Genomic DNA, 113818 nt, shown 5'->3' on the forward strand with positions numbered 1-113818 from the left:
GAATACAGCAGGTCGCGGCCGCGCGAGCGTGGCGGCAGCGCGGTGCCCACGTCCACCGTGGCCAGCTCGGCGGGCAAGTCCACCAGCTCGGGCGCATCGGGCAGGCGGCCGTCCAGGCTGTAGCGGGGCAGGCCGGCGGGCACCTCGCTCAGCATGGGGGCGGTCTTGGCCGTGGCGATCACCAGCTGGGCGCTGCAGTCCTGCACGATGTAGGCCACCTCGGCCGCCGTCAGGTGCGTGCTGATGGGCGTGAAATACAGGCCGGCCAGCTCGGCGCCCAGCGCCAGGGCGATCAGCTCGTTGCGGTTTTCGACGACCAGCGCCACGCTGGCGCCGTCGGCCAGCCCTTTGGCCAGGAACCAGCGCGCCATCCGCTGGGCGTCGGCGTCGAGTTCACGCGCCGTCAGGCTGGCGCCGCTCTCGGCCTGGATCAGCACCGCTTTCTCGGGCTGCTTCTGGGCCCAGGTGTGGAAGTCGCTCATGGCATGTCTCCGTGTCAGGTTCTTGTGCAGGCCGTCCGCACGGACAGTCCTGGCTGTGGGTGGCAAGACGGCTGCGCCAAGCTGTGAAACTTTGGTACAGTAGTCTCATTAAATGCAATTTATGGACTGATTTTAATCATAGGATGTCTCGAAATCTAGGGTAAACCAGCGTGAGTTCATGTGGTTTGCCGCAGCGCCAGCGCTGCAGCGGCCCGTTAGAACACGCGGGCGCCCAGCGCGCAACACGTGCCCGGTCCTCGGACCTGTTCGCCGCTTCGCCTTGGAGGGCGAGCGCAGATGCAGGCCAGCCTATCCCGCCAGCGACCGCGCTGGCTCGGTGCTTGCGGGATCATCGGGCTCGGCTGCGCGATGGACCACAGCGCGTGTCGCGGGTGGTCAGGTTGTCCGCGTGGCGGGTTGCCGCGCTGGCGATGAGTCATGTGAATGTATCGGGGTATCATGCCAATTTCGTTCAAGGGTGAATGGAAGCCGTGGGATACTCCGTGGAATTGAAAGTGTGGGCCGTGCGTTGCAGGGGCGAGCGCCAACGCTGCGCGACGGCGCGCAGTCCGGGGTATCGCCTGCGGGCGCGGTATGTTTTGAGGAGTGGTGGATGCAGTGGAATGCCAGCAAGTCGGCCGCGATGACCGGCGGCGCCTCGGGTCTGGCCGTGGCCCAGGCCTTGCGCGGCGTCAGCGTGCGCATCGGGGCCGCGCGCGACCCCGTTCATCCGCCGGTCCACCATCGCCCCCGACCGGTTCCACACATCCAGCTTGGCCAGACGGCCCGAGAACGAGCACCCCATGCTCAAGGGCGACACCATCGGCGTCGATGGCGCCATCCGCATGCAGCCATGCTGATGTCGGTGACCCAGTATGCATGGATTACCGTTGGCACTTTGACGGCCATGCCATGATACTGGTGCTGATCAGCCTGATCTGTGAACCCACTGGCCGCCTGCGGCCAGCCCGAACCCCCGTTTTGTTCCACTGAGATTGCAACAGGAGACCCTCTCATGACCGCACCCGTGCTCGTCGAGATCAAGGACAACGTCCAGATCATCACCCTCAACCGCCCCGAGGCCAAGAACGCCGCCACGGCCGAAATGGCCGAGCTGATGGTCCAGGCCATCGACCAGCTGGAATCGCGTGACGACCTCAGCGTGGGCATCATCACCGGCGCTGGCGGCACCTTCTGCGCCGGCATGGACCTGAAGGACTTCCTCAAGGGCCGCCGTCCCAGCATCCCGGGCCGTGGCTTCCTGGGCCTGTCCGAGCGCGCACCGCGCAAGGTCATGATCGCGGCCGTCGAGGGCTACGCCCTGGCCGGCGGCTTCGAGACCGTGCTGGCCTGTGACCTGATCGTGGCGTCCAGCGCCGCCAAGTTCGGCCTGCCCGAAGTCAAGCGTGGCCTGGTGGCCGCCGCCGGCGGCGTGATGCGCCTGCCGCGTCGCATGCCCTACCACCTGGCGATGGAGTACATCCTGACCGGCGACTTCATCTCGGCCGACGTGGCCAAGGCCAATGGCCTGGTCAACCGCATGACCGAGCCGGGCAAGGCGCTGGAAGAAGCCTTGAAGCTGGCCGAAGCCGTGGCCGCCAACGGCCCGCTGGCCCTGGCCGCCAGCAAGCGCGTGGTGTACGAATCGTCGGGCTGGACGCTGGATGAGATGTTCGCCAAGCAAGGCGAGATCATCGCGCCGGTGTTCGGGTCGGCCGATGCCAAGGAAGGTGCCGCCGCCTTCGCCGAGAAGCGCAAGCCCGTCTGGCAAGGCAAGTGAAGCGCAGCCCCTGACGGGCTGCGCAACCGGCGCGGGGCTGATCGCCAGCCCACGCGCCACCCTCAAGGGGCCTCGATCGAGGCCCCTTTGTCATGGGCGCGCATGCTGGCAAGGGGGGCGGGCACATGCGGCTGCGTCGGCGGGCGACCGTCGTGGAGCGTGCCCGGCGCCAGCCGGCTCGCTGTGGCCCGGGATTGACGGGAAGGGCGCAGGCCTGTTGTTCAGTCGGCCGGGTCGGGGTCGGAGGCGGGGGCATCCGCCGCGCCCGCCAGGCCCCGCAGCAGGGTGTCTCGGCACACGCGGAGGATTTCGTTGGCCAGCGGGGCTTCATCGGGGCAGGCCCGCGACAGCACCAGTGCGCCGACCGCATGGGCGAGGGTGTCGATGGCCAGGGCGCGAGCCTGTGCCTGCTCGGCCGGGGTGTCTCCGGGTGGCGTCAACTGGGTCAGCAGCCGTTCCACGCCTTCGGCGAACTCGGCGCGGATGGGGTCGGGCTGGCGTGCGGCGTCGCCGCACAGCGCGGCCAGCGTGCAGCCTTCGCCACGGCCGTCGCGGTGGTCGCGGCAGACGTAGGCCTGCACGAACGCGGCCAGGTCGATGGGGTGGGCGGCCTCCAGCTTGGCGAAGCCGCTGGCCGCGGTTTCGGCCATGAGGTCGGCCTTGGACGGGAAGTGCTTGTAGAAGCCGCCATGGGTGAAGCCCGCGGCGCCCATGAGCTCGGCCACGCCGACGCCGTCATACCCCCGCTCGCGGAACAGCGTGGCGGCCGCCTCGACGATGCGGGCGCGGTTGGCTTGGGCCTGTGCTTTGCTGACTTTCATGGTGTGCTCCAGGGTCTAATGTACATTGGATGTCAATCGACATCAAAACTTGACTTCATGGATGATGATCGTCATCATTGTGCGCTTGGGTGCCTGGCGCACCGTTTTTTGAGAAAGCACATCGACATGAGCACGCCTTCCTTGTTTGAGTCCTACGACCTCGGCCCCTTGACGCTGGCCAACCGCGTCGTCATGGCACCGTTGACGCGCAACCGGGCCGGTGCGGGGCTGGTGCCCAGCGCCCATGCCGCCACCTACTACGCCCAGCGTGCGTCGGCCGGCCTGCTGATCGCCGAGGCCACCCAGGTCTCGCCGCAGGCCCAGGGCTACCAGGACACCCCGGGGCTCTACACCCAGGCCCAGATCGACGGCTGGCGCCAGGTGACCGATGCCGTGCATGCCCAGCAGGGCCGCATCTTCGTGCAGCTGTGGCACGTGGGCCGTGTCTCGCACGTGGACCTGCAGCCGGGTGGCGCCGCGCCGGTGGCGCCCTCGGCCATCCGCGCCAAGACCAAGGTGTTCGTCAACAACGCCTTCAACGACGTCTCGGAGCCCCGCGCCCTGGCGCTGGACGAGTTGCCCGGCATCGTCAACGACTTCCGTCAGGCGGCCGCGAATGCGATCGCGGCCGGCTTCGACGGGGTCGAGATCCATGGCGCCAACGGGTATCTGCTCGAGCAGTTCGTGAAGGACGGCGCCAACGTGCGCACGGACGCCTATGGCGGCTCCGTCGAGAACCGCGCCCGCTTGCTGCTGGAGGTGGTGTCGGCCGTGGCCGACGAGATCGGGGCCGACCGCACGGGCGTGCGCATTTCGCCGGTGTCGCCAGCCAACGGCATCACTTGCAGCGACCCTCAGGCACAGTATGCGTACATCGTCGACGAACTGGACAAGCTGGGCGTGGTTTACCTGCACGTGATCGAAGGCGCGACCGGTGGCGCGCGCGATGTGGCGCCGTTCGATTTCGCGGCCTTGCGCGGCCGCTTCTCGCGCACCTACATCGCCAACAACGGCTACGACCTGGCGCTGGCCGAGGCACAGCTGAAGGCCGGGAACGCCGACCTCGTGGCCTTTGGCCGGCCCTTCATCGCCAACCCCGACCTGGTGGCCCGGCTGCAGCACGGCGCGCCGCTGGCTGCGTTGAACCAGGCCACGCTCTATGGCGGCGGCGCCGAAGGCTACACCGACTACCCCAGCCTGGCCGAAGCCGCGGTTTGACGGCCGCGCGTCCCTCAAGCCTGACACGGCGCCCAGTGGGCGCCGTTTTTTGTGCGCTGACTGACTGGCCCCTGCGCACCATGCCCGCGGGTGCGGCGTGAAGCGCCAGAACGCCTCGGACGAGAGGCCGAGGCGTTGCTGGGATGGGCGAGCCGCGGTCGGTGACTGCCTGGGGACTGTCTCAGGTTCCGCACATTGTCCATGGTCAGCTGAACAGGCGGCATGGCCGCGGTCGGTCGGCCGCGCCGGTGCGAAACGGTGCATGCACCGCCGCCGTGCACAGCGCCGGTGCACCCACGCACGTCTGAAGGTGCCCGGCGGGCGTGCGGCATGCGTCAGAAGTCGCGCTCTACAGGGCTGACCGCGCATTCAAAAAGTTGGCATACAGATTGCTTAATGGTTGGCATTCATCTTGTGTACAAGCAAGTATTCAAGATGCTTTCTATTCTGCACTGCCACTTTGCGAGGAAATGCCATGCGCACGCGTCGACTCCTGATTGCTTCTTTGACCGCTTCGGCCCTGGCCTGTTCGCTGGCGCTGCCGGCCCATGCCGCAGACACGGTGATCAAGGTGGGTACCTTGAAGCTGATCCACGGCATCACGCCATACTTCTACGACAAGTTCACGCCGGCCGGCTACAAGATCGAGGTCGTGCCGTTCGAGACACCCACGGACGCCAAGAACGCCGTGGTCACCAAGTCGGTCGACTTCGGCATGCACGGCCTGGCGGCCGGCATCCTGGGGGCGGCGGCGGGTGAGCCGGTGGTCGTGCTCGCGCCCATGAGCAACGGCGGCATGGCCATCGTCGTGGGCGCCAAGTCGGGCATTGCCGATTTCAAGGGCCTCAAGGGCAAGCGCGTGGGCCTGCTGCCGGGCTCGACGCAAGAGGCCGTGTTCCTCGAGCGCATGAAGGCCGAGGGCATGACCATCAAGGACGTGAAGTCGGTGCGCGTGTCCTTCAGCGAGATGGCCGGTGCGCTGGAGCGCGGCGACATCGACGCCTACGTGGGCGCCGAGCCGGGCCCGTCGATCAGCGTGACGCGCGGCGTGGGCAAGGTGCTCGAGCACCCTTACAGCACGCCGGTGGGGTCGGTGAACATGGTCACCACCACGCACGCCGACACCGTCAAGGGCAAGCCCGAGCTGGTCAAGGTCTTCCTGGACATCCACCGCAAGGCGTCGGAGTACGCCATGGCCAACCGCAAGGAGCTGCTGGCCATGGCCAACGCCAAGCTGGGCCTGCCGGCCGAGGTGGCCGACCTGGCGGCCGACAACGTGAAGCTGGTCTGGAAGGTGGACGAGGACTGGCTGCAGCGATGCAAGAACTACGGTTCGCTGATGCTGGAGCGCAAGCAGATCCGCCGCCTGCCCGACTACGGCAGCTTCTTCGCCACCCACCTCGGCCCGAAGTGAGCCTGGGTATCACTGACTTCTCGTTGACTGAATGAGGTCAGCGGCGGAATACCGGGTGGCGTGATCGCGTTGCCCGCCGCCATGCCCCGAGCACCACCGCCTTGCCAGGAACTGCCATGACCACCTTGAATGCCGCCGCGCCGCCCGGCGCGGCCCAACCCGGCGCAACGCGCACGCCTGCGCGTGCCGCATCCGCCACGTCTGCCGCGGCGCCCGCCGTGGCGGCGGATCCGGCGCTGGACCTGTTGCCCCCGGCGCCCAGCCAGCTGAAAGCCTGGCTGGTGCGCTGGATCGTTCCCGCGCTGCTGCCGCTGGCGCTGCTGCTGGCCTGGGACCTGGCCGTGCGCCTGAGCGGCACGATGCTGGTGCCGTCCCCCAAAGAAGTGGCGGTGATGCTCAAGGACTTCACCGTGGGCGGCGTTTACGACGACGCCTTCAGCGAAACCCTGGGCACGCACTGGCTCAAGTCCATGTCGCGCGTCTATGGCGCCTTTGCACTGGCGGCCTTGCTGGCGGTGCCGCTGGGCCTGCTGATCGGCAAGAACGCCCTGATCCGGCGCTTCATCGATCCCACGCTGCAGCTGCTGCGGCCGGTGCCGGTGACGGCCTGGCTGCCGCTGTCGATGATCTTTTTCGGCGTCGGCCCGAACGCGGCCATCTTCCTGGTCTGCCTGGGGGCGTTCTTCCCCATCGTCATCAACACGGCCTTCGGCGTGAAGTCGGTCGAGCCGCGCTTGTTCGAGGCAGCGGCCATGCTGGGCTGCAAAGGCACGTCCATGTTCCGCCAGGTGGTGTTGCCGGCGGCCATGCCATCCATCTTCAACGGCTTGCGGCTGGGCCACGGCATCGCCTGGTTCCTGATCGTGGTGGGCGAGATGACCGGCGTGCCCGAAGGGCTGGGCGCAGCCATCATGGACGGCCGCATGCTCTCGCGCACCGATGTCGTGATCGCCGGCATGGTGGTCATCGGCCTCACCGGTTTCGTCACCGACCGCCTGCTGGTGGTCCTCAACAACCGCCTGCTCAAGTGGAGCCCGCAACACAATGCCTGACATCCTCACCCCCGTCGCCACGCCCGCAGCACCCCGCAAGGCGGCCCCCATCCTGGACATCGCGGGCGTCAGCAAGGTGTTCAGCCTGAACGGCCGCCCCATCCACGCCCTGAAGGACGTGAACCTGCAGATCGAGAAGGGCGAATTCATCTGCCTGATCGGCGCCTCGGGCTGCGGCAAGTCCACGCTGCTGCGCATCATGGGCGGGTTCGAGCCGGTGTCTTCGGGCACGGCGCGGCTCTACCACGCGCCCATCACCGAGCCCGGCCCCGAGCGCGGCATGGTGTTCCAGGACTATGGCCTGTTCCCCTGGCTCACCGTGCGCCAGAACATCGCCTTTGGCCCCAAGCAGCGCGGTCTGCCCGAGGCCAGGCTGCGCGAGATCGGCGACCATTTCCTGAACATGGTGGGCTTGACCAAGTTTGCCGACCACTTCCCCAGCCAGCTCTCGGGCGGCATGAAGCAGCGGGTGTCGATCGCGCGCGCCTTGGCCAACGACTGCGAGGTGCTGCTGATGGACGAGCCTTTCGGCGCGCTGGATGCGCTCACGCGCGAGGTTCTGCAGCAGGAGTTGCTCGACATCTGGGCCAAGACCAAGCTCACCGTGGTGTTCGTCACGCACGCGGTGGAAGAAGCCGTGCTGATGGCCGACCGCGTGGTGGTCATGACGGCCGGACCGGGCCGGGTGGAGACCGATTTCCGCATCCCGCTGGAGCGCCCGCGCTGCATCACCGCGCCCGAGTTCAACCGCGTGCGCCAGCAGCTCACCGAGATGCTGACCAGCCACGTCAGCCACGCCAAGGCCGCATGAGCGAGGCCCCCGGCACCGGGTCGCGGTCGCGCGCACCCACCGGCACCCATGGCCTGACCGGTGCGCACGCCGCCGGCGGGTTTGCCGCGGCCCAGCCCGCGCAGCCGGGGCAGCCGGGACAGGAGAGGGCGGGCCACGTTCTCGTGCCTCTGGCCGAGTTCGCGGCCTGGCCGCAGCAGGCGCGCGATGCCGCCTACGACAACACCGCCGCCGTGGCCACCAGCGCGCAGCAGCTGGCCGCGCTGGAGGTGGCGAGCGCCGAGCTGGTGCAGCGCGCACCCTGCCAGCTCGACCTGGCGTACGGTCCCGGCGAGCGTCAGCGGTTCGATGTTTTCGCTGGCCCCCCGGGCAGCGCCACGCTGGTCTTCATCCATGGCGGCTACTGGCAGATGCGGCACAAGAACACCTTCCGCGCCGTGGTCGCCGGGGCGCTGGCGCAGGGCCTCGGCGCGGCGCTGGTCGGCTACACGCTGGCGCCGCAGGCCAGCCTGACCCGCATCGTGGGCGAGGTGCGCGAGGCGGTGCGTGCGGTGCGGGCCCACGCCCAAGCGCAAGGCGCCAGCGGGCGCCTGCTGGTCAGCGGCTGGTCGGCCGGCGCGCACCTGGCCGCGCTGTGCCTGGACGAGGACGGCGTGGCGGCGGGCCTGGGCGTCAGTGGCATTTACGACCTGGCGCCGATTCGCCTGACCTACCTGAACACCGCGCTGCAGCTCAGCGATGCCGAGGTGGCCGGCCTCAGCCCCCTGCATCGGCCGCTGTCCTCGCGGCCCTTCGTCGTCGCCCACGGCTTGGCCGAGCTGCCGGCGCTGCAGGCGCAGAGTCGGACCTTTGCCGCGCAACGGCGCGCGATGCCGGGCGGGATGGTGGCCGCGCCGGGGGCCGACCACTTCAGCGTGCTGCAGGCCCTGGCGCAACCGCAGGGCCAGGCCTTGCAAGCGGTGCTGGCCTTGCTTTAGACAACCAGGGGTATGGTTGCTTTGTCGTTTTCATTGAAACGGAGGCAGGGTCATACTGCTTCATGTGGTTTGAGCCTCGGCGGGTGAATCCGGCGTGGCCGTCGTCCAGTGTGCGCGGCCTGGCGAGCTGAACGCCAGCACCCGACTTGCGAGCCCCGGCCGCGGTCAGGACGTGCGGTCCACCGCCCAGGTGACGGGTTGAAGTGCGGGGGGCGTCGGGTCCGGCCGCACCATCCTTGAGCCCCGCGTCACGGGGCAGTCGGTTCGCAGAGGAACACGCAAAGGTCGGTTTCCGGCGGCGCCACGTCCACCTCGAAGAACATCTGGCTGACCCAGCCGCGGTGGTAGGTCTTGTGGTTGACGATGTGCAGGAACATCTCGCCCCGCGTCATGGTGCCGGGCTGGCCCGTGACGAACTGGAAGGCCAGGCGCTCGTTCAGGCTGTCGGGCGTTTGTTGCCGGCCCAGTCCAGGTACCACTGGTTGAGCGCCGTCTGGGCAGCGACCAGCTCGGTGAACTGCGGGTAGAGCACATCGCGCCGCGTCGAAAAGCCGTGTGTCTGGCCCAGCAGGTGGGCGCGCCAGATCAGGTCAACCACGTGGTTGTGGTTGAGGGTGCCGATCATGGACTGGAACAGCGTCTGGCGCGGCTGCGCGATGGCGCCGGCCGGCAGTGCCGCCATGGCGCTGAACAGCGTCTGATCCGCCCAGTCGCTGTAGCGGGCCAGCATCACGGCGGTGTCGGTCGTCATCATGGGGGGTGTCCCGGGTGGGGCTGGGCATCGGCCTCAGGCGACGTGGGCCTGCGACAGGCGCTGGCGCCGCGCGGCCTGCAGCGCGTGCACGGTGATTTTTTGCACCTCGTCGCGGCTGACGGCGATGTGCGTCTGCAGCAGGGTGCGCGCCTGTGCCGCGTCGCGCGCCAGCAGGGCCTGCAGGATGCGGGCGTGTTCGGCATAGGTGGTGCCGATGCGGTCTTCGCGCGTGAATTCCAGGCGGCGGACCACGCGGATGCGGTCGGTCAGGTCGCGGTGGATGCGCGCCATCTCCAGGTTGCCGGCGGCCTGCACCAGGTCCAGGTGAAAGGCCTCGTCCAGCAGCGACACGCGCGCGTGTTCGCGCAGGCGCTCGGCGTCGGGCACGCACCAGATGGCCGTCAGGGCCTGCAGGCGTTCGGCGGTGTCGGTGCAGGCGCACAGCAGGTCGGCCGCGGCGCATTCGAGCACGGCGCGCACGTCGTACAGCTGGGCGAAGACCTCGAAGTCGATGGCGTTGACCACCCAGCCCAGCTTGGGCAGCACCGAGATGTAGCCCTCGCGCTGCAGCCGCACCAGCGCTTCGCGCACCGGGGTGCGGCTCATGCCCAGGCGGCCGCTGACCTCGTTCTCGCTGAAGCGGTCGCCCGGCGCGTAGTGGAAGGTGTCGAGCTCGAGCTTGATCTGTTGGTAGGCGGTGGCCGCCAGGCTGGCTGTGGACATGCAGGCTCCTTGGGCGCGGGTCAGGTCAGGCTGGCACAGTATGCGCGCCAGCCGCCATGGGCGGTGACATCCAGGGCCTGCTCCAGCGCATGGCCTTCGCAGATGAAACCCTTGACGACTTCGCCCGAGGCCAGCTCCACGTTGCCGATGCCCAGCGGCGCGGGCACCCGGGCGACGAAGGCGCCCAGGTTGTCCACGGGCATGTCCCACACCTCCAGCACGATGGGCTGGCCGCTGTGCGCACGGGCCAGGCCGGGCTTGGGGGGCGTGGTGCCGGGCAGTGCGTACAGCCGGTAGCTGGGTGCGCTCTGGGTTTCCTGCACAAAGCGTGCGCCACAGGCGAGCAGTTCGTGGTTGAGCGGCATGCCGCGCAAATGGGCGCCCACCACGGCCAGCCGCACCGAGTCCCCGGCGGCGGGCACGTGCCACTGCGGCAGCGGCTCGGCCTTGGGCAACCGGCCCGTGGTGCCGGCGGGCAGGCGCACCTGCTGTTCGAGCTGCTGGGCCCAGGCGACGAGCTGGGGCTCGCGCCAGCCGGGGGCGATCAGCGTGATGCCGAAAGGCAGGCCGTCGGGCAGTCGGGCGGCTGGAATGGCGATGGCCGACCAGCCCAGCAGGTTGACGAAGTTGGTGTACAGGCCGAGTTCGGCATTCACCGCGATGGGGTCGGCCTGCACCTCGTCGATGCGCGGGTGGCGCGGGGCGGTGGGCACGCACAGCACGTCCCACTGCTGCCACAGGGCGTCGGCCTGGCGCTGCAGGGCCTGCAGGCGGTACTGGGCCGCAAACGTGTCGGCTGCCGAAAAGCGCTGGGCCACGTCGAGCACCTCGCGGATCACGGGCAGCATCTGGTCGGCCTGGTGGCGGTAGATGGCATCGGCTGCCACGACGCGCTCGGCCACCCACGGGCCCTGGTAGAGCAGGGCGGCGACGTCGAACAAGGGGCCGAAATCCAGCGTCTGCAGCTGGGCCACCTGCGGGCGCAGGGCCTGCTCGAAGGCCTGAAAGGCGGTGTCGTAATCCGGCGCCAGCGGGCGCTGCACCGGGGTGGCCACGCGCAGCGTCGCCAAAGGCGGGACGGGCGACAGCCGGGGCCGTGGCCGGCCGTAGACGTCGGCCGGGTCGGTGCCTTCCATCAGGGCCAGCACGCGGGCGCTGTCGGCCACCGACTGGGCCAGCACCCCGATGCAGTCCAGTGTGCGGCAGGCGGGCACCAGGCCGGTGCCGCTCACGGCGCCGGGCGTGGGCTTGAGGCCGACGATCTGGTTGAACCCGGCGGGGATGCGGCCGGAGCCGGCCGTGTCGGTGGACAGGGCAAACGGCACCAGGCCGCGCGCGACGACGGACGCCGAGCCCGAGCTGGAGCCGCCCGACACGCGCGCCGGATCAAAGGTGTTGGGCACCACGCCATACGGCGAGCGCGTGCCCACCAGGCCGGTGGCGAACTGGTCGAGGTTGGTCTTGCCCAGCACGATGGCGCCGGCCCGGCGCAGCCGCTGAACGGCCACGGCATCGGCGCTGGCCTCGCGCGCAAAGGCTTCGCAGGCGGCGGTGGTGGTGAAGCCGGCGACGTCGATGTTGTCCTTGACGGCAAAGGGCACGCCATACAGGGGCAGGGCGGCCCGGCCGTGTTCGGCCTCAAGGGTGCGCAGGGCATGCAGCTGCTGGCGCAGTTGCTCGGCGCTGGCCACGCTGATCCAGGCCGGGTCGTCGCCCAGGCAGGCCTGGCGTTGGGTGTCCAGCAGGTGTTCGGGGTCGGCGCCGTGGGCATAAGCCTGTTGCCAGTCGGTCAGAGAGCCTGTCAGCATGATGAATACTCAGTTGTATACAAGATGCCTGGGTTAAGCAGGTTGCGTGCCAGTTGTGGCGCTCTGTGGTCGGCCTGCTGTCGGGCGAGCGCAGGCCACGCCGAGGAACGTGGTCTCGGGCGAGGTGCACCAAGTTGGTTGGCGGCCGTGCGCATTTGGTGCGCGCAGGCCACACGGACCGTGCACGGACCGGGGCGGTTGCCGGCGGGCGCGCACGGTGATCTCTCCGCAGGCGCCGCTCAAGGGGTTGCACGGCTGCACCCCGTGTCCATCGGTGGTGCCGGGTTAGCCCGCCGTGGGGTGTTGCGCACCCGGTGGCGGGTGGCCAAAGCTTCTGGCGTCGGGCGAGCTGCACGAGCAGGCGCACCCCGGAGGGGCCAAGGCCGGCCAGCGCTCTGTTGCGCGCGGTGTTTCAGCGCCTGGAGCGCGCTCAGCGCGAAGGCGTGCCTCGGGCTCTAGCCGCAAAGGTTCGCAGCCCATGGCGGCGCATGGCGCGTCCCGGGCGATGGCCCAGGCGCGAGATCGCAAGATCGCAAGATTTAAAGCAGTATGGGGTGATAGCCGTTTGTTTTCAAACGGCTATCACCCCATACTGGTGAAACATCTAGGCTGAGCCGCAGCCGCCGCTCAGCCGCGCGGCATCAGCGCCAGACCTGGCCCTTGGCGGCCACGGCGGCCAGCACGTCCTGGGTGTGCGCGCCATCGGCGCAGATGGGGCCGGGCGCGTAGGCGGCATCGCCAAAGCGCGGGGCCGGCGCGGCCTGGAACTGGCCTTCGTGCGTGAGGTAAACGCCGCGCGCCTTCATGTGCGGGTGCTCGGCCGATTCCAGTGGGCTTTGCACCACGCCAAAGCACACGTCCGTGCCTTCGAGCAGGGCCTGCCAGTGCGTGGCGGGCTGGCTCTTGAACAGCGCGATCAGGCGCTCGCGGCGCTTGGGCCAGGCGGCCTTGTCCCACTGGTCGGTGCCGAAGTCGGGGTCCTGCTTCAGGTTCAGCTTGTCGAGCAGCAGGGCGTAGAACTGCGGCTCGATGGCGCCCAGGGTCACGAAACGGCCGTCGCCGGCGACGTAGGTGTCGTAGAAGGGCGAGCTGTCGTACATGCTGTCGCCGCGCTTGTCGGCCACGATGCCCTTTTTGCGGGCCGACAGCATGAGGTTCATGGCGTGGGCCGAGCCATCGACGATGGCCGCGTCCACCACTTGACCCTGGCCGGTTTCACGCGCGCTCAGCACGCCCGAGACGATGCCGATGGCCAGGTACAGGGCGCCGCCCATGATGTCCCCGGCCAGCGTGAACGGGGTGACGGGACGGGCTTCAGCCGGGCTGGAGCCCCAGAGCGCGCCCGAGACCGAGACGTAGTTGGTGTCGTGGCCGGCCGCCGGGGCGAGGGGGCCGGTCTGGCCCCAGCCCGTCATGCGCGCGTAGACGAGCTTGGGGTTCTTCGCCTGGCATTCCTTGGGGCCCAGGCCCAGGCGTTCCATCACGCCAGGGCGCATGCCTTCGATGAGGACGTCGGCCGTTTCGCACAGGCTCAGCACCAGCGCCTTGCCCTCGGGGGTCTTCAGGTCGGCAAAGACCGACCGCTTGCCGCGGTTGAGCACCGGGCCGGTGATCGGCGGCGTGCCGCCGGGCTGGCGCACGACGGAGATCACGTCGGCGCCCAGGTCGGCCAGGTGCATGGCGCAGAACGGGCCGGGACCGATGCCGCCGATTTCAAGGACTTTGACGGAGGAGAGGACTTTCATGGCAGATGAGGGGGTTGGGGGCGGGTTGAACAATCCGCGCAAACCGCGCGCAGGTGAAGAAAGGGCGGCAGGGCACTGCCGAACCGGGGGACTCGGGTCAGCTGTTGCCCAGCGAGGATTCGACGTTGTGCACCAGCGTGATCAGGCGCGGACCGACCTCGGTGTCCAGGTCCTTGAGGTGAGGGCTGAACACCGGCATGGAGGCGGTGAACAGCCAGAGTTCGCCGTCGCGCGTGGCCTGCATGGGCACGCAGATGGACTGCACCTCGCGGTGCAGGTCGGCGTGGCTGCGCGTGAAGCCGTGCTGGGTCAGGTCCTGGCGCGCCTCGTCGAGCCGGCGCCGCAGGAAGCTGGCCTTCTCGGGCTCGCGCTCGGCGAGCTGGCTGAGGTAGGCTTCGCGCTGGTCCTCGGGCAGGCTGAGCAGGAAGGCGCGGCCCGACGCGGTGCGCGACATGGACACGTGCGTGCCCACCTCGGGGCGGTAGACCTTGCTGCCGCGGCCCTGCACCACGTCCACGTAGGTGAGCCGCATCTGGCTGGCCACGATGAGCTGCAACTGGGCCTCGATGTGATCGGCCAGCTCCTGCATGGCCGGGCGCGCGAACTGGCGCACCGACATGCGGGCCAGCACCGGCGCCGAGAGGTTCAGCAGCGTGAGGCCGGGAACGTACTTGGACACGCGCTCCGAATAACGCAGGGCCCCGATCTCGCACAGGGTGTCGACCAGGCGAAACAGCGTCGGCTTGGGCAGGCCGGTCAGGTCCATCAACTCCTTGGCCGAAAGCTCCAGGCGTTGGGTGTCGAAACACTGGAGAATGGACATGCCACGCACCAGGGCACTGACGAGTCGGTTGTCGTTGTCAGTTTCGGGGGTCATTACATTGCTTGTGGCAAAGATTATCGAGACGAGAGTCTCGCATACTCACATGCTTCAGATCGAATTTCGACTCGCCTAGGCGACTGTTTCGGGAAATCCCCCATGGCTGATTCTTTTGTGCCGGACGACGGGCACTACATGGGCCTGGCGTTGGCGCAGGCCCGCGCCGCCGCCGAGGCGGGCGAGGTGCCGGTCGGCGCCGTGCTGGTCCACCAGGGCCGCGTGATCGCGGCGGCGCACAACGCGCCGCGCGGCCTGTGCGACCCCACGGCCCATGCCGAGATGCGTGTGCTGCGCGAGGGCGCGCAGGCGCTGGGCAACTACCGTTTGACCGACTGCACGCTGTACGTCACGGCCGAGCCCTGCACCATGTGCGCCGGGGCCATCCTGCACGCGCGCCTGCCGCGCGTGGTCTACGCCACGGCAGAGCCGCGCATGGGCGCCGCCGGCTCGCAGCTGAACGTGTTCGCCGTGCGCGCGCTGAACCCGCACACCCAGGTGCAGGGCGGCGTGGGGGCCGAGGCGGCCCAGGCGCTCATGCGCACCTTTTTTGCCCAGCGGCGGGCGCAGCAGACGCGTGAACAGCCGCCCCGCCTGCGCGAGGATGCGCTGCGCCTGCCGCAGGCCGCGCAAGCGGGGTTGCTGGCGGCGCTGGATTGGGCGGCCCTGGGATTCGAGCCGCGCGCGCAGGCCATTGCGTTGACTGGCCTGCACGTCGATGCGGCGACGCCGCGCCACACCGGCACGCGGCCCACGCAGGCGGCGGATACAGCGGCGACGCTGGCCGCCGACGCCATGCCGTCCGCGGCCACCCGCTACCCCGGCGCACCGGTGGCCGGCGGGCACGGCCGCAGCGACCTGGGCTGGCGCATGTGGGGCGTGGTGTCGGCGCCAAATCCGGGCGCGGCAGCGGCAGATGCCCGTGCCGAGGGCCGCACGAGTCGGCCGCCGGGCAGCGTCGCCCTGGTGCACGGCTGGGCTGACCACGGCGGCGTCTGGCGGGACTGGGCGCAGGCCCTGGCCACGCAGGGCTGGCGCGTGCTGGTGCCGGATCTGCTGGGCCACGGCCTGAGCGACAAGCCGCGCCGCGCGGGTGGGCTGACGGCCGAGCAGGTCGGGCAGGCGTTGGCGCAGTGGCTGTGGGCGCAGGGCTGGGCCGGCGAGGGGGACGCCGCTCATCCGCAGCCGGGCGTGGCCGCGGGTCAGCCCCGCGCGGCGGATGCGCCCAGGGCCGCGCCTGCGGGCCCCTGCGTGCTGATCGCCGATCGTTCGGTGGCCGGCGCGGTGCACGCGGCGTGGCGGGCGCTGGCACAGCGGGCGCAAGGCAGCGGGCAAGCCGATGCGTGGCGCCGCGTGGCGCGGTTGCGCTGGGTTTCGCGGCCCACGCTGCGCGAGGCCCTGGCGATGGGCGCAGACGCCGGTGCAGGCGCCGAGCGCGCTGCGGTCGACCGCCGGCTGACCGACGCGTTCCCGGCCACGCCGGCCACGTTGGCGCGCCTGCTGGCGTTGCTCGAAGGGCACGGACTGCGGTCAGGCCCTGAAAGCCGACATGAATGGCAGTATGGGTGCAATGCCGTTGATCAAGAAACGACGATGGCGCCATACCCCGATGCCGGTCATTTGGTGAGGTGCCGTGACTGGGTGCGCCGCCTGCGTGCGGGAGGCGATGCGGTGGCGATGGGGCGGGACGCCGAAGCGCTCCTTGAGCGGATGGCTCTGGACGAGGCGGCGGGAGGCGTGGCCAGCCTGCCCGTTCCAGCGCCGCGCAAGGTGCTGGATGTGCCGCTGTTCGGCCCGCGCTGGCCCTGGACAGACCCGGTGCAAGCGGCGATGGCGCGACTGCGCGACGGGGGGTGACGCGACGTCGCGCTGGGCATGATCACGCCGCCCATGGGCCAGGCGCCCGTGGCATGCGGCGCGTGGCGCTCGGCCGCCCCCTGGCGATGTGCGTCCTGCCGCAGCAGGGCGGCGATAAGATCGGGCGATGGCGCACATTTACATTTACTCGCCCTCTGGTGCAGTGCGAGACAAGGCCGCTTTTCGGCGGGGTATCCAGCGGTTGAAGGTGCTGGGGCACGAGGTGGAGGTCGATCCTGCGGCCCTGGCCAGTGTTCAGCGGTTCGCCGGCGACGACGCCGAGCGGGTGGCGGCCATCGCCCGGGCGGCGGCCAGCGGGGCCGATGTGAGCCTGATTTCGCGCGGCGGCTATGGGCTGACACGCATCCTGCCCGACATCGACTTCGCCGCCGTGGCCCAGGCCGCGAAGGCGGGCATGCGCTGGGTGGGCTTCAGCGATTTCACGGCCCTGCAGCTGGGCGCGCTGGCCAAGACCGGCGCCACCACCTGGTCGGGGCCGGCATTGATCGCCGACATCGGGGCGCCCGACGAGCCGGACGACATCACCCTGGACTGCCTGGACGATGTCATCCACGGCCACGCTGAGGGCACGGGCTGGGTCATGGGCAAGAAGCAGGCCGAGCAGCTGCACCAGGACCTGCAACGCCTGGGCCTGAGGCCTGAGGGGGGCGAATCCGTGCGGGTGGCCGAGCACGCCACGCTGTGGGGGGGCAATCTGGCGGTGGTGGCGGCGCTGCTGGGCACGCCGTACTTCCCGCAGGTGGAGGGCGGCGTGCTCTACCTGGAAGACGTGGGGGAACCCGTGTATCGCATCGAGCGGCTGCTGACGCAGCTGCAGCTGGCCGGTGTGCTGACGCGTCAGAAGGCCGTGGTGCTGGGGGGGTTCACCGAGATGGCGACCACCGCGCACGACAAGGGCTTCAGCATGAAGACCGTGGTGGCCCGACTGGCGCAGCAGTTGCCGGTGCCTGTGATTCCGGCCTTGCCGTTTGGCCATGTGCCGACCAAGGTGTGCCTGCCCACGGGCGCCTGCGTGAGTCTGAGCGTGCACGGGCGCGAGGTCATGATGCTGTGGGACGACCACGACCACGACCACGACCACGACCACCACGGTCACTGAGCGCTGCTGCCGGCCCAGGCGGCCGTGGCCGATTCGGCATGCCCGCAACACCCGCGCTTGCACAAGGCAAAACAGGGCCGTCCATGGGCGCTGTGGCTTGCTTTGGGCACAATCGCCCTCATTGACAGCACAAACCCCTTGCCGCTAACTCCATGAACCTGTCCCTGTCGAGCCGACGACTGGCCCTCCTGCCGCAACGCATTCGCGGCATGTTCAATTTGAACGACCCGCGTTGGGGACGCGATGACGAGCCGAGTTCCGGCGAATCGACCCCGCCGCCTCCGCCACCGCCCGCTTATCCGCCCAGCCAACCGCCGGCCCAGCCGCGGCCGCAGGTGCAGCGTCCCGGCAACCCCGGGCCCGACTTGGATGAAATGGGGCGTGAGTTCATGCGCAAGCTCGGTGGCATGTGGGGCGGCAACGGCAATGGCGGCGGTTCGTCCAACCGCAGCGGTGGCCCGGGCGTGCAGCCGGGCTCGATTGCCGTGATCGTCGCGGGCCTGGCCCTGGCGGCCTGGGTGGCCAGCGGGGTGTACGTGGTCAACGAAGGCGAGCAGGCGGTGATCACGCAGTTCGGCAAGTACCACGAGACCACCGATGCCGGCCTGCACATGCGCCTGCCGTTCCCGATCCAGAACCACACCAAGCTGAAGGTGACGCAGCCGCGTGTCATCGACATCGGCAGCGACAACATCGTCAAGGCCACGGGCCTGCGCAACTCGGCCATGCTGACCGAGGACGAGAACATCGTCGAGATCAAGTTCTCGGTGCAGTACCGCCTCAGCGATTCGCGTGCCTACCTGTTTGAAAGCGCGCGTCCCGATGACGCCGTGCGCCAGGTCGCCGAAACCGCCGTGCGCGAGGTCGTCGGGCAGATGAGCCTGGACGAGGCCCTGGCCACCGAGCGTGACCAGATCGCGCCGCGTGTGCGCGAGCTGATGCAGACCATGCTCGACCGCTACAACCTGGGCGTGAACGTGTCCGAGGTCAACTTGCTGGAGGGCGGCGTGCGTCCGCCCGAACAGCTGAAGGTGGCGTTCGACGACGTGCTCAAGGCCGAGCAGGAGCGCGAGCGCGTCAAGAACCAGGCCCTGGCCTATGCGGCCAACGTGGTGCCCCGCGCCGAAGGCACGGCGGCCCGCCTGAACGAAGAGGCGCAGGGCTACAAGACCCGCGTGGTGGAGCAGGCCAAGGGTGACACCGAGCGCTTTGCCGCCATCCTGCCTGAGTACCGCAAGTCGCCGCAGGCGGTGCGTGACCGCATGTACACCGATGCCATGCAGCAGATGTACAGCAACGTCAGCAAGATCGTGGTGGACAGCAAGGCCGGCGGCAACCTGCTGTACCTGCCGCTGGACAAGCTGATCAGCCACAGCGGCGAGGCGGGAGCTGCCGCGCCCGCCGCCGCACCGGCGGCCCCGGCTCGCGAAGCGGCCGCGGCCCCGAGCGCGCCCGCCCCGGCCGTGGTGGACCCGCGTTCGCGCAACAACGAGCGCAGCCGCTCGCGTGAACTCGATGCCCGCTGACCTCCGCCCCCTGAATCCAAACTTTTCGCACTCCATTCATCCATGAACAAGCTTGGTTCCCTTGCCGCGGTGGTCGTCCTCGCCCTGGTCGTGTTCCTGACCTCGGCCTTCGTGGTCGATCAACGCCAATTCGGCCTGGTCTACCAGTTCGGGCAGATCCAGAAAGTCATCAGCTCGCCGGGCCTGCACTGGAAGGTGCCGTTCGTGCAGAGCGTCAGCCACCTGGACAAGCGCCTGCTGACGCTGGAGAGCCAGGACACCGAAGCGCCCATGCTCACGGCCGAGAAGCAGCGCATCGTCATCGACTGGTATGTGCGCTGGCGCATCACCGACCCGCGTGCCTACGTGCAGAACGTGGGCCGCACCATCGTCGACGGCGAGCTGCAGCTCACGCGCACGGTGCGCAACGCCTTCCAGGAGGAGATCAACCGCCACACGGTGAAGGAGCTGATCTCGACCAAGCGCGACCAGGTGATGGCCGACGTCAAGCGCGCCGTGAACGCCGCCATCTCGCAGGGCCAGAAGCCCTGGGGCGTGGAGGTGGTGGACGTGCGCATGACGCGTGCGGACTACGCCGAATCCATCATCGACTCGGTGTACCAGCGCATGGCGACCGACCGTGAGCGCGTGGCCAATGCCCTGCGTTCGGCCGGTGCCGCCGAAGGCGAGAAGATCCGCGCCGACGCCGATCGCCAGCGTGAGGTGCTGCTGGCCAACGCCTACCGCGATGCGCAGAAGATCAAGGGTGAAGGCGATGCCGCGGCCAACAGCGTCTATGCCGAGGTGTTCGGCCAGGACCCGCAGTTCGCCCAGTTCTACCGCAACCTGCGCGCCTACACCGAGTCCTTCGACAAGAAGAGCGATGTGATGGTCATCGACCCGCAGAGCAACGAGTTCTTCAAGGCCATGCGCTCGGGCATGGCGCCCCGCTGAGGGCGTGCGCCCGGCCGCGCCGCGGTCCCGCCTTCACAAGCCCGGCAGCTGCCGGGCTTTTTTTATGGTGAAGGGGTATGCGGTGGTTTCCGATCGTGGTTGATCGGCTGTCGATTGATACTCTGCGCATGTGCGTGTGCGTGTTCGCCTGGGCGGCCTCAAGCGAAGCACTTGTTGGCGACCGTTGACCAAGTCAGCAGATGGGTGCGGCGATGCACGCCACGCGTCGCCCGCAGCGCGCGCTCAATGCCGCAGGCCGCGCGCCCATGCGGCGGATGGCTCGGTGGCGGTCAACCAACCATGGCGCATCGCGTCCGCCTGCACAAGGGAGGGGCCGATCCATCTCAGGGCTGGCATGTGGCCATCAAGGTCGGCATGCGCGGCATGCGGCTGGATCTCGGGCGCGCTGTGACCGGCGCGATTCGAGGCCTCATCCCGAGCCGGTAGAATCACGGTTTTAACAGCCTGCCATTTGCTGCCATGTCTGCCTGGCTTTTGCCGGATTCCATCGCCGACGTGCTTCCTTCCGAAGCCAGGCACATCGAAGAGCTGCGCCGCCATCTGCTGGACACGGCCTGCAGCTATGGCTATGAACTCGTCATGCCGCCGCTGCTGGAGCATCTGGACTCCCTGCTGACCGGCACCGGCGAGGCGCTCGACCTCCAAACCTTCAAGCTCGTCGACCAGCTGTCCGGCCGGTCGCTGGGCTTGCGCGCCGACACCACGCCTCAGGTGGCCCGCATCGATGCCCACCTGCTGGGCCGCACGGGCGTCGCCCGGCTGTGCTACTGCGGGCCAGTGGCACACACCCGGCCCGACCGTGCGTTAGGCACCCGCGAGCCCTTGCAGCTCGGGGCCGAGCTGTTCGGCCACGCGGGCGCCGAGGCCGATCTCGAAATCATGCAGCTGGCGCTGGACTGCCTGCAGGTGGCCGAGCTGCCGCCCGCGCTGGTCGACATGGCCGACGTGCGCATCGTGCGGGCGCTGATGGCGGGGCTGCCCGTGGAAGCCAGCGTGCTCCAGGCCGTGCACACCGCCCTGGCCATCAAGGACGTGGCCAGCTTGCGCGAGTTGACGGCGAACTTCCCCAAGGCGGCGCGCGACGGCCTGCTGGCACTGCCGCAGCTGTATGGCGACGTGGCCGTGCTCGACGAGGCCGCCAAGGCCTTGCCCGACCTGACCGCGATCCGCCAGTCGCTGGATCACCTGCGCTGGCTCGCCCAACGCCTGAACGTCGGCCGCATCGGCTTTGACCTGGCCGACCTGCGAGGCTATGCCTACTACAGCGGCGTGCGCTTTGCCGCTTACGTCGAAGGCGCCAGCGACGCCGTGGTGCGGGGCGGCCGGTACGACGGCGTAGGGGCCGTGTTTGCCCATGACAGCGACCGCGATCGTCCCGCGGTGGGCTTCAGCCTCGACCTGAAGGCCCTGGTGCGCGTGGCTGCGCCGCGTGCGCTCAAGCCCGCCATCCGTGCCCCCTGGGGCGACGAGCCCGCGCTGGCCGAAGCGGTGGCCGGCCTGCGGCGCGCGGGCGAAACCGTGATCCGCGTGCTGCCCGGGCACGACAGCGAGATCGATGAATTTGCCTGCGACCGCCAGTTGGTGAAAGTGGGCGAGCACTGGCAAGTGCAGGCGGTGGCGGCCTGAGCGGTCGGCGCGCAATCCTTTTTCTTACCTGAGATTCCAAAGCAATGAACATCACCAAAGGCCGCAACGTGGTCGTGGTCGGCTCGCAGTGGGGCGACGAAGGCAAGGGCAAGCTGGTGGACTGGCTGACTGAAAGTGCCCAGGGCGTGGTGCGCTTCCAGGGCGGTCACAACGCCGGTCACACCCTGGTCATCAACGGCGTGAAGACCGCGCTGCACCTGATTCCCAGCGGCATCATGCGCGCTGGCGTGACCTGCTACATCGGCAACGGCGTGGTGCTGTCGTGCGCCAAGCTGTTCGAGGAAATCGAAGGCCTGGAAAAGGCCGGCGTGGAAGTGCGCTCGCGCCTGCGCGTGTCGGAAGCCTGCCCGCTGATCCTGCCATTCCACGCCATCCTGGATGTGGCCCGCGAGGCGGCGCGCGAAAAGGGCGGCATCGAGAAGATCGGCACCACCGGGCGCGGCATCGGCCCCGCCTACGAAGACAAGATCGCCCGCCGCGCGCTGCGCGTGCAGGACCTGCGCCACCCCGAGCGCTTCGCCCAGAAGCTGCAGGAACTGCTGGCCATCTACAACCTGGTGCTCACGCAAGGCCTGGGCTCGGCCGACCTGGCGTTTGCCGACACCCTGACGCCGTACCTGAAGAACGGCGAGGTGCAGTTCGACCCGATCTACACCGAGGCCATGCAGCACGCCAAGCTGCTCGAGCCCATGATCGCCGACGTCTCGCGCGAGCTCAACGACGCCAACAAGACCGGGTCCAACCTGCTGTTCGAGGGTGCCCAGGGCACGCTGCTGGACGTGGACCATGGCACCTACCCCTACGTGACCTCGTCGAACTGCGTGGCGGGCAACGCCGCCGCCGGCGCAGGTGTCGGTCCGGGCCTGCTGCACTACATCCTGGGCATCACCAAGGCCTACTGCACGCGCGTGGGGGGCGGCCCGTTCCCGACCGAGCTGGATTGGGAAAAGGAAGGCACACCGGGCTGGCACATGAGCACCGTGGGCGCCGAAAAAGGCGTGACCACCGGCCGCAGCCGCCGCTGCGGCTGGTTCGACGCGGCCTTGCTCAAGCGTTCGGCCCAGGTCAACGGCCTGTCGGGCCTGTGCATCACCAAGCTCGACGTGCTCGACGGCCTGTCCGAGCTCAAGCTCTGCGTGGGCTACATGCTCGATGGCGAGGAGATCGACATCCTGCCGGCCGGCGCCGACGACATCGCGCGTTGCGAGCCCATCTACGAAACGCTGGAAGGCTGGAGCGACAGCACCGTGGGCGTGACGCAGTACGACAAGCTGCCGATCAACGCCCGCCTGTACCTGCAACGCATCGAGCAGGTCACCGGCGTGCCCATCCACATCATCTCGACCAGTCCGGATCGCGACCACACCATCATGGTGCGCCACCCGTTCCTGGCGCCCTGATGGAACGGGAACGGATTCCGTCATGACACGCGCATCCGTTTCCCCCGCTTCTGAAGGGTTGCATGCAGCCCTGCGCGTGTTCGCAGGGCTGACGGCGTTGCTGGGCGCCTGGCTGCTGGGCACGCTGTTGCCTGTCGCCGACAAGCTGTTCACCGGACGGCTGGCCCCCAGCGACCCTTTGCCTTTTGATGCCGTGGTGCCGTCCGCCCGACACGGGATGCATGGCCTGCTGCGGCGCCTTGCCCATCGCGGGCTCGGCGCTGGGTGTCCGGGTCGCCATGCGGCGCACGCCTTGACGCCTTTTTCATCCTTTTTCTGGAGCCTTTCCCCATGCTGACCGAAGACGGCAAACACCTGTACGTGAGCTACGACGAGTACCACAACCTCGTCGAGAAGCTCGCGATCAAAGTGCATCAATCGGGTTGGGCGTTCGACAACATCCTGTGCCTGGCGCGCGGCGGCATGCGCCCCGGCGACATCCTCTCGCGCATCTTCAACAAGCCGCTGGCCATCATGTCCACCAGCAGCTATCGCGCCGATGCGGGCACCAAGCAAGGGCATCTGGACATCGCGCACTACATCACCACGCCCAAGGGCGAGATCGCCGGCCGGGTGCTGCTGGTGGACGACCTGGCCGACACCGGCCACACACTGAACGCCGTCATCGAGCAGCTGCGCACCAACTACCAGCCCATCACCGAGCTGCGCACCGCGGTGATCTGGACCAAGGGCAGCTCGACCTTCACGCCGGAATACTCGGTGCAGGACCTGCCCACCAACCCCTGGATTCACCAGCCCTTCGAAGGCTACGACACCATGACGCCCGAGAGGCTCATGGCCAAGTGGAAGATCTGAACCCCGCGCATCGCACCTGATCTGCAGTATGGGGCTGTTGGCGTTTTATTGAAAACGGCAGCAGCCCCATACTGCATTTGGCTGTGAACGCTTCAAGGCGTCGGACGTGAGGGCCAGGCCGCGGGCGACGACGCGCTCGACCGGGTCGGGCCGGCTGATCAGTACCGACTGGATGCCTGCGTCGGCGCGCCGTGTCGGCCACGCCGATGGCAGCGAGCGAGGCCACCGAGGCCGGCGAGGCCTGGCGCGCCGATCCGGATGCGCACCTGGCGGTGGCTGGCGTGTCATCGCGCCGTCATGCGTGCTGCCCACAATCGCGGCCTTGTTTCACACCAGGGCGGCTGAAGCGGCTTGGTCATGTCCTTCGTCGCGGGTGCGCCGCCAGGCGGGCGAGGCCTCTTCGCCGTGGCGGCTGACCCGCGAAGCCATGTGCCATGGCCGTCACGATGCGTCGCATCACGGTGCCGCCCCGAGCCTGACCGCCATGCCCGAGTCGACCTCTCTCCCTGTGCTGGCCCTCGAGGACGTCGGTTTGATCTGTGGCTGGCGTTTCGCCTGCGGCGACAGCGAGCCGGCCGCGGCCCTGTCGGCCGCAGATGCGGCCGACTGGCTCGCCCGCGATGCGGCCGAGCACCCGCACAGCGGCGACTTCCTGTGGCTGCATTTCAACCTGGCGAATGCCCAATCGCTGCGGTGGCTGCAGCGCCACGCGGCCTTGCCCGAGGTGTTCTATGCCGCGCTGCGCGAGGGCCTGGCCTCGACGCGGCTGGAGCGGGCGGAAGGCTCGCTGGTGGCCGTGCTCAACGACGTCAACTTCGAGTTCGATTTCGAGTCGGCCGACATCGCCACCTTGTGGATCTGCCTGGACGAGCGCCTGGTCATCACCGCGCGCACGCAGCCGCTGCGCTCGGTCGATGCGCTGCGTGCGGCCGTGCGCAGTGGCGACAGCCCGGCCAGCACCACCGAACTGCTGGAGCATCTGATGCGCACGCAGGCCGATGTGCTGGTCAAGGTGGTGCGCGAGACCACCGCGCGCGTGGACGAGATCGAGGACGTGATCCTGGCGCGCCGTGACAGCCGACCCCGCGCCCACCTGGGCCGGTTGCGGCGCCTGCTGGTGCGGCTGCAGCGGCTGCTGGCGCCTGAGCCCGCGGCGCTGTTCCGGCTGTTGCAGCAGCCGCCCGGCTGGATGAGCGAGCGCGATCGCCAGGGCTTGGCCGCCGCCAGCGAAGAGTTTTCGTTGATGCTGCGCGACATGCAGACCCTGCAGGACCGCATCCGGCTGTTGCAGGAGGAGGTGGCGGCCATCGTGAACGAGGACAACAACCGCAGCCTGTTCGTGCTGACCATGGTGACCGTGCTGGCGCTGCCCATCAACATCCTGGCGGGCCTGTTCGGCATGAACGTGGGGGGCATTCCGCTGGCCGAGCACCCCGACGGTTTCTGGATCGTGGTGTCCATCGTGGTGGCCTTCACGGCCGTGGCCGCCTGGCTGGCGCATCGGCACAAGCAGCGCCAGGTTTGAGCGTCCGATGCCCGTCAAAAATGGGGTATGGGCTGATTGCCGATTGTCTTTGATCGGACAGGCAGGTGTACTGCCAGACATTGAACCTGGCTGGCCCTGTGCTCATGACGGGGCTTGGTCCGCAGGGGGCTGGTCCGCGCCTGGCGTGCCGGTCGCCGGCGCAATGCCGTGCAGAAACCAGGCTGTGGCCTCGCGCAGCTGCTCACGCCGTTCGTCGTTCAGGCCGGGGGGCTCCAGGCCCTGCATCGCGCGAAGAAAGGGCGGCGACATCGTGCAGTTCATGTAGTGGTGCGCCAGCTTCATGGCCTCGTGCGGGTCCAGGCCGGGCAGCCAGGCCTGCAGCAGCGATGCCACCTGCTGGGCCGCTGCGCTCACCGGCGATTCGAACACCTTGCGCGCCAGCTCGGGAAAGCGCTGTGACTCGGCCACGGCCACGCGGTACAAGCCCAGCACATCCGGCTGCAGCGTCCAGGCCAGCAGCCGGCCGCCCAGCTCGCGCAGCTGTGCTTCCAGGCCTTTGCTCAGCAGCGGGGGGCCGTCGGGACGCAGGTTGCGGTCCACGTAGCCTGTGACCACGACGTCGAACACCTCGGCCTTGTCGGCAAAGCGCGCGTAAAAGGTCTTTTTGGAGATGCCGGCCAATCGGACGATGTGATCGACGCTGGTTGCGGCATACCCCTGGGTGACGAACAGATCGGTGGCGATGGCCACGATGCGTTCGGTGAGTTCGGCAGCGGCATCCCGCGACGGCCGGCCCGTCTTGCGTTCGGTGACGGCGGCATGGCGCGGGCGGGCCTTGGGTGCGGGGCGAGGGCGGTTGACGGGATTGGTGGGGGCGGCGGTCACGGCGTGCATGCGGGAAAGCGCGAACTGGGCGCGAGGGTAGCATGCCCCCACAAACGGAACCACATCGTTCCTTTCATGGGGCCCTTGCATGGGAGATGCTGTGCACCCCGATCCGACAGCCCGCCGCCGACACGTCCCCCGCGAGCCCAGGCGCAGCCTGTTGCGTTGCAAGCAGCAGCCATCGCTGGGCGCCTTGGACCGGCTCATCGCCAAGCTGCAGGGCGGCGCCATGCACGGGTGCACGCTGCGCCCACGAGCTGGTGCAGGGGCTGTCGCTGGTTCAAACGACAGCTTGAGGGGGTATCCGGCTCTTGCGATGTTCTTTTCATCGGTCGTGACTGATACCCCAAGCGATTTCATCGCTTCGCATACTGCTGCTGGCCGAACAGGATGTCGCGGGCGGTATCCGAGGTAATCGGCTTGCGGCGGTCGGCCAGCACGGCCACGCCGCGCTGAACGGCAGGGCGCGCGGCGATGCGGTCGAACCAGGCCTTCAGGGCCGGGTAGTCGGACCAGTCCACGCCCTGGTTTTCGGCGCTGCGCAGCCACGGGAAGATGGCGATGTCGGCAATCGTGTAGGTGTCGCCCGCGATGTAGGCGTGCTGGCTGACCTGTTGGTCCATCACGCCGTACAGGCGCTTGGCCTCGTTGGTGTAGCGGTTGATGCCGTACGCGATCTTCTCGGGGGCGTACAGGCGAAAGTGATGCGCCTGACCCAGCATGGGGCCGACCCCGCCCATCTGGAACATCAGCCACTGCAGCGTGGCGTGGCGCGCGTGGGGTTCGGTGGGCAGGAACTGGCCGGTCTTCTCGGCCAGGTAGACCAGGATGGCGCCGGACTCGAACAGGGAAATGGGCCGTCCCGCCGGGCCGTCGGGGTCCACGATGGCGGGAATCTTGTTGTTGGGGCTGATGGCCAGGAAGTCGGGCTTGAACTGGTCCCCTGCGCCGATGTCGACGGCGTGCGCCTGGTAGGGCAGGCCGCATTCCTCCAGCAGGATGTGGACCTTGTGCCCGTTGGGCGTGGGCCAGGAATAGACGTCGATCATGGGGGTCTCCAAACGAAGGCGAGGCAGAGCGGCAGGCGCCAGATGCTGCAGGCCGGCACGCCGAGGAACGCCGGGCATCTTGCCACGCCGGGATCGTCCGTGATGCGGCATCTCGGTCTCGCGCAACGGTACCTCGCGAAACGGTGATCTGCGAAACGGCGTGTTGCGTAACCAATCGTATGTGGACGAGAAGTAGTTCCGCGAGTGTCGTGCGTCCTACGCCGACGGCTGCGCGACGCCACTACAGTTGGCGCGTTGTTCAACCACGAGGACATTCACATGACACACACCTCTTTGAATCGCAAGCTGCTGTCGGGCGCCACGGTGCTGGCCGTGACCGCGTCACTGGTGCTGACGGGTTGCGCCGGCATGTCGCCCACGGCGCGCAACACGGCCATCGGCGCGGGTGCGGGTGCCGCGGCAGGCGGGCTGATCGGTGACGGCAAGGGCGCTGCGATCGGGGCTGGCCTGGGCGCCCTGGGCGGCTACATCTGGTCGCAGCACATGGAAAACAAAAAGCGCGAGATGGAGCGGGTGACCGCCGGCACCGGCGTGCAGGTCGAGCAAACGGCCGACAACCAGCTGCGGCTCAACATCCCGAATGACATCTCGTTCGACACCAACAGCGCCGTCATCAAGCCGCACCTGCAGCCCATCCTCGACCAGTTCGCCCAAGGCCTGGGCAGCCAGCCGAACACCGAGGTGCTGATCGTTGGGCACACCGACTCGACCGGCAACGACGCGATCAACGACCCGCTGTCGCTGCGCCGCGCCAACAGCGCCCGCGATTACCTTGCCGCACGCGGCGCCAACAGCAGCCTCATCCGCACCGAAGGCCGTGGGTCGCGTCAGCCCATCGCCGACAACGGATCCGAAGCCGGCCGCGCGAAGAACCGCCGCATCGAGATCTTCCTGGCCGAACGCGCACCGGCGCAGGGGGCCCAGCAGCCCATGCAACCGCCGGCCATGAACCAGCCCATCGGCCAGCCGATTCAGCGCTGACGGTCGGGCGCACCGCTTGCATCCCGTGGCTGGCTGGGCAGCCGCGGATCTCACCGCCTGCGCCGGTCGATTCCCCATGAACGGCGAGCCGCTCGGGCCAGCTTCAGACGACCTGTCTTGCCAGGGACTGAACCCAGCCCAGGCGCTGGCCACAATGGCTGCATGCACCGCCGTCTGTCCGGTGGACAAGGAGAAGCATGAGTACCCAGTCGCAGGCCTTCATTGCCGGAGCGTTCGAGCACCCAACCCGCTTTGCGCCGGATAAATCGGTGGCCCAGCTGCATGCCGAGTGCGCGCGGGGCGCGCTGGCGGATGCCGGCTTGTCCATCCGCGATGTGGATGGCTACTTCTGTGCCGGCGACGCACCCGATGGCAACGGGCCCGCCATGGTGGATTACCTGAACCTGCGCCTCAAGCACATGGATGCGACCGAGGAAGGCGGCTGCTCCTACATCTCGCACGTGGGCAAGGCGGCGCAGGCGATCGCGGCCGGCAAGTGTTCGGTTGCCCTGATCACGCTGGCGGGCAAGCCGCGCAGCAACAAGCAGGCCACGGGCACGGCCTACCGCTGGACGGGATCCGAGCGCCCGCACACGGTGTGGGAAGGGCTGTACGCGCCGACCATCACGGCGTTCTACGGCATGCTCACCCGCCGCTTCATGCACGAACGCGGGGCCACGCTGGAGCAGATGGCCTGGGTCAAGCATTCGGCCTCGCTGCACGCGCAGCACAACCCGCACGCCTTGCTGCAGAAGGTGATCTCGATCGACGAGATCATGGCCTCGCCCATGGTGGCCGAGCCCATGCGGCGCATGGACTGCTGCGTGATCACCGATGGCGGCGGCGCGCTCGTCGTCACCAAGCCCGAGATCGCCAAGTCGCTGAAACGCCCGCTGGTGGGCGTGAAGGGCTATGGCGACACCATCCAGATCCAGGGCGGCAACTGGAACCCCTTTGTCGAGTCGGGGGCCAAGTACTCCGGGCGCGACGCCTTCGCCATGGCGGGCGTGACACCGGCCGACATCCAATACGCTTCCATCTACGACAACTTCACCGTCAACGTGCTGATGCAGCTGGAGGACCTCGGTCTGTGCGGATACGGCCAAGCCGGCCAGTTCGCGGCCGAGGGCAATCTGATCGCCGGGCAAGGCAGGCTGCCCTGGAACACCGATGGCGGTGGTCTGTGCAGCAACCACCCGCAAAACCGCGGCGGCATCACCAAGGTGATCGAGGCCGTGCGCCAGCTGCGCGGCGAGGCGAACGCCCCCGTCCAGGTCAAGGATTGCGAGCTGGCCATTGCCAGCGGCCCGGGCCTGGTGATGGGTTTCGGCCATGCCCATGCCACCGTCATCTTGGAGCGCCTGTGATGAACGCGACCGAACTCGAGCTGGTGCAGGCCGGCATTGCCAACTTTCCCGAAAACCAGCCGTTCTGGGACAAGGCGCGCCAGGGGCAGTTCAGCTTGCCGCGTTGCCGCGCCTGCGGCAAGCAGCACTGGTTTCCTCGCGCCTTTTGCCCACTGTGTTTTTCGGACGATGTGGTGTGGGAGGACAGCGCCGGCCAGGGCACGGTGTTCAGCTACTCGCGCCTGAACGGCCCGGCGGGCGAGCGCGTGATCGCCTACGTGCAGCTGCAGGATGGCCCGCTGATGCTGACCGAACTGGTCGACACGGATGCGTCGCTCGCCATCGGTCAGCCCGTGGTCGTGACCCTGGTCGAGGTAGCGCCCGATTTGCGCATTCCCAAGTTCAAGCCGGCTTGATATGGCGCGGCCGCCTCGGGTGCCGGGCGCCGCTGCAGTGAGCTCGACGTTGATGCCGTCGACGCGGCGGGCGATGTGGCCGCCCAGGGCCAGGGCGGCTGAGAAGCGTCACCCGACTGGCAGCGTCACTCTGCGGGCGGCGTTGATGAGGCGGGGCACAGCTCGATGGCCTTGCAGCGAGACGCCACAGGTTGCCGCAGTGAGCCCAGGAATCCACAGGGCTTCAGCCTGGTCGAAGGTTCTGCCATCGGACTAGGCGAATCGCGTTCATGTCGCCGAGTCTTGAGGGGTGAACGGCGTATGGGTGAATTGCCGTTTAATTACAAACGGAAATCAACCCATACTCCATGCATGAGTTTGCGCTTCAACATTGCCTTTCAGAGGCCTTCTTCGATGGGTTCCACCGTGACGGCCACGTCCAGGCTGTGCTCGGCGGCGCCAAAGAGGATGCCGCGCACCGGCGACACATCGGAAAAATCGCGCCCCACGGCCACACGCACGTAGTCCTCGCCAGGGGTGCCCCAGCCATGGCGTGCGTTCGTGGGGCACAGGTCGTACCAGGCGCCCAGGCGGGCCACGGTGTGCGTGGTCTTGTGGTCGGCCTCGGCCTCGCGCGCCGTCACGAACAGGGTGTCGGCAAAGCCTTCGGGGTAGCGCAGGTCGGGCAGGTAGACCTGCACCCAGGCATGGCTGGCATCGGCCCCGATCAGGCGGGGTTGCCCGGGTGGGGGCTGGGTCAGCAGGTAGCCGCTCACGTAGCGCGCCGCCAGCCCCAGGCTGCGCAGGCAGGCGATCAGGACGTGGGCGAAATCCTGGCACACGCCCTCGCGGCGGGCCAGCGACTCGCGCGCGGGGGTGTCGATGCTGGTGCTGGCGCTGCGGTAGCGGAAATCGCCGTGCATGCGCTGCATGAGGTCGCACGCCGCGGCGATGAGTGGCCGGCCTGGACGGAACGAGGGCTGGGCGTAGGCGACGAAATCGGCGTGGCAGGCGATGTGGGGCGAGGGGAACACCATGCCGGCCGCGTCGTCGTAGGTGGCGCCGGCCCGGTAGGTGAGGCTGTCGCGTGCGGCCTCCCAGCCGATGGTGCTGGGCGCGGGCTGTGGCGGCAGGGTGCGCACCTGGGCCTGGGCGCTGACGCTGAAATGCCGGTGCGGCGTTTGCAGCGCCAACCATTCCTGGTGGTTGCCGAAGGCGTCGATGCGCTCGGCATGGCTGTCGGGCGGCGGGTCGAACACCAGCTGGTGCGACAGCACCTGCTGCCAGGGCGTGCGCGGCGGCTTGAGGTGCACGATGTGCTGCGCGCCCTCGATGGCTTGCGCGTAGCGGTAGCGGGTGTCGTGGGCGATGCGCAGCAGCATGGCGAATGGGGGTTGGGGCGGTTCAGGACCAGACCGCGTGGCGCGCTTCGTGGTAGTGGGTGAAGTGGCGCAGGCTGATCTGGTCACTCACCTGGTTGGCCGCGTGGCTGCAGGCATCGAGCAGGGTCTGCAGGTGGTGAAAGTTGCCCACGTCGTCGGCGGCACACAGCAGCGCCAGCGGCGCGTCGGCCGGTGCCGGCAGCAGCTGGCTGAGGTCGGGCGCCCCGTCGGGCGCGTGGCGCTGCAGCGTGGCCAGCACGTCGGCCAGGGCCTGCGTCACGCAGCCGAGTGAGCGCGGGTTTTCGCGGCTTTGCACCAGCAGGTCCAGCAGCGAGGCCAGATTCTGGCTTTGCTGGTAGAGCGCGTGGAACGAAATGGTGCTGTCGAACAGGGCCAGTACGGCCTCGTAACCTTCGAAGTCGTGAACGGCATTGGCGTAGAAGGCCTGGCTCAGGGCCTGGCTGTAGAAGTCCAGCCGCTCGACGTAGCGCCCCAGGGTCAGCATGCGCCAGCCATCGTCGCGCGTCATGTGGTCCATCTGCGCCCCGACGATGGCGCTGATGCGTTCGCGCAGGGCGGTCAGCACGCGCGTGACGCCCTCGTGCGAGCCGGCCTGCAGCAGGCTGTGCATGGCTTGTGCGAATTCGCGCTCGGCCTGGCTGATGGCGCGCCAGTGGTCGAGCGCCATGCGGTGCCGCACCTGGGCGGCCGCGGCGCGCAGGGCCTGAAGCGCGTGGCCCACGCTGTGGGCGCTGCCGGGTGCCAGGTTGCGCACCAGGGTCTGGGCAAATTCGGCCGGCGTGAACACCAGGGGTTCGGCCTCGTCCGGCACCATGCCCATCTTGCGGCACAGCAGGTCGATCCAGGCGAAGAAGGGCACCGAGGGCTGCTCTTCGCCGTGCAGCGCATCGAGGCTGAGCTGGGCCAGGCGCGCCTGGTTCTCCACCCGCTCGGTGTAGCGCCCAAGCCAGAACAGGTTTTCCGCGGCCCGGCTGGTGACCACGCGCACCCGGCGGGCCACGTCCAGGCCCGGGGTGACGGCGCGGGGCAGCAGGTCGGCAGCGGTCGGCGTCATGCGCACGCCGGGTTGCGAGGCCGCTGGTTGCGGGTCGCTGGCCGTTGCCCCCACGACCCAGACATCGGCGCTGGTGCCCCCCAGGCGAATCGAGGACAGGGCGTGCGGGCCGACCGGCAGGCGGGCCATGCCGCCCGGCAGCACCTGCCACTGACCTGGCCCGTTCGAGAGGGCGAACAGACGCAGCACCACGGGGCGATCGGTCAGCCGGCCGCCGTCGGGCTGCCACTGCCACACGGCCTGGTGCGCGGCGGGCAGGTGCGCCTGCACGGTGAGGTCGTCGCTGTGCACGGCCAGGCGTTGCGCCCAGTCCGCGCGCTCGGCAGGGCTCAACCAGCGCGTGAGCACGGGGTCGAAATGCGCGCGGGCTGCCGCACCGGGGTAGGGGGCGGGGTAAGTGGGTTTGATGACGCAGTCATCCAGCATGGCCAGGGCCTGGTCGCGCACCGCGGCTTCTCCGCACCACCAGGTGGGCGCCGCCGGCAATTCCAGGTCCTCGCCCAGCAGGTGGCGCGCCAGTGCCGGCAAAAAGGCGAGGATGGCGCTGGACTCCATGAAGCCCGCGCCGGGCCAGTTCGCCATCAGCACATTGCCGGCGCGCAAGGCCTGCATCAGGCCCGGCACCCCCAGCTGCGAATCGGGGCGCAGCTCCAGGGGGTCCAGGTACTGGTCGTCCATGCGCTTGATGACGGCGTGCACCGGGCTCAGGCCGTGCATGGTCTTGAGGAACAGCCGTTGGTCGCGCACCGTCAGGTCCGCGCCCTCCACCAGCGTGATGCCGAGGTAGCGGGCCAGGTAGGCGTGCTCGAAATACGTTTCGTTGTACTGGCCCGGCGTCAGCAGTGCGATGTGGCTGTCGGCCCCGGCCGGGCTGTGGGCGCGCAGGCTGTCGACCAGGGCGCGGTAGCTGCCGGCCAGGCGGCGCACACGCAGGGCTTCGAACTCCTGCGGCAACTGGTGCAGCACGGCATGGCGGTTCTCGAGCAGGTAGCCCATGCCCGAAGGCGCCTGCAGGCGTTGCGACAGCAGGCACCAGGCGCCGGTTTCGGTGCGGATGAGGTCGAAGGCGCACAGGTGCAGGTGGGTGCCGTGGGGCGGCCGCACCCCGTCCATGCAGGGCAGGAAGTCGGGATGCCCCTGCACCAGAGCGGGTGGCAGCAGGCCCGAGCGCAGCAGCTTGCGCTCGCCATAGAGGTCGGCCAGCATGGCGTTCAGCACGCGCACGCGCTGCAGGATGCCGCGCTCCAGCATCTGCCAGTCCTGTGGCTCGATGAGCACCGGCAGCAGCTCCACGTCCCACTGGCGCTGCAACTGGCCATCGCCAGCGTAGACGTTGTAGGTGACTTCGTCGTCCTGCAGCTGGCGCTGCAGGTCCAGCCACCGCTGATCCAGGTAACGGGCCGCGTCGGGGCCATGTGCACGCGCCTGGGCCCAGAAGCGCTGCCAGGCAGGGCTGCCGTCGCCCGGGTCGAACCGAGGGGGGAAGGGGTCGGAAGGAAGGGGGTGGTTCACGGGCCGCGGTGCCAGGTGGAGGGACATGCTGACGTGGCAGATGGCCTGCGCCTTGAATGCCGCGCGAAAATTACCACAGGCCGGGCCGAATGGTCGGCGCGGCTTCAGAGCGAAAGAGTTTCACCCGATGTCCAGTTCCTGTTTCATGCCGTTTTCGACACCCGTTCGCGCCCTGCGGCGGCTGCGCGCCGCCGCCCTGGGGCTTGCCGCCTGCGCCGGTTTGGCGGTGCAGGCCGAGACCATCGGTTCGGTCGACACCGTGTTCAAGGTCATCGGGCCGGATCACAAGATCGTGGTGGATGCCTACGACGACCCGCTGGTGCAAGGGGTGACCTGCTACGTCTCGCGGGCCAAGACGGGTGGCATCAAAGGTGGCCTGGGGCTGGCCGAAGACCGTTCCGAGGCGTCGTTGAGCTGCCATGCCACCGGCCCGATCGCGTTCAAGGCCCCGATCAAGCCGCAGGACGAGGTGTTCAGCGAGCGCATTTCGCTGCTGTTCAAGCGCCTGCGCGTGGTGCGCATGGTGGACAGCCAGCGCAACACCCTGGTCTACATGACGTATGCCGACCGCGTGATCGAGGGCTCGCCCCAGAACAGCGTGACCGCCGTGCCCGTGCCGGCGGGCACGCCGATTCCTGTCAAGCGTTGATGTTGCGGGAGTATGGCCTGATTGCCGATGATTTTTAATTGAGATCAGGCGCATACTGCCTTGCGATGAATGTGGCTACCGCCATCCATGGCCAGACCAGCGTGATCGCTGGGGCAAGGCCGGTTTGCGATCGAGGTCGATCCCTCTCAGGAGCCGGACAGCGGCCCGAGCCGTGGCATGTCAATCAGCGGGCCCGGCGCGGCTGGGATGACAAGCAGGCCGGCCAGGTTTGCCGAAACGGTGCGCGTCACGTCCGCGCCAGGCATCAGCTCAGCTGGTGAAGCCGTGCATACAGGCCGTTGGCTGCGGTCAGCTCGGCATGTGTGCCTTGTTCGGCGATGCGGCCCCGGTCCAGCACCACGATGCGGTCGGCGCGCTCCACCGTCGACAGGCGGTGGGCGATGGTGATGCAGGTGCGGCCTTCCATCAGCCGCTCCAGCGCCTGTTGCACCAGGCGTTCGCTGGCCGTGTCCAACGCCGAGGTGGCTTCGTCCAGCAGCAGGATGGGGGCGTCGCGGTACAGCGCACGCGCGATGGCCAGGCGCTGCCGCTGTCCACCGGACAGCTGGGCCGCGTTGTGGCCGACCACGGTGTCCACGCCCTGGGGCAGTGCGTCCACGAAGTCGGCCAGGTTGGCCGCCTGCAGGCTGCGCAAGGCGCGCTCGCGGTCAGGCGTCTCGTCGCCCAGCGCCACGTTGTCCAACACGCTGACGTTGAGCATCACCACGTCCTGGCTCACCAGGGCGAACTGGCGGCGCAGCGCGCGCAGATCCCAGTCCTGCAGGGGCACGTCGTCCAGCAGCACCGTGCCCGACGTTGGCTGCACGAAACGCGGCAGCAGGTTGACCAAGGTGGTCTTGCCGGCGCCCGACGCGCCGACCAGGGCCACGTTTTCGCCGGGCTGCACGGTCAGGCTGATGCCAGTCAGCGCCGGCGCACCGTCAGCCGAGAACTGCACGCTGACGTGGTCAAAGCGCAGCTGGCCAGCCGCACGGGGCTTGGCGAACGTGCCACCTTGTTCGGCCTGCACATGGTCCATGAGGTCCAGCCCGCGTTCGAGCGCGGCCAGGCCCCGGGTGATGGGGTTGGCCAGGTCGGCCAGGCGGCGGATGGGGGCGATCAGCATCAGCATGGCGCTGATGAAGGCCACGAACGAGCCCACGGTCACGCTGTCGCCGGCCGCTCGGCCCTGCGCCAGCGCGATGACGATGACGACCGACAGGGCGACGGCGGCAAACAGCTGGGTCAGCGGGGTCATGGCGGCCGAAGCGATGGTGGCCTTGATCGCAAGGCGCCGCAGGCTCTGGCTCAGCGTGTTGAAGCGGCTGTCCTGCGTCGCCTGCGCGCCATGCAGGCGGATCATGCGGTGCGCGAGCACGTTTTCTTCGACCACATAGGCCAGCTCGTCGGTGGCGTTCTGGCTCGTCTTGGTTACCCGGTAGAGTCGCCTGGACAGCGTTTTCATGATCCAGCCCACGCCCGGCACCATGACGAGCACGATGGCCGTGAGTGTCCAGTTCAGGTAGAGCAGGTAGATGAGCAGCGCGATGACGGTGAACCCGTCGCGCGAGACCGAGAGCAGCGCCTGCACCAGCTGCAGCGAGCCGGTCTGCACCTCGTAGACCAGCGTGTTCGAGAGCTTGCTGGCCGATTGCTTGGAGAACAGCCCCATGTCGGCCGACAGCAGGCGCTCGAACATCTGCTTGCGCAGCACCACCATGCCCTGGTTGGTGATGCTGGCCAGCGCATACTGCACGGCAAACTGCGCCACGCCGCGGATGGCAAACAGGCCGATGATGGCCACAGGCGCCATCCACAGCTGCAGCGAGCCTTCGGTGAAGCCATCGTCCAGCAGGGGCTTGAGCAGCGCGGGAATCATGGGCTCGGTGGAGGCGCTGATCAGGGTCGCGATCAGGGCGATGCACCATCCGAGTCGATGCTGGCTGAAGTAGCGTGACAGGCGCTTCAGGCGGGGCCAGAGCGCGCGCTCCGGCGCAGGGGAGTCCGCCTGGGTGGCAGTGAGGGTAGGGTCTGACATTCGGCCAAGCATTGTATCGGCCGATGTCGGGTGCCCTTGTCTGGCGTCCAGGCGCGGCTCTGGGGCCGGCCAAGGCCCGCGGCTTGCCGGGGCCGTGGGCGATTGCCGGCTCGGTGGACCGGCGGTGGGCACAATGCCGCCAGAACTTTTTCCGACGATCGAAGTCTGCTCACCGTCACGTCACAGCTTGTGACGCTGGGTGCGGCATGGTGTGTACCATTGCCGGGCTCGGATTTCTCCCTTTCACGACTCCTCTGGCCCTCGAGGCTGCACCTTTGCTGCATGACCGGACATCCAACCACCTTCAAGCTCGTTCGCCGCACTGTTCTGGGATCCCTGGCTGCCGTTCCGGCCCTGCCGGTCCTGGCTCAATTCAAGGTCGAGGTCACGGGCGTGGGGGGCACCCAGATTCCCGTGGCAGTCGCGAATTTCCGCGGTGAAGACGCCTCCCCACAGAAAATCGCCAGCATCGTGCGCGCCGACCTGGAGCGCAGCGGCGTGCTGCGCATCGTCGATGCCAGCGGTCAGGCCATGGACGAAAACACCCGGCCCGACGTGGCGCTGTGGCGTCAGAAAGGCGCCGACGCGCTGGCGGGCGGCAGCGTGACCCGCCAGGGCGATGGCCGCTACGACGTGCGGTTTCGCCTGTGGGACGTGATCAAGGGCCAGGAGTATGGCGGCCAGAGCTATGTGGTGCCGCAGGCCGACCTGCGCCTGACCGCGCACAAAATCGCCGACTACATCTACGAAAAGCTCACGGGCGAACGCGGGGTGTTTTCTTCGCGCCTGGCCTACGTGAGCAAGGCGGGGCGCCGCTACACCCTGTGGGTGGCCGATTCCGACGGCGAGAACGCCCAGGCGGCCTTGACCAGCGGCGAGCCCATCATTTCGCCGACTTGGTCGCCCGATGGCCGCCAACTGGCCTACGTGTCGTTCGAGGCGCGCAAACCCGTGGTCTATGTGCACGACGTGGCCAGTGGTCGTCGCCGCCTGCTGGCCAACTTCAAGGGATCCAACAGCGCCCCGGCCTGGTCGCCCGATGGCCGCAGCATTGCCCTGACGCTGAGCCGTGATGGGGGCTCGCAGCTCTATGTGATGGGGGTGAACGGTGGCGAGCCGCGTCGGCTGATGCAAAGCAGCGCCATCGACACCGAGCCCGTGTACTCGCCCGACGGCAGCAGCATCTACTTCGTCTCGGATCGCGGCGGCTCGCCCCAGATCTACCGCGTGGCCGCCTCGGGTGGCAGCCCTCAGCGTGTGACCTTCAACGGCAGCTACAACATTTCGCCCACCGTGAGCCCCGATGGCAAGTGGTTGGCCTACATCACCCGCAATGGGGGCGGCTACAAACTGCAGGCGATGGAGTTGGGCAATGGTGCGGTGCTGTCGCTGACCGACACCGCAGCGGATGAAAGCCCGAGCTTCGCCCCGAACGGCAAGTTGATCGTCTACGCCACGCGCCAAGGGGGCACCGATGCCCTCATGACAACGACGCTGGACGGCAAGATCAAGGCCCGTCTGGCCGGCAAGGGCGGCGACATCCGCGAGCCGGCCTGGGCGCCGTTTCCGCGTTGATGCGCGCGCATTGGTTTCAGTCACCAGCACTTAGGAGTAAGGGAAACATGTTCAAACAGTCCGTATTGATTCTCGCCGTGGCTTTGACGCTGGGCGCATGCAGCAGCAAGAAGCTCGACCCGGCACCGGTGGTCGATGACCGCACCAGCGGTTCCCAAACCGGAGGCGACGCTGCAGGGGCAGGCCAGAGCTCGGTCACCGGCGTCGATGCATCGAACGCCAATGCCAACGCGGCCGGCCCTCAAGGCGTGAGCAACGTGGTCTATTTCGACTTCGACAGCTTCGTGGTGCGCTCGAACGACCAACAGGTCGTGGAGGCCCATGCCCGCTTCCTGCAGGCCAACAAGGCCCGCCGCGTGACGCTGGAAGGCAACACCGACGAGCGCGGTGGCCGCGAGTACAACCTGGCCCTGGGTCAAAAGCGCGCCGAAGCCGTTCGCCGCTCGCTGAACCTGCTGGGCGTGGGTGATGCGCAGATCGAAGCCATCAGCTATGGCGAGGAGAAGCCGGCCGCCATGGGCGCCTCGGAAGACGCCTACTCGCAAAACCGTCGCGTTGAGTTCAAGTACCAGTGAGCCGGCTGATGCTTTCCCACATGGGCTCGCGCCTGGCGCGGGCTGGCATGCTGGCCCTGGCGCTGGGCGTGCCGCTGCAGGCCCACGCCTTGTTTGGCGATGACGAGGCACGCGCGGCCATCCTGGATTTGCGCAAGCGATTCGATGCCGCCAATGCCTCGCAGTCCCAGCTGATCCAGGACAACGCGCAGCTGCGGCGCAGCGTGCTCGACCTGCAGGCGCAGATCGAAACGCTGCGTGGCGAGCTGGCGAACATGAAAGGCGTGGAGGAGCAGCTCACACGCGACATCGCCGAGCTGCAACGCCGGCAGCGCGACATGAGTCAGAACCTGGAAGACCGCCTCAGCGCCCTGACGGCCCCTGAAGGCGGCGCTTCTGCGGCAGCAGCCGACACGGCGGCCAGCGCGCCCTCGTCGGCGGCAGCACCCGCCGTCAATCCCCAAAAGGATTTCGACGCGGCCATGGCCGTGTTCCGTGCCGGCAATTTCAGCGGTGCACAAAAGTCGTTCGCCGCCTTTCTGAAGCAGCACCCCAAGAGCCCGCAGTACCCTGCGGCGCTGTTCTGGCTGGGTAATGCCCAGTACGCCACGCGGAACTACAAGGAAGCGGTCAACAACTTCCGCTCGAGTTTGAGCATGGAGCCGTCCGGCCCGCGCTCGGCCGAAGCGATGCTGGCCATTGCCAACTGCCAGATCGAGCTCAAGGACAGCACAGCGGCGCGTAAAACCTTGGACGACCTGATCAAGCGCTTTCCCAAGAGCGAAGCGGCACAGGCGGCCAAAGACCGTTTGGCGCGCCTGCGCTGACCCGTTCATTTGATGGAACCCCGGCCGGCGTCATTGACGTCGGCTTTTTTTCCGCTTTTCTCCGCGCAGACCATGAACAGTGAGCCGCATGACCTTGATCGCCGCTTTGGCGGCCTGGAACGCCTGTACGGCGTGGAGGCCGCCCGGGCCATCCGCGCCGCGCACGTCGGGGTCGTGGGCATCGGTGGCGTCGGATCCTGGGTGGCCGAGGCCTTGGCGCGCAGCGGCGTGGGGCGGCTCAGCCTCGTCGATCTCGACCACGTGGCCGAGTCCAACATCAACCGGCAGGTTCACGCCAACACCGAGACCCTGGGCCAGTCCAAGGTGGAGGCCATGGCGGCGCGCATCGCCGGCATTCACCCCGGGTGCCAGGTGCAGGCCATCGATGAGTTCGTCGAAGCCGACACCTGGCCCATGCTGGAGCCTCTGCTGAGCGGCTTGGATGTGTTGATTGACGCCTGCGATTCGCAGGCCGCCAAGCGCCTGATGGCCCACTGGAGCCGCCGCAGCAAGGTGCGGTTGGTGGTCTGTGGCGCCGCCGGCGGCAAACGGCAGGCTCAGTTGGTCGAGGTGGGCGATCTGGCCCAGGTCACGCACGACCCCCTGTTGGCCAAGTTGCGCTACCAGTTGCGCAAAGACGGCTTTGCGCGCACGGGCAAGATGCAACTGCCCTGCGTGTTCAGCCGCGAGCCGGTCGCCCCGCCGCATGCATCGTGCGCGATCGAAGGCGACGGCTCACTCAATTGTCACGGGTTTGGCTCCAGCGTGACCGTGACCGCCAGCTTCGGCATGGTCGCGGCGTCCTGGGCCCTGGATGTGCTCGCGCGTGCGGCCAGAACTTGAAGAGCAATTTGGAATAGGGGTATGGCTTGGATGCCGTTGATTTGATATCGGCATTTCGGTCATACTCACATTGCTTTAGAGGCTTTGACCCTTCACGCGTGGCATCCGCAGTTGCCGATGCGCATGGTGGCCACATGGGGTTTGCACCTCGCAGCCTGATCCTGAATGCTTTGCTGGCCTGCTTCGGCTCGCGCGATCGGATGAGGCAAGAAAAAAGCCCCAGCGCACGCGCAGGGGCTTGATTCAGGTGTTTGTGGTGGGTCGTGCGCGACTCGAACGCGCGACCATCGGATTAAAAGTCCGGTGCTCTACCAACTGAGCTAACGACCCACACAGCAGCTTGAAATCAACTTCTTCTCAAACTGCTGCAGTAAGCCTAAGAGTATACCCTGTTTTGCTCGACATCGACAAACGCCCCGGGAAAAGTTTGAGCCTTCTCTTCTGCGCACGCTCTGACATCCCTGATGGTGACAGGGTTGTGCTCAAAGCTTGTCTGCACAGGGGCGTGCGGCGATAAGATTTTCGATGGTCAGGGTTTCACCCGACACCGCGTTTGGCCGGAACAGGAAGCGGCGCCACAGCCGTCACAGGGAATTCAGAACAATGCATGCATGGACAGCAGGTCAAGTGCTTGAGGCACCGCGCGGCCGCAAGCTTTTCATCACCGATGTGATTCCGTTCAGCCAACTGAACGAGCCGGACGCCAACCCGGAGGGCTTCCTCATCAAGTTCGTCTTCAACGAAGCCGAGGTCCACGACCAGCGGGCCATGAAGTACGAGCTGGATGACTTCATGTTTGAGCAGATGTGCCAAGCGGAAGGCTTTGGGGACTGACAGCACGGTGCTGCAAGCGTTCTGTGGCACGTGCAAGGCCCAGGCAGCTTGACTGCAGGCTCCCGGCCGGCGGGTTGCCTGCAAGGGGCGGGGGCAAGCGAGTCCCGCGCTCACGCGGCCAGGCTTCCAAGCGCATGAGCCCCATGCGCCTGACACGCAAAAAACACTTGCCCCTTTCCACCGGCGGCAGCCCGCTGAAACCCATGAGCGCGGGCTGAGCCAGTTCGTCATGCGAGCTCACCTGGAAAGAGCATGGACTGTGGAAGTATGCGTGCCTGTTCATTAATTCTTCAACGAAATCGATTGCATACTACGCATGAAAAAGAGCTGGCCATGGGCCAGCTCTCGTGGTGTCGCAATCCGGGCGGGGCCCGGCATGCGGATCAGTCCTGCGCCAGGGATTGCCAGGTGGCGATCACGGTGTCGGGGTTCAGCGAGATGGAGCTGATGCCCTTGTCGGCCAGCCATTTGGCGAAATCCGGGTGGTCGCTGGGCCCCTGGCCGCAGATGCCGATGTATTTGTTCTGGCTCAGGCAGGCGGTGATGGCGCGCTCGATCAAGGCGGTCACGGCTGGGTCGCGCTCGTCGAAGTCCTGGGCCAGCAGTTCCAGGCCGGAATCGCGGTCCAGACCCAGCGAGAGCTGCGTCAGGTCGTTCGAGCCGATGGAGAAGCCGTCGAAGTACTCGAGGAACTGGTCGGCCAGCACGGCGTTGCTGGGCACTTCGCACATCATGATGAGCTTGAGCTCGTTCTCGCCGCGCTGAAGCCCGTTGTCGGCCAGCAGCTCGGTCACGCGCTTGGCCTGGCCTAGGGTGCGCACGAAGGGCACCATGATCTGGACGTTGGTCAGGCCCATGTCGTTGCGCACGCGCTTGAGGGCTTCGCACTCCATCTTGAAGGCTTCGCCGAACTCGGTCGAGATGTAGCGCGCGGCGCCGCGGAAGCCCAGCATGGGGTTTTCTTCCTCGGGTTCGTAGCGGCTGCCGCCAATGAGCTTGCGGTACTCGTTGGACTTGAAGTCCGACAGGCGCACGATCACGGGCTTGGGGTAGAAGGCGGCGGCAATCGTGGCCACGCCTTCGGCCACCTTGTCAACGTAAAAGGCGCGCGGGCTGGCATGGCCGCGGGCCACCGATTCGACGGCCTTCTTCAGGTCGGCGTCGACGGCGGGGTAGTCCAGGATGGCCTTGGGGTGCACGCCGATGTTGTTGTTGATGATGAACTCCAGGCGCGCCAGGCCCACGCCGCCGTTGGGCAGCTGGGCGAAGTCGAAGGCGAGCTGGGGGTTGCCCACGTTCATCATGATCTTGGTGGAGATCTCGGGCATGGTGCCGCGCTCGACCTCGGTCACCTCGGTCTCCAGCAGGCCGTCGTAGATCCGGCCGGTGTCGCCCTCGGCGCAGCTCACGGTCACCAGCGTGTCGCTCTTCAGGCGGTCGGTGGCGTCGCCGCAGCCCACCACGGCGGGGATGCCGAGTTCACGCGCGATGATGGCGGCGTGGCAAGTGCGGCCGCCGCGGTTGGTCACGATGGCCGAGGCCTTCTTCATCACCGGCTCCCAGTTGGGGTCGGTCATGTCGGTCACCAGCACGTCGCCGGCCTGCACCTGGTCCATCTGCGAGATGTCGGACACCAGGCGCACCGGGCCGGTGCCGATTTTCTGGCCAATGGCGCGGCCTTCGGCCAGCACGGCCGAACTGCCCTTGAGCTTGTAGCGCAGTTCGGCCTGGCCAGCGGACTGGCTCTTCACCGTTTCGGGGCGCGCTTGCAGGATGTAGAGCTGGCCGTCGATGCCGTCCTTGCCCCATTCGATGTCCATGGGGCGGCCATAGTGCTGCTCGATCACCAGCGCATAGCGCGCCAGTTCTTCCACGTCGGCATCGGTCAGCGAGTAGCGGTTGCGCAGCTCGGCCGGCACGTCCGTGGTCTGCACCAGCTTGCCGCTGGCCGCCTTCTCTTCGGCGGTCGAGAACACCATCTGGATCAGCTTGGAGCCCAGGTTGCGGCGGATCACGGCCTTTTTGCCCGCTTGCAGCGTGGGCTTGTGCACGTAGAACTCGTCGGGGTTCACGGCGCCTTGCACCACGGTTTCACCCAGGCCGTAGCTGGCGGTGATGAACACCACCTGGTCAAAACCCGACTCGGTGTCGATGGTGAACATCACGCCGGCCGCGCCCTTGTCCGAGCGGACCATGCGCTGCACGCCGGCCGACAGGGCCACCACGTCGTGCGCAAAGCCCTTGTGCACGCGGTAGCTGATGGCGCGGTCGTTGTAGAGCGAGGCAAACACCTCTTTCATCTTGTGCAACACGTCGTCGATGCCGACCACGTTCAGGAAGGTCTCCTGCTGGCCTGCGAACGACGCGTCGGGCAGGTCTTCGGCCGTGGCCGACGAGCGCACGGCGAACGAAGCCTCGGCCACGCCGCCTTGCAGGGTGACGAAGGCCTCGCGGATGGCGGCTTCCAAGTCGGCCGGGAAGGGCTGGCTTTCGACCATGGCGCGGATTTCGGCGCCGGTGCTGGCCAGAGCGCGCACGTCATCGACGTTCAGGGCGGCCAGCTTGGCGCTGATCTTGTCGGCCAGGCCGTCGTGGGCCAGGAACTGGCGGAAGGCATGCGCCGTGGTGGCGAAGCCGGTGGGCACGCGCACGCCCTGGGGCAGCTGCGAGATCATTTCACCCAGGCTGGCGTTCTTGCCGCCGACCGATTCGACATCGGTCATGCGCAATTTTTCGAACGGCACCACCAGGGCGGTCGCGTCGAACAGGTTGGACATGGAAGGGCTCCAGAGTTTAAAAATCGGTGCAGGATCCAAGGCCGCGCAGCGGGCCCTGCGTCCAAGCAGCAGGCGGCATGCGTCCTGGCGCCGACCGTGGCGCGGGCACGCAGAACCTGCTGGGGAAATTTGGATAATCCCGTATTCTAGGCCGGGGCGATGGCGTTGCACGCCGCAACAACCACACGCATCCGGCCGGTGCGCCCACCAGGCGCACCGCAACCTTCCAACCGCTGCCCGAAGGCCGCTTTTTCGCATGTTCAACCGCACCGCTTTCTACGTTTCCGATGGCACGGGCATCACGGCCGAAACCTTTGGCCATGCCATGCTGGCCCAGTTCGACATCAAGGTGCGCAATGTGCGCTTGCCATTCGTCGATACCGTGGACAAGGCCCACCAGGCCGTGCGGCAGATCAACCACGTGGGCGAGCTGGAGGGCTACCGGCCCATCGTCTTCACCACCATCGTCGACATGGATGTGCTGCGCGTGCTGCACGAGAACTGCAAGGGCATGCTGCTGGACATGTTCGGCACCTTTGTGCGCCCGCTGGAGCAGGAGCTGGGCATGAAGTCGCACCACCGCGTGGGGCGGTTCTCCGACATCAGCAAGAGCAAGGAATACAACGACCGCATCGAGGCCATCAACTACAGCCTGCAGCACGACGACGGGCAGTCCAACGTGCAGCTGGCCGACGCCGACGTCATCCTGGTTGGGGTGAGCCGCAGCGGCAAGACGCCGACCAGCATCTACCTGGCCATGCAATATGGCCTGAAGGTGGCGAACTACCCGCTGATTCCCGAAGACTTTGACCGCCAGCAACTGCCCCCCGATGTGGCCAAGCACATCAAAAAGGTGTTCGGGCTGACGATTTCGGCCGAGCGCTTGTCTGAAATCCGGTCCGAGCGCCGGCCGAATTCGCGCTACGCCAGCATCGAGAACTGCCGCCACGAGATCTCGCAGGCCGAGGCCATGATGCGCCGCTCGGGCGTGCGCTGGCTGTCGACCACGACCAAGAGCATCGAAGAGATCGCCACCACCATCCTGCAGGAAATCCACCCGGACCGGCTGTCCTATTGAGGTTGTATCACTTCATGCTCATTGGTGGGCAAACGGACATGGGGGTGTACTGGTGTCATTGATGTGAACCACAAGCCGGCCGCGGTGATTGGCCAACCCGCCCGATATCGCCGGTGACCGATGGCCGTGCGGTGTCGCGCCAACTGGCCGCGCGCGGGTGATGGGCTTTCTGGCCCGTGTGGTGAAGGCGCAGGCCCTGAAAAGGTGCACAGCCCGCTTAGGCGGGCGGTGGGGTGAAGGGCACAGCGCTGCGAGAGGGCCTGGCTTCGCACCGCTGCATGGCGCCACCCTGGGGCAGCCAGCATTTGAGCCTGGCTGGCGTGCGTCACGCGACACTCACCACCCGCGACAACACGCTGACCTGATCCACGACGGCTGAGGTGAGCAAGATTGCTGCCTTGGGCAGGTATGGGCATGCTGCCGTTCAATTTTCATCGGGATTGGCAGCATACCCCTGTATTCGGATGCTCAGGCGGCAACCTGGGCGATCAGCTCGATTTCGACGCAGGCGCCCAGGGGCAGCTGCGCGGTGCCAAAGGCGCTGCGCGCATGGGCGCCCTTGTCGCCGAACACGCTGGCCAGCAACTCCGAGCAGCCGTTGGTCACCAGGTGCTGTTCGGTGAAGCTCGGGGCCGAGTGCACCAGGCTGGTGACCTTGACGATGCGCTGCACGCGGTTGAGGTCGCCCACGGCGGCGTGCAGGGTGCCCAGCAGGTCGATGGCGATGGCGCGGGCGGCATCCTGGCCCACGGGGGTGTCCATGTCGTCGCCCAGACGGCCCGTCCACACCCGGCCCGACCGGCGCGCGATGTGGCCCGACAGGAAGACCAGGTTGCCGCTGATGACGAAGGGCACATAGGCGGCGGCGGGCACGGCCACCGGCGGCAGTTCAATGCCCAGTTGCTTCAGTTTGTCGTAAACGTCCATGGGGTTCTCCTGTGAAAGTCATGGTGTGCCAGACGCCCGGACGGGCTCTGGGCATCTGCGGGGATTTTGCCGCAGCAGGGGCGCGTGTCGTCAGGGGAGGCTGCGGGCGCGACAGCGCGTCGCATTGCGCGCCAGGGCACGCCGCCGCATGTGGACGGCGACCGTAACCGCCCCGTGCGCGACTGCCGCACCGCCAAGGCTTGCCCACAATCCGTGTCACGCGGGGACGGGCTGCAGACCTCATGCAGCCGCCCGACACCACATGGAGACAGCATGAGCGGCATTCTGGATGGGATCAAGGTCCTGGATCTGTCGCGCGTCATCGCCGGGCCGATGACGACGCAGAACCTGGCGGACATGGGCGCCACCGTCATCAAGGTCGAGCGCCCCGGCGAGGGCGACGACACGCGCCGCATCGGCCCGTTTTACCGGGTCCGCGACGCGGCCGGCAACGAGGTCGAGGCCGACGATTCGTCGGGCTTTCTGGCCTACAACCGCGGCAAAAAGTCCATCACGCTCGACATCTCGCGGCCCGAGGGGCAGGAGATGGTGCGCCAGCTGGCCGACCAGTGCGACGTGGTGATGGAGAACTACAAGGTCGGCACCATGGCGCGCTACGGCTTGGACTACGACACCCTGTCCAAGCGCAACCCGCGGCTGGTGTACTGCTCGATCTCGGGTTTTGGCCAGACAGGGCCGCTGGCCAAGCGGGCGGCCTACGACTTCATCCTGCAGGGCTACACCGGCATGATGAGCACCTGCGGCCATGCCGATGGTGAGCCGGGCGGCGGCCCCATGCGCACCGCCGTGGCCTTGACCGATGTGGTGACCGGCCTTTATGCCACCACGGCCATCGTGTCGGCGCTGTACCACCGGCTGAACACGGGCGAGGGCCAGTACATCGACATGGCCCTGATGGACGGCGCCATGGCCACCAACGGCCACCTGGCCATCGGCTACCTGGTGGGCGGCGTGCCGCAGCCGCGCGCCGGCAACGGCAACCCCACCGGCGCGCCGTCGGGGGTGTTCCCGGCCAAGGATGGCTCCCTCATCGTGGCGGCGGGCAACAACGGCCAGTTTCAGCTGCTGTGCAAGGCGCTGGGCCTGGATGACATGGCAAGCGATCCGCGCTACACCAACAACACCGAGCGCTGCCTGAACCGCGACACCCTGCATGCCCGCATCACCGAGTCCCTGCGGGACCTGACGGTGGAAGAGGCGGTCAACCGCATCGGCGCCGCCGGTGTGCCCTGCGGCCCGGTGCACACGCTGGATCAGGCGTTTGCGCAAGAACAGATCCAGCACCGCGGCCTGGCCCTGCAGCTGCCGCACAGCCGCGGCTTCGACGTGCCCAGCCTGCGCAGCCCCTTGCGGTTTTCCAAGACGCCGGTCGAGCACAAGGCGCCGCCCATGCTGGGCGAACACACCGACGAGGTGCTGGGCGAGATGCTGGGCCTGTCCCCTGAGCAGATCCGCGCGCTCGAAAGCCAGGGGCTGGTGTGAGGGGGTAACAGGGATTTACCGATTCATTGCTGAACGGTGTGGCTGGATACCCCATGGAACACCTGGGACGAACAGCTGTGCCGCCGGGATGCGCTGGGTGAATCGGTGGTCCGCGTGACGCGTCGATGGCGACCGGCCAATCGCTGTTGGCCGACCTCGTGCAGTTTCGGCCGCGCGAAGCTGGCCGAGTACCCCCGGTGAGGCCGAACCCATTGCCGACGGCGCGTTGCCATGGCATTGGCGGTCGGGGTCAGCATCACCGCCAGCGCCGCCGCCGGCTTGCCATTCAAGCGCGAGTTGACTGGGATGTTCCGCGCACTGGGTCGGCCTGCCTTGATCGCTGCCACAGGCAACGATGTCAGCGCAGCCCCGGTCCAGCACCTGCTCGCCGCGTGAAGCCTTCGTTGACGACGCAGACCGGCGCAGGGACCTCTTGGCGGCTTGTTCACGGCACGGGCGGGCGGGTCGCTCACGCGCATCCGCCCCGCCATCGCTCAGGCCGCGCAGTCGGGCTGCCGGGCCCAGGCATCACCCAGCAGCCGCGGTGACCATCAGCCCTGTGCGGGCACGTCACCGGCCAACGGCAGGGCCTGTGCGCAGGCGTGGGCCGACGCCCAGGCCCATTGGAAGTTGTAGCCGCCCAGCCAGCCCGTGATGTCCACGACCTCGCCGATGAAGAACAGGCCCGGGCGGGACTTGGCCTCGAGCGTTTGCTGCGACAGCTCGCGCGTGTCCACGCCACCCAGCGTGACTTCGGCCTTGCGGTAGCCCTCGGTGCCCGAGGGCGTGAGCTGCCACCGCTGCAGGCTGGCGGCCAACTGCTGCAAGGCCTTGTCGGGCACCTGGTCAATGGCGCGCTGCCAGACCGGATCGCGGGCGCACCAGGCGTCGGCCAGGCGGGCGGGCAGCCAGCGCGCCAGCTCGTTGGCCACCCGCTTGCGCGAGCTGGCCTTGGCCCGCAGCAGCTCGTCGGCCAGGTCCACCTCGGGCAGCAGGTTCAGCGTGAGGGGCGTGCCCGGCTGCCAGTAGCTCGAGATCTGCAGCACGGCGGGGCCGGACAGGCCGCGGTGGGTGAACAGCAGGTCTTCGTCGAACGACACGGGGCCGGCGCGTTTGGCGGCCGCGCCCTTGCCGTCCTGGCCCGCCTTGCCCGGTCGTGTGCCGGCCTGGGCCGACGCGGCCGGGTTCGTTGCGGGGGCGGCGTCCGATGCCGGCGCCGGGACCGTGCTGATGCGCACGGGCAGGGCCACGCCCGCCAGGGGCACGAAGGGCGCCCAGTCCTGCGCGTCGAACGTCAGCGGCACCAACCCCGGCCGCGTGGGCAACACCCGCAGGCCGAACTGCTGCGCGAGCCGCAGGCCGAAGTCGCTGGCGCCGATCTTGGGGATGGACAGGCCGCCCGTGGCCACGACCACGCTGGTGGCCAGCACGCTGCCACGCTCGGTGGTCACGCGGTAGCGGGCAGGGTGGATGCCAGTATCTGCCGTTTCTCGTTCACTGGATGAAGAAGAAGGCGGGATACTGGTTGAAGACGAAGTCTCTGTGCGCGAGGCGTTCAGCGCCTGCACCGCGGTGACCCGGCACGGCTGCCAGCGGCTGACCTGGCCGGGCCCGCGCCCACACAGCGCCAGCAGCATGTCGATGAGGTCCTGGGCCGAGTGGTCGCAGAACAGCTGGCCTTTGTGTTTTTCATGGTGCGCGATGCCGTGCGCGTCGACCAGCGCGATGAAATCCTGCGGTGTGAACCGCGACAGGGCAGAGCGGCAAAACGCCGGGTTGTCGCCCACGAAGTGCTTGTGCGGCGCGCGCACGTCCAGCCACTGGTTGGTGAAGTTGGCGCGGCCGCCGCCCGAGATGCGCACTTTTTCGGCCACGGCGCTGGCATGGTCGATGAGCAGCACCGTGGCGCCGCGTGCGCTGGCCTGGGCGGCGCAGAACAGGCCAGCGGCCCCGGCGCCGATGACGACGGCATCGACATGGGCCGCGTCTGGCGGCAAGGCGGAAGAGGGATGGGTGTGGGTCAAGGCGATGCGGCGCCGGGCTGGGCCGGCAGGCAGAGGAAGGAGAGTGCGATTGTCGGGCCTGGCCGGCATCTCGGGCCTGATCCGTGGGCGCGGGGCTTGCAGGCTGCGCCACAGCACGCGTCCGCACGGCTACGGCCGGAGTTGCCAAGCGCGCGATGGTCGGGGCATGCTGTGTCTGCTTGAGCATGCACGGACAGGGTGGGCGGACTGACCCGCGAACGCATCAGGCATGGCGGCCTGCATGCGAAGCCCGCGAGGGGCAGCGTCTGGCATTCCGGCCTGGCCTCTGAGGCCAGACCTCAAAAGGTGATGCGCACCGAACCCGCGCTGCGCGTGGCCTGGCCGTGGTAGACCGCTTCGATGTTGTTGCCATCCGGGTCCAGCACAAAGGCGGCGTAGTAGCCGGGGTGATAGGCGCGCTCACCCGGTGGGCCGTTGTCCTGGCCGCCATGCGCCAGAGCCGCCTGGTGGAAGGCTTGGACCATGGCCACGTCCTGGGCTTGAAAGGCCAGGTGGTGGCGGCCCGTGAGCTGGCCCAGGGCGGCCGGGCTGTCCGCCGCAGAGACGAAGAGCTCGTCGGCCCAGAAATAGCCGTCGCCTGTGCCGCCCAGGGGCACGTTCAGCGAGGCCAGCACCGCCGTGTAAAAGGCCTGGCTGGCGGGCAGGTCGCGCACGACCAGCTGGATGTGGTCAAACAGGCGGCCACGATGCAGTTCCTGGGTGTCCATGGGAGTCCTTTCGAGCGATGGGCGAAGGCGGGATCGCCATCATGCCTGCACCGGCTCGCGCAAGGCTTCCATGTCGCGGATCAGCTCGCTGATGCTGATGGCATCGAGTTCCGACCAGTTGCGCTTGTCCTCGTCGCGCTGTTCGCCCCAGGGGCCGGGCAGGCCGTAGGTCACCGCATGCAGGGTTTGCTCGGGCTCTTCGTCCACCATGCCGACGGTGATGCCGGGCTCGAAGGTGAACTCGATCAGGTGGCCGTTGCCCAGCGGCTTGGCGTAGTACCAGATGCCGCCGCCATCCTGCGCATCGCCGCGCCGCCAGGCCTTGTGGGTCAAGCCCAGGATGCGGCCCGTGGGCACGACAGCGCCTTCCCAGCGCTTGAGTTCCTTGGTGGCCAGCTCGGCCTCGGTCAGCGCATAGGTGTCGCGACCGACTTGCGGGAAAGGCTGCAGCAGCTCGTAGTCGGCGAACAGCTGGCCAAAGGCCTGGGCGTCTTCGGGCCGGATCTGCAGCGCGTGCGGCACGCCGATGCGCAGCGCGCAGCCCTGCGGCGCGTCGGTGGGCAGCGCAAACGGCTCGTCGTCGGCGGTGGTGAAGCTGCCGTCCTCGGCCAGGCGGAAGCAGCTCAGCAGCTCGCCTCCAAAGTTGGGGTATTCGACTTCGCCGTCATTGTCTTGGCCGGCCACGGCATATACCCCCCAAATCAGGCGCTGCGCGATGTGGCGCACCAGCGGATGCGTGGCGATGAAGTCGCGGAAGTTCTCAGCCGTCCAGCGGCGTTGCTGGCACATGGCGGTTTCCAGCCGCTGGATCTGCTGCGCGGCGATGGTCTTGGCGTCTTTCTTGAGCAGCTTGTAGCGCTCGGTCGCGTCCTTGGCCAGGGCCTCGTCGTCGGTTTTGTTGGGCTTGGGCAGGTCTTTCAGGCGGGCACCGTCCACGCCACCCGTGAAGTCGCGCACCCAGGGCTTGAGGGCTTCGTCAAAGCCGACCTTGAACTGGCGCGGCCCGAAGTCCAGCACCAGCGAACCGCGCTCGTCCAGGCCCAGGTCGGGCGCCAGGCGGTCTTCCAGCTCTTCGGTCGAGAGGCCGCGCGCCTCGGCGATGGCGGCGATTTTTTCGCGGGCCTTGTCCTGCAGGCCTTTGAACTTGACCTTTTGCGCGATGCCGTTGAGCAGCATGAGCGCCGTGTCGGTGCCGATGCCTTCGAGCACATCCAGCCCGGCCACGGCGCGCGCATGGGCGGCCTCGCCGGGCCAGGCGCGGATCAGCGGCGTGAGGCGGCGCGCCACCTCGTCGTTGCCCAGCAGGCCCAGCGACGAGAACATCCAGTTGTCCTTGGCGGGCGCGCCGGCGGCCAGCCAGGCGCTGAACATCTCCCAGCCGAATTCGGCCAGCGACTCGCGCGTGCAGGCCCGCAGCACCTGCGTCAGGCCTTCGTACACACCGTCACCGCGTGGGAAGGTCAGCATCTGGCCGAAGGCGGCCATGGCCTCGTCACCCAGCGCATCGCCGGCTGCGTCGCCGTCGGCGGCCTTCAGCAGGGGGCGGGCCCAGCTTTGCGGCTGCCACAGCTCGGGCAGCGCGCCCACTTTGCTGGGGTGCAGGTCCAGCGGGTCCTCGTCCAGCACGGCTTGCACGGCCTGGGTGACCCGGGGGTCGCCGTAGCGCGCGGCCACGGTGAACAGCAGCTCGCGGTGGCCCTGGGCGGCCAGCCAGCGCAGGGCTTTCGCGGCCACGTCCTTGGCCTCGCCCGACTTGCCCAGCGCCGGGGCGATCAGGCCGCACAGCGCGTGTTCGGGCCAGGCTTGCAGCCATTTCAGACCGGCCTTGCGCAGGGTCTTGAGCTTGAAGGCCGCGCGGGCCGCCACCGGGGCGATGTCGACCGAGCCATAGCGCTGAGCCTGGTCGAACAGGGAGCCTGGATTGGCCCGCAGCAAACGCATGAAGCCCGGCAGGGCCCGCAGGCCCCAGTGGTGCAGCACCAGGTTTTCGTCGCGCGTGTCCACCGCACCGGCGCGGGCGTTCCACAGGGCCAGGCCCAGGTCGTCGGGCAGGGCAATGCAGTTCAAGCCCCTCAGGTAGGGGTAGAAGTAGCTGTTGCGGTGGCGTTCGCGTTCGGCTTGCAGGTCCTCATCCCAGGCTTGCACCAGCGCCTCGGCGTCGCGCTGCCGAATGGCTTTGGCCAGGTTCTCGGCCGAGGTGAGCTTGTTGTTGCGGTAGTGGTTGGCGCGCAGGGTTTGCGCCATGGCCAGGACATCGGTCTTGGAGCGGGCCAGAGCCTCGTTCAGCCAGTGCTGGGCCCAGTTGGGCAGCGGGCTGGCGGAGGCGTCTTGGGCCTGCACATCGGCCAGTGCCAGCGGCTCCAGCGCCATGGCCTTGGTGGCGCTGCGCGTTTTGGCCCGCAGCCACGGCACCTCGCGCAGCACCGGCGGCAGGTCGTCGGTGGGGGCGAAACGGCTTTGCACGGCCTGCTGCTTGGCGAGCAAGTCGCTCACAAGCTGGCTGGCCGCGGGCGACAGCCAGGGCTGGGCCAGCGTCAGCGCCGGACCGAGCTGGGCCATGAGCTGGCGCAGCAGGGGCAGCAGCAAGGGCGTGTCCTTGCCGCCCTGGGCGCATTGCCGCGCCAGGCCGATGGCGCCGGCGAGCGGCCAGCGCGCCAGGGCCAGCTTCAGGCGGGCCTGTGCGTCCTTGCCGGACGACGCCTGCCTGGCCAGCGCCTGGATGGCCTCGGGCTCGTTGGTCTGGGCCAGCAGGTTGGCGATGGCGGGGTAGGCCACGCCGTTGGCCAGGAAGGCCAGGGCGTCGTCGCCCAGCTTGTCCAGCAGCGGGCTCAGCAGTTCGGGGTGGGTGTAGAGGCTGTCCTCGTCGACTTCAGGCTTGAGGGCCATGAGCCGGCGGGCGTCGTCGCCCGGGGGCAGCGACACCAGCAGCCACTGGGCCGACTTCGGCAGGCTGCGGCCGGCGAAGCTGGCCATGGCAGCCTGCGCCACCTCGGGCGATTCTGCGAACAGCGGGCCCAGCCAGCCGCGCTCGTCCTCGCGCAAGCTGGGCAGCACCTCGATGGCGGCGGCCACGGCGGCCTGCCACTCGGCGTCGTCGGCCGCCAGCAGCCAGCGGCGCACCAGGTGCAGCAGGTTGTCGGTGGGCGCGCGCAGCACCGTCAGGGCGTAGCTGCCGGTGCGCGGCTGCAGGCCCCAGCGTCGGCCCGCGCTGTAGTTGTAGTCCGCCGTCACCTGGGCGGATTCGGCCAGCATGCGGATCACCTGCGCCAGGCCGTGCGCCTGCACCAGGTAGGCGACGATGTGGCTGAGGTTGCTGCGCACGCTGCCTTCGTGGGTCACGTGCACGCACAGATTGAGCAGGATCTGGTCGCTGGCCAGGTCGGGCTCGGCCGTGGCTTCGTTCGCCAGTCGGCGGTGGAAGGCGTCGATGGCGTCGCGGTAGTCGGCATGCGACTGCGCGGCCGACAGGAAGCCGAGCTTGCCCGAGCGCAGCAGGAACCAGGCCTCTTTGGCGGTGCGCTCGCTGGGCTTGGCATACACACGGGCGCCGCGCAGGGGCCAGGGCTTCACGCTGGCCTCGCTCAGCCCCAGCCGCTGCCCGAAGCGCGCGGGCCAGGGGGCGCCGGGTTCGGTGGCGGCCAGCGGCGCCCACACGGCGGCGCGCACCGCGTGCAGCTGGGTGCGCACGCTGTCGGCCGAGGCCTGGGCCTGGGCGAGCACCTCGGCGGCTTTGCTGGCCGAGCTGCCGTCAACATAGGACAGCCCGGCCAGGCCGTAGCCGCGCAGCACCTTGGACTGGGCGAACAAGGCGTCGATGTGGTGCATCACCAGGTCGTCGGCCCCGATGGCGCGCTGCAGCTTGGTCGGCGTCAGGCTGACGCGCGACTTGCCTTTGGCTTCGTCGATGAGGAACTGCAGGGCGCGCGGCCAGGCCTCGGCCCCTTGCTCGTCCAGCCCCGGGGTCTCGCGCTGCTGGGCCAGCCAGGCATCGATGGCTTCGCGTGGGGCCTGCTGACCGGCCGCGAGCGGCGATGTGGCGGGGCCTGCTGCAGCGGCCATCGGGCTGGATGGGGCGGGTGTTGCCGCGGATGGGGCGGCACCATCCGATGGAACGGGGGCAGCGGGGGCACTTGAGGTGGACGCCGCTTTGGCCGGGGTGTGCTGGCGGCTCGCGGCGGCCTTGGCGGCTGGGGAAGCAGCGGCTGCCGCAGCAGCGGTTGTGGCGTCTGCGGTCGCGCCCGCGTCGGTCGTTGCTCTGGCGGGGCTGGGCGCTGGCGCCTTCGCCTTGGGCGTGGCACCCGCGGCCATGGGGGCATCGCCAGTCGCCACATAGCCCTTGCCGGTCTTTTCCTTGATCAGCTTGTCTCGGGCGGCTTCGGCCTTGGCTGCACTGTCGAACGCCTTCACCTGGCTTTGGCCGTTGGTGCCGATCTTGCCCCAGCTGATGTGCAGCTCGCTGCCCTGTCGTTCGATCTGCCAGAACTTGTTCGAGCTGCCATCGCTGAGTTCGTAGCGCTGCATGAAGCCTCCCTGTGTGTTGACGAGTATGCGTTCACTCCCGTTCTATCTATAACGGGAATTGGCTGATACTGCATGATTGCATCGCGGTGTGTGCCACACTTGGCCGCATGCCGATGAGGCAGCATGGTAGCGCCTGATCGCGTCATTTCTCGGGGCTGGCGAACGACGCGCGCGAGCCGCGTTACGTCAAGAAGTCTGGGCGCAGGGGCGTGTCCGCGCGCTGAGAGGTGCAGGGGGCTGGGGGGCCGACTCAACGCGGATGCACGGGGCTCCCGTCCCCGGACCTGGGCTGAGGGCGCCCACCATGACACAGGCCAGATGGCGCTGGGAGCAGCGCCATCTGGCCCGTGTCAGAAGGTCCGGGGCAGGGGCCCGCGTGTGCAGCCGGCCCGAACACCGGCCAGCCGGCCCGAACACCGGCTGCGAGGCCGCCCGAATCAGGCGAGTTCGCGTTCGCGTTGCTCGACCTTGGCGCCGCCCAGCACGTTCAGGCGCTTCAGCCACTCGGCCTTGCCGGCCTCGTACTCGCGGGCCAGGCGTGCGACCAGGTCGCGTGCGCGCGGCACCTCGGTCACGGCGCCAATGCCCTGGCCGCAGCCCCAGATGTCCTTCCAGGCCTTGGGCTTCTGGCGGTTCGAGCTGAAGTCCATCTTGCTCGGGTCGCTGGTGGCCAGGTTGTCGGGGTCCATGCCCGCATTGCGGATGGAGGGCTTGAGGTAGTTGCCGTGCACGCCGGTGATGAGGTTGGTGTGCACGATGTCCTTGGCCGAGCACTCGACGATCATGGCCTTGTGCGGCTCGACGGCATTGGCTTCCTGCGTGGCGATGAAGGCCGAGCCGATGTAGGCCATGTCGGCCCCCATGGCTTGGGCGGCCAGCACGTTGCGGCCGTGCGCGATGGCGCCCGACAGCAGCAGTGGGCCGTCGAACCACTCGCGGATTTCCTGGATCAGCGCCAGCGGCGACTGGAAGCCGGCATGGCCACCGGCCCCGGCGGCCACGGCGATCAGGCCGTCGGCGCCTTTTTCAATCGCCTTCTTGGCGAAGGTGTTGTCGATCACGTCGTGCAGCACGATGCCGCCCCAGCCGTGCACGGCGTCGTTGATCTCGGTGCGTGCGCCCAGCGAGGTGATGACGATTGGCACCTTGAACTTGGCGCACACGTCCATGTCGTGCTGCAGGCGGTCGTTGCTCTTGTGCACGATCTGGTTCACGGCGAACGGGGCCGAAGGCTGGTCGGGGTGTGCGGCATCCCATTCGGCCAGCTCGCGCGTGATGCGCTCGAGCCAGACTTCAAGCTGCTCGGCCGGACGGGCGTTCAGCGCCGGGAAGGAGCCGACGATGCCGGCCTTGCATTGTTCGATGACCAGGTCGGGGCCGGAGATGATGAACAGCGGCGAAGCCATCACAGGCAGACGCAGGCGCTCGGTGAGGATGGGAGGCAGGCTCATGGCAGGTCCTTGTCGAAATGAGGGGGAGACAACGAAACAGCGCGGGAGACCGATACATCGCCTGAAGGGCGACATAACTAATCACTGTTCAGTTTGTGCGAGATTACCAGCCCGTGACAGCCTGCGCAAGAGGGAGTGTCCCGCAGGTGAACCGCACTCGACGGGAGTCGCCAGCCGGCCCTTCAGCGCGTGGGAACGGGCTGATCCGGGCCGGTGGTGGCGTCGGCGGGGTCGACCGCCAGGCCTTGAATCGCCAGCAGGCAAAAGCGCACCAGGGCTTCGCCCATCTGCTTGGCGTTCTGCTGGGGGCCGGTGCGGATGGGCGCACCCAGGCGGTTCAGGCGCAGCATGGCCAGACCGTGCACGCTGGCCCAGACGATGCCGGCCAGTTCGTCGTCACTCAGCACATCGGCCCGGGCGCTGGGCAACACGGCCAGCACCGCCTGGCGCAGCATGGTGAACGACACCTTGCCGGCCTCTTCAAGCTCGGGGTAGTCCCAGGACCGCGCCAGCTGCGGCCCATACATGAGGTGAAAGCGCGCCGGGTGGGCGCGGGCGAATTCGAGGTGGCCCAGCAGCAGCGCGCGCAGCCGCCCGGGCGCGTCGTCTGCGGCCACATCGTCCAGGCGCTGCTGGCGCAGGGCGACCATGTCGCGAAAGCCCTGGGCGGCGATGGCGGCCAGCAGGCCGTTCTTGTCGCCGAAGTGGTGGGCCGGTGCACCCGGCGACACGCCGGCCATCTTGGCGATGGCCCGCAGGCTCAGGGCCTCGCTGCCCTCGCTGTCCAGCACCTGGGTGCCGAGCTGGATCAGGGCCTCGCGCAGGTTGCCGTGCCGCCACTGGCCTTCGGGCTTGACGGCAGAACGGGGCTTGCGCGGGATGGGGCTCGGGGTCATGAATGGGTATGCAAGGGGAGGAACACAGCGGTGAACGGGGCCGAGTGTATACAGCCCCGCCCCACCGGCTGAGCCCAAGCGACAGGGCGCAGGTGGCGCAGCGGGGCGCGGGGACGAGGATCGCCCGGTCCTTGAGATTCGACATCACGGTGTGCGGTCATCGCCACCCCAGCCAGGCGGCCCGTCATCCCCTGCACCGTCCATTGACAGCGGGTGACGCTGAAGCGGGCGCGGCATCCTCGTGCGTTGTCGCGAAGGGCATCGGTGGCAATCACCGCACCGGCCAGGGTGACTCAGCGTTGGGACATTCGCCGGCGTGGAAGGCGCCTGAGCCCGGAGCCCGGAGCCGCTCGCAGCCGCTCGGCACGGGCGCCACAGCGAGGGTCACTGGTAGCTGCGCGCGTCTTCGATGACCTTGCCGTCGTTGGGCAGGCTGCCCGGCGCCTGCAGCGCGATGTCGGCGCGCAGCTTGGTCACCTCGCGCACCGCATCGGCCATCTGTTGCGCCAGCGCGGGCGAGGGCTCGTGGCATTCGGCGATGAGCTGCATCTGGTCGTTCGCCATTTCGCCGCTCACCACCAGCCGCGCCCGGACGACCTGCGGGAAGCGCCGCACGACCTCGGCCACCTGCTTGGGGTGCACGAACATGCCGCGCACCTTGGTCGTCTGGTCGGCGCGCCCCATCCAGCCCTTGATGCGCGCGTTGGTGCGGCCGGTGGGGCAGGGGCCCGGCAGGACGGCCGAGAGGTCTCCCGTGCCGAACCGGATCAGCGGGTAATCCGGGTTCAGCGTGGTGATGACCAGCTCGCCCACTTCGCCTTCGGGCACCGGGTCGCCCGTGCCGGGGCGCACGATTTCGACGATGACGTGCTCGTCGAGCACCAGGCCTTCGCGCGCTTCGGTTTCGTAGGCGATGAGGCCGAGGTCGGCGGTGGCATAGCACTGGTAGGCGGCCACGCCGCGCTCGCCCAGCCAGTCGCGCAGCGATGGCGGAAAGGCCTCGCCCGACACCAGGGCCTTGGTGAGCGAGGGCAGGGGCACGCCCATCTCGGCGGCTTTTTCCATGAGGATGCGCAGGAAGCTGGGCGTGCCGATGTAGCCGGCCGGCCGCAACTCGGCCATGGCCTGCACCTGCTGCTCGGTTTGCCCGGTGCCGCCAGCGAACACGGTGCAGCCCACGGCGTGAGCGCCCGATTCCATCATCGAGCCCGCGGGCACGAAGTGGTAGGAAAAGCAGTTGTGCGCCAGCTCGCCGCTGCGAAAGCCGGCGGCATGCAGCGCGCGCGCCATGCGCCAGTAGTCGGGGCGCCGGCTTTCGGGCTCGTAGATGGGTCCGGGGCTGGAGAACAGGCGCGGCATGTCGGGCCCCAGGCCGATGGCGTTGAAGCCCCCGAAGATCTGCTGTGGCCGGTGCGCGGCCTGGCGTTCGAGCAGCTCGGACTTGCGCGTGACCGGCAGCTGTGCCAGCGCGGCCCGCGAATCGATCTGGCGCGCGTCGATGCCGCGCAGCAGCTCGCCAAAGGCCTGCGTGCGCTGTTGCGCCAGCGCGATCTGGGCGGGCAGGCGGGCCAGGTGATCGGCCTCGCGCTGGGCGGGCGAGCGGGTTTCCAGGGCGTCGTAATGCGTGCTCATGCCGAGTCTCCAGGCCGAATGCAAGGGGTATGGTGTGATTCCCGTTTTGTTGTGAACGGGAATGTGTGGATACTGCGATCGAGGATGTGAATTCGTCAGGCCAGCCAGCGCTTGCGGCGCTTGTAGCTCTTGACGTCGCGGAAGCTCTTGCGTTCGCCGCCCCCCACGCCCAGGTAGAACTCCTTCACGTCCTCGTTGCTGGCGAGGTCGTCGGCCTTGCCGTCCATGACGATGCGGCCGCTTTCCATGATGTAGCCGTAGTCGGCGTAGCGCAGGGCCATGTTGGTGTTCTGCTCGGCCAGCAGAAAAGTCACCTGTTCCTTGGCGTTCAGGTCTTTGACGATGTGGAACACCTCGTCGACGATTTGCGGCGCCAGGCCCATCGAGGGCTCGTCGAGCAAGACCATGCGCGGGTTGGCCATGAGCGCGCGACCAATGGCGCACATCTGCTGCTCGCCGCCCGACGTGTAGGCCGCCTGGCTGGTGCGGCGTGTCTTCAGGCGCGGGAAGTAGGTGTAGACCTTGTCGAGGTTGGCGGCGATCTCGCCTTTGTCGCTGCGCGTGTAGCTGCCGGTCAGCAGGTTTTCCTCGATCGTGAGGTGGGCGAAGCAGTGGCGGCCCTCCATCACCTGCACCACACCGCGCTGCACCAGGTCGGATGGCGAGAGGTTTTCGATGCGTTCGCCGGCGAGCGTGATCGTGCCCTTGGTGACCTCGCCGCGCTCGCCCTTGAGCAGGTTGGAGATGGCGCGCAGCGTCGTCGTCTTGCCGGCGCCGTTGCCGCCCAGCAAGGCCACGATGGCGCGCGGCGGCACCTGCAGCGACACGCCCTTGAGCACCAGGATGACGTGGTTGTAGATGACCTCGATGCCGTTGACTTCGACCAGCGGCGTGCTGGCGCCGGGGTCCGCTGAGGCCAGCGCGGGGCTGGGGGATTCGGTCATGCCTTCACCTGCGACAAAAAACTGTGAAACCGTGGGGACCCCGATCCAGGCGGCGCTGCGGGGGGCGCGCCCGGGGCCGGATCGGGGTGAACGGGGCCGCATGCGGCCCCGGCGGGAGAGGCTCGCGTCAGCTGCAGGTGCGCGGCTTGACGTTCTTCTCCTTGGCGTACTTCTCGGCGTACTCCTTCACCAGGGGCTCGACCAGGGATTTGTCGGCCTGGTACCAATCCGAGGTGACGACGAACTTGCTGCCATCCCAGGTGGCGATGCGCGCCCAGTCGGTGCCCAGGTGGTTGTCGCAGCTGGTCTTGATGGGGCGAATGATCTTGCCGAAGCCCAGCTCGTTCAGGCGCTCTTGCGTGAGGTTCAGGTTCTCCATGCCCCAGCGCACCTGCTCGGGCGTCATGACCTTGCCCTTGCCGAACTTCTCCTGCGCGGTGCGGATGGCCTCGACCTGCAGCATGGAGATCACCATGCCGCGCGTGTGCGCCATCTGCCCCAGCTCCTTGGGGTCCTTGGCCGTGCCCTGGCCCTTGTCGTAGAGCTGGGCCTTGACCTCGTCGTGCACCTTGTCGCGGTCGGCGGTGTTGTGGATGGTGACGGTGTTGTAGCCCTTGGCGCCGGCGCCGATGTCCTTCACGTCGTGGTCGGAGCCCGCCCACCACACGGCATACACCTTCTCACGCGGGTAGCCCGTGGCCTGCGCCTCGCGCACGGCGGTGGGCGTCATGACGCCGGCCGACCACAGCAGCACGTAGTCGGGGCGCTGCTGGCGAATCTGCAGCCAGGTGGACTTCTGCTCGACGCCCGGCGCCGTCACCGGCAGCAGCGTCAGCTCGAAGCCTTCCTTGGCGGCGCGCTTTTGCAGCAGCGGAATGGGTTCCTTGCCATAAGGCGAGTCGTGGTAGACCAGCGCGATCTTCTTGCCCTTGAGGCTGCCTTTTTCCTTCTTCAGGATGTCCTGCACGATGGAATCGGCGGCCGTCCAGTAGTTGCCCAGCATGGGGAAGTTCCACTCGAACACCTTGCCGTCGGCCGACTGCGACAGGCCATAGCCCACGGTGATGATGGGCATCTTGTCGCCGGGGGCCTTGTCGGTCACGGCGAAGGTGATGCCCGTGGACTGGGTGTCGAAGCCGGCGGCGCCGCCGTTCTTGTTCTTCAGGCGCTCGTAGCACTCCACGCCCTTGGCCGTGTCGTAGGCGGTTTCGCACTCTTCAAAGCTGATCTTCACGCCGTTGATGCCGCCCTTGGCGTTGACCAGCTTGAGGTAGTCCTGTTTGCCGTCGGCCCAGGGGATGCCCAGCGGCGCGAACTGCCCGGTGCGGTAGACGAGCAGCGGCACGAACTGGTCGGCCGCATGGGCCGCCGGCACGAACAGCGCACCGGCCAGCGCAGCCGCGGCCAGGGCCAGCGGCGCGAGTTTTGCTTTCTTGAACGTCATGACCTCGTCTCCTTCACATGTTGGGGGATCACCCCGGTTGCTTGGTCGCTTGAAAAACAACTGCCGATAACTGCAATGGCCCCAGACATCAGTGCGGGAAGGGCCAGACCCGAAGCTTTTGCCGCGCCGTGGACCAGAGCTTGGCCAGGCCGTGCGGCTCGACGATGAGGAAGAACACGATGAGCGCGCCGAAGATCATGTGTTCCAGGTAGGTGGCGGTGGCGGTCGAGATCGGCAGCCCCAGCCAGTGCGGGATCTGGTTGAGCAGCAGCGGCAGCAGCACGAAGAAGGCCGCGCCGAACAGGCTGCCGACGACGGAGCCCAGGCCACCGATGATGATCATGAACAGCAGCTGCAGCGAGCGGTCCAGGCTGAAGGCCGCGGGCTCCCAGGCGCCCAGGTGCACAAACCCCCACAGCGCGCCCGCGATGCCGACGATGAAGCTGCTGACGGCAAAGGCCGTGAGCTTGGCGTACATCGGGCGGATGCCGATCACGCTGGCGGCGACGTCCATGTCGCGCATGGCCATCCACTCGCGGCCGATGGCGCTGCGCACCAGGTTCTTGGCCGCCAGGGCCAGCACGCACAGGATGGCCAGGCACAGCAGGTACTTCTCCATCGGCGTGTCGATCTGCCAGCCCAGGATGGCCAGCGGTTTGGCGCTGACCGAGCCCGAGGACGAGTGGTTCGTGACCCAGGCGGCGCGCGTGGTCAGCCAGTCGACGAAGAACTGCGCCGCCAGCGTGGCCACGGCCAGGTACAGGCCGCGGATGCGCAGGCTGGGCAGGCCGAAGACCACGCCGAACACCATGGCGACCAGCCCCCCGCCGATCAGGGCCAGCAGCAGCGGCATGCCGTCGATGCGGGCCTGCAGGTTGTAGGCCGCGTAGGCGCCCACGGCCATGAAGGCCGCCGTGCCCAGCGAAATCTGGCCGCAGTAGCCGACCAGGATGTTCAGCCCCAGCGCGCCCAGCGCCATGATGAGGAAGGGGATGAGGACCGCCTGGAAGGTGTAGTCGCTGGCCACGAAGGGCACGACCAGGAAGGCCAGGGCGACGATCAGCCAGATGGCGTAGCGGTCCTGCGCCACGGCGAAGATCTGCTGATCGGCGGCGTAGCTCGACTTGAACTGGCCGTTTTCACGATAGAACATCGGGGTGTCTCCTCGGCCTCAGCGTTGCGGTGGCAGCGGGCTCGGTGCTGCCTGTGTTTGTTGGAGTATGGTGCGGTTGCCGTTTGATGAGAAAACGACAGAGGCTGATACTGGGCAATGGGTGTGCTTCATGCCTGGCCTCACACGCGGTCGATGATCTTGTCGCCGAACAGGCCTTGCGGGCGCACCAGCAAAAAGCACAGGGCCAGCGCGTAGGCGAACCAGGTTTCGATGCCGCCGCCGATCACCGGGCCCAGGTAGACCTCGGACAGCTTCTCGCCCACGCCGATGATCAGGCCGCCCACGATGGCGCCCGGCAGCGAGGTGAGGCCGCCCAGGATCACCACCGGCAGCGCCTTCAGCGCCACCAGCGACAGCGAGTACTGCACCCCGAGCTTGGAGCCCCAGATGATGCCCACGACCAGGGCCACGGCGCCGGCCACCGACCAGACGATGACCCAGATGCGCGACAGCGGGATGCCGATGGACTGCGCCGCTTGGTGGTCGTCGGCCACGGCGCGCAGCGCGCGGCCGGTCTTGGTCTTCTGGAAGAACAGGCTCAGGGCCACCACCAGCAGCGCGGCAATGCCGGCCGCGTACAGGTCCTCCAGGCTGATCATCAGGCCACCCTGGAAGGTGTTCTCGAGGATGAAGACCGGGTCCTTGGGCATGCCCACGTTGATGCTGTAGACCTGGCTGCCGAAGATCAGCGGGCCGAGGCCGTCGAGCAGGTAGGCGATGCCCAGGGTGGCCATGAGCAGGGCGATGGGTTCCTGGTTCACGAGGTGGCGCAGCGCCAGGCGTTCGATGATCCAGGCCACCACGACCATGAGAGCCAGCGTGACCACGATGGCCAGCAGGTTGCCGACCAGCCCAGGCTCCATGCCCAGCCAGCCCGGAATCCAGGTGGAAAAGCGCGCCATCGCCAGGGCCGAGAACAGCACCATGGCGCCCTGGGCGAAGTTGAACACGCCCGAGGCCTTGAAGATGAGCACAAAGCCAATGGCGATGAGCGCGTAGAGCGTGCCCACCATGAGGCCGCCGATCAGGGTTTCGAGGAAGGGTCCCATTGCGTGGCTCCGGTCAGTGGGCGGCGCCCAGGTAGGCGCGAATGACGTCGTCGTTGTTGCGCACCTCGTCGGGTGCGCCATCGCCGATCTTCTTGCCGTAGTCCAGCACCACGACGCGGTCGCTGATGTCCATCACCACGCCCATGTCGTGTTCGATGAGCACGATGGTGGTGCCGAATTCGTCGTTCACGTCGAGGATGAAGCGGCACATGTCCTGCTTTTCTTCGACGTTCATGCCGGCCATGGGCTCGTCCAGCAGCAGCACCTGCGGCTCCATGGCCAGCGCCCGTCCCAGGTCCACGCGCTTTTGCAGGCCGTAGGGCAGCTGGCCCACCGGCGTTTTGCGCCAGGCCTGGATTTCCAGGAAGTCGATGATGTGTTCGACGAATTCGCGGTGGCGGATTTCCTCGCGCTGCGCCGGGCCGATGCGCAGGGCTTGCAGCAGGATGTTGCTTTTGATCTTGAGGTTGCGCCCGGTCATGATGTTGTCGATCACGCTCATGCCCTTGAACAGCGCCAGGTTCTGGAAGGTGCGGGCCACGCCCATCTCGGCGACCTGCCGGCTGTTCATGTGGCTGAAGGTCTGGCCGCGGAAGGTGATCGAGCCCTCCTGCGGCTTGTAGACGCCGTTGATGCAATTGAGCATGGAGCTCTTGCCCGCGCCGTTGGGGCCGATGATGGCGCGGATCTCGTGCTCGCGGACGTTGAACGAGATGTCGGTCAGCGCTTTCACGCCGCCAAAGCGCAGGCTGATGTTCTGGATGTCCAGGATCACGTCGCCGATGGGTCTGCTGGCCATGAGGGTCCTTGGGTGTATCAGGCCGCAGCCTTCAGGGCTTGAACGCCAGCGGGGTGGATCTGTGCATCGAGGATGGCCAGCGTGGCGCTGACCGAGCCCGTGCGGCCGTCTTCGAACTTGACCTGGGTTTCGATGAACTGTTCGGTCCGTCCGCCATACAGCGCGTCGACCAGCACGGCGTACTTGTCGGCGATGAAGTTGCGCCGCACCTTGCGCGTGCGGGTGAGCTCGTCGTCGTCGGGGTCCAGCTCTTTGTGCAACACCAGGAAACGCGCGATCTGGGTGTCGGCCATGCCGGGCTCGGCCGCCAGGTCGGCATTCACCTGGGCGATGCAGTCGGCGATCAGGTCCAGCACCTTGGGCTTGCCGGCCAGGTCGACGTAGCCGCCATAGGGCAGACCCTGGCGCTCGGCCCAGTTGCCCACGGCCTCGTAGTCGATGTTGATGAAGGCGCAGACCTGGTCGCGCTCGTGGCCGAAGCACACGGCTTCTTTGATGTGCGGGAAGAACTTGAGCTTGTTCTCGATGTAGTTGGGCGCGAACATGGCGCCGCGGCTGGTCTTGCCCACGTCCTTGGCGCGGTCGATCACCCGCAGCTGGCCCGAGGCGTCGATCACCCCGGCATCGCCGGTGTGGAAGTAGCCCTGCGCGTCGATGACTTCGGCCGTGGCGTCGGGGCGCTTGTAGTACGACTGCAGCACCGACACGCCCTTGACCAGCACCTCGCCGTTGTCGGCGATCTTGAGCTCGATGCCCGGGGCGGCGGGGCCCACGCTGGCCAGTTCCACCGCGCCGTCGCGCTGGATGCAGACGTAGGCGCAGGTCTCGGTCTGGCCGTAGAGCTGCTTGAGGTTGATGCCGATGGAGCGGAAGAAGCGGAACAGCTCGGGGCCGATGGCCGCGCCGGCCGTGTAGGCCACGCGAATGCGCGACAGCCCCAGCGCGTTGCGCAGCGGGCCGTAGATGAACAGGTCGCCCAGCGTGTACTTGAGCCGGTCCAGCGCGCCCACGGGTTTGCCGTCCAGCACGTCGCTGCCGACGCGGCGCGCCACCGCCATGGATTGCGCATACAGCCATTGCTTGAAGGGCGCCGCGTCCTCCATGCGGATGGACACCGAGGTCAGCATGCCTTCGAAAATGCGCGGGGGCGCAAAGTAGTAGCTCGGGCCGATCTCGCGCAGGTCGATAGACACCGTGCTGGCCGACTCGGGGCAGTTGATGGTGAAGCCCGCCACCATCCACTGCGCGAACGAAAACAGGTGGTCGCCCACCCAGGCCGGCGGCAGGTAGCAGATCACGTTGTCGGTCGGGCCCAGGCGATCGGTCTGCACGCCCCCCAGGGCGGACTCGCCAAAGCTGCGGTGCGTCTGGCACACGCCCTTGGGCTTGCCGGTGGTGCCCGAGGTGTACAGGATCACGGACACGTCGTCGGGCGACAGCGCGTCCAGCATGGCCTGCCAGGCGCCGGGGTGCTGGGCGTCCCATTCCTGGCCCAGCTGCATCAGCGCCTCGGTGCTGATCAGGCCGGGCTGGTCGTAGTGGCGCAGGCCGCGGGGGTCGTCGTAAACGATGTGGCCGATGCTGGGCAGGGTCTCGCGCACCTCCAGCAGCTTGTCGACCTGTTCCTGGTTCTCGGCAAACGCCATCTGGATGCCCGCGTCTTCGATGACGAAGCGCATCTCGGCCGCGACGGCGTCCTGGTACAGCGGAATCGGCACCGCGCCCAGCGCCTGAACGGCCAGGAACCCCAGGTAGACGTGGGGGCGGTTGTCGCTGATGAAGGTAAGGTTCTGACCGCGCGTGAGGCCCAGCGCGGCCAGGCCACAGGCCAGGTGACGCACGGTTTGCTCGGCCTCGCGCCAGGTCCAGGTCTGCCAGATCCCGAATTCTTTTTCGCGCAGGGCGGGGGCGTCTGGGCGCTCGCTGGCGTGTTTGCACAGCCAATGCGGAAATGTCGTGCTCATGCCGATCCTTGTCTTGATTCAGTCCTGATGGCGACATTCACGCCATCGGGTGCTGAGGAGATGGTGGCATCCTAGGCAATCATTTGACGCCTTGATGTCCGTGGAACGACAATTACAGGGAAACCCATCATCGGGAAAACGCGCGGAGCCATGCTTCAGGACACCGGAATACTTCAGCGCCGCCGCGCACCGACCAGAGACGAGCTGAGCAACATCCCCTGGCTGAGCGCCTTGCAGGATGGGCAGCGTGACCGCATCGTGCCGCTGCTCGTCGTGGGCGACGCGCGGCCCGGCGACTACGTCTGCCGCACCGGCCGGCCTTCGACCTACTGGTTTGGCGTGGTGGACGGTCTGCTCAAAATGACCACCGATCATGAGGATGGGCGACAAACCACCCTGGCCGGTTTGCCGCCCGGTGGCTGGTTCGGCGAGGGCACGGCCCTCAAGCGCGAGCCGTATCGGTACAACGTGCAGGCCATCCGCAAGAGCGTGGTGGCGGGCCTGCCGATCGACACCTTCCATTGGCTGCTGGACCACTCGATCGGCTTCAACCGCTTTGTGATGATGCAGCTCAACGAACGCCTGGGTCAGTTCATCGCCGCGCGCGAGGCGGATCGGCTGACCAACCCCGACCAGCGTGTGGCCCGCAGCCTGGCAGCCTTGTTCAACCCCTGGCTGTACCCCGGTGTGGGCGAGGTGTTGCGCATCACCCAGCAAGAGCTGGCCAACCTCGTGGGGCTGTCACGCCAGCGGGTGAACGAGGCCTTGGCGGTGTTGCAGCGCGAGAAAGCCATTCAGGTGGAGTACGGGGGACTTCGCGTTTTGAATCTGGACGCACTGAGGCATAACTCCTTCAATGGAGCGTGATCTGGCGTGAGGGATGTCTGACGATGCCGGCACGAGGCGTTGTCGACGTCGATCGGCTCGCCATCGGCTCGCCATCGGGGCGTCGTCGCTCGCGCAGCCGGGCATCGCGTTGTGGGGCTGCCCGCTGGCGCGCTGAGGGCGCGCTCAGGTCCCGAAGCAGCCGGGGTGGCTGGAGATGCCTTGCCCGTGGCATGGCCCCACACCCACCACCGACGATGCTGGCATGCCAGTCGCCCGCCAGCGGTTTCGGTCTGTGGGTGGTAGGCATGCAGTATGCAGTCGCCTCCGTTTTTTTACGAACGGCAGCATGGCCATACTACCCAGTGTTGCTGACGGCGCGGGTCGTCAGATGCCGGCCGCGTGCACCTGGCGTTGCCAGAACGGCGGCATGAGGTCAAACACCGCGGTGGGGTCGCGCACGAGCTGGGGCTGGTTCAGCGCGGACGCCAAGCGCGGCAGCGACTGCCGGGTGTCCACGTACGCCACCTGCTGCATCCAGACGAGGTTGACCCGCCCGCCGGGCGCCGGGCGCGAGAAGATCAACTCCAGCATGGACTTGGCTGGCGCATGCCCGAGTTGGGCGGCTTGTTGGTACAGGCGAATGGCTTCGGTGTAGTTGGCCGGTCCGCCCTGGCCGCGATGCAGGCGCTGCGCCTTGTTGAACAGGGCCTGCGCACGCGAGGCGTCGGCCGGGGGCTGTTGCGCTTCGCGCTGCACAAGGTCGCCCACGCGCTGCAAGTTGATGTCAGCGGCGCGCGACCCCGAAGCACCGCGGAACCAGCGCTGAGCGTCGGCATAGCGCTGCTGCGTGGCCGCGCGGATGCCCAGCTCGACGCGGGCCTGCGCGTCGCCTTCGCGCGCCGCAGCCTGTAACAGGCGGTCGTTCGAGGCGGGGGCAGCGTGGCGGGTGGCGCCGGGCTGGGCGATGGTGACAGGCGCTTGTTGCTCGGCCAGCAGCCATTGCAGGTAGTCGGCGCGGCCGCGTGACACGGGACGCAAGGCCTGGATGGCCGCGCGGGCGCGGTCTGGATTCGGGGGGTGGTGCAGCCCTGCAGGTGGCACCAGGCCAGGCCGGCCTGTGCCTGCGCGGCGCCCGATTGCGCGGCCCGCTCGAACCACGATTGCGCCTGCACCGGATCGACTGGAACGCCAGCCCCGTGCAGGTGCACCAGGCCCAGCTGCCAGGCGGCCTGCGCGCCTTCGCGGCTCGGTGCGTTGGCCTGCTGGGTCAGGCGGGCCAGCGACTGCTGCACCTCGGCGGTACCGGCCTGCTTGATCTGCAGCGTCTCGCGCGACGGTGGCACGGCCTCCAGGTCAGGGAGGTGAATCGGGCCGGCTTCGATGACCTCGGTGGCTTGCGGCGGCAGCACGATGGTGCTGGACGTCGGGCCGACCGGGTCGATCGCCGCGCCTGGCAGGGCGCGTGGTTGTGCCCAGGCACATGCTGCAAAGCCCACGATGAGCAGCACCACGATCGCGACCACCCAGCCGAGCAGGCGATCCACGATCCAATGCCAGCTGGGCTTGTGCATGTCGGGCGGGGGCAGGGTGAGGCTGATCGACATGGACCGCACTCCCTCAGCGCCGCGACGGGGAACGGGCAGGCTGCCGTGAGGCGGCAGGGCTCGCTGGCGCAGGGGGCGGCGCTTGCAGCTCGGCGGTGCTGGGCGTGCGGCGGGGCAGCACCTGCCACTGCACCGATTGCATGGCGAACGGCTGGCCATCGTTGGCGCGGGCAAACTCGGCTTGCACGCCGGCCAGTCCGTTGACGTCCTGCACCAGGGTCAAGGCCGGCACGGCCACCACGTTGGGCAAGCGGCCCAGCATGTCCTCCTCGGTGGCAAGGCAGCCCACCGCTTCGGTGCCGGGCACGCCGGTGTCGAGCACGAAACCTGGGTTGGGCGCCATCCAGTCAGGAATGCGCACCGAGTTGCCAGCCGAGATCAGGGCGTTGGGGTTGGCCGAGTTCGGCAGCAGGCGGATGACGTTGCCTTGGCCGTCCGACATGAAGCAGTAGAAGTAGGCGGCGCGGTTCACCCGGGCCGAGATGAACACCTGGGTGCCGCTCTCGAAGCGTGTGCGGTCGGGCACGGGGTTTTCCACCTGCATGTCGATGCGCAGCGGCGCATTCGAGGCCACTTGCAGATCGCCGCCTTTGGGCCCCCAGCCGACCTGGGTGATCTTGCCCGTCTCATCGAGGGTGACGTAGTGGCGCAGCGCACGTTCGTAGGTGACGAAGTCCAGCGCGCCGGTCACCACCATGTTGTTGTCGGCCTGGAAGCGGCCGATGGCCGAGCGCCATTGCGGGGCGTTGACGGGCAGGGCCGGCGCGTCACCCGGCAGGTAGCCCTGGTTCGTCAGCGAACGCTGCACCAGCTTCTGCCGCGATGCCGGCGAACCTTGCTCGTACCAGTCGCGCAGCACACGCTGGAAATCGGGATGGGTCTGGTCCAGCGTCAGGCATTGCCAATAAGGTACGCGCGCCCACTTGCCCAGCAGCTCGATCATGGCCAGGTCCACCAGGGTGCGCGTGGCTGCACCCGTGCCCTGGGTGTAGTCGCGCCCCACGTTGAAGTGCACGCCGTAGGTGCCGATGCGACCGGCCAGGTCGAGACCTTGGCCGCCAGTGCCAAAGATCACTTCGTTGGCCGAATCCAGCCCCGGGATCAGCGTGCGCGTGCGGAAATCGCCCAGGTGCATCTCCAGGCCCAGCAGCGTGGCATTGCGGTTGGTGCTGTAGCCGGCCTCTATGCGCGAGCCCGACAGGCCGGCATCCCACCGGTTGTTCAGCACGTTCTGGTCGACGTAGGAAATGGCGCCCGACACATACAAGGCGGGGCGTTGCAGCTGCATCTGGTTGTTGTTGAGCAGCAGCGTGGTCAGGTTCTGCACCGTGTCCTGACGGGCGATGTCGACCTCGAAGTCGACATAGCGGAAGGCGTTGCTCAGGCGGGACATCTGCGAGATGGCCGTGATGATCATGTCCTTGGAGGCGACCGCGACCTTGGCGGAGTAGTCCGGGATCTGCTTGCTGGTGATGAGCGTGGTCGGCAGGTCCGCGTCGCGCAGCAGCTGGTCCATGCAGGCCAGGGAATCGGTGAAGCTGGAGATGGAGCGCAGGGGGCGCACCACGGGACGCGCCGCGGCGGAGGCATGCGACTGCAGTTCGACGTCACGCCGTGGATCCAGCGGCGTGGTGCACGCGCCCAAGAGCAGGCTGCCCAGCGCTGCCCCGAATGCCCAGGAAATCCGAGTCATGGTGCCCTCCGCATGCCCGCGCGCGGGCCAATCCCGACAACAGACGGTCAGCGACAGACGTTGACCAGATCACCGCGCAGCACAACGACCTGTGTGTTGTTGTTGGCCTGGCGGACTTGAGAGGCGGTGCCTGGCCGCAGCATGGTGGTCGAGCTGCCCACCTCCTGGACACAGGTTTTCCGGGTGCCCGCCGAGCGGGTGGTGTTGACGATGTCGCTGTCGGTGGCGATGCCGTTCGGGTTGCTGGTGAAGGACTGCGCTTCGTAACGCGACACCTTGGCACGCAGCCATGCCGGCAGATCGTCGGCCGGGTCCAGCGCGCCCGAGCGGGCTTCTGCCGCCGTCGGGAAGGCCTGGTAGCTGACGTTGCCGCCCAGCAGCACCGGGTCTTCGCCAGGCGCGCCTTGTGACCAGGCGACAGAGCCCGTGCCGGTCAAAGCCAGACACAGCAGCAGGCGGTAAAGCCGGGTGTGATCAGACATGGTGGCCCCCAGTGCAAATGAAACAAGGGCTGCGATCGGCCAACGGCCAATCGCAGCGGCTCTGACTCAGCGCGGCGTCATTCGCACTTGAAGCAGGCGTTGTTGGACGACAGACCCTGCACGGCCTTGGTCTGGTTGCCCTTCGCCAGGTTGCTCACGTACATGCCCTTCAGGGCCACCACTTGCAGCGAGTTGCCATTCACCACCACGTCACCCACGTTGCTGGCCAGGGTTTGCATGGCGTAGGTCTGGTTGTCCTGGGCCCGGTTGCTGACGGACGAATGCTTGCCCACCACAGCCTGGACCGAGGTGCCGTTCACCGTCACATGGCCGGCGTTGCTGGCCAGGAACTGGTTGGCTTCGGTCTGGTTGTCCGCCGAGGTGTTGCGGATGGAGCCGTACGCCATGGCCGTGGCCTGGATGGACGTGCCGTTGATGATGATCTGAGGCGCAGCGGTGCTGCCCCCACCGCCGCCGCCACCGCCGTGACCGCCACCAGGACCACCGGCGAATGCCGCCGTGGATGCAAGAACCAACGCAAGGGCAAAAGGCTTGAACATGATGTGTCTCCAAACGAGGCTGGTTGAGGTGTGTGCCACCCGGTTCAGACAGGCCCTGGTGCATCGTCGATGTCCGTCGGGGTCGTCTGGGAATGGAGTGTCCGTGTGACCAGCGCCCCCTTGCATCCCGTGAAATTGATCACGCTTTTGGTGCAACTGTTTACCAAAAGCCTGCAACCAAACGCAAAAATTCGGCCTGAAACAACAGCTTGCCAAAGCACCTTTGTGCTGCATGGCGGCGCGCATTGTTGGGTAACGGGGTGTGTTTTCGGTAATAGTTAATAGATGTAATTCGTTACGAGCAAAATCCATTCAAATCCAAACTCTGGGGGCGCGGGCACATGCAGGGAGCGTGTGGAGGTCGATCGCACCACTTGAGCCTTAAACCAACAATGACTGGAGATCCCCATGCCCCCCAACGCCACCCATGGACCTGAGCCGCTTCGAGGAGGGCAACAGGCGTTGTCCGGGCCGGGACCGGACCGGTTCCGGGATCAGCAATGGCCCATGTTCCTCATGGGCCAGGTGGATCGACCGATCCGCGTGGCGCTGGTCACGCAGGACGCGCACCTGCGGCTGGCCGTGACGCAGGAGTTGCTCGCCGATGGCCGCACCGACCTGATCGGCCATGCGACCGGTGTGCGGGAAGGCCGCCGCCTCATCAATTCGCGCGACATCGACGTCCTGATGGTCGATCTGCACCTGAGCGATGGCACGGGGTTTCAGGTGCTCGAGTACATCAAGCAGACCCGCCCGATGATGGAGGTCATCGTGGTGTCCAGCTGCGACGACGAAGACCACGTCCTGCGAGCCTTTCGCAGCGGCGCCAACGGCTTCCTGCTCAAGAGCTCGTGGTTTGGCAGCCACGTCGAGGCGGTGTTGCAGGTCGTGAATGGTGGCGCCGTCGTCACGCCCAGCCTGCTGCGTCGGCTGGTGCGCCGGCTGCGTGCCTCGGCCGGCACCGAGGCCTTCGCGAACAGCGAGCTGCCGGCTGAGCGCGACACCTTGTCCGAGCGCGAGAAAGACGTGTTGCGCATGCTCGCCAAAGGCATGACCAGTGCGCAGGTCGCCATCCAGCTGTCGATTGGCGAACAGACCGTGAACAGCCACGTGCGCAGCATCTACCGCAAACTCAAGGTGCACACGCGGGCGCAGGCGGTGGTCATGGCCTCGAATTTCGGGGTGCTTTGATGCCCGGTTGAGGCCAGGCGGTGTGGCAAACTTGCCCGCTTTTCGCACTGGCCCACGCCCGTTGGTGGGCATCACGACATGCACAGCATCACCGCGCAGATCGCACAGGAACTCAAGGTCAGGGAAGAGCAGGTGCAAGCCGCTGTGGGCTTGCTCGATGGCGGGGCGACCGTGCCCTTCGTGGCGCGTTACCGCAAAGAAGTCACCGGCGGCCTGGACGATGTGCAGCTGCGCGAACTCGACGCCCGCCTGGCCTACCTGCGTGAGTTGGCCGACCGCCGGGCTGCCGTGCTCAAGAGCATCGACGAGCAGGGCAAGCTGACACCCGCGTTGCGCGCGGCGATCGAGCGCGCCGCCACCAAGCAGGACGTGGAAGACCTGTACCTGCCCTACAAGCCCAAGCGCCGCACCAAAGGCCAGATCGCGCGCGAGTTCGGCATCGAGCCCCTGGCCGATGCGCTGCTGGCCGACCCCTCACAGGACCCGCAGACCGCTGCCGTGCCGTTCGTGAAGGCCGAGAAAGGCGAAGGCGGCGAAGATTTCACCACCGTGGCCGCCGTGCTCGATGGCGTGCGCGACATCCTGGCCGAGCGTTGGGCCGAGGACGCGCAGCTCGTGCAGACGCTGCGCGAATGGCTGTGGCAAGAAGGCCTGCTGGTGTCCAAACTGGCGGCGGGCAAGGACGAGCACAACCCCGAAGTCGCCAAGTTCCGCGATTACTTCGACTACGACGAGCCCATTGGGCGCGTGCCTTCACACCGCGCGCTGGCTGTTTTCCGCGGTCGCGCGCAAGAGATCCTGGATGCCAAGCTCACGCTGCCTGAGGCCGCCGAAGCCCCGGGCGGCGCGAGCGAGCGCGGCGCCCTCAACCTGGCGGAAGGGCGCATCGCCCTGCATGTGGGCTGGCGCCACCAGGGCCGCGCGGCCGACGACCTGCTGAAAAAAGCCGTGAGCTGGACCTGGCGCGTCAAGCTCAGCCTGTCGACCGAGCGCGACCTGTTTGCGCGTCTGCGTGACGCGGCCGAAACGGTGGCGATCAAGGTGTTCGCCGACAACCTGCGCGATTTGTTGCTGGCCGCGCCGGCCGGCCAGCGCACCGTGCTGGGGCTGGACCCCGGCATCCGCACCGGGGTGAAGGTGGCCGTGTGCGACGCGACCGGCAAGCTGGTCGACACCACCACGGTGTACCCGCACGAGCCGCGCCGCGACTGGGAGGGCAGCGTGCACACGCTGGCCAAGCTGTGCGTCAAGCACGGGGTGCAGCTGATCGCGATCGGCAACGGCACCGCCAGCCGCGAGACGGACAAGCTGGCCGGCGACGTGATCAAGCTGGTCGAAAAAATGATGCCCCCACGCCCCCTGGCTGCGCCTGGTCCGCTGCCCCCAGAGGGAGCAGCGTTTGGCCTTGGGGGCGGCCCTGCGGCCAAACTGGCCGGTGATTCGTTTGTCAAGATCGAGAAGATCGTGGTCAGCGAAGCGGGCGCTTCGGTCTACAGCGCCAGCGAGTACGCGTCGCAGGAGCTGCCCGATGTGGACGTGAGCCTGCGTGGCGCCGCCAGCATCGCGCGCCGCCTGCAGGACCCGCTGGCCGAGCTGGTCAAGATCGACCCCAAGAGCATTGGCGTGGGGCAGTACCAGCACGACGTCAACCAGAGCGAGCTGGCGCGGACGCTGGACGCCGTGGTGGAAGACTGCGTGAACGGCGTCGGGGTGGACCTGAACACCGCCAGCGTGCCCTTGCTCACGCGCGTGTCCGGCCTGTCGGGCAGCGTGGCCAAGGCGGTGGTGCGCTGGCGCGAGGCCAACGGCGCCTTCCGAAGCCGCCAGCAGTTGCTGGAGGTGAGCGGCCTGGGCGCCAAGACCTTCGAGCAGAGCGCCGGCTTCCTGCGCATCCGCGGCGGCGACAACCCGCTGGACATGACCGCGGTGCACCCGGAAAGCTACGCCGTGGTCGACCGCATCCTGGCGCAGGCGGGCAAGCCCGTCGACCAGGTGATGGGGCGCAGCGACGTGCTCAAGGCCCTGCGCCCCGAGCTGTTCGCCAACGACACCGTGGGCGTCATCACCGTCCAGGACATCCTGGCCGAGCTGGACAAGCCTGGGCGCGACCCACGGCCCGACTTCCAGGTGGCGCGCTTCAACGACGGGGTCGAAGACATCGCGGACCTGCAGCCCGGCATGGTGCTGGAAGGCACCGTGAGCAACGTGGCCGCCTTTGGCGCCTTCGTGGACCTGGGCGTGCACCAGGACGGCCTGGTGCACGTGAGCCAACTGGCCAACAAGTTCGTCGAGGATGCGCGCGAAATCGTCAAGACCGGCCAGATCGTCAAGGTCAAGGTGCTCGAAGTCGACGCGGCGCGCAAGCGCATCAGCCTGACGATGAAGCTGGACGCGCAGGCGCCGCGGCGCGATGGCCCGCGCGAGAACCGGTTTGAAAGCGCCGGCCGCGGCCAGCGTGCGGGGCAGGCTCGGCGCGATGCGCCGCAAGCCACGGCCATGGCCTCGGCCTTCAGCAAGCTGCAGGGCTTGAAGCGTTGATGGGGTATGGGCTTGCTGCCGATATGTTTTGAACGGGAACCGATCCATACTGCTTCCCTTTGTGGGTGAGAACCTGCACCACCGCTGCGCAGCGCGCCCATGGAGCCATGAACCGACCGTTTGTCCTGCTCGACGATCACCTGGCGACGGCCGAGGCGCCGTGCAGCCGGCTTTACACCGGCTTGCAGCAGCAGTGGGTGTTTGCCGATGCGCCGGCCCTGCAGGCCGGCTGGCCTGCGGTGCAGGCGGCCTGGCGCGCCGGTCTGCACGCCGTGCTGTTCATCGATTACGGCTGGAACCGGCAGGCCGCGGGTCTGGGTGGCCCGGCTGGGCCCGCCCAGACGGCCAGCGCCCGCAGTGACTTGCGGGTGCTGGTGTTCGACACGCTCACCCGCCTGAGTGCCGATCAGGTCGAGGCCCAGCTGGCCGCGTGGGACACCGCGGGGCAGCCACAGGCGCCGGCCCCCGCCATGCTGTGGCAGCCGCAGGCCTCGTGCCAGGCCGCCCAGCACGCCGAGGCGGTCGCGCGCATCCAGGACGGCATTCGCGCCGGGGCGTTCTACCAGGTCAACCACACCCTGCGCCTGCGGGGCCGGTTGCTAGGGACGCCCGTGGCGCTGTACCGGCGGCTGCGGCGTGCGCAGCCCGTGCGCCACGGCGTGCTGGCGCGTCTGCCCCACGACGCGCCCGACGCCTGGGTGCTGTCGTGCTCACCCGAATTGTTCGTCGAATCGCCCGATGGCCGGCAGCTCACGGCGCGTCCCATGAAAGGCACGGCCCCGCGCGCCGCCGAGGCCCAGGCCGATGCGGCGCAGGCACGCTGGCTGGCCGAGGACGTGAAAAACCGGGCCGAGAACGTGATGATCGTGGACCTGCTGCGCAACGACTTCGGGCGCGTGGCCGTGCCAGGCAGCGTGCGGGTGCCCGCGCTGTTTGCCGTGGAAACCCACGCCAGCTTGCACGCCATGACATCGACCATCACCGCGCAGCTGCGGCCCGACGTCGATGGGCCCACGCTGCTGGCGGCGGTCTTCCCGTGTGGCTCGATCACCGGGGCGCCCAAGCGCGCGGCCATGGCCGCCATCGATGCGCTGGAAGGCACGCCGCGCGGCCTGTACACGGGCGCGATCGGCTGGATCGAGCCGCCCGCGGCCGGCCAGGCTTGCGGGCCGCTGTCGCTGTCGGTCGCGATCCGCACGCTGACCGTGGCGCGCACGGTGCCGCCAGAAGGTGATGCGCACGTCACCCGCCCGCCTGATGCGCAAGGCGATGCCGAGCGGCCCGTGGACGCGGGTGCGCCGCGGACGCAACCGTCAGTCGCTCAGCGAGTGGGGCCAGCCGATCAATTGGCCCGCCAGCAAGCCCTTCGGCGAGCCCACCGGCAAGCCAGTTGGCAAATCGATCCACAAACCGATGGGCAGCCGAATCAGTCATCCGCGTGGCCAGCGGGCCGGCAAGCCCCTTCAGCCCGCCGACCCGCTGATGCGGGCGGCGAGCCTTTGCAGGCTGGCGTGAGCGGGCTCGACGAGGCCGGCCCGGACCTGCCCTGGGTGACGTTGGGCGTGGGCGGAGGCATCGTGCTCGATTCCGACCCGGCTTCGGAGTGGATCGAGGCGCTGCTCAAGGCCCGCTTCGTCACCGCGCTGGACCCTGGATTCACCCTGTTCGAGACGCTGCTGTGGCGTCCCGTCGCGGGCTTTGTGCAGCCCGCCCGGCACCTGGCGCGCCTGATGGCGAGTGCCAGGGCGCTGGGGTTTCGCTGCGACGAGGCGGCGTGGCGAACGCTGGTGGCGACGCAGCATGCGCAGTGGGCGGGCGAGCTGATGCCTCGCCGCGTGCGCATCGACCTGGCGCACGACGGGCACCTGCGGTTGTCAGCGGCGCCCTTGCCGCCCTTGCCACGCGATCAGCCTCTGGCACTGGTCCTGGCCGAAGCGACCCTGCCGCCCGATGAAGCCGCCGTGGCGGGCCACAAGACCTCGTTGCGCCCCACCTACGACGCGGCCATGCAGGCCGCCGTGGCCCAGGGCGCGTTCGATGCCCTGTTTTTCAACGCCCGGGGCGAGCTCACCGAAGGCGCGCGCAGCACCGTCTATGTGCAGCTCGATGGCCGGTGGTGGACGCCCCCGCTGGCTTGCGGGGTGCTGCCGGGTACGGCACGCGCGCGGCTGCTGGCGCGCTGCCCGCAGGTGGGCGAACGCGTGATCTGCCGCGACGACCTGGTGCGCGCCACCGGCTGGGCCGTCAGCAACGCGCTGCGCGGCGTGCGGCGGGCCGCGCTGTGCGAACCGGCTTGACGGCATCGGCGACGCAGTTTCAGCTGCCCATCGCGCAGGCCCTTTCACGATCCGCCAGGGGCAGGGCCGAGCGCCTGGGTTCGCAAAGGCCGAGGCAAGGTAAAGGTAAAGGCCGGGGACTGCGTTGCGGCTTCGTGCTCGGTAAAGCGACAGGGGCTCCGCGATGCCGAGCGCGGCCTCCATCACTCCTCGCCTGATTCACGAGGGGGTATGGTTCACGCATCGATGATCATGAAACGCGCATGGCCTGGTACTGTCTGACGTTGAGGCGCCACGCCGACTGGCGTCAACGCGTTTCGCCTGTGGCCCTGCCGCAGACGCGTCATCCTCATGCCTGCACCGCCAGGTGTGAGGCCGTCACGCGCGGGGCTCGGTCAGGGGCGCTCCCACCAGGCCAGGCGATTCAGGCTGCGCAGCAGTTCGCTGCGGGCAATGGGGCTGAGGTGGCGCCAATGGGCCGGCACGGGCTCGCCATCCGGTTCGCTGGCGTGGGGCACGTGGCCGTGCAGGCCCAGGTGCTGAATCGTTTGCCCTTCGCTGGTGTCGATGCCACCGGCCACGAACCAGCCGGGCTCGAAGCTCAACGTGACCCCGAGCTGGCCGGGCAGGGCCAGGTGAACCGCATCCACCATGCCGCCATCGCCCACCTGGCGCTGCCAGCCTTGGGACACCAGGCCCATGATGGAGCCCGTGCCGAGCTGCCGGCCGTCCCAGGTGGGCAGCACGCGGGTGTCCAGCAGGGCTTCCGGCAGGTGGGCGACCTCGCGGCCCAGCTGCTCAAACGGCTGCAGCAGCTCGTAATCGGCCAGCTGGCTGGCAAAGGCCTGACCCTGCACCGCGCCGTCGGCCATGGCGGCCAGGGCCAGCGGGTGCACCATGCCGATGCAGGCGCTGTCGGCGTCCGTCAGGGCCGCCAGGTCGTCCCAGGACACGGGATCGTCCTGGGCATTGGCCGGCGTGCCGTCTTCGGCCACGCGAAACAGTGCGATGGGGGTAACGACGGATTCCGATGAGGCTACGGACGAAGCAGCAGGATACACCCCGAAAATCAAACGCTGGGTGAGCACGCGGGCCAGGGGATGCTCGACCAGGTTGGCGCGAAAGCTCGCCAGGGTCCAGCGGCGTTCCTGGCACATGGCCGCTTCCATGCGCTGCAGCTGGCGTCGGCTCAGGGCCTTGAGCTGGGTTTGCACGTCCTTGAGCTGGCGCTTGGCCTGGGCGGCCAGGTCGGCGTCGTCGGTGAGGCGGGGCTTGGGCAGCGTCTTCAGCCACTGGCCGGCCTTGGCCCGACTGGCCTTGGTCGGCTGCGCCGCGCCAACGGGTGGGGCGCATTCGCGCAGCCGGATCTGCAGCTGCTCGTCGAGCAGCACCTCGAACTGGCGTGGGCCGAAATCCAGCCGCTGGCGGCTCTGGCTGTCGAAGCCGAGGTCGGGCAGGGTGCAATCGGCCAGCTCTTCCATGCTCATGCCGCGCGACTCGGCCGCGGCTTGCAGGGCTTCGCTTGCGCGCGAGCGCAGGTCGTCGTAGCGCTTTTGATCGGCCAGGGCCGCAAGCCAGGTCAGCGCGGCCTTGCCGCCCATGCGCGACAGGGCCTGGATGCCTTCGTAGGCGCGCACACGGTCCAGCCGGGCGCGCCAGGCCACGACGCCCTTGTGCAGCCGCGTGGCCGTGACGTCGTCGCCCAGCCAGCCCTGGGCATGCAGCAGAAAGCGGCCTTTGGCGGGCATGCCGTCGGCGGCCCAGAGGTCGAACAGGTCGCGTGCCCAGATGGCGAGCGACTCAGGCGTGCAAGCGGCCTGCAGCTGCGCAAGGCCGGCGTAGGGCGCCTCGGCAGTGCCCAGCATCAGCACCATCAAGGCATCGCGGGTGGCCTCGGGCGGCAGAACCAGGCGCTCGCCTTGGGGGCCGGTTTGGCGCAACACCAAGGGCGCGGTGCTGGCCGCCAGGGTTTGGTCGAGCGCCTTGGGCAGCTTGGGCAACGGCGTGGGCAGCCACCGGCTGGGGTCGGCGGTCAGCCGGTTCAGCGCGGCGTCCCAGGCGGCTTGCACCTCGGCCTCGGGCTGGGCCGCCAGGCCTTGGCGCAGGCTGCGCTGCAGCGTGGCCGTGTGACCGTGCTCATGCAGCAGCCGCAGCCCCTGCCATGCCACGGCGTGGTGGGGGTCATCGGGCGTGAGGGCCGGTTCCCACAAGCCCAGGGCGGCCGTCTGCGGAAAGCTCAGCAACCAGCTCTGCGCCAGCACCTGGCGCCAGCGCACGCCGGCCAGGCCGTTGGCCACCCAGGGCACCAGGGCCGTCCACTCGATCCCGTGTGCCAGCACCAGGGCATCGCGGCTGGCCATGCGCTGGGTTTGCAGCAGCGTGTGGATGATGGGCTCGCCGCCCAGCCGGAGGGCGTCGATCCGCTCGTCCAGTCCGGGCAGCTGATCCGGCTGGGCTTGCCAGCGCCCCAGCGCCAGCCGCGGGGGCAGGCTGGCCGTCAGCTTGCGCAGGTCATAGCTGTCCAGGGCTTCAGGCGGGGGGCCGAAATCCTCGGGTTGGGTGAGGTCCAGGCTGGCGACCCGCTCCAGCTGATCCGCCGGCACGCCGCACAGCCACAACACCTGATGCAAGGCGGGCCACTGGCTCCAGCCCTCGGGGCGTTCGATGCGGGCGAGGGTGTATTCGATGCCCGAATCGGTCAGGACAGCGGCCGCGCGCTGCGCCCAGTCCGGGAGGCGGTCCGGTTTCTTCAGGAACTGCCAGGTGCTGCTGTAAACGTGGAAGTGGCCCGTCTGCTTCTCGGCTTGCGCCTTGGCCCTGGTCCAGTGCCAGGCAGGCGGCGTGGGTTCAAGCCGCCAGGCCAGCGCCGGCACGGGGGGCAGGGCCTGCTTGTCACGCCACGGCGGGGCCTGGAGCAGGAGGGGCCAAAGGTCACGGGGAGCGGGCAGATCGGACATGCGGATGCGTGCGAGGGTGAAGCCCGAATTGTAACCGAATGTCAGTGTGATTCGGCGGCCGTTGGCGGGTGTCTCGCGAACGGCACAATCGCCGCATGAGTGATTTTCAGGAACCTGTGGCCGCTGAAGTGGATGCACGCGGCATGAACTGTCCGTTGCCCATACTCAAGGCCAAAAAAGCCCTGGCGGGCCTGAACAGCGGCGAGCTGGTGCGCGTGCTGGCGACGGACCCCAGTGCCGCGCGGGACTTTCAGGCCTTTGCCGCGCAAACGGGCAATGCGCTCGTCGACCAGCGCGAAGCCGAGGGCGTGATCGTGACCGTGCTACGGCGACGGTGACGTGCGCAAAGGCTGGCACCGCGGTGTCGGTCGCGCCTGACACCGACGTTCTCGGCCCCGCCGCTCGCGCCGCTGCGCAGGCGGTCCGATGGTGCGCAATGGAAATGGCGCACCTGATGCACCACCGGCAGCTGAAAAGCTGCCGGTGGTGCATGGGCGCGGGTCATTTGGTCAAGATCAGTTTGCCCAGGCGCGTCGCGTAAAGCCGGTACACGGCGCCGTTGTGGTTGATCTCGATCGTGCGGTTGCCCTGGAGCAGCTCGCTGCTGCTCAGCTGGCGGGCCGGCGGGGTTTCGGTCTTGGGCTGAACGGACAACAGGGGTTGACGCAGGCTGAGGGTGGTCATGTCATCTCCAGGGGGCGGTCGGTCACAGGGCCGGTTTCGGGTCGGTGATGAAGCCGATCTTCTTCAGACCGGCCTGTTGTGCAGCGGCCATGGCCTGGGCCACGCGCTCGTAGCGCACATCCTTGTCACCGCGGATGTGCAGATCGGGAATCTTGGGCAGGGCCGCGGCGGCTTGCATCTTGGCCTCCAGCTCGGCGTCGGTCACCGGCTGGTCGTCCCAGACGTAGGAGCCGTCCTGCTTGACCGACAGCTGAATCGTCTCGGGCTTGGTCTCGGCCTGTTCATTGGCCGCCTTGGGCAGCTCGACGCTGACCGCGTGTTTCATCACCGGCACGGTGATGATGAACACGATCAACAGCACCAGCATGATGTCGATGAACGGGATCATGTTGATCTCGCTCATGACCTCCTCGTGGTCTTCGCTTGTGATGCCGGCCATGACGATCAGCCCTTCTTGATGTGCAGCACGTTGGAGTCGTTGGCGGGCGACACGCGGGCACCCGTGACGAACAGCGCATGCAGGTCGTTGCCGAAGCGGTTCAGCAGGCCCAGCACACCCTTGTTGCCGCGCACCAGGGCGTTGTAGCCCAGCACGGCGGGGATGGCGACGGCCAGGCCCAGTGCGGTCATGATCAGCGCCTCGCCAATGGGGCCGGCCACTTTGTCGATGGAGGCTTCACCGGCCGAGGAAATGCCCATCAGCGCGTGGTAGATGCCCCAGACGGTGCCGAACAGGCCCACGAACGGGGCCGTGGAGCCGACCGAGGCCAGCACGGCCAGGCCGGCCTGCAGGCGGGCGGTGGCGACGTCGAAGCTGTTGCGCAGTGCCCGCGAAATCCAGTCGCTCACGTCCAGGCTGTCGTGCAGCTGGGCGCGCGTGGCGCGGTGGTGGGCCGCTGCTTCGCGGCCCTCGATCACCATGGCGCGGAAGGGGTTGCGCTCATCGCCATGGAGTTGCTGCAGCCCGTCGGCCATGTCGGCCGCATGCCAGAAGCTCTCGATCTGCCTGGATTGCCGCTTGTAGCGCAGCAGGTCGAGCGACTTGAGGACGATGACCACCCAGCTGACGAGCGACATCAGGATGAGGGCGCAGAACACCACGCGGGTGACCGTGTCGCCCTGGGTCCAAACGTGTGAGAGACCGAACTCTGGGTTCATGATGTTTATCTTTCCAAATTGAAAACAATGGGCAGGTCGAACCACGCGCTGTAGGGCTCACCGTTGCGTGTGCCAGGTCTGAAACGCCACTTGCGCACCGCGCGCAGGGCCGATTGGTCCAGGCGGTCGTAGCCGCTGGAGCGCTTGACCTCGACCTGTTCGGCACGGCCGTCGGCCGACACCAGTACGCGCAGCAGCGTCGTGCCTTCCTCGCCCATTTCGCGGCTGGCGCGGGGGTACTCGGGCTTGGGGTTGTTCAGGTGCGATGCGGCCGTGGGCGGCGTCGGCGGCTGGGGCGGCGGAGCCGGTGGCACGGGCGGTGCGGGCGGAGCCGGGGGCGCTGGCGGCGGCTCGGGCGGGGCGGGAGGCGAAGGCGCCGGTACGGCCGGTGCGGACTCCTCGGCATTGCGAGAGGCCAGGGGCTGCGGTGCGGGCTTGGGCTGCACGCGCGGCTTGGGGGGCGGTGGCGCGGGGCGCGGCTTGGGCTTTTCGACCGGTGGCGGGGGGGCCACGGGCATGGGCTTGGGCAGCTCGATGGGTTCGGGTGGCGGCGGCACGATGAGCTCGGCCAGGATGGGCTCGGGCGGCTTCACCTCAGCTTGCACGCGCTGGATCAGGCCGGAGTTCAGGGCCCAGAGCGCGGCGACGTGAAAACACGCCACGGTGCCAAAGACCAGGGCAACGCGGCCCTTGGCGGATGGTGCGGCGGTGGAGGCAGGGGAAGGACTCATACAGCGCGAGCGACGACTGGCGGATGACCAGCCCCCGTCGGATAAATAGGCGAAAGCGAAAAGCCGCCGGGGGATCAGGGGCTGTTCAACGTTTGAGGATCCAGACGGTGCACACCAGCACGATCAAGACCGAACCCCCAATGGCGAGCCAGGCTTGTGTCGATGCCAACATGGTGTCTCTCGTTCAACGGTGGATTTGAATGGCGCTCACCGTGGTGGTGGGGTGCCCGGTGGCGGCGCCAGCGCAATGCAGCGCCGCATGCGCACCGCTGACCGAGCACTGCTGCACGATGTCCCGGGCGCACTGCTCGCAGCACCCACACTGGGTGGCCACGCCCAACTCCAGCTGGATGTCGTCAAAGCTCATGCCCGCATGCACATGCTTGGCAATTTCTCGATCCGACACTTTGCTGCAAACACAAACGATCATGGCTGGAGCCTCTGAGGCAATGAACGATCCATGATTCGCATTATAAATGCGAATCACTATCATTGACAAATTCTATGCCAACATCATGGACTTGAGGGGAACCCCTTGGTGTCGCGGAGCGGGTTCACCGGCGCGCAGACTGCCTGGCCAGAGGGCAAGCCATCGCGAAGCCCGGCAGGGTGACGGATGGAACCGACCCTGTCAATTCGCCGCAAACAAGCCCGCGCCAGTCGTTGGTCAATGGCCGTGGACGCCGAGGTGCCGTGATCCGCTGGCGGCAGGGCTGTTCGCATGGTCATGGCCATCTGGTGCGCGGGAAAAGACTTGACGCAGTTCAACATTGGCCACGGTCCCCCAGGCCAGTGGTGCTTCGCATGCCCGAGGCCAGCGTGCGACGCTGTCAGTCGGGGCGGACAGGCCAAACGCCCTCAGCACACGCCATGTCCAATCAACCGCCTGGGGGTCTGCTCCCGAACCAGGGCCCTGCACACGCTTTCAAACTTGGGCCGAATCGAGGGCCGGGGCCGCCCAAGGGCAGCGGGCCGCCTGGACCGGCCGCGAGGCGGTGCGGGCCATGGCCTCACGTACACTCGGCGCCTGGCGCATCGGGCAGGCCGCAAGGGCTGGTCCGCGCACCGCGTCAGCCAAGGAACAGCGACCCCAGCGGGCCGACATTTGCATGATCATCGACAGCCTGCTCGACACCGACCTGTATAAATTCACCATGATGCAGGTGGTGCTGCACCAGTTCCCCGGGGCGCAGGCCGAGTACAAGTTCCGTTGCCGCAACCCCGGCATTGACCTGGCCCGGCATGTGGACGAGATCCGGGCCGAGGTGCATGCGCTGTGCCAGCTGCGGTTCACCGTCGACGAGTTGGACTACCTGCGTTCGCTGCGCTTCATCAAAAGCGACTTCGTCGATTTCCTCGAGCTGTTTCACCTGAGCGAGCACAGCATCGCCATCGAGCCGTTGTCCGACGGCCAGCTCGACATCCGCGTGCAGGGGCCTTGGCTGCACACCATCTTGTTCGAGGTGCCGCTGTTGTCCATCGTCAACGAGGTGTATTTCCGGCATTTGATGCCCGTGCCCGACGAGGCCGAAGGCCTGCGCCGGCTCGACGCCAAGGTGGCCGCGCTGCAGGCGCCCGGCCTGGAGGGTGTTCGCCTGGCCGATTACGGCGGCCGCCGCCGCTTCTCGCGGGCCTGGCACGAGCGCGTGATCACCCGCCTGCAGCAGACGCTGGGGCAGGGCCGCCAGCCCCAGTTCGTGGGCACCAGCAATGTGCTGCTCGCAAAGCGCCTGGGCGTGCGGCCCATGGGCACCATGGCGCACGAGTACCTGCAGGCCTGCCAGGCCATCGGGCCCAAGCTGCGCGACAGCCAGCGCTTCGGCTTCGAGAGCTGGGCGCGCGAATACCGGGGCGACCTGGGCATCGCGCTGTCCGACGTCTATGGCATGAGCGCGTTCCTGCGCGACTTCGACCTTTATTTCTGCAAGCTGTTCGACGGCACGCGCCACGACAGCGGCGACCCCTTCGATTGGGGCGAGCGCATGATCGCCCACTACCAGAGCCTGCGCATCGACCCGCGCACCAAGACGCTGATCTTCAGCGACGGCCTGACCATCCCGCGCGTGATCGAGCTGTACCAGCGCTTTGCCGGCCGCGCGCAGCTGGCCTTTGGCGTGGGCACCAACCTGACGAACGACCTGGGGCCCGAGCCGCTGCAGGTCGTCATGAAGATGGTGCGCTGCAACGGCCAGCCCGTGGCCAAGCTCTCGGACACGCCAGGCAAAGGCATGTGCGACGACGAGAAGTACCTGGCCTACCTGCGGCAAGTGTTCGGCATCGAAGCCGCAACGGTTTGAAGGCAAGCACGGCTGCCGGGGCAGGGCGCGGTGGTCGCCTGTTGAATGAATGAGGGGGTATGGTGCTGTTGCCGTTTTGTTTTGAACGGGAATGGCTGCATACCCATGAAGGAGTGCCGCAATGACAACGCATGCAACCACCACGCCGACGGGGCGCGGCCGGCCCTGGGGCGGGCTGGACCGAGCCGACCACCGGGACACGCCAAGCCGGGCCACCGGGGCTCGTGCTGCGCTTGCTCGCGCCATGTTCGATCAGGCTGCGTTCGGTCGGGCCGCACTCGGCTGGGCTGCCCTCGGTCGGGCCGCGCTGGCCCTGGTGGCGCTGGGCCTGTCGGCCACGGCGCACGCGGCCGAGCTGGACGGCGCGCAGCTCTCGGCACTGTGGGGCGTGCCGTTCGCGGGCGTGCTGCTGTCGATTGCGCTGTGTCCCCTGCTGACGCCGCAGTTCTGGCACCACCACTTCGGCAAGGTGACCGCGGCCTGGGCCCTGGCCTTCCTGCTGCCGTTCGCGGCCCTGTTTGGCGTGCACGCGGCCGGCGTCAGCCTGGTGCATGCGCTGGTGGCCGAGTACATCCCCTTCATCGTGCTGCTGACGGCGCTCTACACCGTCTCGGGCGGCATCTACATCAAGGGCAACCTGCACGGCACGCCGGCCCTCAACGTCAGCCTGCTGGCCATTGGCGCGGTGCTGGCCAGCTTCATGGGCACCACCGGGGCGTCCATGCTGCTGATCCGGCCGCTCATCCGCGCCAACGACAACCGCAAGAGTTGCGCGCACGTGGTGGTGTTCTTCATCTTCGTGGTCTCCAACATCGGGGGCTCGCTCACGCCGCTGGGCGACCCGCCGCTGTTCCTGGGCTTTCTGAAGGGCGTGGACTTCATGTGGACGGCGCAGCACATCTGGATGGAGACGCTGTTCCTCACCGTTGCGCTGCTGGCCCTGCTGTACGTCATCGACAGCTGGCTGTACCGGCGCGAGGGCGTGCTGCCGCAAGATCCCACACCCGATTCGCCGCCCGAGCGCCTGGGCTTTGACGGCGGCATCAACGGCGTGCTGCTGGCCGCCGTGGTCGGCCTGGTGCTGATGAGCGGCACCTGGCAGTCCGGCGTGGCGTTTCAGGTGGCCGGTGCCGAGTTCACGCTGCAGGGCCTGTTGCGCGATGTGGGCCTGGTGGTGGTCACGCTGCTGTCGCTGCTGCTCACGCCCAAGGGCGTGCACGCGGCGAACCAGTTCGGCTGGGGCCCCATGCAAGAGGTCGCCAAGCTGTTCGCCGGCATTTTCCTGACCATCATCCCGGTCATCGCCATGCTCAAGGCGGGTGTGAACGGCCCGTTTGGCGGCGTGGTGTCGCTGGTCACGCGGCCCGACGGCAGCCCCGACCCGGTGATGTACTTTTGGGTGACAGGGGCACTCAGTTCGTTCCTCGACAATGCCCCGACCTACCTGGTGTTTTTCAACACGGCGGGCGGCGATGTGCAGCAGCTCATGGGCGCGCTGGCGCCGGTGCTGGCGGCCATCTCGGCCGGCGCCGTGTTCATGGGGGCCAACACTTACATCGGCAATGCGCCCAACCTCATGGTCAAGGCCATCGCCGAGGAGCGCGGTGTGAAGATGCCCAGCTTCTTTGGCTACATGGCCTGGTCGTTCGGCATCCTGATCCCGCTGTTTGTGATCGTCACGCTCGTCTGGGTGCGTTGACGCCGAGTGCCCTGCAGGCGGTGCTGGAGTATCAAGCTGTTTCCATTCCAAAACAAACGGAAATCGGCGCATACTCACCTCATGAGGCGGGGCGAAACCAAGGCATGGAAGGAGTTTGCCTGTGAGTGACAAGATCAAGGTCGTGGTCAGCCGCGCCATTTTTGACGACACCATCGCCCAGCTGGCGCAGCATTTCGAGGTGGTGAGCAACCAGGAGGACGTGCTGTGGTCGCGCGAGACCTTCATCGCCAAGCTGGAGGGCGCGCAAGGCGTGTTCACCACCGCGGCCGAGCGCATCGACGACGAGCTGCTGGCGGCCTGCCCCCAGCTGCGCATCTGCGCCAACATGGGCGTGGGCTACAACAACTTCGACGTCGCGGCCATGACCGCGCGCGGCGTGCTGGGCACCAACGCCCCCGGCGTGCTGACCGAGACCACGGCCGATCTGGGCTTTGCGCTGCTCATGGCCACGGCGCGTCGCATCACCGAGAGCGAGCGCTTTCTGCGTGAAGGCCGTTGGAAGGCCTGGCGCTACGACATGTTCGCCGGCCAGGACGTGCACGGCAGCACGCTGGGCATCCTGGGCATGGGGCGCATCGGCCAGGGCATTGCCAGGCGCGGCGCCCACGGCTTCGGCATGCAGGTCATCTACCACAACCGCTCGCGCCTGGCGCCCGACCTGGAAGCCGCCTGCAACGCCCGTTACGTGAGCAAGGACGAGCTGCTGGCCCAGGCCGATCACCTGGTGCTGGTGCTGCCGTACTCGCCGGCCGCGCACCACACCATCGGCGCCGCCGAACTCAAGCAGATGAAGCCCACGGCCACGCTGATCAACATCGCCCGCGGCGGCCTGGTGGACGACGCCGCGCTGGCCCGAGCGCTGGCCGACGGCACCATCGCCGCGGCCGGGCTGGACGTGTTCGAGGGCGAGCCCAAGGTGCACCCCGGCCTGCTCAGCGTGCCCAACGTGGTGCTCACCACCCACATCGGCAGCGCCAGCGTGCCCACGCGGCGCGCCATGGCCACGCTGGCGGCCGACAACCTCATCGCCTACCTGACGCAGGGCAAGGCGCTCACGCCGGTCAACCTCGAGGTGCTCGCGAACTGATGCCGACCGAGTTCTGGTTGGTCTCGGGGTTGCTCGCACTGCTGGGGCTGGCGTGCCTGGGCCTGCTGGTGGCCGTGCTGGTGCGCAGGCCCACCGAGGGCGTCACGCCGCAGGAGCTGGTCCAGCAGCTGGCGGCCGCCAGCGCCGGGCTGCAGCGCGAGCTGACCGCCACCGCCGGCACGCAATCGCTGCAGCTGCGGCGCGAAATGCTGCACCTGCTGGGCACCTTCCAGCAGACGCTGAGCGCCCAGAGCGCCGAAGACACCCGCACGCAGAACGCCCAGCTCGATGCCATGGCGCAGCAGCTCGCCAGCCTGAACAAGGGCGTCAGCGACACGCTGGCGCAGCAGCTCACGCAGCTGGGCGAGGCCAACGCGCGGCGCCTGGCTGAAATCCGCCAGACGCTGGACGCGCAGCTGGTGCAGCTGCAGCAGGACAACGCGGCCAAGCTGGACGAGATGCGCCAGGTCGTCGACGAGAAGCTGCAGGCCACGCTCGAGGCCCGCCTGGGCGAGAGCTTCAAGCAGGTGGCCGAACGCCTGGAGCAGGTGCACCGCGGCCTGGGCGAGATGCAGACCCTGGCGCAAGGCGTGGGCGACCTGCGCCACCTGTTGACCAACGTGAAAACGCGCGGCCTGTTTGGCGAGGCGCAGCTGGGCGCCTTGCTCGAGCAGGCGCTGGCGCCCGACCAGTTCGCGGCCCAGGTGGCCACGCGCCCCGGCAGCCGCGAAACCGTGGACTTCGCCGTGCGCCTGCCCGGCAAGGGGCCCGGCGATGCGCCCGTGTGGCTGCCCATCGACGCGAAGTTTCCGGCCGAGGATTACGAGCGCCTGCTGGACGCCCAGCAGCGCGCCGATGCGCAGGGCGTGCAGGTCTTCGGCAAGGCGCTGGAGCAGCGCGTGCGCGCTCAGGCGCGCTCGATCGCCGACAAGTACCTGCAACCCCCGCTCACGACCGAGTTCGGCATCCTGTTCTTGCCGAGCGAGGGCCTCTACGCCGAGGTGCTGCGCCGGCCCGGCCTGGTCGAGGCGCTGCAGCGCGACCTGCGCATCACCATCGCGGGCCCGACCACGCTGATGGCCATGCTCAACGCCCTGCACATGGGCTTTCGCACGCTGGCGCTGGAAAAGCGCAGCAGCGAGGTGTGGCAGGTGCTGGGCGCGGTCAAGACCGAGTTCGACAAGTTCGGCGGGGTGCTCGCCAAGCTGCGCCGGCAGACGCAGACCGTGCTCAACACGCTGGAGACCGCCCACACGCGCAGCAACGTGCTGGGCCGGCATTTGCGCCAGGTCGAGTCGCTGCCGCCCGAGCACGCCCAGGCGCTGTTGCCTGAGCTGGCGCAGTTCGAGCTGGACGTCGGCCCGCCGGATGGGGCCAGCCCCGTGCGCGACACACCCGCTGCCGTTTCTGCCGAAAATGGCAGTATGCATGAGCTGACGTTTTCGATCGGACGGCAACCAGGCGATACCCCGTGACGGGCGCAGAGCTGCTGCGCCTGGTCATTGCCCAGGTCTGCATCCACGCGACCATGGCCGGCCTGCGCCTGGCCACCCCGCTGCTGGCGCTGCAAGAGGGCTACCAGCCCGGCGCCGTGGGCACGCTGGTGGCCTTGTTCGCCGTCAGCCAGGTGTTTCTCGCCGTGCCGGCCGGCAAGTTTGCCGACCGCCACGGCATCCGGCTGCCCCTGGGCATGGCCTGCGTGGCCGCCGCCGTGCCGCTGGTGGCGGGGGCGGCGTTTCCCATCATGCCGGTGCTGTGCGTGGGCGCCTTGCTGACCGGCGGGGCGGCTGGCGCCACCATCATCACCCTGCAGCGCCACATCGGGCGCGCCGCGCAGTCGCCGCAGGAGCGCACCAAGTTCTTCAGCTGGCTGGCCATTGCGCCGGCGGCCGCCAACTTCGTCGGGCCGTTTGGCGCCGGCCTGCTGATCGACTACGCCGGTCACCAGCGCGCCGACGAGCTGGCGTTTCGCATCTGCCTGGGGGCGCTGGCCTGCCTGCCCGTGATCGCCTGGCTGCTGGTCATGCGGGCGCGCGAGCTGCCGCGCGAGCCTGCGCACGCCCATGCCGGCAAGACCCACGCCTGGGACCTGCTGCGCGAGGTGAGCTTCCGCCGCATCCTGTTCGTCAATTGGCTGCAGGCCGCCAGCTGGGACATCCACGCCTTCATCGTGCCCATCCTGGGGCACGACCGCGGGCTGTCGGCCTCGGCCATCGGCGGCATCCTGGGGGCGTTCGCCATCTCGGCCGCCGCCATCCGCGTGGTGCTGCCCGCCATCGCCCGGCGCGTGACGCCCAAGCAGCTCATCTTCGTGGCCACCTGCGTCACGGCCTGCCTGTTCTCGGTCTACCCGTTCACGCACCATGCCTGGCAGATGACGGTGTGCGCCATGTGCCTGGGCGTGTCGCTGGGCTGTGTGCAGCCCATGATCATGTCGCTGATGCACCAGACCACGCCGCCGCACCGGCAGGGCGAGGCCCTGGGCCTGCGCCTCATGGCCATCAACGCGTCCAGCGTGGTCATGCCCATGGTCGCGGGGTCGCTGGGCTCGCTGATCGGCGCCGGCGCCGTGTTCTGGGTCGTCGCCGTGGTGGTGGGCAGCGGCACCTCGGTGATCCGCAAGCTGGATTTCAGTCAGGGCCAGGGCGACTGAGGGCGGCGAGCTGTCGTGCGGGGCGTGGACCTTGCAGCGGAAGAACCTGGGTCGGATGGCGGGCGGTCCACCTCACGGCCTGCACGGCCTGGATGGCGAGGTGGGACGATGCGCCTCCAGGCACCGGCTGCAGGCTGCCAGCCTCACATGCTCAACCCCTGCACGACATCGCAGCGTGCCTGGGCGAGCGATCTGGCGTGTGGCTTGTGCCGTGTGCGGAAGCGGCGCCGCTCGCAGACCGCTCGCAGCGGGCCTCGGCGTCCTGCACGCGCCGCCGGCGCACATCCTCACGCCAGGGCGGCGCCCTGCAGCAGCGCCAGCTGCGCGCGCAGCTCGGCGTTCTCGGCCTCCAGCTCGCGCACGCGGGCGCGCAGGCTGTCCACGGTGTCTTCGGCGCCATCCGAGGCGTCGGCGGCATCGGTCTGGGACTCGTCGCCTGTGTCGGACTCGGGCTTGGGCTTGCGCTTGGCCTCGCGCACGCGTTTGGCGGCCTGGCGCAACTCTTTGGCACCACCCTGGGCGGCTTGCACCTGTTCGTCGGCCGGCAGGCTGGCGACCACGGCGGCCGTGCTGAGCGTGATGTCCCCGGACTTGACCGCGGCGACCACTTCGGGCGCGGCCTGGCTTTGAATCGCCTCGATCATGCGCACCTGGCTGCTGCTGATGCGCGCGGCCTTGGCCAGGGCTTCGCGGCTGGTCAGCAGGCGCGTGTCGACGGGGGCGACCGTGGGTGCAGCGGCCTCGGCTGGTGCGGCGCCGGATCTGTCGGGGCCGTCCATGTCGAACGGGGGATCGCCGGCCACCGGTGCGTCGTCGCCGTGATCGGCAGGGTCTGTGGCCTGGGAAGGCGCCGGTGCAGCGGCCTGTGTCTGCGCGGCCTTCAGGCGCGACTCCAGGATGTCGCGCTTGCGCAGCGCGAGCACGCCGCGCTGGAAGTCGGAAATGCTGCGCCGGCCCAGGTGCTGGTCGATCATCCACAGGTGCACGTCTTCCAGGGTCTGGAACTGCGTGGCCTGCACGGTGGAAAAGGGCAGGCCGTGTTTCTGGCAGATGCCGTAGCGGTTGTGGCCGTCGACCAGCAGGTCGCCCCACAGCACCAGCGCATCGCGGCAGCCTTCGGCCAGGATGCTGCGCTCGAGCGCGGCGTGTTCGTCGGGGGTCAGGGGGTCGATGTAGGCCTTGAGGTCTTCGTTGACAACGATGTCCATGGCAAGCAATGCAGGGCGCGCGCGAAGGCGGGCCGAAAGAAGCGAAAGGGCGCGATTCTACGCGGGGCCGCAGCGGCCCGGGCGACGCCAGCCTCGCGTGCGGCTGGCCGCTGAAGGAGGCTGGGGCGGGCCGGCTTGGCGGCCTGCCTGGTCAATCCGTTGGGCGCAGAACATCAGAGTATTGGGTGACTGCCGTTATCTCATAAACGATTAGTTGCCCATACTCCAGATCAATGAGATGAGGATCTGGTCAAACAGCACGATGCACGCATGGCCGCACGGTGACGTGCCCGGACGGGGTTGCACCGAGCACGCCGGAGGTCATCCACATCGCCCGGCGGCAGACCGGTCGGAGCGCCGGCCGATGTGAGTGGTGCGCGCTCCCGACGGCCGTCAGACGCGAACGACTGCGCTTGATGCGAGAGTCGCCAGCAGCCCGCTCACCCCAGGTCGGGGGGCGTGCCCATGGGGATGTCGGTGCAGCCCAGCGCGGTGGAGATCTCTTTGGCCGTGGTGATGAGGTGGGGAATCCAGGCGTCTTCCAGGCGCTCGGTGGGCGCGGAGATGGACAGCCCGGCCACCAGCCGCGACTGGTCGTCGAAGATGCCGGCGGCGATGCAGCGGACGCCGCGCTCGAGCTCTTCGTTGTCGCGCGCATAGCCTTGCTGGCGGGCGCGCAGCAGCTCTCGCTCCAGGTCGGGCAGCTTGGTGATGGAGTTGGCCGTCTGGCCCGACAGGCCGGTGCGCATGGCGTAGGCGCGCAGGCGCTGGGCGTCGTCCATGCACAGGAACAGCTTGCCGGTGGAGGTGAGGTGCAGCGGGGCGTGGCCGCCAATGGCGCGCACGACCTGCATGCCCGAGCGCTCGGCGGTGTAGGCGCGGTCGATGTAGACGATCTCGTCGCCCTGGCGCACGCTGAGGTTGACGGGCTGCTGCGTGAGGCGGTGCAGGGCGTTCATGGGCAGCTGCGCCACGTCGCGCACGCTGATGCGGGCCTTGACCAGGTTGCCCAGCTCGAGGAAGCGCATGCCCAGGCGGTAGGTGCCGGACTCGGGACGCTCGATGAAGCGGCCGACGGCCAGATCGTTGAGGATGCGGTGGGCGGTGGAGCTGTGCAGGCCGGTTTTCTCTGCGATCTCCTTGAGCGACATGTCTTCCCGCTTGGACGCGAGCACGTCGATGATGGCAAACATCCGCTCGATCACCTGGACGGTGGGCGCGGGCAGCGGCGGTGGGCTGGAGGGTCTCATTGGTGCGAGATTCTAGAGACGCCGGGAAGCCGGCTTGCCGCTGGGCCGCGTCGCGCGTTCGTGCGGGGGCAGCGTGCGGGCGCGGCAGCGCAGGCAGGGGCGTGGAGGTGAGCTGGCAGGGTCGGGCGCGAAAGCCGCTGTCTGACGATCGGGGAGGCGGGCGCCGCATGCGGGTGAATCGAGGTCCGCCATCGCGTTCGTCGAGCACATCCGTCATCAAACGGCCGCCTTGGCATACCCCCACGAGAACCGATGAGAGAAAGAGCAACGGGAAGCTGTGGATACTCTTCACGCGCAACACGCGGCTTGTCGCTCGTCCACCGTTACGTCTAGAGCGGGCGGTGCGTCGCCACCCGCCTGGCATCACTCAGCAGGGCGCTGCCACTGGCCGTCCACGCGCAGCTCGTGCGGGTGGAACTGGCGCTTGTAGGCCATCTTGCGGCTGTCGGCGATCCAGTAGCCCAGGTAGACGTGGGGCAGGCCCAGCTTGCGGGCCTGATCCACCAGCCACAGCACGCCATAGGTGCCGTAGCTGGCCTGGGGCTCGGGGTCGTAGTAGGTGTAGACGGCAGACAGGCCGTCGCCCAGCATGTCCAGGATGCTGACCATGCGCAGCTGGCCGACCTCGCCGTGCGCCTCCTGTTCGGGCGTGACTGGGTCGCGGAACTCGACCAGGCGCGAGTTGACCCGGCTTTGCAGCAGGAATTGCGTGTACTGGTCGATGCTGTCGTGGTCCATGCCGCCACCGGCGTGGCGAGCCATCTGGTAGCGCAGGTAGAGCTGGTAGTGCTCGGGGCTGTAGGCCAGGCGCAGCACGCGGGACTGCAGCTGGCCGTGGGCGGCCTGGGCGCGGCGCTGGCTGCGGCTGGGGCGGAATTCGTCGGCGCAGATGCGCAGCGGCACGCAGGCGTTGCAGCCGTCGCAATGGGGGCGGTAGGTGAACATGCCGCTGCGGCGAAACCCCATGGCCACGAGTTCGGTGTAGACCTCGGTGTGGATGAGGTGGCTGGGCGTGGCCACCTGCGAGCGGGCCTGCCGCCCCGGCAGGTAGCTGCAGCCATAGGGGGCCGTGGCGTAGAACTGCAGCCGCTGCAGCGGCAAGTCGTTGAGTTGCGTCACCGGAGTCAGGTCGTCAGCACAAGGTCGTGTGAAGCCCAGTGCGTGCCGCGGACCGCGTTCAGTCGGCAGACTGGAGCGCCTGCCAGTATAGGGCGTGGAATTGCCAGCTCGGTGCCGGGTGTGTCATGGCCTTGCGCACGAGTTGTGCAAATGCCGCACGCGGCATTTCGCGGGCGCCCATGAAGGCCAGGTGGGGCGTGTTCTGCTGGCAATCGACGTGGGTGATGCCCTGCGACCGGCAAAACGCCACGAGGGCGGCCAGCGCGATCTTGGAGCCATCGGTCTGGCGCGTGAACATGGACTCGCCAAAGAAGGCCCGCCCCAGGTTCACGCCGTACAGGCCGCCGGCCAGTTCGCCGTCGACCCAGGCCTCGACGCTGTGCACGTCGCCCGCCGCATGCCAGGCCTCGTAGGCCTGGACCATGGGCGGCACGATCCAGGTGCCGTCCTGCCCTTCACGCGACTGGTGCGCGCAGGCGCGGATGACCGCCGCAAAGTCGTGGTCCATGCGGATGACCAGACGCCCCATGCGGACCAGCTGGGCGATCTTCTTGCGCAGCGAGCGGTGCAGGCGGAACTGGCCCACGTCCAGCACCATGCGCGGGTCGGGGCTCCACCACAGCACGGGCTGCCCCTCGCTGAACCAGGGAAAGGTGCACTGCGCATAGGCCTGGCGCAGGCGCGCCACGCTGAGGTCGTCGCCCGCGGCCAGCAGACCGGGGGCTTCCGACCCGCGGGGCCAGGCCTGCTCCATGGGGGGCAGCGGGGTGTTCACGTCGATCCAGGGCAGGGCGAAAGAAACGTGTCGCATGGGAACGGATTGTGCTGGGCGGCGGCAGGGGATGGCCCCATTCCAGCCGGTGGGTGGCGTGTTGCGGCAGCGTCATCAAAACGCATGCGGGGTTTGCGTACACTTGCGCGCTATTTTCTGGCGCATTGCATCGCCTTTCGTTTGCCGGCACTTCAGGAGTGGCCCCATGAAATTCCGTTTTCCCATCGTCATCATCGATGAGGACTTTCGTTCGGAAAACACGTCCGGTCTGGGCATCCGTGCCTTGGCCGAAGCGATTCAGACCGAGGGCTTCGAGGTGCTGGGCGCCACCAGCTACGGCGACCTGAGTCAGTTCGCGCAGCAGCAAAGCCGCGCCAGCGCCTTCATCTTGTCGATCGACGACGAGGAAATCACCGGCGGGCCGGACCTGGACCCGGCCATTGTGAACCTGCGCAACTTCATCGAGGAAGTGCGTCGCAAGAACGCCGACGTGCCGATCTACGTGTATGGCGAGACGCGCACCAGCCAGCACCTGCCCAACGACGTGTTGCGCGAGCTGCATGGCTTCATCCACATGTTCGAGGACACGCCCGAATTCGTGGCGCGCCACATCATCCGCGAGGCCAAGAGCTACCTCGAAGGCATCCAGCCGCCGTTCTTCAAGGCCTTGCTGGACTACGCCGAAGATGGCTCGTACAGCTGGCACTGCCCGGGCCACAGCGGGGGCGTGGCCTTCCTGAAGAGCCCGATCGGCCAGATGTACCACCAGTTCTACGGTGAAAACATGCTGCGCGCCGACGTGTGCAACGCCGTGGAAGAGCTGGGCCAGCTGCTGGACCACAACGGCGCCATCGGGGCCAGCGAACGTCAGGCGGCGCGCATCTTCAATTCGGACTACTGCTTCTTCGTCACCAACGGCACGTCGACGTCCAACAAGATCGTGTGGCACCACACGGTGGCGCCCGGCGACGTGGTGGTGGTGGACCGCAACTGCCACAAGTCCAACCTGCACGCCATCATCATGACGGGCGCGATTCCGGTGTTCCTCAAGCCCACGCGCAACCATTTCGGCATCATCGGCCCGATCCCGCAATCGGAGTTCGAGCCCGAGGCCATCAGGGCCAAGATCCGCGCCAACCCATTGCTCAAGGGCGTGGATGCCGACACCGTCAAGCCGCGCATCCTGACCCTGACTCAGTCGACTTACGACGGCGTGCTCTACAACACGCAGACCATCAAGAGCCTGGTCGACGGCTACGTCGACAACCTGCATTTCGACGAGGCGTGGCTGCCCCATGCAGCCTTCCACCCGTTCTACGGCGCCTACCACGCCATGGGCAAGAAGCGCCCACGTCCCAAGGAGACCATGGTCTATTCGACCCAGTCCATCCACAAGCTGCTGGCCGGCATCTCGCAGGCCTCGCACGTGCTGGTGCAGGACTCGATGACCACCAAGCTGGACCAGCCGCTGTTCAACGAGGCGTACCTCATGCACACCTCGACCAGCCCGCAGTACTCCATCATCGCGAGCTGCGACGTGGCGGCGGCCATGATGGAGCCGCCCGGCGGCACGGCCATGGTCGAAGAGAGCATCAGCGAAGCGCTGGACTTCCGCCGTGCCATGCGCAAGGTCGAGGCCGACTACGGCGCGGACGACTGGTGGTTCAAGGTCTGGGGGCCGGACTACCTGGTGCAGGAGGGCATTGGCCGTTCGGACGATTGGATCTTCCACGAAGATCCCAGCGTGGGGCGCGACGACAGCCGCTGGCACGGCTTTGGCGAGCTGGCCGACAGCTTCAACATGCTGGACCCGATCAAGGCCACCGTGGTCACGCCGGGCCTGAAGCTCGACGGCACCTTCGATGCGGAAGGCATTCCCGCCTCCATCGTGACCAAGTTCCTGGCCGAGCACGGGGTGGTGGTCGAGAAGACCGGCCTGTATTCGTTCTTCATCATGTTCACCATCGGCATCACCAAGGGCCGCTGGAACACGCTGGTGACTGCCTTGCAGCAGTTCAAGGACGACTACGACCGCAACCAGCCGCTGGCGCGCATCATGCCGGAGTTCTGCCAGCACCACCCGGTCTACGAGCGCATGGGGCTGCGCGACCTCTGCCAGCACGTGCACGAGATGTACGCCAGCCACGACATCGCACGCCTGACCACCGACATGTACCTGTCGGAGCTGGCGCCGGCCATGACGCCGGCCGAGGCCTATGCCCACATCGCACGCCGCCGCACCGAGCGCGTGCCGATCGACGAGCTGGAAGGCCGTGTGACGGTGGGCCTGCTGACCCCGTATCCGCCCGGCATCCCGCTGCTGATTCCGGGCGAGGTGTTCAACCGCAAGATCGTGGATTACCTGCGGTTCTCGCGCGACTTCGCGCTGCGGTGCCCGGGCTTCGAAACCGACATCCACGGCCTGGTCGAGGAGATCGGCGAAGACGGCAAGCCGCACTTTTTCGCAGATTGCGTGAAGGGAGATTGACCGGCGGCAATTGGCACGGGCAGACGGGGGTGGCAAGATGAATTCCCCCTCAACCCCGAGCAAGGATGTCGACGTGTTCCCTGAATACCGTGAGCTCATCAGCCGCCTGAAGGCCGAAAACCCGCGCTTTGCCAGCCAGTTTGAGAAACACAACGTGTTGGATCAGAAGATCATCAACATGGAAAAAGGCGTCGAGCCGACCAGCCACGACGCCATCGAGCGCCTCAAGCGTGAGAAACTGGCCATCAAGGATGAGCTCTATGCCATGCTCAAAAGCGCCAGCGCCTGACCCGAAGCCAGGCTGCTGCAGCCTGTGAGCCAGCCATCGGCCCTTTTGGGGCCGATTTTTTGGGGTGAGTATGCATTGATCGCCGTTTTCCATTCAACGGCATGCGGTCGATACTCCTGTGAAACTCACGCACCCTGGATCAGGCTAGGCGGTATGCAGCCGGCGCATGGCGGCGAGGGCGCGCTCGGCCATGGTCAGGCCTTGTGTCCGCTGGATGCCGGGGCCGGCATGTTCAGTGCCCCCGCCGTCAGCGCGGCAGCTCGCGCAGGTCGGTGCGAACCCGCACAAAACGGGTGAAGCGGGGCAGGCCTTTGGCCGTCACGCCCTGATGGGCGTAGCTGACGATGCTGCCCAGTGCCGGCGGGGCGCTGCGTTCGGCATCGGTGAAGCCGGTGCCGATGCGAAATTCCTGGCCGGCTGCATTGCGCACGACCAGGGCCCCCAGGCGCCCCGTGTGCTTGCCCTGGCCCGGCACGTGGCCGATGACCACGGCCTCGGCGTCGTCCAGCGGCTTGAACTTGATCAAGGCTGGGCTGCGTCCCACCACGTGCAGCGCCTGGTCGTCGTGCAGCATCAGGCCTTCGGCCCCGTGGTCGTGCACCTGCCGCAGTTTGGCCTGCAGGCTGGTGAAGCTGGCCTCGCGCCACTGGGGCACGGGCGCCCAGGTCGGGGTGGTCGGGCCTGCAGCGGCGGGGCGGCCGGCCAGCGCTTGCAGCTGGGCCAGCCGGGCCTGGAACGGGCCCGCCTGTTCGGGCAGGTCGAACACCATGAACCGCAGGCCGCGCCAGGCATCGTCGCCAGGCTGCAGGCTTTGGACGGTGGCGCTGCTGACCTCGAAGCGGCCGCGGCCGGCCCACAGCTCGCCGTCCATGGCGACGCGCGGCCAGCCGGCCGTGAACCAGTCGGGTGCGGCGATGCGGTGACCCTGGCGCGTGCGCAGGGTGTGGCCGTCCCACCAGGCGCGCACGCCGTCGTACTTCTCGCTGACCCAGTAGCGGGTGACGGGCAGCGGCAAGGCGTCCCGCGTGGTGGCCGTGGCCTGGGCCAGCATCATGGGCGGCGCCTGGCCGGGCGGCAGCGGGCGCGCCGGCTGCAGGGTCGCGCGTGGGATGGTCGAGCGCGCCGTGTCGCGATTCGGTTGTGCTTGCGCGGTGGCTTCGGCCGCCAAGCCGAGCAGGCTCAGGCACGCGGCAAGCACCCCGGCGCAGAGCTTGAGGCCACCTGTGGCCATGGCTGCGGCCGGCGGGGATGGCGATGGCGGGTGTGAACGCATGCGTGAGACTCCGACAGGTTTGCGGGCAGCGCAGGGTGCCAAGTCGGCGTGTACCCCGGAGTCGTGCCCTGCATCCCTTGGCTTGCGCCGATGATGGCCAGCGGCGAGCTGGCCCGGCAAGCGGGCAAGCCCCAAGGCGTCGTGCTTGTCAGGGCTCGGGGGCACCCGGTCGCCCCATTGCGCTGACAGCGAATGGTGTTTCGGCCAGCGCTGCCCTGGCGACCGAGTCCTGGCAGCCTTGCCCCGTCACGATGCCGAGGGCGATCACCTGCAGCAGTCAGGCGCCTGCACTGCGCAAGGCCTGCGGCCCATCAACGAACCGGCTGGCCGTTTGCTTGCTTCGGTGGCCAGTCTCTCGTGGATAAGAGGTTCGCAATTGCACCGCTGCTGGATCTGTGCTGCGTGTCTGGTCGTTGCGCTTCGGCGTTGCCTGTGAATCGATCTGCCAATCGGCGCGCCAATCGGCACGTCAACAGCTTGCCAACCGCCGCGCTCGGCGGCCCGAACGAAGTCGAACATTCGCCTCGGTGACTGATGACCCCGCAGGGCGCGGCCAAAGCGTGCAACCATGGCGGGCTTTCATCCGGATGAACCCTTCATGACCCAGACCCCCAACCCTGTGCGACAGCACCCCTTGCCACCCCAGGTCGAGGTGGCCGCCAATGGCGTGGCCACGGTGACCATCACGGCCGGTGGTCCCCTCAACCTGTATTCCACGCCGGTGATCGCGGGCGCGCGCGAGGCCCTGCACCAGCTGGCCAAGGACAACGGCGTGCGTGTGCTGGTGCTGCGCGGCCAGGGCGAACGGGCCTTTTGCGCCGGTGCCCACATTTCGGAGATGGGCACGCTGAACGTGAACTCGGCCAGCGTCTTCATCGATGGCCTGCGCACGCTGATCGATGCGGCACGCCTGTTTCCGGCCCCCGTCATCGCCCGCGTGCCCGGCTACTGCTTTGGCGGCGGGCTCGAGCTGGTGGCGGCGTGCGACATCCGCATCGGCGCCCAGAACGCCGTGTTCGCCATGCCCGAGGTGGAGATCGGCATCCCGTCCATCATCCAGGCTGCGCTGCTGCCGCGCCTGATCGGTCAGGCCCGCGCAAGCTGGCTGCTGCTGACCGGTGAGCGCATCGACGCGGCCACGGCGCTGCAGTGGGGCCTGATCGACGAGCTGGCGGAAGTGGCCCGCCTGGACGAGGTGGTGGCCGCCCGCGCCAACCGCATGGCCACGTTTGGCCCGCAGGCCTTGCGCCAGCAAAAGCGGCTCTTGCGCGAATGGCAGACCCAGCCGGTGGAACAAGCCATCGTCAACGGCGTGCGCGAGTTTGCCGCGGCCTTCCTGACCGGCGAGCCTCAGCAGCACATGGCGCGTTTCGTCAGAAAGTGAATTGGATAAGCAGTATCAGGCTGTTGTCGTTGATGATGGATCGACAGGCCATGGATACTGGCAAGAGGGTTGGCGTGCTGAGCGACACTGTTCAAGCCGCTATGGGGCTTGCCCTGTGCGCTGGATGACGCGGTTCGGGTGTCGCGTCGCGAACGGGGTGCAAGCTCGCGCTGTGCACCAGCGCGCCTGGGTTCCGAGCCTTGCGCATGCCGCCCTGCCTGCTGCTGGGCCCGACTCACCCGCGACAGACTGGGTGCGGGCGCACAAGGACCGATGCGGCCTGAGACGCTGCGCGCACTGAGCCCATCGCCCATCGCCCTGAGCCCACACGCCGCCGTCCACGCAGGCTGTCGCCGCGCTGGCGGCTGGGCAAGCTGTAGCAGGCGGCGATGCCGCCTGACGGGGCCTCAGATGCGCGCTTCGATGAGGAAGGGGCCGTTCTCGGCCAGACCCGCCTTGAGCGCGTCGACAAACGCTTCTACCGTGTCCACGCGGCGCGAGGGCACGCCCATGGCCTGGGCCAGCTGCGACCAGTTCAGCGAGGGCTGGTCCAGGTCCAGCATGCGGCGGGCGTTGTCGCCCGGCTCTTGCGTGCCCACGGCCTGCATCTCGCCGTGCAGGATGGCGTAGGTGTCGTTGGCATAGACGATGGTCAGCACCTTGAGCTTCTCGCGCGCCTGCGTCCACAGCCCCTGGCAGGTGTACATGCCGCTGCCGTCCGCCTGCATGGACACGACCTGGCGCGTGGGACAGGCCACGCTGGCGCCCACGGCCGTGGGGATGCCTTGGCCGATGGCGCCGCCCGTGGTGGACAGCCAGTCGTGCGGCGCCGCGCCCATGTTGAGCTGGGCGATTTCGCGGCCCGAGGTCACCGATTCGTCGACCACGATGGCGCCTTCGGGCAAGGCCTTGAGCACCAGGCGGTTGACGGCGGCCGAGGTCAGCTTGCCGTTGCTGGGCGCGCTCAGGTCGATGCTGGGGGCGGCTCCCACGCTGGCGCCGTGGGCCGGCACGCCCAGGGCTTCGGCCAAGGCCTGCAGCGCATGCAGCGCGTCTTCGTCGTTGCGCGACAGGCGGCGGACTTCGCAGCTGGCGGGGGCGATTTCGCTGGCCTTGCCTGGGTAGGCGAAGAAGGCCACGGGCGCATTCACGCCGACCAGGATGAGCTCGGCGCAATCGGCCAGGGCCTTGGTGCCCAGGTCGACCACGTAGGGCAGGCGGGCGATGTCGACCGCGCCCTGGCCGCGTTGCATGCGGCGGAAGGCCGTGGGCGTCATCAACTGCACGCCGGTGGCCTGGGCGATGCGACCGGCGACCTGCGCGGCCTCGCCTTCGATGGCTTGCGGGCCCATGAACAGGACCACGCGCTTGCCGGCCTTGCGCGCTGCAGCCATGTGGCGGGCGACGGTCTTGACGTGGTCGCTGTCGGTCAAGGCGGCGGCCAGCGGTGCGACCTTGCGGGCCTGGGTTCCCTCGGGCAGGTCGGTCCAGGCGCAGTCGGCCGGCAGGATCAGCGTGCTGATCTGCCCGGGCTGGCGGCGGGCCTGGGCGATGGCTTCGCCGGCGTCTTCACCCACGCCTTCGGGCGAGCCGATGCGGCGCACCCAATGCGACATGGGCCGGGCAATGGATTCGATGTCCGAGGTCAGCGGCGCGTCGTGCTGCAGGTGGTGGCGGGCGTGGTCGCCCACCACGTTGACCATGGGCGTGCGCGCCCGCTTGGCGTTGTGCAGGTTGGCCAGCGCGTTGCCCAGGCCGGGGCCCAGGTGCAGCAGCGTGGCGGCGGGCTTTTTGGCCATGCGCGCATAGCCGTCGGCAGCGCCCGACACCACGCCTTCGAACAAGCCCAGCACGCAGCGCATCTGGGGCTTGCGATCGAGCGCGGCCACAAAGTGCATTTCGGACGTGCCGGGGTTGGCGAAACACACGTCCACGTCATTGGCCAGCAAGGTGTCACACAGCAGGTCGGCGCCGTTCATGTCGGGGGTACTCCTCGGAGAAAAGGTGGAAGGGATGCGAAGGGACGGAATCCGTGGGCGTGTGCGCACGGGTGAGAAGGTGGGCAATGTCCGGGTCGTTGGAGCCGGTCAGCGGCGCCGTGATCGTGCGGCCAAGGGCAGCGGTTCATTGTGCGTCCATCGCCTGTGCGGCATGTCCCGCATGGGGCAGCGGCCGTGTCGGGCAGGTGGCGCGGTAGAGGCGGCTGAGGGTGGCCAGCTCGTGCGCCGTGCCCAGTCGAATCGCGCCATGGCGCTTGCCGAGGCCAGGGCCTCGCGCAGCGCGGGGCTGTGCGCCGGGGTGCACCGGGTGATGCCCGCCACCAAGTTCTGCAGTGCCGTATTGGGGCGCTGCGGCACTGCGGTCGGGTACATGTCGGGCATGGCCTGGGAAAACAGGCTGCGGATGGCATCGGGGCGAACGCATGCGACGGTCATGGCGATGGGAGAGATGGTGCTGCTCGCCTGCGGCCGCGGGCGGATGGCGGTGCGGGGCAGCCGGATTGTCGAAGCGGTCCGGTCCGGGCGCAAACGACATTTCGGACCCATGTCATGCGCATGGGGAATGACCTGGACAACGGACTCATGCGCCACCGTTGAATGGTGGGCAGCAAGTCGATCGGCTTTCTTGGCCTGTTTCCGCACTCGCATGAGCCCGGACTGCCCGCGTGACCGTCGCCCAAGCCTGCTGTGAGTGTTCGAGGAGGTGGAGTGCTTGAATGACAACTGAAGTAGGAGTATGCATCCATTGTCGTTTTGTGAATAACGGCAATGGCTGGATACTCATTCAGGATGTCATGGCTGTCTGTGAGCGCTCGGGGTGGGCGCTGCGGCGTCGGTCGATGGCGGTTCGGGCGGTGGGCCATCGCCTGCAGGAGTGTCTGCTGCTGCTTGCTCGTCAGCCTGCCTGCGCAACCGCCGCTTGCGCGCCGGCGTGCCGAGGATGTACAGCACGATGGCCAGCGGACATACCCCCCAACCGATGAACGTCATCAGGGCACCGAGCACGGTGCCGTTGGGCGCCATGGCCTCGGCAATGGCAGCCATGGCCACCACGTAAATCCAACCTATCGCAACCACGTACATGGGTCCGCCAGAACTGTCGATTTGTTCGCGTATATTGTCGCTGTAGACATGCCTCATATGCGCAGGGTGTTTGAGGCGAAGGAGGCAACATGAGCAAGCACGGTGATGCATTCGATTGGGCTCAGCAAGCAGCCAAGTTTCAGGAAACGGCTGTACAGAACTGGCGCAATGCCATGCAGGCATTCGGCCAGGGTGAGGTTCAGGGCAACCCGCTGGGTGCCCCGCTGCCGCAGGTCAAGTTCGTGCCCCAGAAGCTCATGGAGTTGCAGAAGCAGTACCTGGCCGAGGCCAGCACGCTCTGGAACCAGGGCGTCAGCGGCAAGCTGGACCTGAAAGACAAGCGCTTCGCCAACGACGCCTGGAAGACCAACCCCCTGGCGGCCATGATGGCGGCGAGCTACCTGCTCAACGCGCGCACGCTGCTGTCCATGGTCGAGGCGGTCGACGCCGACGTCAAAACCAAGAACCGCCTGCGCTTCTCGGTGGAGCAATGGGCCGCCGCTGCGGCGCCGACGAACTTCCTGGCCCTGAATGCGGAAGCGCAGCAGAAGGCCGTGGACACGCAGGGCGCCAGCATCGCCCAGGGCGTGGCCAATTTGCTCAAGGACATCCAGCAGGGCCATGTGTCCATGACGGACGAGAGCAAGTTCGAGGTGGGCAAGAACGTGGCCACCACCGAAGGCGCGGTGGTCTTCGAGAACGAGTTCTTCCAGCTCATCGAGTACAAGCCGCTGACGGCCAAGGTCTACGAACGGCCATTCCTGATGGTGCCACCCTGCATCAACAAGTTCTACATCCTGGACCTGCAGCCGGCCAATTCGCTGATCCGCTACGCCGTGTCCGAAGGACACCGCACCTTCGTCGTCAGCTGGCGCAATCCGGATCAGAGCATGGCCGACAAGACCTGGGACGACTACATCGAGCAGGCCGTCATCCGCGCCATCACCGCGGTGCAGGACATCACCGGTGCGCCTCAGATCAATGCCCTGGGCTTCTGCGTGGGCGGCACCATGCTGACGACGGCGCTGGGCGTGTTGCGTGCCCGCGGCGAAGACCCCGTGGCCAGCGCCACCTTGCTGACCACGCTGGTCGACTTCAGCGACACCGGCATCCTGGATGTCTTCATCGACGAAGGCGTGGTGCGCTACCGCGAGATGGAGATGGGCCGTGGCGGACTGATGGCCGGCAACGCCCTGGCCAGCACCTTCAGCTTCCTGCGTCCGACCGATCTGGTCTGGAACTATGTGGCTGGCAACTACCTCAAGGGTGAAACGCCGCCGCCGTTCGACCTGCTGTACTGGAACTCCGATTCGACCAACCTGCCTGGCCCGTATTACGCCTGGTACCTGCGCCACACCTACCTGCAGAACGACTTGATCAAACCCGGCAAGGCCGAGGTCTGCGGCGTCAAGCTGGACCTGGGCAAGGTCGACATGCCGATTTACATGTATGGCTCGCGTGAAGACCACATCGTGCCCATTGGCGGCGCTTACGGCAGCACGCAGGTGTTTCCCGGCGACAAGCGTTTTGTGATGGGGGCCTCGGGCCACATCGCGGGGGTGATCAACCCGCCAGCCGCCAAAAAGCGCACGCATTGGATCGGGCCGGAAGGGGAGTTCCCGGCATCTGTCGATGACTGGATCGAAACGGCAACAGAATACCCCGGCAGCTGGTGGCCGGATTGGTCGAACTGGCTGCAAGGGCATGCCGGCAAGCAGATTGCCGCCCCCAAGGCTTATGGCAAGGGCGCCAAGTACAAGGCCATCGAGCCCGCACCGGGTCGGTACGTGAAAGCCAAGGCCTGATCCCCACCGTGTGAGGCGCTGCCATCACACGGTCATTCCCCCGTTTGTTCGCCGCGCTGACGATGCCAGTGCGCGGCTGGTTGCACCTCAAGGAGTCATGACATGGAAGACGTGGTCATTGTGTCGGCAGTGCGCACTGCCATCGGCAAGTTCGGCGGCAGCCTGGCCAAGGTGCCGGCAACGGCGCTGGGCGCCACGGTGATCAAGGCCGCCCTGGAGCGCGCCCAGCTCAAGCCCGAGCAGGTGAGCGAGGTCATCATGGGCCAGGTGCTGGCGGCAGGTGTGGGGCAAAACCCCGCACGCCAGGCCTTGATCCATGCCGGGGTGTCCAAGGATGCGCCGGCGCTCACCATCAACGCTGTGTGCGGCTCGGGGCTCAAGGCCGTCATGCTGGCCTACCAGTCCATCGTGAGCGGCGACAACGAGATCGTGGTGGCGGGCGGGCAGGAAAACATGAGCGCCTCGCCCCATGTGCTCAACGGCTCGCGCGATGGCCAGCGCATGGGGGACTGGAAGATGACCGACACCATGATCGTGGACGGTCTGTGGGACGTGTACAACCAGTACCACATGGGCATCACCGCCGAGAACGTCGCCAAGCAAGAGCACGTCACGCGCGAGCAGCAGGATGCCCTGGCCCTGGCCAGCCAGCAAAAGGCCGCAGCTGCCCAGGCCGCCGGCAAGTTCAAGGATGAGATCGTTCCGGTCCACGTGCCGCAGCGCAAGGGCGACCCGCTGGTGTTCGAGCAGGACGAGTTCATCAACGCCAAGACCTCGGCCGAAGCCCTGGCGGGCCTGCGTCCCGCTTTCGACAAGTCGGGCACCGTCACGGCTGGCAACGCTTCCGGCATCAACGACGGCGCCGCCTGCGTGGTCGTCATGTCGGCCAAGAAGGCGGCCGAGCTGGGCCTCAAGCCCCTGGCCCGCATTGCCGGTTTCGCCACCACGGGCCTGGATCCGGCCACCATGGGGCTGGGCCCCGTGCCTGCCACCCAGAAGGCCCTCAAGCGCGCCGGCTGGACCGTGGGCGACGTCGACCTGTTCGAGCTCAACGAAGCCTTCGCGGCACAGGCCTGCGCCGTCAACAACCTGCTGGGCGTGGACCCGGCCAAGGTGAACGTGAACGGCGGCGCCATTGCCCTGGGTCACCCCATCGGTGCCTCGGGTTGCCGCGTGCTGGTCACGCTCTTGCATGAGATGGCACGCCGAGATGTCAAGCGCGGCGTGGCGGCCCTGTGCATCGGCGGGGGCATGGGGGTTTCGCTGGCGGTGGAGCGCTGAGTCACCGGTTTTTTTCTTCTGGCCTGCAGGCCATCACTACGATAAGCAAGGAGTTCATCCATGAGTCAACGCGTCGCATACGTCACCGGTGGTATGGGCGGCATCGGTACCGCCATCTGTCAGCGCCTGCACAAGGAAGGCATGAAGGTCATCGCGGGCTGCGGCCCGACACGGGACTACCAGAAATGGCTCGATGAGCAGGCCCAGCAGGGCTACACGTTCTACGCCAGCGTGGGCAACGTGGCCGACTGGAATTCCACCGTCGAAGCCTTCGACAAGGCCAAGGCCGAGCACGGCAGCATCGACGTGCTGGTCAACAACGCCGGCATCACGCGTGACCGCATGTTCCTCAAGATGACGCGCGAGGACTGGGACGCGGTGATCGAAACCAACCTGAACTCCATGTTCAACGTCACCAAGCAGGTGGTGGGGCCCATGGTGGACAAGGGCTGGGGCCGCATCATCAACATCTCGTCGGTCAATGGCGAAAAAGGGCAGGCCGGCCAAACCAACTACTCGGCCGCCAAGGCCGGCATGCACGGCTTCACCATGGCGCTGGCGCAAGAGTTGGCCAACAAAGGCGTGACCGTGAACACGGTGAGCCCGGGCTACATCGGCACGGACATGGTCAAAGCCATCCGTCCCGACGTTCTCGATAAAATCGTGGGCACGGTGCCGGTCAAGCGCTTGGGGGAGCCCTCCGAGATTGCCTCCATCATCGCTTGGCTGGCTTCGAACGAAGCCGGGTACTCCACCGGTGCCGACTTCTCGGTCAACGGCGGCCTGCACATGGGGTGACCCCGTGGCAGCCCCGGCATGCTGGCTTCAGCGTGCACAAAGGCCCACCGTGTGTGGGCTTTTTTTGTGGCCGGCGGACGCAAGCCGGCTTCGGGTCGGCGAGGCGTGGCGGGTGCATGGCGGCTGTTGAGGCCGTCTGTGCCATGAGTGCCGTCGTGCCGCGGCAGGGCATCGCAAGCGGCAGGGGCCGGCGAGATGGCTGCGCATTGTTGGATTGATTAGAGGTATGCCTGTGTTGGCGTTTGAAGAACAGCGAACAGCGAGACATACTCACTCAAGCTTGTTACCGTGCAGCATCAGCACGTTGTCCACCAGACCTTCGCCTTAGGGGTCGCATCCATGGATGGCCCATCCTGAAAGGGTCGCATCCCATGAATGCCTTCGGTGGTACACGTAAAAATGTGGCCCTCAATGAACCACAGAGCCCTAAAAAATCACTCCACATGATCGAACAATCAGGCCAAACAAACACCGTTGCCGAGTCGCAAGTTGATGTTGTTAGGCGGAATTCTGCTCCTTTCAACCCCTGGCGCCTCTCGGTGGCGCCCATGATCGCGTGGACCGATCGGCACTGTCGGTTTTTCCACCGCCTGCTGACACGGGAAGCGCGGCTGTACACCGAGATGATCACCACGGGCGCCTTGATTCACGGCAACGTGCCGCTGCACCTGGATTTCAACGAGGTGGAGCATGCCGTGGCCTTGCAGCTCGGGGGCAGCGAGCCGGCCGATCTGGCGCACTGCGCCAAGCTGGGTGAGCGCTGGGGCTACGACGAGATCAACCTGAACTGCGGTTGCCCCAGCGAGCGTGTGCTCAAGGGGGCGTTCGGCGCCTGCCTGATGAACGAGCCGCAGCTGGTGGCCGATGGCGTGAAGGCCATGCGGGATGCGGTGTCGATTCCGGTCACGGTCAAGCACCGCATCGGCATCGACGACGAAACGCGCTACAGCTTTGTGCGCGACTTCGTGGGCACCATCGCCGACGCGGGCTGCGAGGTGTTCATCGTGCATGCGCGCAACGCCTGGCTCAAAGGCCTGTCGCCCAAGGAAAACCGCGAAATTCCACCGCTGCGTTACGAGGTCGCGCACCAGCTCAAGCGGGATTTTCCGCAGCTGACCATCGTCATCAATGGCGGCATCACCAACGACGAGGCGGTCGAGCATCACCTGGCCCATGTCGATGGCGTGATGGTGGGTCGCGAGGCCTACCACCGGCCCTGGTGGCTGACCGAGTGGGATGCGCGCTACTTTGGCGCCGCGCCCAGCACGCTCACCATGGACGAGGTCGAGGACGCCATGTGCGCCTACATCGAGAGGGCCTGCGCCAAGCGCGAGGACTTGTACTGGCCGGCGATCACCCGCCACATGCTGGGCATGCGCCAGGGGCTGAAGGGCAGCCGGCGTTGGCGTCAGGTCTTGAGCGACTTCCGCCTCAAGCACGGGCCCGTGCGCGAGGCCTTTGCCCTGGCGCACCAGCCGGCAGCGGCTGCTGTGACGGCGTGAACCTGCGGTTGCGCGGTTGGGCGCAACATCAAGCACCGACGCTGAGGGGAACCCGTCCTTTTGGGTTTTGCCTGCAGATGCGGGCTGTGCGTCAGCGGTGGCGCACAAGGCCAGTCCAGAGCGACTTGTGTGCCTGGTGAGGCCGGGGCTTCAGGGCTTGGCGTGCGCCGCATCCACCGTGTGCATGGCGCCGTGGGCGGGTAACTGCAGGTGGCCCACATCGCGGGGCCAGAACGGGCCCTTGAAGCGGGTCATGGCGACCAGGAACAGGGCCATGCACACCCAGGTGATCATGATCCAGACCTGCCAGGAGCTGTGGTGAGCGACCTGTGGGGCAACCAGCAGCGTGACCATGCCCACGCCCTTGACGACGAGGTTGTACAGGCCCCAGGTCGTGCCTTGCAGGCGTGCGTCGATGTCCTCTGAATTTTCTGAGTAGTTGGCCATCCAGGGGCTGACGGCCGCCCCCATGGCGCCGCCCATCAGCGCGCCGGTCAGCATCAAGGCGGCGTTCGAGGTATCGGGCCGGCCCATCAGGTAGCCGAACACGGCCAACACCACCAGCGCAACCAGCGTGAAGCCGCAGGTGAAGATGCGGCGCAGCTGCAGCTTGTCGGACCAGCGGCCCACCACGATCAGGCTGACGATGTTGAGCACCCAGAAGCAGGCCATGATCATCGACGCCGCGGCCGGCGTGCGCTGGAAGGTCTGCGTGAGCATGGTCTGCCCGAAGGCGGTGATGGAGATGTAGAAGCTGAGCCACACGGCAATGCCGATGACGTGCGCGAGGATGGTGCGGTTGGTCAGCAGCGTGGCCGCCCGGGCGGGTTCGCGGGTGTCGGCGGCCTCGATCACGCGTTGCTCGCTGTGCAGCACCTCGGCGCGCAGGCGCGGCGAGAGGTCGGCGATGTTCAGCGCGATGACGATGGAGGCGATCAGCGAGAGCACGCCGATGATCAGGAACTGGGAGTGCCAGGCGTTGTTGAACAAAGGCAGGGTGACCGCGGCGATGCCGGCAGACAGGAAGTTGGCGCCCACAGGGCCGCAGGTCCAAAACCCCAGCGCCTGCGCCCGGCCCATGCGCGGCGAGAAGTCGCGCACCAGCGGCGCCGTGGTCGCGATGGCCATGCCGTCGGCAAAGGTGAGCACGAAGCGCAGCACAGCGAATTCGGTGGCCGTGGTGACGAAGGCCATGGCCAGGGCCAGAAACGCGGTCAGCGCCATGATGGGCAGCAGCACCCGCACCCGGCCGTAGCGATCGGCCAGGCGGCCACCGAAGAAGCCCGCCACGCCGCCGCACAGCAAGGCGATGGCGGAGATGAGGCCGTAGGTGGTCAGCGTCATGTTCAGGTCATGCAGCAGCAAGGGGACCACGGGGGCGATGGCGGCCTCGTAGGAGCAGATGAGGCTGGCCAGCACGGCCATGCTCAAAATCTTGCGCCGCTTGGCGCCGGTGGGGTATTCGTCCAGTTCCTGGATCCAGGTGCGAGCCATGTGTGTCCTCTGCGTTGTCTCGTTACAGCGGGCCACATCGCGTGTGCAGCCGCGCCTGAACGTCCGTGGCTGTCTCGGTCTGGCACGTCCCGGTGGGGCAAGTCATGGCTGGGGCAGCCTGGTCGACCCGGGCCACGTGGGGCCGGGTCAGGGCGGCTGCCGATCGATGCAGCGCGGTGCGACCTTACGCCTGGGCGGGCGGCCCTGGCCGTTTCTTGCCAAACGTTAAGGCAGGCGTAGGCACGGCGTTCGCCGGCCGGGCAAGACCATCCGGGCGGGCGATCCGCGTGGCAGCAAGGGTGTGAGCAGGCCCGGTGGGACGCTGCCAAAGGTGCAGCAAGAAGCGGCGCTCGCCTGCATCCGGACCCGCGTCTCACCGCTCAGTGGCCCGCACCGGGGCCGTATGCTGTGCAGCTTTGCAAGAGGTGAGGAGGGGCGCATGACATCGGCTGTTGAGGACTCGGAGCTGTTCATGGACCGCGCCAGCGCTTGCCTGCTGGGCCTGGCGGTGGGAGATGCGGTGGGCGCTGCGGTGGAGTTCCTGCCGCGGGGGCGGTTTCGGCCGCTGACCGACATGACGGGTGGTGGCAAGTTCCGCGTGGCCAAGGGCGAGTGGACGGACGACACCGCCATGGCCCTGTGCCTGGCGGACAGCCTGATCGCCTGCCAGGGGTTTGATCCACTGGACCAGATGCAGCGCTACTGCCGCTGGGTCAACGAGGGGTACAACGCCACCCGGCCCGAAGCCTTTGGCATTGGCAAGACCGTGCTGGAGGCCGGGCTGTCGTTTCAGGTCAGCGGCAACCCGTACAGCGGGCGCTCAGAGGTGCGTTTTTCGGGCAACGGGTCGCTGATGCGGATCGCGCCCATCGCGATCGCATACGCGAACCAGCCCGAGGAGGCCTGGCGATACGCGGCCTTGAGCTCTCGGGTCACCCATGCGGCGCCGGCTTGCGTGCAGGCCTGTCAGTACGTCACGCAGGTGCTGATGCGGGCATGGGGCGGTGTGGACAAGGCGACTATGCTCGACGCCTCAGGGCTGCCGCCGCTCGACAGCCTGAGCGAGGTGCTGTCGGGCGACTTCAAACGCAAAACGGCTGACGAGGTGAGGGGCAGCGGATACGTGATCGCCAGCCTCGAGGCTGCGCTGTGGGCGTTCTGGCACACCGACAGCTTCAGGGACGCGATTCTGGCGGCGGCCAACCTGGGGGACGACGCCGACACCACGGCCGCCATCTGCGGGCAGATCGCGGGTGCGCACTACGGGTTGGCCGCGATTCCGCCCGAGTGGTTGGCCGTGCTGCACTGGCGTGAGCACATCGAGCAGGTGGCTCGCCGCCTGGGTGCGCTGGCTTTGCAGGGTTAACGGGTATCCATCCATTGCCGTTCTTCACAAATCGGATGCAGGCGGATACTGTGTCGAATTTCATTCAAGAATTTCCCTGACCGAATCGATGTGAATCGGCAACGCGCCATTGGCCTGGACCAGGTCGATGCCGTCAACCTCCGCGCGCTCAACACCTTCATGAAAGCGCGCATGGCCTGCGTGGTGACCCCATCGCCCGATTCGCACGCCGGCAAAACGCGCGCGTGTGGATCTGACCATGCCCGCTTCGGAGCGAAGGGCCCAGGCGAGCCCATGAGTCCCATCAGGTCAATTCGTGCGCGCGGCGGCCAATCTCGGGCCAGCGCTGGTGCAGCCACACCCACGACACCAGCCCCGTGGCCAGCAGGCCGGCGGCGGCCACCGCCAGGCCCAGGGCCGAGTGCATGACCAGCGGCGCCAGCACGCCGGCCACGATGCCGTTGGCGGCCGAGCCGACGACGGATTGCAGCGACGAGGCCATGCCGCGGCGGTCGGGATGCAAGTCCAGCACCAGCAAGGTGACCGCGGGCACCATGAGCGCCCAGCCGAAGCTGTAGAACATCACCGGCCACATGGACCACAGCGCATGCGGGGTAAACAGCGCATTGGCCGCGATGTTGACCAGGCACACCAGCACCATGACGAAAAAGCCGTCGCGGATCTGGCGCTTGGGCGCCACCTTGCCGGCCATGCGACCCGAGGTCCACGAGCCGCTGATGATGCCGACGACGTTGAGCACGAAGAACCAGAAGAACTGCGTGGGCGCCAGCTGCAGGATGTCGCCCAGGAACGCTGGTGCGCTGAGCACGTAGAGGAACATGCCGTTGAAGGGCACGCCGCTGGCGAAGCACAGCAGCAGGAAGCGCGGGTCGGAGCACAGGCTGGCGTAGCCGCGCATCAGGTTGCCCACGCGCAGCGGCTGGCGCTGTTCCGGGGCCAGCGTTTCCTTCAGCCAGGTCGCGCTGGAGGCGAACAGCCCCACGCCGACCACGACCAGGAACCAGAACACGGCGTGCCAGCCCCACCAGTCGGCCACCAGGCCGCCGATCATGGGCGCGATGACGGGGGCGATGCCGAAGAAGATGGTGACCTGGCTCATCACGCGCTGGGCCTGGCCGGGCGCGAACACGTCACGGATGATGGCGCGCGAGACCACGATGCCGGCCCCGGTGCTGAAGCCCTGCACGGCGCGCCAGAACACCAGCGCCTCGATGGACTGGGCCAGGGCGCAGCCGGCCGAGGCCACGGTGAACAGGGCCAGCCCGCCCAGCACCACCGGCCGCCGGCCGAAACTGTCCGACAGCGCGCCGTGGAACAGGTTCATGAAGGCGAAGCCGAACAGGTAGGCCGACAGCGTCTGCTGCATCTGCGCCGGGCTGGCCTGGATGGCGCTGGCAATGGCGCCAAAGGCGGGGATGTAGGTGTCGATGGAAAACGGCCCCAGCATGCCGAGCAAGGCCAGCAGCAGGGCAAACCCCCAGGCGCTTGCAGGGCGCGATGGCGGGGTGGTGGCGACATCGCGCGAGGTGGGGTCGGTCATGGGACGGTGGGTTGGCGCAAAAGGCCGAGGGAAGCTGATTGAACAGCAGTATGGGTGAATTGCCGTTCGACAGACAACGAGATGAGGGCTATACCTCAAAAAAATGGGTGGACGGCCCTTGCAGGACCTGGTCACGTCGCCCGCTCGCGTTGGAGAAGGGCTGGCATCGCCGCGGGCCAGCGGGCATGGCTACGGACCGGGTACCCATGGCAGGCCAAGTCTGGCGACAGGCGGATCGCCGATGGCGCAAGGCCGAGGATCTGACCCGCAGTGGCTGGCCCAGCACCCGCGTGGGACAGAGCCGCCGCGAACACGGCGTGCGGCTCAGTCCGCGCCCGGCTCGAACTGCAGCGAGGCCGAGTTCATGCAATAGCGCAGGCCGGTGGGCGCGGGGCCGTCGGGGAAGACGTGGCCCAGGTGCGCCCCGCATTGGGCGCACACGGTTTCCACGCGGATCATGCCGTGGCTGATGTCGCGCCGCTCTTCGATGGCGCCCGGAATGGCTTCGGAGAAGCTGGGCCATCCGCAGCCCGCGTCGAATTTG

Annotated in this window: 94 protein-coding genes, 1 tRNA gene and 1 pseudogene (2 of these 96 cut by a window edge); 46 read left to right on the plus strand and 50 right to left on the minus strand. The window is 67.8% G+C overall.

Annotation, left to right across the window (positions count from 1 at the left end; translation table 11 throughout):
- On the minus strand, window positions 1-482 hold the start of the coding sequence (locus CCO03_RS09225; RefSeq protein ID WP_087280192.1) for an AMP-binding protein. The gene continues 1084 nt to the left of window position 1, outside the view; 482 of the gene's 1566 nt are visible here — the first part of the coding sequence; it begins with the start codon at window positions 480-482; its stop codon lies beyond the left edge, outside the window.
- Window positions 483-1095: 613 nt separating this feature from the next.
- On the opposite strand from CCO03_RS09225, the gene CCO03_RS19710 reads away from it, so the two are divergent.
- Window positions 1096-1398, plus strand: coding sequence for a hypothetical protein (locus CCO03_RS19710; protein WP_157667605.1), 303 nt, complete (start codon window positions 1096-1098; stop codon window positions 1396-1398).
- A 99-nt stretch (window positions 1399-1497) separates the two neighbouring features.
- Window positions 1498-2262 carry a crotonase/enoyl-CoA hydratase family protein gene (locus CCO03_RS09230; protein WP_087280194.1) on the plus strand — a complete coding sequence of 255 codons (765 nt, stop codon included), beginning with the start codon at window positions 1498-1500 and terminating at the stop codon, window positions 2260-2262.
- A gap of 221 nt (window positions 2263-2483) precedes the next feature.
- On the opposite strand, the gene CCO03_RS09235 is transcribed toward CCO03_RS09230, so the two are convergent.
- A complete protein-coding gene (locus CCO03_RS09235; RefSeq protein WP_087280197.1) occupies window positions 2484-3083 on the minus strand; it encodes a TetR/AcrR family transcriptional regulator in 600 nt (199 codons plus the stop codon).
- A gap of 126 nt (window positions 3084-3209) precedes the next feature.
- Between CCO03_RS09235 and CCO03_RS09240 the strand changes: the two genes are divergently transcribed.
- The 5 genes from CCO03_RS09240 to CCO03_RS09260 all read left to right on the plus strand — a co-directional run bounded on the left by CCO03_RS09240 (window position 3210) and on the right by CCO03_RS09260 (window position 8534).
- On the plus strand, window positions 3210-4301 hold the full coding sequence (locus CCO03_RS09240; RefSeq protein ID WP_087280200.1) for an alkene reductase: 1092 nt from the start codon (window positions 3210-3212) through the stop codon (window positions 4299-4301).
- 475 nt (window positions 4302-4776) lie between these two features.
- Window positions 4777-5715 carry an ABC transporter substrate-binding protein gene (locus CCO03_RS09245; protein WP_087280204.1) on the plus strand — a complete coding sequence of 313 codons (939 nt, stop codon included), beginning with the start codon at window positions 4777-4779 and terminating at the stop codon, window positions 5713-5715.
- A 116-nt stretch (window positions 5716-5831) separates the two neighbouring features.
- Window positions 5832-6767, plus strand: a complete 936-nt coding sequence (locus tag CCO03_RS09250; RefSeq protein ID WP_236904098.1) for an ABC transporter permease — start codon at window positions 5832-5834, stop codon at window positions 6765-6767.
- Window positions 6760-7578 carry an ABC transporter ATP-binding protein gene (locus CCO03_RS09255; RefSeq protein WP_087280207.1) on the plus strand — a complete coding sequence of 273 codons (819 nt, stop codon included), beginning with the start codon at window positions 6760-6762 and terminating at the stop codon, window positions 7576-7578. The genes CCO03_RS09250 and CCO03_RS09255 overlap by 8 nt, the downstream gene beginning before the upstream one ends.
- Window positions 7575-8534 (plus strand): alpha/beta hydrolase, encoded by a 960-nt coding sequence (locus tag CCO03_RS09260; RefSeq protein WP_087280209.1) that lies wholly within the window; start codon window positions 7575-7577, stop codon window positions 8532-8534. The genes CCO03_RS09255 and CCO03_RS09260 overlap by 4 nt, the downstream gene beginning before the upstream one ends.
- Before the next feature lie 248 nt (window positions 8535-8782).
- On the opposite strand, the gene CCO03_RS20370 is transcribed toward CCO03_RS09260, so the two are convergent.
- From CCO03_RS20370 to CCO03_RS09285, 6 genes are all read right to left on the minus strand, one after another.
- A complete protein-coding gene (locus tag CCO03_RS20370) occupies window positions 8783-9013 on the minus strand; it encodes a DinB family protein (protein WP_236904099.1) in 231 nt (76 codons plus the stop codon).
- Window positions 8971-9288, minus strand: a complete 318-nt coding sequence (locus tag CCO03_RS20375) for a DinB family protein (RefSeq protein ID WP_236904100.1) — start codon at window positions 9286-9288, stop codon at window positions 8971-8973. Before CCO03_RS20375 ends, CCO03_RS20370 begins: the two co-directional genes overlap by 43 nt.
- A gap of 33 nt (window positions 9289-9321) precedes the next feature.
- On the minus strand, window positions 9322-10011 hold the full coding sequence (locus CCO03_RS09270; protein ID WP_087280212.1) for a GntR family transcriptional regulator: 690 nt from the start codon (window positions 10009-10011) through the stop codon (window positions 9322-9324).
- Between the two features lie 20 nt (window positions 10012-10031).
- Window positions 10032-11819: an allophanate hydrolase gene (atzF, locus tag CCO03_RS09275; RefSeq protein ID WP_087280215.1), complete on the minus strand. Its 1788-nt coding sequence runs from the start codon at window positions 11817-11819 to the stop codon at window positions 10032-10034.
- Window positions 11820-12460: 641 nt separating this feature from the next.
- A complete protein-coding gene (locus CCO03_RS09280) occupies window positions 12461-13564 on the minus strand; it encodes a CaiB/BaiF CoA transferase family protein (protein ID WP_087280218.1) in 1104 nt (367 codons plus the stop codon).
- Window positions 13565-13661: 97 nt separating this feature from the next.
- Complete coding sequence (locus CCO03_RS09285) at window positions 13662-14441, minus strand: IclR family transcriptional regulator (protein ID WP_087280221.1); 780 nt, start codon at window positions 14439-14441, stop codon at window positions 13662-13664.
- A gap of 102 nt (window positions 14442-14543) precedes the next feature.
- Here CCO03_RS09285 and tadA point away from each other — a divergent pair, with 102 nt between their 5' ends.
- The 9 genes from tadA to CCO03_RS09330 all read left to right on the plus strand — a co-directional run bounded on the left by tadA (window position 14544) and on the right by CCO03_RS09330 (window position 25325).
- Window positions 14544-16298: a tRNA adenosine(34) deaminase TadA gene (gene tadA / locus CCO03_RS20665; protein WP_157667606.1), complete on the plus strand. Its 1755-nt coding sequence runs from the start codon at window positions 14544-14546 to the stop codon at window positions 16296-16298.
- A gap of 127 nt (window positions 16299-16425) precedes the next feature.
- Window positions 16426-17418, plus strand: a complete 993-nt coding sequence (locus CCO03_RS09295; protein ID WP_087280224.1) for an LD-carboxypeptidase — start codon at window positions 16426-16428, stop codon at window positions 17416-17418.
- A 152-nt stretch (window positions 17419-17570) separates the two neighbouring features.
- The gene (gene hflK, locus CCO03_RS09300) at window positions 17571-18944 is read left to right on the plus strand and encodes an FtsH protease activity modulator HflK (protein ID WP_087280227.1); all 1374 of its coding nucleotides are present in this window, start codon (window positions 17571-17573) and stop codon (window positions 18942-18944) included.
- Between the two features lie 42 nt (window positions 18945-18986).
- Complete coding sequence (hflC, locus tag CCO03_RS09305) at window positions 18987-19877, plus strand: protease modulator HflC (RefSeq protein ID WP_087280230.1); 891 nt, start codon at window positions 18987-18989, stop codon at window positions 19875-19877.
- Between the two features lie 480 nt (window positions 19878-20357).
- Window positions 20358-21524: an ATP phosphoribosyltransferase regulatory subunit gene (locus CCO03_RS09310; RefSeq protein WP_087280233.1), complete on the plus strand. Its 1167-nt coding sequence runs from the start codon at window positions 20358-20360 to the stop codon at window positions 21522-21524.
- A gap of 44 nt (window positions 21525-21568) precedes the next feature.
- The gene (locus tag CCO03_RS09315) at window positions 21569-22945 is read left to right on the plus strand and encodes an adenylosuccinate synthase (protein ID WP_087280236.1); all 1377 of its coding nucleotides are present in this window, start codon (window positions 21569-21571) and stop codon (window positions 22943-22945) included.
- Between the two features lie 22 nt (window positions 22946-22967).
- Window positions 22968-23282, plus strand: coding sequence for a hypothetical protein (locus CCO03_RS09320; RefSeq protein WP_157667607.1), 315 nt, complete (start codon window positions 22968-22970; stop codon window positions 23280-23282).
- Window positions 23276-23800 (plus strand): phosphoribosyltransferase, encoded by a 525-nt coding sequence (locus CCO03_RS09325; protein WP_087280242.1) that lies wholly within the window; start codon window positions 23276-23278, stop codon window positions 23798-23800. Before CCO03_RS09320 ends, CCO03_RS09325 begins: the two co-directional genes overlap by 7 nt.
- A gap of 484 nt (window positions 23801-24284) precedes the next feature.
- The gene (locus CCO03_RS09330) at window positions 24285-25325 is read left to right on the plus strand and encodes a transporter (protein WP_087284479.1); all 1041 of its coding nucleotides are present in this window, start codon (window positions 24285-24287) and stop codon (window positions 25323-25325) included.
- A 102-nt stretch (window positions 25326-25427) separates the two neighbouring features.
- Here the strand turns inward: CCO03_RS09330 and CCO03_RS09335 are convergent, their stop codons facing one another.
- Window positions 25428-26180, minus strand: a complete 753-nt coding sequence (locus CCO03_RS09335; RefSeq protein ID WP_157667608.1) for a TetR/AcrR family transcriptional regulator — start codon at window positions 26178-26180, stop codon at window positions 25428-25430.
- Between the two features lie 347 nt (window positions 26181-26527).
- Window positions 26528-27220, minus strand: coding sequence for a glutathione binding-like protein (locus CCO03_RS09340; protein WP_087280247.1), 693 nt, complete (start codon window positions 27218-27220; stop codon window positions 26528-26530).
- A gap of 279 nt (window positions 27221-27499) precedes the next feature.
- Between CCO03_RS09340 and CCO03_RS09345 the strand changes: the two genes are divergently transcribed.
- The 3 genes from CCO03_RS09345 (at window position 27500) to CCO03_RS09355 (ending at window position 29984) form a co-directional block, all read left to right on the plus strand.
- Complete coding sequence (locus CCO03_RS09345; protein WP_087280250.1) at window positions 27500-28222, plus strand: YiaD family glycine zipper/OmpA-like lipoprotein; 723 nt, start codon at window positions 27500-27502, stop codon at window positions 28220-28222.
- Window positions 28223-28419: 197 nt separating this feature from the next.
- Complete coding sequence (locus CCO03_RS09350; RefSeq protein ID WP_087280253.1) at window positions 28420-29589, plus strand: thiolase domain-containing protein; 1170 nt, start codon at window positions 28420-28422, stop codon at window positions 29587-29589.
- Window positions 29589-29984 carry a Zn-ribbon domain-containing OB-fold protein gene (locus tag CCO03_RS09355; protein WP_087280256.1) on the plus strand — a complete coding sequence of 132 codons (396 nt, stop codon included), beginning with the start codon at window positions 29589-29591 and terminating at the stop codon, window positions 29982-29984. Before CCO03_RS09350 ends, CCO03_RS09355 begins: the two co-directional genes overlap by 1 nt.
- 377 nt (window positions 29985-30361) lie before the next feature.
- On the opposite strand, the gene CCO03_RS09360 is transcribed toward CCO03_RS09355, so the two are convergent.
- A complete protein-coding gene (locus CCO03_RS09360; RefSeq protein ID WP_087280259.1) occupies window positions 30362-31345 on the minus strand; it encodes a transglutaminase family protein in 984 nt (327 codons plus the stop codon).
- 22 nt (window positions 31346-31367) lie between these two features.
- Window positions 31368-33959 (minus strand): circularly permuted type 2 ATP-grasp protein, encoded by a 2592-nt coding sequence (locus CCO03_RS09365; RefSeq protein WP_087280262.1) that lies wholly within the window; start codon window positions 33957-33959, stop codon window positions 31368-31370.
- A gap of 118 nt (window positions 33960-34077) precedes the next feature.
- Between CCO03_RS09365 and CCO03_RS09370 the strand changes: the two genes are divergently transcribed.
- Entirely contained in the window at window positions 34078-34581 is a 504-nt protein-coding gene (locus CCO03_RS09370) for a CreA family protein (RefSeq protein WP_087284482.1), read from the plus strand.
- Between the two features lie 265 nt (window positions 34582-34846).
- Here the strand turns inward: CCO03_RS09370 and msbA are convergent, their stop codons facing one another.
- Entirely contained in the window at window positions 34847-36619 is a 1773-nt protein-coding gene (msbA, locus tag CCO03_RS09375) for a lipid A export permease/ATP-binding protein MsbA (protein WP_087280265.1), read from the minus strand.
- A 282-nt stretch (window positions 36620-36901) separates the two neighbouring features.
- On the opposite strand from msbA, the gene tolB reads away from it, so the two are divergent.
- The 4 genes from tolB (at window position 36902) to CCO03_RS09395 (ending at window position 40418) form a co-directional block, all read left to right on the plus strand.
- Window positions 36902-38194, plus strand: a complete 1293-nt coding sequence (gene tolB, locus CCO03_RS09380) for a Tol-Pal system beta propeller repeat protein TolB (protein WP_087280268.1) — start codon at window positions 36902-36904, stop codon at window positions 38192-38194.
- A gap of 47 nt (window positions 38195-38241) precedes the next feature.
- Complete coding sequence (gene pal, locus CCO03_RS09385) at window positions 38242-38769, plus strand: peptidoglycan-associated lipoprotein Pal (RefSeq protein WP_087280271.1); 528 nt, start codon at window positions 38242-38244, stop codon at window positions 38767-38769.
- A gap of 8 nt (window positions 38770-38777) precedes the next feature.
- On the plus strand, window positions 38778-39575 hold the full coding sequence (gene ybgF, locus CCO03_RS09390; protein ID WP_087284485.1) for a tol-pal system protein YbgF: 798 nt from the start codon (window positions 38778-38780) through the stop codon (window positions 39573-39575).
- 72 nt (window positions 39576-39647) lie between these two features.
- Window positions 39648-40418 carry a tRNA threonylcarbamoyladenosine dehydratase gene (locus CCO03_RS09395; RefSeq protein WP_087284486.1) on the plus strand — a complete coding sequence of 257 codons (771 nt, stop codon included), beginning with the start codon at window positions 39648-39650 and terminating at the stop codon, window positions 40416-40418.
- Between the two features lie 254 nt (window positions 40419-40672).
- On the opposite strand, the gene CCO03_RS09400 is transcribed toward CCO03_RS09395, so the two are convergent.
- Window positions 40673-40748, minus strand: a tRNA-Lys gene (locus CCO03_RS09400).
- 273 nt (window positions 40749-41021) lie between these two features.
- On the opposite strand from CCO03_RS09400, the gene CCO03_RS09405 reads away from it, so the two are divergent.
- Window positions 41022-41252, plus strand: coding sequence for a hypothetical protein (locus tag CCO03_RS09405; protein ID WP_157667609.1), 231 nt, complete (start codon window positions 41022-41024; stop codon window positions 41250-41252).
- A 383-nt stretch (window positions 41253-41635) separates the two neighbouring features.
- Here CCO03_RS09405 and ppsA read toward each other — a convergent pair whose 3' ends face one another.
- On the minus strand, window positions 41636-44029 hold the full coding sequence (gene ppsA, locus CCO03_RS09410; RefSeq protein ID WP_087280277.1) for a phosphoenolpyruvate synthase: 2394 nt from the start codon (window positions 44027-44029) through the stop codon (window positions 41636-41638).
- A 256-nt stretch (window positions 44030-44285) separates the two neighbouring features.
- Here ppsA and ppsR point away from each other — a divergent pair, with 256 nt between their 5' ends.
- Complete coding sequence (gene ppsR / locus CCO03_RS09415; protein ID WP_087280279.1) at window positions 44286-45107, plus strand: posphoenolpyruvate synthetase regulatory kinase/phosphorylase PpsR; 822 nt, start codon at window positions 44286-44288, stop codon at window positions 45105-45107.
- A gap of 468 nt (window positions 45108-45575) precedes the next feature.
- On the opposite strand, the gene CCO03_RS09420 is transcribed toward ppsR, so the two are convergent.
- A complete protein-coding gene (locus tag CCO03_RS09420; RefSeq protein WP_087280282.1) occupies window positions 45576-46034 on the minus strand; it encodes a RidA family protein in 459 nt (152 codons plus the stop codon).
- Between the two features lie 273 nt (window positions 46035-46307).
- Here CCO03_RS09420 and CCO03_RS09425 point away from each other — a divergent pair, with 273 nt between their 5' ends.
- Both CCO03_RS09425 and CCO03_RS19720 read left to right on the plus strand, forming a co-directional pair.
- Complete coding sequence (locus CCO03_RS09425; protein WP_087280285.1) at window positions 46308-47537, plus strand: CaiB/BaiF CoA transferase family protein; 1230 nt, start codon at window positions 46308-46310, stop codon at window positions 47535-47537.
- Between the two features lie 231 nt (window positions 47538-47768).
- Window positions 47769-47933, plus strand: a complete 165-nt coding sequence (locus tag CCO03_RS19720) for a hypothetical protein (RefSeq protein ID WP_157667610.1) — start codon at window positions 47769-47771, stop codon at window positions 47931-47933.
- A gap of 155 nt (window positions 47934-48088) precedes the next feature.
- Here CCO03_RS19720 and CCO03_RS09430 read toward each other — a convergent pair whose 3' ends face one another.
- The 12 genes from CCO03_RS09430 to CCO03_RS09485 all read right to left on the minus strand — a co-directional run bounded on the left by CCO03_RS09430 (window position 48089) and on the right by CCO03_RS09485 (window position 66163).
- Window positions 48089-49561 carry a BaiN/RdsA family NAD(P)/FAD-dependent oxidoreductase gene (locus CCO03_RS09430; RefSeq protein ID WP_236904101.1) on the minus strand — a complete coding sequence of 491 codons (1473 nt, stop codon included), beginning with the start codon at window positions 49559-49561 and terminating at the stop codon, window positions 48089-48091.
- 299 nt (window positions 49562-49860) lie between these two features.
- A complete protein-coding gene (locus CCO03_RS09435; protein WP_087280291.1) occupies window positions 49861-50289 on the minus strand; it encodes a VOC family protein in 429 nt (142 codons plus the stop codon).
- 39 nt (window positions 50290-50328) lie between these two features.
- Entirely contained in the window at window positions 50329-54810 is a 4482-nt protein-coding gene (locus tag CCO03_RS09440) for a WGR and DUF4132 domain-containing protein (protein WP_087280294.1), read from the minus strand.
- A gap of 437 nt (window positions 54811-55247) precedes the next feature.
- Window positions 55248-56261 (minus strand): NAD(P)H-dependent flavin oxidoreductase, encoded by a 1014-nt coding sequence (locus CCO03_RS09445; RefSeq protein ID WP_087280297.1) that lies wholly within the window; start codon window positions 56259-56261, stop codon window positions 55248-55250.
- A 182-nt stretch (window positions 56262-56443) separates the two neighbouring features.
- Window positions 56444-57157, minus strand: a complete 714-nt coding sequence (locus CCO03_RS09450; RefSeq protein WP_087280300.1) for a TetR/AcrR family transcriptional regulator — start codon at window positions 57155-57157, stop codon at window positions 56444-56446.
- Between the two features lie 384 nt (window positions 57158-57541).
- A complete protein-coding gene (locus CCO03_RS09455) occupies window positions 57542-58789 on the minus strand; it encodes a phenylacetate--CoA ligase family protein (protein ID WP_087280303.1) in 1248 nt (415 codons plus the stop codon).
- A 95-nt stretch (window positions 58790-58884) separates the two neighbouring features.
- Entirely contained in the window at window positions 58885-59733 is an 849-nt protein-coding gene (locus CCO03_RS09460) for an ABC transporter ATP-binding protein (protein WP_087280305.1), read from the minus strand.
- Between the two features lie 127 nt (window positions 59734-59860).
- The gene (locus CCO03_RS09465) at window positions 59861-61177 is read right to left on the minus strand and encodes an ABC transporter substrate-binding protein (RefSeq protein WP_087280308.1); all 1317 of its coding nucleotides are present in this window, start codon (window positions 61175-61177) and stop codon (window positions 59861-59863) included.
- Window positions 61178-61265: 88 nt separating this feature from the next.
- Entirely contained in the window at window positions 61266-62330 is a 1065-nt protein-coding gene (locus CCO03_RS09470) for a branched-chain amino acid ABC transporter permease (RefSeq protein ID WP_087280310.1), read from the minus strand.
- A 140-nt stretch (window positions 62331-62470) separates the two neighbouring features.
- Window positions 62471-63400 carry a branched-chain amino acid ABC transporter permease gene (locus CCO03_RS09475; protein WP_087280313.1) on the minus strand — a complete coding sequence of 310 codons (930 nt, stop codon included), beginning with the start codon at window positions 63398-63400 and terminating at the stop codon, window positions 62471-62473.
- A 13-nt stretch (window positions 63401-63413) separates the two neighbouring features.
- A complete protein-coding gene (locus tag CCO03_RS09480; RefSeq protein WP_087280316.1) occupies window positions 63414-64199 on the minus strand; it encodes an ABC transporter ATP-binding protein in 786 nt (261 codons plus the stop codon).
- Between the two features lie 17 nt (window positions 64200-64216).
- Window positions 64217-66163: an AMP-dependent synthetase/ligase gene (locus CCO03_RS09485; protein ID WP_087280320.1), complete on the minus strand. Its 1947-nt coding sequence runs from the start codon at window positions 66161-66163 to the stop codon at window positions 64217-64219.
- A gap of 150 nt (window positions 66164-66313) precedes the next feature.
- Between CCO03_RS09485 and CCO03_RS09490 the strand changes: the two genes are divergently transcribed.
- Window positions 66314-67030: a Crp/Fnr family transcriptional regulator gene (locus CCO03_RS09490; protein ID WP_087280323.1), complete on the plus strand. Its 717-nt coding sequence runs from the start codon at window positions 66314-66316 to the stop codon at window positions 67028-67030.
- A gap of 345 nt (window positions 67031-67375) precedes the next feature.
- Here the strand turns inward: CCO03_RS09490 and CCO03_RS20390 are convergent, their stop codons facing one another.
- From CCO03_RS20390 to CCO03_RS09515, 5 genes and pseudogenes are all read right to left on the minus strand, one after another.
- The gene (locus CCO03_RS20390) at window positions 67376-68020 is read right to left on the minus strand and encodes an SEL1-like repeat protein (protein WP_236904102.1); all 645 of its coding nucleotides are present in this window, start codon (window positions 68018-68020) and stop codon (window positions 67376-67378) included.
- A 149-nt stretch (window positions 68021-68169) separates the two neighbouring features.
- Window positions 68170-68595, minus strand: a pseudogene (locus CCO03_RS20745) (hypothetical protein); the annotation flags it as partial.
- Between the two features lie 13 nt (window positions 68596-68608).
- The gene (locus CCO03_RS09505; RefSeq protein WP_087280331.1) at window positions 68609-70288 is read right to left on the minus strand and encodes a DUF4384 domain-containing protein; all 1680 of its coding nucleotides are present in this window, start codon (window positions 70286-70288) and stop codon (window positions 68609-68611) included.
- Between the two features lie 47 nt (window positions 70289-70335).
- The gene (locus tag CCO03_RS09510) at window positions 70336-70770 is read right to left on the minus strand and encodes a hypothetical protein (protein ID WP_087280334.1); all 435 of its coding nucleotides are present in this window, start codon (window positions 70768-70770) and stop codon (window positions 70336-70338) included.
- 77 nt (window positions 70771-70847) lie between these two features.
- Window positions 70848-71330 (minus strand): hypothetical protein, encoded by a 483-nt coding sequence (locus CCO03_RS09515; RefSeq protein WP_087280337.1) that lies wholly within the window; start codon window positions 71328-71330, stop codon window positions 70848-70850.
- A 507-nt stretch (window positions 71331-71837) separates the two neighbouring features.
- On the opposite strand from CCO03_RS09515, the gene CCO03_RS09520 reads away from it, so the two are divergent.
- From CCO03_RS09520 to CCO03_RS09530, 3 genes are all read left to right on the plus strand, one after another.
- Entirely contained in the window at window positions 71838-72521 is a 684-nt protein-coding gene (locus CCO03_RS09520) for a LuxR C-terminal-related transcriptional regulator (protein ID WP_236904103.1), read from the plus strand.
- 78 nt (window positions 72522-72599) lie between these two features.
- Window positions 72600-75059, plus strand: coding sequence for a Tex family protein (locus tag CCO03_RS09525; protein ID WP_087280343.1), 2460 nt, complete (start codon window positions 72600-72602; stop codon window positions 75057-75059).
- A gap of 107 nt (window positions 75060-75166) precedes the next feature.
- Window positions 75167-77356 carry a chorismate-binding protein gene (locus CCO03_RS09530; protein ID WP_087280346.1) on the plus strand — a complete coding sequence of 730 codons (2190 nt, stop codon included), beginning with the start codon at window positions 75167-75169 and terminating at the stop codon, window positions 77354-77356.
- Between the two features lie 374 nt (window positions 77357-77730).
- On the opposite strand, the gene CCO03_RS09535 is transcribed toward CCO03_RS09530, so the two are convergent.
- Window positions 77731-80292, minus strand: coding sequence for a DUF4132 domain-containing protein (locus tag CCO03_RS09535; RefSeq protein WP_087280349.1), 2562 nt, complete (start codon window positions 80290-80292; stop codon window positions 77731-77733).
- Between the two features lie 95 nt (window positions 80293-80387).
- Between CCO03_RS09535 and CCO03_RS09540 the strand changes: the two genes are divergently transcribed.
- Window positions 80388-80630, plus strand: coding sequence for a sulfurtransferase TusA family protein (locus CCO03_RS09540; protein WP_087280352.1), 243 nt, complete (start codon window positions 80388-80390; stop codon window positions 80628-80630).
- 163 nt (window positions 80631-80793) lie between these two features.
- Here the strand turns inward: CCO03_RS09540 and hemP are convergent, their stop codons facing one another.
- The 5 genes from hemP to CCO03_RS09565 all read right to left on the minus strand — a co-directional run bounded on the left by hemP (window position 80794) and on the right by CCO03_RS09565 (window position 83295).
- A complete protein-coding gene (hemP, locus tag CCO03_RS09545) occupies window positions 80794-80976 on the minus strand; it encodes a hemin uptake protein HemP (protein WP_087280355.1) in 183 nt (60 codons plus the stop codon).
- 22 nt (window positions 80977-80998) lie between these two features.
- Entirely contained in the window at window positions 80999-81415 is a 417-nt protein-coding gene (locus tag CCO03_RS09550) for an ExbD/TolR family protein (RefSeq protein ID WP_087280358.1), read from the minus strand.
- 5 nt (window positions 81416-81420) lie between these two features.
- Window positions 81421-82134, minus strand: coding sequence for a MotA/TolQ/ExbB proton channel family protein (locus CCO03_RS09555; RefSeq protein WP_087280361.1), 714 nt, complete (start codon window positions 82132-82134; stop codon window positions 81421-81423).
- 5 nt (window positions 82135-82139) lie between these two features.
- On the minus strand, window positions 82140-82865 hold the full coding sequence (locus tag CCO03_RS09560) for an energy transducer TonB (protein ID WP_087280364.1): 726 nt from the start codon (window positions 82863-82865) through the stop codon (window positions 82140-82142).
- 184 nt (window positions 82866-83049) lie between these two features.
- Complete coding sequence (locus tag CCO03_RS09565; RefSeq protein ID WP_087280367.1) at window positions 83050-83295, minus strand: (2Fe-2S)-binding protein; 246 nt, start codon at window positions 83293-83295, stop codon at window positions 83050-83052.
- Window positions 83296-83974: 679 nt separating this feature from the next.
- Here CCO03_RS09565 and pncB point away from each other — a divergent pair.
- The 5 genes from pncB (at window position 83975) to CCO03_RS09590 (ending at window position 90622) form a co-directional block, all read left to right on the plus strand.
- Window positions 83975-85162 carry a nicotinate phosphoribosyltransferase gene (gene pncB / locus CCO03_RS09570; RefSeq protein ID WP_087280370.1) on the plus strand — a complete coding sequence of 396 codons (1188 nt, stop codon included), beginning with the start codon at window positions 83975-83977 and terminating at the stop codon, window positions 85160-85162.
- A 244-nt stretch (window positions 85163-85406) separates the two neighbouring features.
- Window positions 85407-86861 carry a sodium:proton antiporter gene (locus tag CCO03_RS09575; RefSeq protein ID WP_087280373.1) on the plus strand — a complete coding sequence of 485 codons (1455 nt, stop codon included), beginning with the start codon at window positions 85407-85409 and terminating at the stop codon, window positions 86859-86861.
- A 121-nt stretch (window positions 86862-86982) separates the two neighbouring features.
- Window positions 86983-87969: a 2-hydroxyacid dehydrogenase gene (locus CCO03_RS09580; protein WP_087280376.1), complete on the plus strand. Its 987-nt coding sequence runs from the start codon at window positions 86983-86985 to the stop codon at window positions 87967-87969.
- On the plus strand, window positions 87969-89444 hold the full coding sequence (locus CCO03_RS09585; protein ID WP_087280380.1) for a DNA recombination protein RmuC: 1476 nt from the start codon (window positions 87969-87971) through the stop codon (window positions 89442-89444). Before CCO03_RS09580 ends, CCO03_RS09585 begins: the two co-directional genes overlap by 1 nt.
- Window positions 89441-90622, plus strand: coding sequence for an MFS transporter (locus CCO03_RS09590; protein WP_087280384.1), 1182 nt, complete (start codon window positions 89441-89443; stop codon window positions 90620-90622). The genes CCO03_RS09585 and CCO03_RS09590 overlap by 4 nt, the downstream gene beginning before the upstream one ends.
- A 287-nt stretch (window positions 90623-90909) precedes the next feature.
- Here the strand turns inward: CCO03_RS09590 and CCO03_RS09595 are convergent, their stop codons facing one another.
- The 4 genes from CCO03_RS09595 to aat form a co-directional block, all read right to left on the minus strand.
- Window positions 90910-91830, minus strand: a complete 921-nt coding sequence (locus tag CCO03_RS09595) for a ParB N-terminal domain-containing protein (protein WP_087280389.1) — start codon at window positions 91828-91830, stop codon at window positions 90910-90912.
- A gap of 440 nt (window positions 91831-92270) precedes the next feature.
- Window positions 92271-93080 carry an IclR family transcriptional regulator gene (locus tag CCO03_RS09600; RefSeq protein ID WP_087280392.1) on the minus strand — a complete coding sequence of 270 codons (810 nt, stop codon included), beginning with the start codon at window positions 93078-93080 and terminating at the stop codon, window positions 92271-92273.
- A gap of 363 nt (window positions 93081-93443) precedes the next feature.
- A complete protein-coding gene (locus tag CCO03_RS09605; protein ID WP_087280395.1) occupies window positions 93444-94199 on the minus strand; it encodes an arginyltransferase in 756 nt (251 codons plus the stop codon).
- Between the two features lie 58 nt (window positions 94200-94257).
- Window positions 94258-95010, minus strand: coding sequence for a leucyl/phenylalanyl-tRNA--protein transferase (gene aat, locus CCO03_RS09610; protein WP_087280399.1), 753 nt, complete (start codon window positions 95008-95010; stop codon window positions 94258-94260).
- A 166-nt stretch (window positions 95011-95176) separates the two neighbouring features.
- On the opposite strand from aat, the gene CCO03_RS09615 reads away from it, so the two are divergent.
- Both CCO03_RS09615 and CCO03_RS09620 read left to right on the plus strand, forming a co-directional pair.
- A complete protein-coding gene (locus tag CCO03_RS09615) occupies window positions 95177-97459 on the plus strand; it encodes an arginine/lysine/ornithine decarboxylase (RefSeq protein WP_087280403.1) in 2283 nt (760 codons plus the stop codon).
- A gap of 37 nt (window positions 97460-97496) precedes the next feature.
- Window positions 97497-97748: a YdcH family protein gene (locus CCO03_RS09620; protein WP_418236045.1), complete on the plus strand. Its 252-nt coding sequence runs from the start codon at window positions 97497-97499 to the stop codon at window positions 97746-97748.
- A 247-nt stretch (window positions 97749-97995) separates the two neighbouring features.
- On the opposite strand, the gene CCO03_RS09625 is transcribed toward CCO03_RS09620, so the two are convergent.
- A complete protein-coding gene (locus CCO03_RS09625; RefSeq protein WP_087280409.1) occupies window positions 97996-98979 on the minus strand; it encodes a DNA ligase in 984 nt (327 codons plus the stop codon).
- Between the two features lie 640 nt (window positions 98980-99619).
- Here CCO03_RS09625 and CCO03_RS09630 point away from each other — a divergent pair.
- Complete coding sequence (locus CCO03_RS09630) at window positions 99620-100405, plus strand: enoyl-CoA hydratase (RefSeq protein ID WP_087284489.1); 786 nt, start codon at window positions 99620-99622, stop codon at window positions 100403-100405.
- A 407-nt stretch (window positions 100406-100812) separates the two neighbouring features.
- Here the strand turns inward: CCO03_RS09630 and CCO03_RS09635 are convergent, their stop codons facing one another.
- A complete protein-coding gene (locus CCO03_RS09635; RefSeq protein WP_087280412.1) occupies window positions 100813-102384 on the minus strand; it encodes an acetolactate synthase large subunit in 1572 nt (523 codons plus the stop codon).
- Window positions 102385-103197: 813 nt separating this feature from the next.
- A complete protein-coding gene (locus tag CCO03_RS19725) occupies window positions 103198-103449 on the minus strand; it encodes a hypothetical protein (RefSeq protein ID WP_157667612.1) in 252 nt (83 codons plus the stop codon).
- Window positions 103450-103577: 128 nt separating this feature from the next.
- On the opposite strand from CCO03_RS19725, the gene phaC reads away from it, so the two are divergent.
- The 4 genes from phaC (at window position 103578) to dusA (ending at window position 108874) form a co-directional block, all read left to right on the plus strand.
- Window positions 103578-105293 carry a class I poly(R)-hydroxyalkanoic acid synthase gene (phaC, locus tag CCO03_RS09640; RefSeq protein ID WP_087280415.1) on the plus strand — a complete coding sequence of 572 codons (1716 nt, stop codon included), beginning with the start codon at window positions 103578-103580 and terminating at the stop codon, window positions 105291-105293.
- 102 nt (window positions 105294-105395) lie between these two features.
- Window positions 105396-106574, plus strand: coding sequence for an acetyl-CoA C-acetyltransferase (locus tag CCO03_RS09645; protein WP_087280418.1), 1179 nt, complete (start codon window positions 105396-105398; stop codon window positions 106572-106574).
- A 60-nt stretch (window positions 106575-106634) separates the two neighbouring features.
- Window positions 106635-107372 (plus strand): acetoacetyl-CoA reductase, encoded by a 738-nt coding sequence (gene phbB / locus CCO03_RS09650; RefSeq protein ID WP_087280420.1) that lies wholly within the window; start codon window positions 106635-106637, stop codon window positions 107370-107372.
- 548 nt (window positions 107373-107920) lie between these two features.
- Window positions 107921-108874: a tRNA dihydrouridine(20/20a) synthase DusA gene (gene dusA / locus CCO03_RS09655; RefSeq protein ID WP_236903761.1), complete on the plus strand. Its 954-nt coding sequence runs from the start codon at window positions 107921-107923 to the stop codon at window positions 108872-108874.
- Window positions 108875-109024: 150 nt separating this feature from the next.
- Here dusA and CCO03_RS09660 read toward each other — a convergent pair whose 3' ends face one another.
- Entirely contained in the window at window positions 109025-110368 is a 1344-nt protein-coding gene (locus tag CCO03_RS09660; protein WP_087280425.1) for an MFS transporter, read from the minus strand.
- A 439-nt stretch (window positions 110369-110807) separates the two neighbouring features.
- Between CCO03_RS09660 and CCO03_RS09665 the strand changes: the two genes are divergently transcribed.
- Entirely contained in the window at window positions 110808-111734 is a 927-nt protein-coding gene (locus CCO03_RS09665; protein ID WP_087280427.1) for an ADP-ribosylglycohydrolase family protein, read from the plus strand.
- Window positions 111735-111794: 60 nt separating this feature from the next.
- Here the strand turns inward: CCO03_RS09665 and CCO03_RS19730 are convergent, their stop codons facing one another.
- The 3 genes from CCO03_RS19730 to msrB form a co-directional block, all read right to left on the minus strand.
- Window positions 111795-111974 (minus strand): hypothetical protein, encoded by a 180-nt coding sequence (locus CCO03_RS19730; RefSeq protein WP_157667613.1) that lies wholly within the window; start codon window positions 111972-111974, stop codon window positions 111795-111797.
- Window positions 111975-112017: 43 nt separating this feature from the next.
- Complete coding sequence (locus CCO03_RS09670) at window positions 112018-113274, minus strand: multidrug effflux MFS transporter (RefSeq protein ID WP_087280429.1); 1257 nt, start codon at window positions 113272-113274, stop codon at window positions 112018-112020.
- A 324-nt stretch (window positions 113275-113598) separates the two neighbouring features.
- Window positions 113599-113818, minus strand: partial view of a peptide-methionine (R)-S-oxide reductase MsrB gene (msrB, locus tag CCO03_RS09675; protein ID WP_087280432.1) — the 3' portion only. It continues 221 nt past the right edge of the window; the window shows 220 of its 441 coding nt (coding positions 222-441); its start codon lies beyond the right edge, outside the window; the stop codon is at window positions 113599-113601.

The sequence above is a fragment of the Comamonas serinivorans genome (assembly GCF_002158865.1).
GTDB classification, from domain to species: Bacteria; Pseudomonadota; Gammaproteobacteria; order Burkholderiales; family Burkholderiaceae_C; genus Comamonas_E; species Comamonas_E serinivorans.

Bases quoted from the DNA above. Each gene is read 5' to 3' on its own strand.
- CCO03_RS09395 (WP_087284486.1), top strand. From the start codon at position 39,648: ATGAACAGTGAGCCGCATGACCTTGATCGCCGCTTTGGCGGCCTGGAA.
- CCO03_RS09260 (WP_087280209.1), top strand. From the start codon at position 7,575: ATGAGCGAGGCCCCCGGCACCGGGTCGCGGTCGCGCGCACCCACCGGC.
- CCO03_RS20375 (WP_236904100.1), bottom strand. From the start codon at position 9,288: ATGATGACGACCGACACCGCCGTGATGCTGGCCCGCTACAGCGACTGG.
- CCO03_RS09455 (WP_087280303.1), bottom strand. From the start codon at position 58,789: ATGAGCACGCATTACGACGCCCTGGAAACCCGCTCGCCCGCCCAGCGC.
- CCO03_RS09230 (WP_087280194.1), top strand. From the start codon at position 1,498: ATGACCGCACCCGTGCTCGTCGAGATCAAGGACAACGTCCAGATCATC.
- CCO03_RS09635 (WP_087280412.1), bottom strand. From the start codon at position 102,384: ATGAACGGCGCCGACCTGCTGTGTGACACCTTGCTGGCCAATGACGTG.
- CCO03_RS09490 (WP_087280323.1), top strand. From the start codon at position 66,314: ATGCTTCAGGACACCGGAATACTTCAGCGCCGCCGCGCACCGACCAGA.
- CCO03_RS09555 (WP_087280361.1), bottom strand. From the start codon at position 82,134: ATGAACCCAGAGTTCGGTCTCTCACACGTTTGGACCCAGGGCGACACG.
- CCO03_RS09540 (WP_087280352.1), top strand. From the start codon at position 80,388: ATGAGTGATTTTCAGGAACCTGTGGCCGCTGAAGTGGATGCACGCGGC.
- CCO03_RS19730 (WP_157667613.1), bottom strand. From the start codon at position 111,974: ATGGTCAGATCCACACGCGCGCGTTTTGCCGGCGTGCGAATCGGGCGA.
- CCO03_RS09460 (WP_087280305.1), bottom strand. From the start codon at position 59,733: ATGACCGAATCCCCCAGCCCCGCGCTGGCCTCAGCGGACCCCGGCGCC.
- CCO03_RS09240 (WP_087280200.1), top strand. From the start codon at position 3,210: ATGAGCACGCCTTCCTTGTTTGAGTCCTACGACCTCGGCCCCTTGACG.
- CCO03_RS09285 (WP_087280221.1), bottom strand. From the start codon at position 14,441: ATGACCCCCGAAACTGACAACGACAACCGACTCGTCAGTGCCCTGGTG.
- ybgF (WP_087284485.1), top strand. From the start codon at position 38,778: ATGCTTTCCCACATGGGCTCGCGCCTGGCGCGGGCTGGCATGCTGGCC.
- CCO03_RS09350 (WP_087280253.1), top strand. From the start codon at position 28,420: ATGAGTACCCAGTCGCAGGCCTTCATTGCCGGAGCGTTCGAGCACCCA.
- CCO03_RS09535 (WP_087280349.1), bottom strand. From the start codon at position 80,292: ATGTCCGATCTGCCCGCTCCCCGTGACCTTTGGCCCCTCCTGCTCCAG.
- CCO03_RS09630 (WP_087284489.1), top strand. From the start codon at position 99,620: ATGACCCAGACCCCCAACCCTGTGCGACAGCACCCCTTGCCACCCCAG.
- CCO03_RS19720 (WP_157667610.1), top strand. From the start codon at position 47,769: ATGGCATTGGCGGTCGGGGTCAGCATCACCGCCAGCGCCGCCGCCGGC.
- CCO03_RS09620 (WP_418236045.1), top strand. From the start codon at position 97,497: ATGAATTCCCCCTCAACCCCGAGCAAGGATGTCGACGTGTTCCCTGAA.
- CCO03_RS09295 (WP_087280224.1), top strand. From the start codon at position 16,426: ATGGCGCACATTTACATTTACTCGCCCTCTGGTGCAGTGCGAGACAAG.
- CCO03_RS09465 (WP_087280308.1), bottom strand. From the start codon at position 61,177: ATGACGTTCAAGAAAGCAAAACTCGCGCCGCTGGCCCTGGCCGCGGCT.
- CCO03_RS09365 (WP_087280262.1), bottom strand. From the start codon at position 33,959: ATGTCCCTCCACCTGGCACCGCGGCCCGTGAACCACCCCCTTCCTTCC.
- CCO03_RS09510 (WP_087280334.1), bottom strand. From the start codon at position 70,770: ATGTCTGATCACACCCGGCTTTACCGCCTGCTGCTGTGTCTGGCTTTG.
- CCO03_RS09645 (WP_087280418.1), top strand. From the start codon at position 105,396: ATGGAAGACGTGGTCATTGTGTCGGCAGTGCGCACTGCCATCGGCAAG.
- CCO03_RS09245 (WP_087280204.1), top strand. From the start codon at position 4,777: ATGCGCACGCGTCGACTCCTGATTGCTTCTTTGACCGCTTCGGCCCTG.
- hflC (WP_087280230.1), top strand. From the start codon at position 18,987: ATGAACAAGCTTGGTTCCCTTGCCGCGGTGGTCGTCCTCGCCCTGGTC.
- CCO03_RS09435 (WP_087280291.1), bottom strand. From the start codon at position 50,289: ATGGACACCCAGGAACTGCATCGTGGCCGCCTGTTTGACCACATCCAG.
- CCO03_RS09345 (WP_087280250.1), top strand. From the start codon at position 27,500: ATGACACACACCTCTTTGAATCGCAAGCTGCTGTCGGGCGCCACGGTG.
- CCO03_RS09440 (WP_087280294.1), bottom strand. From the start codon at position 54,810: ATGCAGCGCTACGAACTCAGCGATGGCAGCTCGAACAAGTTCTGGCAG.
- CCO03_RS09475 (WP_087280313.1), bottom strand. From the start codon at position 63,400: ATGGGACCCTTCCTCGAAACCCTGATCGGCGGCCTCATGGTGGGCACG.
- CCO03_RS09615 (WP_087280403.1), top strand. From the start codon at position 95,177: ATGAAATTCCGTTTTCCCATCGTCATCATCGATGAGGACTTTCGTTCG.
- CCO03_RS09450 (WP_087280300.1), bottom strand. From the start codon at position 57,157: ATGACCCCGAGCCCCATCCCGCGCAAGCCCCGTTCTGCCGTCAAGCCC.
- CCO03_RS09320 (WP_157667607.1), top strand. From the start codon at position 22,968: ATGACACGCGCATCCGTTTCCCCCGCTTCTGAAGGGTTGCATGCAGCC.
- CCO03_RS09600 (WP_087280392.1), bottom strand. From the start codon at position 93,080: ATGAGACCCTCCAGCCCACCGCCGCTGCCCGCGCCCACCGTCCAGGTG.
- CCO03_RS09315 (WP_087280236.1), top strand. From the start codon at position 21,569: ATGAACATCACCAAAGGCCGCAACGTGGTCGTGGTCGGCTCGCAGTGG.
- CCO03_RS09565 (WP_087280367.1), bottom strand. From the start codon at position 83,295: ATGATCGTTTGTGTTTGCAGCAAAGTGTCGGATCGAGAAATTGCCAAG.
- CCO03_RS09255 (WP_087280207.1), top strand. From the start codon at position 6,760: ATGCCTGACATCCTCACCCCCGTCGCCACGCCCGCAGCACCCCGCAAG.
- CCO03_RS09595 (WP_087280389.1), bottom strand. From the start codon at position 91,830: ATGGACATCGTTGTCAACGAAGACCTCAAGGCCTACATCGACCCCCTG.
- CCO03_RS09310 (WP_087280233.1), top strand. From the start codon at position 20,358: ATGTCTGCCTGGCTTTTGCCGGATTCCATCGCCGACGTGCTTCCTTCC.
- CCO03_RS09520 (WP_236904103.1), top strand. From the start codon at position 71,838: ATGTTCCTCATGGGCCAGGTGGATCGACCGATCCGCGTGGCGCTGGTC.
- CCO03_RS09515 (WP_087280337.1), bottom strand. From the start codon at position 71,330: ATGTTCAAGCCTTTTGCCCTTGCGTTGGTTCTTGCATCCACGGCGGCA.
- hflK (WP_087280227.1), top strand. From the start codon at position 17,571: ATGAACCTGTCCCTGTCGAGCCGACGACTGGCCCTCCTGCCGCAACGC.
- CCO03_RS09270 (WP_087280212.1), bottom strand. From the start codon at position 10,011: ATGTCCACAGCCAGCCTGGCGGCCACCGCCTACCAACAGATCAAGCTC.
- CCO03_RS09330 (WP_087284479.1), top strand. From the start codon at position 24,285: ATGCCCGAGTCGACCTCTCTCCCTGTGCTGGCCCTCGAGGACGTCGGT.
- CCO03_RS09335 (WP_157667608.1), bottom strand. From the start codon at position 26,180: ATGCACGCCGTGACCGCCGCCCCCACCAATCCCGTCAACCGCCCTCGC.
- CCO03_RS09530 (WP_087280346.1), top strand. From the start codon at position 75,167: ATGAACCGACCGTTTGTCCTGCTCGACGATCACCTGGCGACGGCCGAG.
- phaC (WP_087280415.1), top strand. From the start codon at position 103,578: ATGAGCAAGCACGGTGATGCATTCGATTGGGCTCAGCAAGCAGCCAAG.
- ppsA (WP_087280277.1), bottom strand. From the start codon at position 44,029: ATGTCCAACCTGTTCGACGCGACCGCCCTGGTGGTGCCGTTCGAAAAA.
- ppsR (WP_087280279.1), top strand. From the start codon at position 44,286: ATGTTCAACCGCACCGCTTTCTACGTTTCCGATGGCACGGGCATCACG.
- atzF (WP_087280215.1), bottom strand. From the start codon at position 11,819: ATGCTGACAGGCTCTCTGACCGACTGGCAACAGGCTTATGCCCACGGC.
- CCO03_RS09485 (WP_087280320.1), bottom strand. From the start codon at position 66,163: ATGAGCACGACATTTCCGCATTGGCTGTGCAAACACGCCAGCGAGCGC.
- CCO03_RS09560 (WP_087280364.1), bottom strand. From the start codon at position 82,865: ATGAGTCCTTCCCCTGCCTCCACCGCCGCACCATCCGCCAAGGGCCGC.
- CCO03_RS09370 (WP_087284482.1), top strand. From the start codon at position 34,078: ATGCCGTTTTCGACACCCGTTCGCGCCCTGCGGCGGCTGCGCGCCGCC.
- CCO03_RS09325 (WP_087280242.1), top strand. From the start codon at position 23,276: ATGCTGACCGAAGACGGCAAACACCTGTACGTGAGCTACGACGAGTAC.
- CCO03_RS09355 (WP_087280256.1), top strand. From the start codon at position 29,589: ATGAACGCGACCGAACTCGAGCTGGTGCAGGCCGGCATTGCCAACTTT.
- CCO03_RS09425 (WP_087280285.1), top strand. From the start codon at position 46,308: ATGAGCGGCATTCTGGATGGGATCAAGGTCCTGGATCTGTCGCGCGTC.
- CCO03_RS09420 (WP_087280282.1), bottom strand. From the start codon at position 46,034: ATGGACGTTTACGACAAACTGAAGCAACTGGGCATTGAACTGCCGCCG.
- CCO03_RS09445 (WP_087280297.1), bottom strand. From the start codon at position 56,261: ATGAGCCTGCCTCCCATCCTCACCGAGCGCCTGCGTCTGCCTGTGATG.
- pncB (WP_087280370.1), top strand. From the start codon at position 83,975: ATGATCATCGACAGCCTGCTCGACACCGACCTGTATAAATTCACCATG.
- pal (WP_087280271.1), top strand. From the start codon at position 38,242: ATGTTCAAACAGTCCGTATTGATTCTCGCCGTGGCTTTGACGCTGGGC.
- aat (WP_087280399.1), bottom strand. From the start codon at position 95,010: ATGCGACACGTTTCTTTCGCCCTGCCCTGGATCGACGTGAACACCCCG.
- CCO03_RS19710 (WP_157667605.1), top strand. From the start codon at position 1,096: ATGCAGTGGAATGCCAGCAAGTCGGCCGCGATGACCGGCGGCGCCTCG.
- CCO03_RS09280 (WP_087280218.1), bottom strand. From the start codon at position 13,564: ATGAAAGTCCTCTCCTCCGTCAAAGTCCTTGAAATCGGCGGCATCGGT.
- CCO03_RS09340 (WP_087280247.1), bottom strand. From the start codon at position 27,220: ATGATCGACGTCTATTCCTGGCCCACGCCCAACGGGCACAAGGTCCAC.
- phbB (WP_087280420.1), top strand. From the start codon at position 106,635: ATGAGTCAACGCGTCGCATACGTCACCGGTGGTATGGGCGGCATCGGT.
- hemP (WP_087280355.1), bottom strand. From the start codon at position 80,976: ATGACCACCCTCAGCCTGCGTCAACCCCTGTTGTCCGTTCAGCCCAAG.
- CCO03_RS09360 (WP_087280259.1), bottom strand. From the start codon at position 31,345: ATGCTGCTGCGCATCGCCCACGACACCCGCTACCGCTACGCGCAAGCC.
- CCO03_RS09625 (WP_087280409.1), bottom strand. From the start codon at position 98,979: ATGGCCACAGGTGGCCTCAAGCTCTGCGCCGGGGTGCTTGCCGCGTGC.
- CCO03_RS09235 (WP_087280197.1), bottom strand. From the start codon at position 3,083: ATGAAAGTCAGCAAAGCACAGGCCCAAGCCAACCGCGCCCGCATCGTC.
- CCO03_RS09550 (WP_087280358.1), bottom strand. From the start codon at position 81,415: ATGGCCGGCATCACAAGCGAAGACCACGAGGAGGTCATGAGCGAGATC.
- CCO03_RS09660 (WP_087280425.1), bottom strand. From the start codon at position 110,368: ATGGCTCGCACCTGGATCCAGGAACTGGACGAATACCCCACCGGCGCC.
- tolB (WP_087280268.1), top strand. From the start codon at position 36,902: ATGACCGGACATCCAACCACCTTCAAGCTCGTTCGCCGCACTGTTCTG.
- CCO03_RS09250 (WP_236904098.1), top strand. From the start codon at position 5,832: ATGACCACCTTGAATGCCGCCGCGCCGCCCGGCGCGGCCCAACCCGGC.
- CCO03_RS09575 (WP_087280373.1), top strand. From the start codon at position 85,407: ATGTTCGATCAGGCTGCGTTCGGTCGGGCCGCACTCGGCTGGGCTGCC.
- CCO03_RS19725 (WP_157667612.1), bottom strand. From the start codon at position 103,449: ATGGCTGCCATTGCCGAGGCCATGGCGCCCAACGGCACCGTGCTCGGT.
- CCO03_RS09585 (WP_087280380.1), top strand. From the start codon at position 87,969: ATGCCGACCGAGTTCTGGTTGGTCTCGGGGTTGCTCGCACTGCTGGGG.
- CCO03_RS09505 (WP_087280331.1), bottom strand. From the start codon at position 70,288: ATGACTCGGATTTCCTGGGCATTCGGGGCAGCGCTGGGCAGCCTGCTC.
- CCO03_RS09670 (WP_087280429.1), bottom strand. From the start codon at position 113,274: ATGACCGACCCCACCTCGCGCGATGTCGCCACCACCCCGCCATCGCGC.
- msbA (WP_087280265.1), bottom strand. From the start codon at position 36,619: ATGTCAGACCCTACCCTCACTGCCACCCAGGCGGACTCCCCTGCGCCG.
- CCO03_RS09665 (WP_087280427.1), top strand. From the start codon at position 110,808: ATGACATCGGCTGTTGAGGACTCGGAGCTGTTCATGGACCGCGCCAGC.
- dusA (WP_236903761.1), top strand. From the start codon at position 107,921: ATGATCGCGTGGACCGATCGGCACTGTCGGTTTTTCCACCGCCTGCTG.
- CCO03_RS09405 (WP_157667609.1), top strand. From the start codon at position 41,022: ATGCATGCATGGACAGCAGGTCAAGTGCTTGAGGCACCGCGCGGCCGC.
- CCO03_RS09470 (WP_087280310.1), bottom strand. From the start codon at position 62,330: ATGTTCTATCGTGAAAACGGCCAGTTCAAGTCGAGCTACGCCGCCGAT.
- tadA (WP_157667606.1), top strand. From the start codon at position 14,544: ATGGCTGATTCTTTTGTGCCGGACGACGGGCACTACATGGGCCTGGCG.
- CCO03_RS09480 (WP_087280316.1), bottom strand. From the start codon at position 64,199: ATGGCCAGCAGACCCATCGGCGACGTGATCCTGGACATCCAGAACATC.
- CCO03_RS09525 (WP_087280343.1), top strand. From the start codon at position 72,600: ATGCACAGCATCACCGCGCAGATCGCACAGGAACTCAAGGTCAGGGAA.